This window comes from Nocardia sp. NPDC047038 (assembly GCF_040644075.1).
Classification (GTDB): Bacteria; Actinomycetota; Actinomycetes; order Mycobacteriales; family Mycobacteriaceae; genus Nocardia; species Nocardia sichangensis.
Genome location: NZ_JBEYVQ010000004.1, coordinates 370,676 through 482,310, shown reverse-complemented (window position 1 = coordinate 482,310; position 111,635 = coordinate 370,676). Strand labels below are relative to the sequence as shown.

109 protein-coding genes and 5 pseudogenes (2 of these 114 running past the window's edge) are annotated in these 111,635 nt (G+C 68.2%); 48 read left to right on the top strand and 66 right to left on the bottom strand.

Features of this window, described 5'->3' with window-relative positions:
- The 3 genes from ABZ824_RS18820 to ABZ824_RS18810 form a co-directional block, all read left to right on the top strand.
- Positions 1 to 24, top strand: the 3' end of a protein-coding gene (locus tag ABZ824_RS18820) for a formyltransferase family protein (protein WP_356964408.1). Its footprint begins 1,131 nt before the window's first position; the window shows 24 of its 1,155 coding nt (coding positions 1,132–1,155); the start codon falls outside the window, past its left edge; the stop codon is at positions 22 to 24.
- Between the two features lie 201 nt (positions 25 to 225).
- Positions 226 to 1,167 (top strand): RNA polymerase sigma factor SigJ, encoded by a 942-nt coding sequence (gene sigJ, locus ABZ824_RS18815; protein ID WP_356964407.1) that lies wholly within the window; start codon positions 226 to 228, stop codon positions 1,165 to 1,167.
- An 81-nt stretch (positions 1,168 to 1,248) separates the two neighbouring features.
- Positions 1,249 to 2,436 carry an FAD-dependent oxidoreductase gene (locus tag ABZ824_RS18810; RefSeq protein ID WP_356964405.1) on the top strand — a complete coding sequence of 396 codons (1,188 nt, stop codon included), beginning with the start codon at positions 1,249 to 1,251 and terminating at the stop codon, positions 2,434 to 2,436.
- A gap of 63 nt (positions 2,437 to 2,499) precedes the next feature.
- Here the strand turns inward: ABZ824_RS18810 and ligD are convergent, their stop codons facing one another.
- The 8 genes from ligD to ABZ824_RS18770 all read right to left on the bottom strand — a co-directional run bounded on the left by ligD (position 2,500) and on the right by ABZ824_RS18770 (position 9,254).
- Positions 2,500 to 3,441: a non-homologous end-joining DNA ligase gene (gene ligD / locus ABZ824_RS18805; protein WP_356964569.1), complete on the bottom strand. Its 942-nt coding sequence runs from the start codon at positions 3,439 to 3,441 to the stop codon at positions 2,500 to 2,502.
- A 127-nt stretch (positions 3,442 to 3,568) separates the two neighbouring features.
- Positions 3,569 to 4,237, bottom strand: a complete 669-nt coding sequence (locus tag ABZ824_RS18800) for a TetR family transcriptional regulator (protein ID WP_356964404.1) — start codon at positions 4,235 to 4,237, stop codon at positions 3,569 to 3,571.
- Positions 4,131 to 4,514, bottom strand: coding sequence for a hypothetical protein (locus tag ABZ824_RS18795; RefSeq protein ID WP_356964402.1), 384 nt, complete (start codon positions 4,512 to 4,514; stop codon positions 4,131 to 4,133). The genes ABZ824_RS18800 and ABZ824_RS18795 overlap by 107 nt, the downstream gene beginning before the upstream one ends.
- A 169-nt stretch (positions 4,515 to 4,683) precedes the next feature.
- Positions 4,684 to 5,580 (bottom strand): RNA polymerase sigma factor SigJ, encoded by an 897-nt coding sequence (sigJ, locus tag ABZ824_RS18790; RefSeq protein ID WP_356964400.1) that lies wholly within the window; start codon positions 5,578 to 5,580, stop codon positions 4,684 to 4,686.
- Positions 5,577 to 6,761, bottom strand: a complete 1,185-nt coding sequence (locus ABZ824_RS18785; RefSeq protein ID WP_356964398.1) for an FAD-dependent oxidoreductase — start codon at positions 6,759 to 6,761, stop codon at positions 5,577 to 5,579. The genes sigJ (ABZ824_RS18790) and ABZ824_RS18785 overlap by 4 nt, the downstream gene beginning before the upstream one ends.
- Positions 6,762 to 6,844: 83 nt before the next feature.
- Entirely contained in the window at positions 6,845 to 7,120 is a 276-nt protein-coding gene (locus ABZ824_RS18780) for a Tn3 family transposase (protein WP_356964396.1), read from the bottom strand.
- 498 nt (positions 7,121 to 7,618) lie between these two features.
- Positions 7,619 to 8,824, bottom strand: a complete 1,206-nt coding sequence (locus ABZ824_RS18775) for a site-specific integrase (protein ID WP_355074040.1) — start codon at positions 8,822 to 8,824, stop codon at positions 7,619 to 7,621.
- 256 nt (positions 8,825 to 9,080) lie between these two features.
- The gene (locus ABZ824_RS18770; protein WP_356964394.1) at positions 9,081 to 9,254 is read right to left on the bottom strand and encodes a hypothetical protein; all 174 of its coding nucleotides are present in this window, start codon (positions 9,252 to 9,254) and stop codon (positions 9,081 to 9,083) included.
- A gap of 469 nt (positions 9,255 to 9,723) precedes the next feature.
- On the opposite strand from ABZ824_RS18770, the gene ABZ824_RS18765 reads away from it, so the two are divergent.
- A complete protein-coding gene (locus ABZ824_RS18765; protein ID WP_356964568.1) occupies positions 9,724 to 11,292 on the top strand; it encodes a carboxylesterase family protein in 1,569 nt (522 codons plus the stop codon).
- A gap of 251 nt (positions 11,293 to 11,543) precedes the next feature.
- Here the strand turns inward: ABZ824_RS18765 and ABZ824_RS18760 are convergent, their stop codons facing one another.
- Both ABZ824_RS18760 and ABZ824_RS18755 read right to left on the bottom strand, forming a co-directional pair.
- Positions 11,544 to 12,227 (bottom strand): type 1 glutamine amidotransferase domain-containing protein, encoded by a 684-nt coding sequence (locus ABZ824_RS18760; protein ID WP_356964392.1) that lies wholly within the window; start codon positions 12,225 to 12,227, stop codon positions 11,544 to 11,546.
- 114 nt (positions 12,228 to 12,341) lie between these two features.
- On the bottom strand, positions 12,342 to 12,923 hold the full coding sequence (locus ABZ824_RS18755) for a TetR/AcrR family transcriptional regulator (protein WP_356964390.1): 582 nt from the start codon (positions 12,921 to 12,923) through the stop codon (positions 12,342 to 12,344).
- Positions 12,924 to 12,984: 61 nt separating this feature from the next.
- Here ABZ824_RS18755 and ABZ824_RS18750 point away from each other — a divergent pair, with 61 nt between their 5' ends.
- On the top strand, positions 12,985 to 14,268 hold the full coding sequence (locus ABZ824_RS18750; protein WP_356964388.1) for an NADH:flavin oxidoreductase/NADH oxidase family protein: 1,284 nt from the start codon (positions 12,985 to 12,987) through the stop codon (positions 14,266 to 14,268).
- Between the two features lie 166 nt (positions 14,269 to 14,434).
- Here ABZ824_RS18750 and ABZ824_RS18745 read toward each other — a convergent pair whose 3' ends face one another.
- From ABZ824_RS18745 to ABZ824_RS18735, 3 genes are all read right to left on the bottom strand, one after another.
- Positions 14,435 to 15,376 (bottom strand): sigma-70 family RNA polymerase sigma factor, encoded by a 942-nt coding sequence (locus ABZ824_RS18745; protein WP_356964386.1) that lies wholly within the window; start codon positions 15,374 to 15,376, stop codon positions 14,435 to 14,437.
- A gap of 10 nt (positions 15,377 to 15,386) precedes the next feature.
- Positions 15,387 to 16,577 (bottom strand): FAD-dependent oxidoreductase, encoded by a 1,191-nt coding sequence (locus ABZ824_RS18740; RefSeq protein ID WP_356964384.1) that lies wholly within the window; start codon positions 16,575 to 16,577, stop codon positions 15,387 to 15,389.
- Between the two features lie 226 nt (positions 16,578 to 16,803).
- Complete coding sequence (locus ABZ824_RS18735) at positions 16,804 to 17,319, bottom strand: HAD domain-containing protein (protein WP_356964382.1); 516 nt, start codon at positions 17,317 to 17,319, stop codon at positions 16,804 to 16,806.
- 366 nt (positions 17,320 to 17,685) lie between these two features.
- Between ABZ824_RS18735 and ABZ824_RS18730 the strand changes: the two genes are divergently transcribed.
- The 4 genes from ABZ824_RS18730 (at position 17,686) to ABZ824_RS18715 (ending at position 21,674) form a co-directional block, all read left to right on the top strand.
- On the top strand, positions 17,686 to 18,807 hold the full coding sequence (locus ABZ824_RS18730) for a hypothetical protein (RefSeq protein ID WP_356964380.1): 1,122 nt from the start codon (positions 17,686 to 17,688) through the stop codon (positions 18,805 to 18,807).
- A gap of 70 nt (positions 18,808 to 18,877) precedes the next feature.
- Entirely contained in the window at positions 18,878 to 19,510 is a 633-nt protein-coding gene (locus ABZ824_RS18725; protein WP_356964379.1) for a 1,4-alpha-glucan branching protein, read from the top strand.
- A 92-nt stretch (positions 19,511 to 19,602) separates the two neighbouring features.
- Complete coding sequence (locus ABZ824_RS18720) at positions 19,603 to 20,199, top strand: DUF308 domain-containing protein (protein WP_355074023.1); 597 nt, start codon at positions 19,603 to 19,605, stop codon at positions 20,197 to 20,199.
- Between the two features lie 44 nt (positions 20,200 to 20,243).
- The gene (locus ABZ824_RS18715; RefSeq protein ID WP_356964377.1) at positions 20,244 to 21,674 is read left to right on the top strand and encodes a S8 family peptidase; all 1,431 of its coding nucleotides are present in this window, start codon (positions 20,244 to 20,246) and stop codon (positions 21,672 to 21,674) included.
- Between the two features lie 335 nt (positions 21,675 to 22,009).
- Here ABZ824_RS18715 and ABZ824_RS18710 read toward each other — a convergent pair whose 3' ends face one another.
- Together ABZ824_RS18710 and ABZ824_RS18705 are read right to left on the bottom strand one after the other, a co-directional pair.
- Positions 22,010 to 22,846: an alpha/beta hydrolase gene (locus tag ABZ824_RS18710; protein WP_356964375.1), complete on the bottom strand. Its 837-nt coding sequence runs from the start codon at positions 22,844 to 22,846 to the stop codon at positions 22,010 to 22,012.
- Positions 22,843 to 23,427, bottom strand: coding sequence for a WHG domain-containing protein (locus ABZ824_RS18705; RefSeq protein ID WP_356964373.1), 585 nt, complete (start codon positions 23,425 to 23,427; stop codon positions 22,843 to 22,845). Before ABZ824_RS18705 ends, ABZ824_RS18710 begins: the two co-directional genes overlap by 4 nt.
- A 192-nt stretch (positions 23,428 to 23,619) precedes the next feature.
- Between ABZ824_RS18705 and ABZ824_RS18700 the strand changes: the two genes are divergently transcribed.
- The 5 genes and pseudogenes from ABZ824_RS18700 (at position 23,620) to ABZ824_RS18680 (ending at position 28,443) form a co-directional block, all read left to right on the top strand.
- Entirely contained in the window at positions 23,620 to 24,117 is a 498-nt protein-coding gene (locus ABZ824_RS18700; protein ID WP_356964371.1) for a MarR family transcriptional regulator, read from the top strand.
- Between the two features lie 37 nt (positions 24,118 to 24,154).
- A pseudogene (locus ABZ824_RS18695) lies at positions 24,155 to 25,648 on the top strand (MFS transporter); the annotation flags it as partial.
- 66 nt (positions 25,649 to 25,714) lie between these two features.
- Complete coding sequence (locus tag ABZ824_RS18690; protein WP_356964566.1) at positions 25,715 to 26,698, top strand: carboxypeptidase-like regulatory domain-containing protein; 984 nt, start codon at positions 25,715 to 25,717, stop codon at positions 26,696 to 26,698.
- Positions 26,695 to 27,516, top strand: a complete 822-nt coding sequence (locus ABZ824_RS18685; protein ID WP_356964369.1) for a YceI family protein — start codon at positions 26,695 to 26,697, stop codon at positions 27,514 to 27,516. The genes ABZ824_RS18690 and ABZ824_RS18685 overlap by 4 nt, the downstream gene beginning before the upstream one ends.
- A gap of 96 nt (positions 27,517 to 27,612) precedes the next feature.
- The gene (locus ABZ824_RS18680; RefSeq protein WP_356964367.1) at positions 27,613 to 28,443 is read left to right on the top strand and encodes an alpha/beta hydrolase; all 831 of its coding nucleotides are present in this window, start codon (positions 27,613 to 27,615) and stop codon (positions 28,441 to 28,443) included.
- 37 nt (positions 28,444 to 28,480) lie between these two features.
- Here ABZ824_RS18680 and ABZ824_RS18675 read toward each other — a convergent pair whose 3' ends face one another.
- On the bottom strand, positions 28,481 to 28,723 hold the full coding sequence (locus ABZ824_RS18675; RefSeq protein WP_159929549.1) for a helix-turn-helix domain-containing protein: 243 nt from the start codon (positions 28,721 to 28,723) through the stop codon (positions 28,481 to 28,483).
- A 250-nt stretch (positions 28,724 to 28,973) separates the two neighbouring features.
- Here ABZ824_RS18675 and ABZ824_RS18670 point away from each other — a divergent pair, with 250 nt between their 5' ends.
- Genes ABZ824_RS18670 through ABZ824_RS18660 form a run of 3 tightly spaced genes read left to right on the top strand, consistent with a single transcriptional unit; the run spans position 28,974 to position 30,588 of the window.
- Entirely contained in the window at positions 28,974 to 29,207 is a 234-nt protein-coding gene (locus ABZ824_RS18670; RefSeq protein ID WP_355074014.1) for a hypothetical protein, read from the top strand.
- Positions 29,207 to 29,755, top strand: a complete 549-nt coding sequence (locus ABZ824_RS18665; RefSeq protein ID WP_355074012.1) for a DUF6879 family protein — start codon at positions 29,207 to 29,209, stop codon at positions 29,753 to 29,755. The genes ABZ824_RS18670 and ABZ824_RS18665 overlap by 1 nt, the downstream gene beginning before the upstream one ends.
- 5 nt (positions 29,756 to 29,760) lie before the next feature.
- A complete protein-coding gene (locus tag ABZ824_RS18660) occupies positions 29,761 to 30,588 on the top strand; it encodes a helix-turn-helix transcriptional regulator (protein ID WP_355074010.1) in 828 nt (275 codons plus the stop codon).
- Between the two features lie 66 nt (positions 30,589 to 30,654).
- Here the strand turns inward: ABZ824_RS18660 and nuoN are convergent, their stop codons facing one another.
- The 15 genes and pseudogenes from nuoN to ABZ824_RS18585 all read right to left on the bottom strand — a co-directional run bounded on the left by nuoN (position 30,655) and on the right by ABZ824_RS18585 (position 47,380).
- Positions 30,655 to 32,280: an NADH-quinone oxidoreductase subunit NuoN gene (gene nuoN, locus ABZ824_RS18655; protein ID WP_356964363.1), complete on the bottom strand. Its 1,626-nt coding sequence runs from the start codon at positions 32,278 to 32,280 to the stop codon at positions 30,655 to 30,657.
- Positions 32,277 to 33,899, bottom strand: coding sequence for an NADH-quinone oxidoreductase subunit M (locus ABZ824_RS18650; protein ID WP_356964361.1), 1,623 nt, complete (start codon positions 33,897 to 33,899; stop codon positions 32,277 to 32,279). The genes nuoN and ABZ824_RS18650 overlap by 4 nt, the downstream gene beginning before the upstream one ends.
- A complete protein-coding gene (nuoL, locus tag ABZ824_RS18645; protein ID WP_356964359.1) occupies positions 33,896 to 35,782 on the bottom strand; it encodes an NADH-quinone oxidoreductase subunit L in 1,887 nt (628 codons plus the stop codon). Before nuoL ends, ABZ824_RS18650 begins: the two co-directional genes overlap by 4 nt.
- Before the next feature lies 1 nt (position 35,783).
- Entirely contained in the window at positions 35,784 to 36,083 is a 300-nt protein-coding gene (nuoK, locus tag ABZ824_RS18640) for an NADH-quinone oxidoreductase subunit NuoK (protein WP_355074002.1), read from the bottom strand.
- Positions 36,080 to 36,910 carry an NADH-quinone oxidoreductase subunit J gene (locus ABZ824_RS18635; RefSeq protein ID WP_356964358.1) on the bottom strand — a complete coding sequence of 277 codons (831 nt, stop codon included), beginning with the start codon at positions 36,908 to 36,910 and terminating at the stop codon, positions 36,080 to 36,082. The genes nuoK and ABZ824_RS18635 overlap by 4 nt, the downstream gene beginning before the upstream one ends.
- Positions 36,907 to 37,491 (bottom strand): annotated as a pseudogene (nuoI, locus tag ABZ824_RS18630) (NADH-quinone oxidoreductase subunit NuoI); the annotation flags it as partial. The pseudogene nuoI and the gene ABZ824_RS18635, both read right to left, overlap by 4 nt.
- 6 nt (positions 37,492 to 37,497) lie before the next feature.
- Positions 37,498 to 38,775 (bottom strand): annotated as a pseudogene (gene nuoH / locus ABZ824_RS18625) (NADH-quinone oxidoreductase subunit NuoH); the annotation flags it as partial.
- A gap of 16 nt (positions 38,776 to 38,791) precedes the next feature.
- On the bottom strand, positions 38,792 to 41,329 hold the full coding sequence (locus ABZ824_RS18620; protein WP_356964356.1) for an NADH-quinone oxidoreductase subunit G: 2,538 nt from the start codon (positions 41,327 to 41,329) through the stop codon (positions 38,792 to 38,794).
- Positions 41,326 to 42,648, bottom strand: coding sequence for an NADH-quinone oxidoreductase subunit NuoF (nuoF, locus tag ABZ824_RS18615; RefSeq protein ID WP_356964354.1), 1,323 nt, complete (start codon positions 42,646 to 42,648; stop codon positions 41,326 to 41,328). Before nuoF ends, ABZ824_RS18620 begins: the two co-directional genes overlap by 4 nt.
- On the bottom strand, positions 42,645 to 43,412 hold the full coding sequence (nuoE, locus tag ABZ824_RS18610; protein WP_355073996.1) for an NADH-quinone oxidoreductase subunit NuoE: 768 nt from the start codon (positions 43,410 to 43,412) through the stop codon (positions 42,645 to 42,647). Before nuoE ends, nuoF begins: the two co-directional genes overlap by 4 nt.
- Entirely contained in the window at positions 43,409 to 44,734 is a 1,326-nt protein-coding gene (gene nuoD / locus ABZ824_RS18605) for an NADH dehydrogenase (quinone) subunit D (protein ID WP_356964352.1), read from the bottom strand. The genes nuoE and nuoD overlap by 4 nt, the downstream gene beginning before the upstream one ends.
- Positions 44,734 to 45,510 (bottom strand): NADH-quinone oxidoreductase subunit C, encoded by a 777-nt coding sequence (locus tag ABZ824_RS18600; RefSeq protein ID WP_356964350.1) that lies wholly within the window; start codon positions 45,508 to 45,510, stop codon positions 44,734 to 44,736. Before ABZ824_RS18600 ends, nuoD begins: the two co-directional genes overlap by 1 nt.
- The gene (locus ABZ824_RS18595) at positions 45,507 to 46,061 is read right to left on the bottom strand and encodes an NADH-quinone oxidoreductase subunit B (RefSeq protein ID WP_040866749.1); all 555 of its coding nucleotides are present in this window, start codon (positions 46,059 to 46,061) and stop codon (positions 45,507 to 45,509) included. The genes ABZ824_RS18600 and ABZ824_RS18595 overlap by 4 nt, the downstream gene beginning before the upstream one ends.
- Before the next feature lie 51 nt (positions 46,062 to 46,112).
- Positions 46,113 to 46,493 (bottom strand): NADH-quinone oxidoreductase subunit A, encoded by a 381-nt coding sequence (locus ABZ824_RS18590; RefSeq protein WP_067807371.1) that lies wholly within the window; start codon positions 46,491 to 46,493, stop codon positions 46,113 to 46,115.
- A 467-nt stretch (positions 46,494 to 46,960) separates the two neighbouring features.
- Positions 46,961 to 47,380: a hypothetical protein gene (locus tag ABZ824_RS18585; protein ID WP_355073991.1), complete on the bottom strand. Its 420-nt coding sequence runs from the start codon at positions 47,378 to 47,380 to the stop codon at positions 46,961 to 46,963.
- Positions 47,381 to 47,521: 141 nt separating this feature from the next.
- Between ABZ824_RS18585 and ABZ824_RS18580 the strand changes: the two genes are divergently transcribed.
- The 3 genes from ABZ824_RS18580 to ABZ824_RS18570 are packed head-to-tail and all read left to right on the top strand — an operon-like array spanning position 47,522 to position 51,051.
- Complete coding sequence (locus ABZ824_RS18580; RefSeq protein ID WP_356964348.1) at positions 47,522 to 49,063, top strand: hypothetical protein; 1,542 nt, start codon at positions 47,522 to 47,524, stop codon at positions 49,061 to 49,063.
- 3 nt (positions 49,064 to 49,066) lie between these two features.
- Positions 49,067 to 49,510: a hypothetical protein gene (locus tag ABZ824_RS18575; protein WP_356964346.1), complete on the top strand. Its 444-nt coding sequence runs from the start codon at positions 49,067 to 49,069 to the stop codon at positions 49,508 to 49,510.
- Complete coding sequence (locus ABZ824_RS18570) at positions 49,507 to 51,051, top strand: FHA domain-containing protein (protein WP_356964344.1); 1,545 nt, start codon at positions 49,507 to 49,509, stop codon at positions 51,049 to 51,051. The genes ABZ824_RS18575 and ABZ824_RS18570 overlap by 4 nt, the downstream gene beginning before the upstream one ends.
- Positions 51,052 to 51,067: 16 nt before the next feature.
- On the opposite strand, the gene ABZ824_RS18565 is transcribed toward ABZ824_RS18570, so the two are convergent.
- Both ABZ824_RS18565 and ABZ824_RS18560 read right to left on the bottom strand, forming a co-directional pair.
- Positions 51,068 to 51,922: an SAM-dependent methyltransferase gene (locus tag ABZ824_RS18565; protein ID WP_356964343.1), complete on the bottom strand. Its 855-nt coding sequence runs from the start codon at positions 51,920 to 51,922 to the stop codon at positions 51,068 to 51,070.
- 74 nt (positions 51,923 to 51,996) lie between these two features.
- Positions 51,997 to 52,860, bottom strand: a complete 864-nt coding sequence (locus ABZ824_RS18560; RefSeq protein WP_355074429.1) for a LysR family transcriptional regulator — start codon at positions 52,858 to 52,860, stop codon at positions 51,997 to 51,999.
- Positions 52,861 to 53,016: 156 nt separating this feature from the next.
- Between ABZ824_RS18560 and ABZ824_RS18555 the strand changes: the two genes are divergently transcribed.
- From ABZ824_RS18555 to ABZ824_RS18535, 5 genes are read left to right on the top strand one after another with little or no spacing between them, the layout of a single operon-like run.
- Entirely contained in the window at positions 53,017 to 54,459 is a 1,443-nt protein-coding gene (locus ABZ824_RS18555) for a form I ribulose bisphosphate carboxylase large subunit (RefSeq protein ID WP_355073982.1), read from the top strand.
- Positions 54,460 to 54,480: 21 nt separating this feature from the next.
- Positions 54,481 to 54,903 carry a ribulose bisphosphate carboxylase small subunit gene (locus ABZ824_RS18550; RefSeq protein ID WP_356964342.1) on the top strand — a complete coding sequence of 141 codons (423 nt, stop codon included), beginning with the start codon at positions 54,481 to 54,483 and terminating at the stop codon, positions 54,901 to 54,903.
- The gene (locus ABZ824_RS18545; RefSeq protein WP_356964340.1) at positions 54,893 to 55,897 is read left to right on the top strand and encodes an AAA family ATPase; all 1,005 of its coding nucleotides are present in this window, start codon (positions 54,893 to 54,895) and stop codon (positions 55,895 to 55,897) included. The genes ABZ824_RS18550 and ABZ824_RS18545 overlap by 11 nt, the downstream gene beginning before the upstream one ends.
- Before the next feature lie 24 nt (positions 55,898 to 55,921).
- Positions 55,922 to 56,998, top strand: a complete 1,077-nt coding sequence (locus ABZ824_RS18540; RefSeq protein ID WP_355073977.1) for a class 1 fructose-bisphosphatase — start codon at positions 55,922 to 55,924, stop codon at positions 56,996 to 56,998.
- 11 nt (positions 56,999 to 57,009) lie between these two features.
- On the top strand, positions 57,010 to 57,888 hold the full coding sequence (locus tag ABZ824_RS18535) for a phosphoribulokinase (RefSeq protein WP_355073975.1): 879 nt from the start codon (positions 57,010 to 57,012) through the stop codon (positions 57,886 to 57,888).
- Between the two features lie 7 nt (positions 57,889 to 57,895).
- Here the strand turns inward: ABZ824_RS18535 and dinB are convergent, their stop codons facing one another.
- Positions 57,896 to 59,137, bottom strand: coding sequence for a DNA polymerase IV (gene dinB, locus ABZ824_RS18530; protein WP_356964337.1), 1,242 nt, complete (start codon positions 59,135 to 59,137; stop codon positions 57,896 to 57,898).
- Positions 59,138 to 59,266: 129 nt separating this feature from the next.
- Between dinB and ABZ824_RS18525 the strand changes: the two genes are divergently transcribed.
- The 3 genes from ABZ824_RS18525 to ABZ824_RS18515 are packed head-to-tail and all read left to right on the top strand — an operon-like array spanning position 59,267 to position 61,722.
- Complete coding sequence (locus ABZ824_RS18525; RefSeq protein WP_043691105.1) at positions 59,267 to 59,647, top strand: BlaI/MecI/CopY family transcriptional regulator; 381 nt, start codon at positions 59,267 to 59,269, stop codon at positions 59,645 to 59,647.
- Positions 59,644 to 60,594, top strand: a complete 951-nt coding sequence (locus ABZ824_RS18520) for a M56 family metallopeptidase (protein WP_356964335.1) — start codon at positions 59,644 to 59,646, stop codon at positions 60,592 to 60,594. The genes ABZ824_RS18525 and ABZ824_RS18520 overlap by 4 nt, the downstream gene beginning before the upstream one ends.
- A gap of 18 nt (positions 60,595 to 60,612) precedes the next feature.
- Entirely contained in the window at positions 60,613 to 61,722 is a 1,110-nt protein-coding gene (locus ABZ824_RS18515) for a crosslink repair DNA glycosylase YcaQ family protein (RefSeq protein ID WP_356964334.1), read from the top strand.
- A 349-nt stretch (positions 61,723 to 62,071) separates the two neighbouring features.
- Here the strand turns inward: ABZ824_RS18515 and ABZ824_RS18510 are convergent, their stop codons facing one another.
- Together ABZ824_RS18510 and ABZ824_RS18505 are read right to left on the bottom strand one after the other, a co-directional pair.
- Positions 62,072 to 63,499: an MFS transporter gene (locus tag ABZ824_RS18510; RefSeq protein ID WP_356964332.1), complete on the bottom strand. Its 1,428-nt coding sequence runs from the start codon at positions 63,497 to 63,499 to the stop codon at positions 62,072 to 62,074.
- 12 nt (positions 63,500 to 63,511) lie between these two features.
- Positions 63,512 to 64,312, bottom strand: coding sequence for a thioesterase family protein (locus tag ABZ824_RS18505; protein WP_356964331.1), 801 nt, complete (start codon positions 64,310 to 64,312; stop codon positions 63,512 to 63,514).
- A 54-nt stretch (positions 64,313 to 64,366) separates the two neighbouring features.
- On the opposite strand from ABZ824_RS18505, the gene ABZ824_RS18500 reads away from it, so the two are divergent.
- From ABZ824_RS18500 to ABZ824_RS18490, 3 genes are read left to right on the top strand one after another with little or no spacing between them, the layout of a single operon-like run.
- Positions 64,367 to 64,840 (top strand): helix-turn-helix domain-containing protein, encoded by a 474-nt coding sequence (locus ABZ824_RS18500; RefSeq protein ID WP_356964329.1) that lies wholly within the window; start codon positions 64,367 to 64,369, stop codon positions 64,838 to 64,840.
- Positions 64,841 to 64,892: 52 nt separating this feature from the next.
- Positions 64,893 to 65,306 (top strand): NUDIX domain-containing protein, encoded by a 414-nt coding sequence (locus ABZ824_RS18495; RefSeq protein WP_355073963.1) that lies wholly within the window; start codon positions 64,893 to 64,895, stop codon positions 65,304 to 65,306.
- A gap of 32 nt (positions 65,307 to 65,338) precedes the next feature.
- A complete protein-coding gene (locus tag ABZ824_RS18490) occupies positions 65,339 to 65,836 on the top strand; it encodes a hypothetical protein (protein WP_356964327.1) in 498 nt (165 codons plus the stop codon).
- 62 nt (positions 65,837 to 65,898) lie between these two features.
- Here the strand turns inward: ABZ824_RS18490 and ABZ824_RS18485 are convergent, their stop codons facing one another.
- The 4 genes from ABZ824_RS18485 to ABZ824_RS18470 are packed head-to-tail and all read right to left on the bottom strand — an operon-like array spanning position 65,899 to position 69,620.
- A complete protein-coding gene (locus ABZ824_RS18485; protein WP_355074427.1) occupies positions 65,899 to 66,498 on the bottom strand; it encodes an ATP/GTP-binding protein in 600 nt (199 codons plus the stop codon).
- Entirely contained in the window at positions 66,479 to 66,853 is a 375-nt protein-coding gene (locus ABZ824_RS18480) for a DUF742 domain-containing protein (protein ID WP_356964326.1), read from the bottom strand. Before ABZ824_RS18480 ends, ABZ824_RS18485 begins: the two co-directional genes overlap by 20 nt.
- An 8-nt stretch (positions 66,854 to 66,861) precedes the next feature.
- Complete coding sequence (locus ABZ824_RS18475) at positions 66,862 to 67,275, bottom strand: roadblock/LC7 domain-containing protein (protein WP_355073958.1); 414 nt, start codon at positions 67,273 to 67,275, stop codon at positions 66,862 to 66,864.
- 2 nt (positions 67,276 to 67,277) lie between these two features.
- Positions 67,278 to 69,620, bottom strand: a complete 2,343-nt coding sequence (locus ABZ824_RS18470; RefSeq protein ID WP_356964325.1) for a nitrate- and nitrite sensing domain-containing protein — start codon at positions 69,618 to 69,620, stop codon at positions 67,278 to 67,280.
- A gap of 276 nt (positions 69,621 to 69,896) precedes the next feature.
- Here ABZ824_RS18470 and ABZ824_RS18465 point away from each other — a divergent pair, with 276 nt between their 5' ends.
- Positions 69,897 to 71,450: a succinic semialdehyde dehydrogenase gene (locus ABZ824_RS18465; protein ID WP_356964324.1), complete on the top strand. Its 1,554-nt coding sequence runs from the start codon at positions 69,897 to 69,899 to the stop codon at positions 71,448 to 71,450.
- Between the two features lie 68 nt (positions 71,451 to 71,518).
- Here ABZ824_RS18465 and ABZ824_RS18460 read toward each other — a convergent pair whose 3' ends face one another.
- Positions 71,519 to 71,998, bottom strand: coding sequence for a DUF779 domain-containing protein (locus ABZ824_RS18460; RefSeq protein WP_356964323.1), 480 nt, complete (start codon positions 71,996 to 71,998; stop codon positions 71,519 to 71,521).
- A 71-nt stretch (positions 71,999 to 72,069) separates the two neighbouring features.
- Entirely contained in the window at positions 72,070 to 73,284 is a 1,215-nt protein-coding gene (locus ABZ824_RS18455; protein ID WP_355073954.1) for a transcriptional regulator, read from the bottom strand.
- A gap of 113 nt (positions 73,285 to 73,397) precedes the next feature.
- On the opposite strand from ABZ824_RS18455, the gene ABZ824_RS18450 reads away from it, so the two are divergent.
- Positions 73,398 to 73,820, top strand: a complete 423-nt coding sequence (locus ABZ824_RS18450) for an MmcQ/YjbR family DNA-binding protein (protein WP_355073953.1) — start codon at positions 73,398 to 73,400, stop codon at positions 73,818 to 73,820.
- Positions 73,821 to 73,824: 4 nt separating this feature from the next.
- On the opposite strand, the gene ABZ824_RS18445 is transcribed toward ABZ824_RS18450, so the two are convergent.
- From ABZ824_RS18445 to ABZ824_RS18430, 4 genes are all read right to left on the bottom strand, one after another.
- Positions 73,825 to 74,148, bottom strand: coding sequence for a hypothetical protein (locus tag ABZ824_RS18445; protein WP_355073951.1), 324 nt, complete (start codon positions 74,146 to 74,148; stop codon positions 73,825 to 73,827).
- Between the two features lie 89 nt (positions 74,149 to 74,237).
- On the bottom strand, positions 74,238 to 75,377 hold the full coding sequence (locus ABZ824_RS18440) for an alkaline phosphatase family protein (RefSeq protein ID WP_356964322.1): 1,140 nt from the start codon (positions 75,375 to 75,377) through the stop codon (positions 74,238 to 74,240).
- Between the two features lie 43 nt (positions 75,378 to 75,420).
- Complete coding sequence (locus ABZ824_RS18435; RefSeq protein WP_355073947.1) at positions 75,421 to 75,732, bottom strand: nuclear transport factor 2 family protein; 312 nt, start codon at positions 75,730 to 75,732, stop codon at positions 75,421 to 75,423.
- 61 nt (positions 75,733 to 75,793) lie between these two features.
- Positions 75,794 to 76,420, bottom strand: a complete 627-nt coding sequence (locus ABZ824_RS18430) for a TetR/AcrR family transcriptional regulator (protein ID WP_355073945.1) — start codon at positions 76,418 to 76,420, stop codon at positions 75,794 to 75,796.
- Between the two features lie 110 nt (positions 76,421 to 76,530).
- On the opposite strand from ABZ824_RS18430, the gene ABZ824_RS18425 reads away from it, so the two are divergent.
- The 3 genes from ABZ824_RS18425 to ABZ824_RS18415 are packed head-to-tail and all read left to right on the top strand — an operon-like array spanning position 76,531 to position 78,751.
- Positions 76,531 to 77,607: an aldehyde reductase gene (locus tag ABZ824_RS18425; RefSeq protein WP_356964320.1), complete on the top strand. Its 1,077-nt coding sequence runs from the start codon at positions 76,531 to 76,533 to the stop codon at positions 77,605 to 77,607.
- Between the two features lie 10 nt (positions 77,608 to 77,617).
- Positions 77,618 to 77,818, top strand: a complete 201-nt coding sequence (locus ABZ824_RS18420) for a hypothetical protein (RefSeq protein WP_356964319.1) — start codon at positions 77,618 to 77,620, stop codon at positions 77,816 to 77,818.
- A 48-nt stretch (positions 77,819 to 77,866) separates the two neighbouring features.
- Positions 77,867 to 78,751, top strand: coding sequence for an LLM class F420-dependent oxidoreductase (locus ABZ824_RS18415; RefSeq protein ID WP_355073940.1), 885 nt, complete (start codon positions 77,867 to 77,869; stop codon positions 78,749 to 78,751).
- Positions 78,752 to 78,766: 15 nt separating this feature from the next.
- Here ABZ824_RS18415 and ABZ824_RS18410 read toward each other — a convergent pair whose 3' ends face one another.
- The 7 genes and pseudogenes from ABZ824_RS18410 to ABZ824_RS18380 all read right to left on the bottom strand — a co-directional run bounded on the left by ABZ824_RS18410 (position 78,767) and on the right by ABZ824_RS18380 (position 82,557).
- Positions 78,767 to 79,171: a hypothetical protein gene (locus ABZ824_RS18410; protein WP_356964318.1), complete on the bottom strand. Its 405-nt coding sequence runs from the start codon at positions 79,169 to 79,171 to the stop codon at positions 78,767 to 78,769.
- Positions 79,168 to 79,290 carry a hypothetical protein gene (locus tag ABZ824_RS18405; protein WP_355073936.1) on the bottom strand — a complete coding sequence of 41 codons (123 nt, stop codon included), beginning with the start codon at positions 79,288 to 79,290 and terminating at the stop codon, positions 79,168 to 79,170. The genes ABZ824_RS18410 and ABZ824_RS18405 overlap by 4 nt, the downstream gene beginning before the upstream one ends.
- Positions 79,291 to 79,329: 39 nt before the next feature.
- On the bottom strand, positions 79,330 to 79,545 hold the full coding sequence (locus ABZ824_RS18400; protein WP_356964583.1) for a hypothetical protein: 216 nt from the start codon (positions 79,543 to 79,545) through the stop codon (positions 79,330 to 79,332).
- A gap of 307 nt (positions 79,546 to 79,852) precedes the next feature.
- Positions 79,853 to 80,353, bottom strand: a pseudogene (locus tag ABZ824_RS18395) (transcriptional regulator); the annotation flags it as partial.
- Between the two features lie 271 nt (positions 80,354 to 80,624).
- Positions 80,625 to 80,863, bottom strand: a pseudogene (locus ABZ824_RS18390) (transposase); the annotation flags it as partial.
- A gap of 51 nt (positions 80,864 to 80,914) precedes the next feature.
- On the bottom strand, positions 80,915 to 81,418 hold the full coding sequence (locus ABZ824_RS18385; protein ID WP_356964316.1) for a hypothetical protein: 504 nt from the start codon (positions 81,416 to 81,418) through the stop codon (positions 80,915 to 80,917).
- Positions 81,419 to 81,603: 185 nt separating this feature from the next.
- On the bottom strand, positions 81,604 to 82,557 hold the full coding sequence (locus tag ABZ824_RS18380) for an SDR family NAD(P)-dependent oxidoreductase (RefSeq protein ID WP_356964314.1): 954 nt from the start codon (positions 82,555 to 82,557) through the stop codon (positions 81,604 to 81,606).
- Here ABZ824_RS18380 and ABZ824_RS18375 point away from each other — a divergent pair.
- Positions 82,556 to 83,167: a TetR family transcriptional regulator gene (locus ABZ824_RS18375; protein WP_356964313.1), complete on the top strand. Its 612-nt coding sequence runs from the start codon at positions 82,556 to 82,558 to the stop codon at positions 83,165 to 83,167. The two genes, ABZ824_RS18380 and ABZ824_RS18375, sit on opposite strands and share 2 nt — an antisense overlap.
- Positions 83,168 to 83,324: 157 nt before the next feature.
- On the opposite strand, the gene fabG is transcribed toward ABZ824_RS18375, so the two are convergent.
- From fabG to ABZ824_RS18350, 5 genes are all read right to left on the bottom strand, one after another.
- On the bottom strand, positions 83,325 to 84,077 hold the full coding sequence (fabG, locus tag ABZ824_RS18370; protein ID WP_355073931.1) for a 3-oxoacyl-ACP reductase FabG: 753 nt from the start codon (positions 84,075 to 84,077) through the stop codon (positions 83,325 to 83,327).
- Positions 84,078 to 84,091: 14 nt separating this feature from the next.
- Entirely contained in the window at positions 84,092 to 85,240 is a 1,149-nt protein-coding gene (locus ABZ824_RS18365) for an acyl-CoA dehydrogenase family protein (RefSeq protein WP_356964311.1), read from the bottom strand.
- 180 nt (positions 85,241 to 85,420) lie between these two features.
- Positions 85,421 to 86,038, bottom strand: a complete 618-nt coding sequence (locus ABZ824_RS18360) for an HAD hydrolase-like protein (protein ID WP_355073927.1) — start codon at positions 86,036 to 86,038, stop codon at positions 85,421 to 85,423.
- A 571-nt stretch (positions 86,039 to 86,609) separates the two neighbouring features.
- Entirely contained in the window at positions 86,610 to 88,031 is a 1,422-nt protein-coding gene (locus ABZ824_RS18355) for an amino acid permease (RefSeq protein ID WP_356964310.1), read from the bottom strand.
- Between the two features lie 99 nt (positions 88,032 to 88,130).
- Complete coding sequence (locus ABZ824_RS18350) at positions 88,131 to 89,276, bottom strand: LLM class flavin-dependent oxidoreductase (RefSeq protein ID WP_356964308.1); 1,146 nt, start codon at positions 89,274 to 89,276, stop codon at positions 88,131 to 88,133.
- Between the two features lie 327 nt (positions 89,277 to 89,603).
- Here ABZ824_RS18350 and ABZ824_RS18345 point away from each other — a divergent pair, with 327 nt between their 5' ends.
- Together ABZ824_RS18345 and ABZ824_RS18340 are read left to right on the top strand one after the other, a co-directional pair.
- Complete coding sequence (locus ABZ824_RS18345; protein ID WP_356964307.1) at positions 89,604 to 91,109, top strand: NAD(P)/FAD-dependent oxidoreductase; 1,506 nt, start codon at positions 89,604 to 89,606, stop codon at positions 91,107 to 91,109.
- A 161-nt stretch (positions 91,110 to 91,270) separates the two neighbouring features.
- Entirely contained in the window at positions 91,271 to 92,293 is a 1,023-nt protein-coding gene (locus ABZ824_RS18340; RefSeq protein WP_356964306.1) for an ABC transporter substrate-binding protein, read from the top strand.
- A 74-nt stretch (positions 92,294 to 92,367) separates the two neighbouring features.
- On the opposite strand, the gene ABZ824_RS18335 is transcribed toward ABZ824_RS18340, so the two are convergent.
- Together ABZ824_RS18335 and ABZ824_RS18330 are read right to left on the bottom strand one after the other, a co-directional pair.
- Positions 92,368 to 93,600: an MFS transporter gene (locus ABZ824_RS18335; protein ID WP_356964304.1), complete on the bottom strand. Its 1,233-nt coding sequence runs from the start codon at positions 93,598 to 93,600 to the stop codon at positions 92,368 to 92,370.
- A gap of 157 nt (positions 93,601 to 93,757) precedes the next feature.
- On the bottom strand, positions 93,758 to 94,414 hold the full coding sequence (locus ABZ824_RS18330; RefSeq protein ID WP_355073917.1) for a hypothetical protein: 657 nt from the start codon (positions 94,412 to 94,414) through the stop codon (positions 93,758 to 93,760).
- A gap of 18 nt (positions 94,415 to 94,432) precedes the next feature.
- Between ABZ824_RS18330 and ABZ824_RS18325 the strand changes: the two genes are divergently transcribed.
- Positions 94,433 to 94,687 carry a hypothetical protein gene (locus ABZ824_RS18325; RefSeq protein WP_356964303.1) on the top strand — a complete coding sequence of 85 codons (255 nt, stop codon included), beginning with the start codon at positions 94,433 to 94,435 and terminating at the stop codon, positions 94,685 to 94,687.
- Between the two features lie 25 nt (positions 94,688 to 94,712).
- Here ABZ824_RS18325 and ABZ824_RS18320 read toward each other — a convergent pair whose 3' ends face one another.
- The gene (locus ABZ824_RS18320) at positions 94,713 to 97,508 is read right to left on the bottom strand and encodes a LuxR C-terminal-related transcriptional regulator (RefSeq protein WP_356964302.1); all 2,796 of its coding nucleotides are present in this window, start codon (positions 97,506 to 97,508) and stop codon (positions 94,713 to 94,715) included.
- A gap of 216 nt (positions 97,509 to 97,724) precedes the next feature.
- Between ABZ824_RS18320 and ABZ824_RS18315 the strand changes: the two genes are divergently transcribed.
- Positions 97,725 to 98,081 (top strand): VOC family protein, encoded by a 357-nt coding sequence (locus ABZ824_RS18315; RefSeq protein ID WP_356964301.1) that lies wholly within the window; start codon positions 97,725 to 97,727, stop codon positions 98,079 to 98,081.
- Between the two features lie 53 nt (positions 98,082 to 98,134).
- Positions 98,135 to 98,608, top strand: a complete 474-nt coding sequence (locus ABZ824_RS18310; protein ID WP_356964300.1) for a DUF1801 domain-containing protein — start codon at positions 98,135 to 98,137, stop codon at positions 98,606 to 98,608.
- An 11-nt stretch (positions 98,609 to 98,619) separates the two neighbouring features.
- Here the strand turns inward: ABZ824_RS18310 and ABZ824_RS18305 are convergent, their stop codons facing one another.
- From ABZ824_RS18305 to ABZ824_RS18285, 5 genes are all read right to left on the bottom strand, one after another.
- Positions 98,620 to 99,885: a dihydrolipoamide acetyltransferase family protein gene (locus ABZ824_RS18305; RefSeq protein ID WP_356964299.1), complete on the bottom strand. Its 1,266-nt coding sequence runs from the start codon at positions 99,883 to 99,885 to the stop codon at positions 98,620 to 98,622.
- A gap of 17 nt (positions 99,886 to 99,902) precedes the next feature.
- Positions 99,903 to 100,886, bottom strand: a complete 984-nt coding sequence (locus ABZ824_RS18300; protein ID WP_356964298.1) for an alpha-ketoacid dehydrogenase subunit beta — start codon at positions 100,884 to 100,886, stop codon at positions 99,903 to 99,905.
- A 19-nt stretch (positions 100,887 to 100,905) separates the two neighbouring features.
- Positions 100,906 to 102,072 carry a pyruvate dehydrogenase (acetyl-transferring) E1 component subunit alpha gene (gene pdhA / locus ABZ824_RS18295; RefSeq protein ID WP_356964297.1) on the bottom strand — a complete coding sequence of 389 codons (1,167 nt, stop codon included), beginning with the start codon at positions 102,070 to 102,072 and terminating at the stop codon, positions 100,906 to 100,908.
- Positions 102,073 to 102,082: 10 nt separating this feature from the next.
- Positions 102,083 to 103,534, bottom strand: coding sequence for a dihydrolipoyl dehydrogenase (gene lpdA / locus ABZ824_RS18290; RefSeq protein WP_356964296.1), 1,452 nt, complete (start codon positions 103,532 to 103,534; stop codon positions 102,083 to 102,085).
- A gap of 158 nt (positions 103,535 to 103,692) precedes the next feature.
- Entirely contained in the window at positions 103,693 to 104,889 is a 1,197-nt protein-coding gene (locus tag ABZ824_RS18285; protein ID WP_356964295.1) for a helix-turn-helix domain-containing protein, read from the bottom strand.
- Positions 104,890 to 105,160: 271 nt separating this feature from the next.
- On the opposite strand from ABZ824_RS18285, the gene ABZ824_RS18280 reads away from it, so the two are divergent.
- From ABZ824_RS18280 to ABZ824_RS18255, 6 genes are all read left to right on the top strand, one after another.
- Positions 105,161 to 105,559, top strand: a complete 399-nt coding sequence (locus tag ABZ824_RS18280; protein ID WP_355073899.1) for a TOBE domain-containing protein — start codon at positions 105,161 to 105,163, stop codon at positions 105,557 to 105,559.
- A 5-nt stretch (positions 105,560 to 105,564) separates the two neighbouring features.
- On the top strand, positions 105,565 to 106,350 hold the full coding sequence (gene modA / locus ABZ824_RS18275) for a molybdate ABC transporter substrate-binding protein (protein WP_356964294.1): 786 nt from the start codon (positions 105,565 to 105,567) through the stop codon (positions 106,348 to 106,350).
- On the top strand, positions 106,347 to 107,159 hold the full coding sequence (gene modB / locus ABZ824_RS18270) for a molybdate ABC transporter permease subunit (RefSeq protein WP_356964293.1): 813 nt from the start codon (positions 106,347 to 106,349) through the stop codon (positions 107,157 to 107,159). The genes modA and modB overlap by 4 nt, the downstream gene beginning before the upstream one ends.
- Positions 107,156 to 108,205 (top strand): ABC transporter ATP-binding protein, encoded by a 1,050-nt coding sequence (locus ABZ824_RS18265; protein ID WP_356964292.1) that lies wholly within the window; start codon positions 107,156 to 107,158, stop codon positions 108,203 to 108,205. The genes modB and ABZ824_RS18265 overlap by 4 nt, the downstream gene beginning before the upstream one ends.
- A 398-nt stretch (positions 108,206 to 108,603) precedes the next feature.
- Positions 108,604 to 110,442: a glycoside hydrolase family 15 protein gene (locus ABZ824_RS18260; protein ID WP_356964291.1), complete on the top strand. Its 1,839-nt coding sequence runs from the start codon at positions 108,604 to 108,606 to the stop codon at positions 110,440 to 110,442.
- 14 nt (positions 110,443 to 110,456) lie between these two features.
- Positions 110,457 to 111,635: the 5' portion of an MFS transporter gene (locus ABZ824_RS18255; protein WP_356964290.1), read on the top strand. Its footprint extends 216 nt past the window's final position; only the first 1,179 of its 1,395 coding nucleotides appear in the window; the start codon lies at positions 110,457 to 110,459; the stop codon falls past the right edge of the window.

The following is a 111,635-nucleotide window of genomic DNA, read 5'->3' as shown; positions in this document are numbered from 1 at the left end:
ACCGGTCCTGGCCTGCGACCGTGACTCGACCGAACAATATTGTGCCGGCGGCACTGTGCATGTCGAAGCCGGATACGCCCCCGAGCGTTGTGCTGAAGGATGAGCCGCTTGTCGGCGAGTGCGAGTTCCCGGTCGCGGCCGGCACGTGCGCGACGCCTCCGAGCAAGCTGGTTGGGGACCGCTGCCGCTGGACACGACCGGTGCGCATGGCCGACCATGACCGACATGTTGCTCACGCGCGAGGCCGATCTGTTCGAACGCTCCAGGGGTCGCCTGGAAGCGATCGCCTACCGCTTGCTGGGCTCGGCCGGCGACGCCGAGGACGCGGTGCAGGAGACGTATCTGCGCTGGCAGGCCGCCGACCGCGAATACGTGGAGACGCCCGAGGCGTGGCTGACCAAGGTGCTCACCAATCTCTGCCTCAACCAGCTCACCTCCGCTCGTGCGCGCCGGGAAACCTATGTGGGGCAATGGCTTCCGGAGCCACTGCTGGCCGGCGCCCCGATGCTGGGCCCGGCCGACACCGTCGAACAACGCGAATCGGTGTCGATCGCCATGCTCACGCTCATGGAACGGCTCACCGCCAAGGAACGCGTGGTGTATGTACTGCGCGAGGCCTTCGGCTACTCGCACCACGAGATCGCCGACCTGCTCGACATCACCGAATCCAATTGCCAGCAGGTCTATCGCCGCGCCAAACAGCACTTGGCCGTGGAACGGGCGCGTATCGAGGTGGACGAGGCCGCCGCGCGCCGGATCGTGGAGGAATTCCTGGCCGCGGCGGTCAGCGGACGAACCGACGAGCTGGTGCGGTTACTCACCGATGACGCCGCCATCATCGGTGACGGCGGCGCCTTCTTCGCCACCTTGAACAGGCCGCTCGTCGGCGCCGAGCGCATCGCGATGTTCGTGCGGCTGGCCATCAAACCTACGGGTGCCAAGTGGGACAAGCTCGGCGGCAAGCCCACACCCTTCGCCGCGATCGTCAATGGCAGGCCCGCGCTGATCCTGGTGGCCGAGGATCGCATCGTCGGCGTCGTGGTGCTGGAGGTGACCGCCGACGGCATCGCCGCCATGCACGCCCACGTCAACCCCGACAAGCTGGCATTCGCCAATCGCCAGTGGGCCACCTACGCACCGGGAGAACCCCTGCCCGATTTATGGTGACCCACATCACATCCTGCTCCTGTCAGCATTCGTGCCGCTGTCCGGTTCAAGCTCCGAACCCACCGAGACAGGAGCAACACCATGAAGCACCGCATCGTCGTCCTCGGAGCCGGGTACGCCGGAGCCACCGCAGCCAGCCGCCTGGCCAAGCGACTGCACCGCGACGACGTCGAGATCACCCTGGTCAACGCCGATCCCGACTTCGTCGAACGGGTGCGCCTGCACCAGCTCGCCGCCGGGCAGGACCTGCCGGTTCGTCCACTGCGGAAGATGTTCGCGGGCACCGGCGTCCAGGTGCGCATCGCATGGGTCGATTCGGTCGACGCCGACCGCAAGACCGTCGAACTGATCGGCGATCAGGGGGCCGAGACCCTCGCCTACGACACACTCGTCTACGCCCTTGGCAGCACCGTCGCCGATTTCGGCGTGCCCGGCGTTGTCGAACACGCCCACCAGGTGGCGAGCAAGCAGGCGGCGCTGCGGCTGCGGGAACGTTTGAGCCGGCTGCGGGCGGGCGAGACCGTGCTGATCGTAGGTGGTGGCCTGACCAGTATCGAGGTCGCCACCGAGATCGCCGAGGCGCGCCCGGATCTGAAGGTCGCGATGGCCGCGCGCGGCGGCGTCGGCGACTGGCTCGACGAGAAGGCACAGAGCCACCTGCGCGGCGCGTTCGAACGCTTCGGTATCACCGTCCACGAGCACGCCGACGTCATAAGGGTCACCGAAGATGGCGTGGTCACCCGATCGGGAGCGCAGATCCCTTCGCAAATGACCATCTGGACAGCGGGATTCGCCGTGCACCCGATCGCGGCCGCCAGCACTCTGACCGTCTCCGAGACCGGGCGGATCGTCGTCGACGCTACCCAGCGCTCGGTCTCGCACCCGGATGTATACGCCGTCGGCGATGCCGCGCACGCCGCGGGAGTGGGTGGCAGGACGTTGCGCATGGGCTGCGCCACCGCCTCCCCAATGGCCTGGCTGGGCGCCGATGCCATTGCCGCTCGGCTGACCGGACGTGAGATTCCCGATGCCCCCATCGGCTACAACAGCCAGTGCATCAGCCTCGGCCGCCGCGATGCCATCGTGCAGAAGGTGACCAAGGAGGATCAGCCGACCTCCAAGGTCGACGTGGGCCGCAAGGCCGCCCGCGTGAAGGAGCTGATCTGCTCGATCGCGGCCTGGTCCGTGAAGCACCCGACCCTACTGGCGCCGAGCCGGCGTCGCCGGGTCGTCGCGACCGGCGCAGGGGCTCCGGTCGCGACCGTCTGAGCGCGCGGGCGCGCAACCGGCGCAGGTCCGCCCCGGCCGGACAGGCTGGGGCGGACCTGTATGTTATAGCGGCCATTTCGCGTCACGAGGAGACTTGTCGGGGCGCAGCCCGCGCCAGCTGGGGTGCCGCAGGCCCTCGGAGGTGGCTTCGCGATATTCGATGTCGCCGACGAGGACCGGCTCGACCCAGTGGGCGGATGCCGCCACCGCGCGCGGCGGAGGGACGTCGAAGGGCGTGTCGGACCGGGACAGCTCGTTCAGGCGAACTTGCAGCGAACGGCGGTCGCGCATGGTCCAGCCGGTGCCGACATTGCCGACGTGCACCAGCTGATCGTTGTCGTCGTAGGCACCCAGCGCCAATGAGCCGAACGTCGCGGAGAAACGGCCCGTACCGGGCAGCCAGCCCGCTACGACGACCTCGGTCGTCCTGCGCAGCGGCGTCTTGATCCACAACGGAGACCGCCGCCCGGGGTAGTAGGCCGAATCGAGACGCTTGGCGACTATTCCCTCCAAGCCGTGTTCGCGAGCGACGTCGAGCAGCGTGTCGGCGTCGATATCGCGGTAGTACGGCGGGGTCCGGACCAGAGGCCGGTCCAGCGCCAGTTCCGCCAAACGCTCGCGACGCTCGGTGTAGGGCAGGTTCATGATGGACGCACTTTCGACAGCCAGGAGATCGAACGCCAGATACTGCGCCGGGAATCCTCGCAGCAATTCCGCGCTGGGGGAGACGACATGCATCCGCCGTTGCAGGCGAGCGAACGACGGCGCCCCCGTCTTCGGATCCGGCGCCACGATCTCCCCGTCGAGGATCAGCTCACCCCCCTCGCCCAGTTCGGCGAGAACCGCCGTGAGCTCAGGAAATGACCCACTGAGATCCCGATTGTTGCGACTGTAGAACCGGCATTCCCCCGCCCGGCACCGCGCGAGGGCGCGAATGCCGTCCCATTTCATCTCCAGCGCCCACCGGCCGTACTCCCGCGGTGGCCGTCCGGAGACGGCCAGCATCGGCGCCTGGACTGACAGCACTCAGTCAGCATATCGCCAGCAAATATCAGGTACGGCTTCTTTCCACGGCACTTACACAAGGCCACTGACACCCCGCCCAGTGGGGGTTCGGCCAATCCCACGCTGGTCAGCTGCCCGTCGGGGCCTCGCCGCAGAGCAGGGGTTGCAGGAGTGGGACGTACAGGTCGGCGACTTCGTCGGGGTCCAGCTGGGTGAGCTGGTCGGCTTGGACGGTCGCGTAGAGGGCGCCGAGGCCGAGCAGCACACCGATGGCCATCTCCGCTCGCAGCGGGGCGCCCGGGCCAGGGAGGCGGGCGGCGAGGGCGTCGATGACCTGCGTGCGGAAGTTGGCTCGTGCCTGCCCGCCGAGTTCCAAGTGGTGGCGGGAGAAGGCGATGCGCAGGATCGGGTCGCGGGTCTTTCCGCGTTGGGTGGCGATCAGATGCAAGACCATGTGCCGGGCGAGGCGGTCCAAGGGGGCGTCGAAGAGGGCGGTGGCGTCGGCGTCGAAGGTGAAGACCTGGGTGAACAGGTGTTCCTTGGTGCCGTAGTACTTCATCACGAGCGCCGGGCTCACGCCTGCGTCGTCGGCGATGGCGGCGATGGCGGCGATGGTGGTGTCGGCGTAGGCGTGGCGTGCGAAGGCGCGCCGGGCTGCGGCGAGGATGTCCGCACGGCGGGCGTCGGCATCACGCGGTCGTGCCGACCGGTCCTGAGCCGGGTCGGGCTTCGGCGGATCTATGGACCTCGATCGCAGGCGGGCACTGCGCGGAGAGGGGGAGTTCGGGTCGGACATCTTGTTCAGGCTCCTGGAGGAGGGACGGCGCGGATCGCGGCTGGCGCGGGACGAGACAGGCGGCCGCGCAGGCCAGCAGAGCGACCGCGCCTGCGACGGCGAAGGCCATCCGGTACCCGTTCAGGGTCGGCGCCGCCACGGCCACGCCCGCCGTGTCGGCGAACGGGCGGGTGTGCTGGGCCAGCACGGTGGCGACCACCGCGCTGCACAAGGCTTGCCCGATGGTGCGCATGAGAACATTGAGGCCGTTCGCTGCGGCGGTCTGCTCCAGCGGCACCGCCCGCATGATCAGCAGGGGCAGGGCGGAGTAGGCGAGTGCAGGAGGGGGTTCACCGGAACGGTTCGCAGAACACCTCTACGGAACACCTGTGACCAGGGCTGGACTTGCCCGGCCGCGGTGTTCCGGTGGCGGATCGGCATACGGAACACCACGACATCGTCCGGCCTTACCGGCTGATCCTGCGCGGGACCGTCACCGTGGCGAGTTTGTCCGGGTTGCGGATGGCGTAGAGGTTGGTGATCTGCCCGTCGGAGATCTCGATCAGGAAGACACCTTCGAGCAGGTCGCCGCGGTAGGCGACCATCGCGGGCGTGTTGTTGCAGGTGACCATCTCTATCCGCATGTCCGACGTCGGCTGCCTGGCGTGGAACAGTTTGATGAGGACTGCGGCCACCTTCTCCGCGCCCACCACCGGTCGCCGCGCCGCGGTGGCCTTGCCGCCGCTGTCGGCGGTCCAGGTGACCTCGGGAGCGAGGAGCGAGAGCAGCCCGGCCGTGTCACCAGTGGTCGCCGCTGTCATGAACTGTTCGGTGATGTGCGCGATCTCGGCTGCGTCGACGGGCTCGAAGCGTTTACGCCGCGCGTGTACGTGGGAGCGCGCACGGTGGGCCACCTGGCGCACCGTCATCACGGATTTGCCCACCGCTGCGGCGATCTCGTCATAGTCGAAGCCGAACACCTCGCGCAGCACGAATACCGCACGTTCGTGTGGAGTGAGTGTTTCCAGCAAAACGAGCATCGCCATCGATACCGACTCGGCGAGCACCATATCCGCCGATGCGTCGTGCTCGTCGACCAGCAGTGGTTCGGGCAGCCACGGGCCGATGTAGTCCTCACGACGGCGCGTGCCGGCGCGCACAGAGTTGAGCGCTTGACGGGTCACCAGCCGGGCCAGATACGACTTGGTGTCGCGCACCGTCGCAAGGTCCACCTCGGCCCATCGCAGATAGCTGTCCTGCAGCACGTCGTCGGATTCGGTCGCCGAGCCCAGGATTTCGTAGACGATCGTGAACAGCAACGGCCGCAGCAAGGTGAAACGCTCGGTGTGCTCGTCGGTCGTCATGCGGACCCGACCACCTGTCCGGTGGGGAACGACTGTTCAGGACGCGGGCCGCCCTTGAGCCAGGCCAGCGAACCCGGCTTGCGGGCCTCCCGGCGGATTTTGCTTACCCCGATCTTGCAGGTCATCTCCTTGATTCTCGCGCCCGCACGACCGCCGATGTAGAGGTTGATCGCGATGTCGTCTTTGCGCGCGAGCTGCCGGATACCGGCATGGCGGCCGAGGCTGACGCAGGTTCCCAACAGGGCCAGGTCGATCGCCGCGGGTTCGGTGCCCGCGACGTGGCTCAGCACGGTATCGGCGGCCTGCGCCCCGAGCGGGCCCGCGCCCTGGCCACTCATCCGCAGCGGCTGCCCTGAAGGTGCGGCGGCGTCACCGGTCGCCACGATGCGCTCGTCGTCGATGCTCGTCAGTGTCTCGTCGGTGAGCAACCGGCCGAGGGCATCGGTGCGAAGCCCGCTGTCTGCCGCCAGCTTCGGCACGCCGAATCCTGTCGTCCAGATGGTGAGCGTGCTCGGACGCATCCCCCCGTCGGCGAAAACGACCGCATCCGGCCGGACTTCGGTCACCTTGCTGGCCTCGAGCACGACGACATTGTGTCGCGACATCCACTTGGCGACGTAACGGCGACCCGGCGCACTCAGTGACGGCATCAGGCATCCACCACACACCAGAGTGACCATGCGTCCTTGTTCGGCGAGTTCAGCGGCCGTTTCGATACCCGTTGCCCCGCCGCCGACCACGGTGACCGGAGCATCGAGGGGCAACTCGTCCAGCCTGGCGCGCAGCCGCTGCGCAGCCTCGAATTCAGCGATGGGGAAAGCGAACTCGGCCGCACCAGGCACCGACGGTATGGCCGCCGTGCTGCCGACCGCGTAGATGACATGGTCGTAGTCCAGCGCGCCCCCCGACGCCAGCCGCACCGTGCGGGCGGCGGTGTCGATGCGCGTGGCGCTGTCGACCACCAGCTCGATGCCTTCACCGAGCAGCGTGCCGTAATCGACCGTCGCATCGCCGGTACCGGCAACCAACTGGTGCAGCCGGACTCGATCGACAAACCTCGGGCGGGGATTCACAAGCGCGATATCGACGTCGGTGCGCAGCCGCAGATGATTGGCCGCGACTGTGCCGGCATAACCGCCGCCGATAACGACGACCTTGTGGTGTGTGTTGTGTTCGGTCATGCCCTCAAGACACCGCGGATCACCGAGACATGACACGATGCGATGTGATGTGCGACACTCACACTCGATGGAGAAAGTCGGAGTCATCCGCCGAGAGCAAGACGGGTAGTCATGTTGAGTTCGACCTCGCCATACGGCAGTACATGCGACCGGAACAGCGGGGTCAGGCCGCGCTCGTCCTCGGCGGTAAGTACGCCGTCCCAGTCCGGATCGGCGAGAACGTCCTGGATCATCAGGACATTCACGTAGACCAGGGCGGCCTGGCAGATGGGCAGGCGCAGCACACTCATCTCCTGCTCGTCGCGCCGGTTGGACGCGATCTCGGAGGTCTTGCCGTAGTAGATGACCGAGTTGGCCACTGTTCCAGGACTCGACCACGTTCAGGCCGCTGTTGATCTCCCGCTGCAATTCACGACTTCGGTAGCGCGGCTCCAGCGCCTTGGGTAGCCCTAGCAGCTTGATGGCGCCCTGCCGGCGCTCCTTGATCTCCAATCAGGGACAGTGCGGCAGTGCGGTGTGCAGGGCGTCGAGTTCGGCGCGCATCTCCTCGCGCAGGTCATTGATGAATTTCGTCGGATCCAGGGCTTTGCCCAGCTTCTCGTAGTGCGAAATGCGGCGTTCCTCGAAGTCGGCCGGCAGATCCTCGGCGGGGCTTTTACGACAGCTTCATGTACCAGGTGACACGATCCTTACCGGCACGCCGAGGCAGGTAGACCCCGTGCACGGCCGGAAAATGTAATCAAGGGCGCGATTCTCGCGGTGACCCGCGAGGGTGGCAATTGCTCTCGATGTGCGTCGCAGCCTTCATCGCGAGAATGCGGTGTTGCATTTCAATGCGATTCATCCTGATTCCGGGCTCACAATCCGAGCTTGGTCACCGCGTTGTCTTCCAGGGGGTTGGCGGTGCGGATGTAGCCGTGAACGGTGCGCGGGTTGGTCCAGCGTCCCTGACGCATGATCTCGCGGTCGCTGGCGCCGCCGAGCGCGGCCTGTGTGGCGAAGCCGGCGCGCAGCGAATGTCCGGAGAACAGGTCGGGGTCCAGCCCGGCCCTGGCGGCATAACGCTTGACCAGTTCGGCGACCGCCCGCCCGGACATGGCGCGGTCGCCGATCGCGCCGTGCCGGTTGACGGTGGGGAAGAGAGGTAGATCCGCGTCGGTGAGCGTGGTGCCGGTGAAGCCGTGGCAACGGTGGATGTCGGCCGATCTCGCGGGAAGGTCGGCGAGCCAGGACCGGACACCGATAGTCCCCGCGGCGGCGTGTGTTTCGCGTAGGCGTAGCCAGTCGGCGAGGGCGCAGACCGGGCAGGTCGCGGGACGGCGGCCACGGGGGAGCGCCACGCGCTGTTCGGCCGCGCCGGTAGGGTCGGTCTTCGTCGCGGGCAGCCGGATCAACAGAATCGGTTCGCCGGTCGTGTGGTCGAGACCGACTTCGACGTCCCCGATGCGCAGCCCGGCCAGTTCACTGCGGCGAAGGGCGCCGGCGAAACCGACGAGCAGTACGAGCGAATCCCGGCGCCGGGCGGGTTCGGCGGGCCAGCCCGGTTCGGGTAGTCCGCCCAGCAGTTGATCGAGAGTGTGTAGCAGGACAGGGCGTTTGCGTCGGGGTTGCGCCCGCCGGGTGCGGCGGATGCCGCGCAGCGTCAGGCGCACCACATCGGATCGAGTCGGTGACGGCAGGCCGTTGGCCGCGTGCACCGCGGCGATCGCGGCCGACTTGCGTTCCAAAGTCGCGGGACTGAACGCCCATTCGCCGCCCGCGCGGCGGGCGTCGGCCGCCGCCGCGAGATAGACGGCCACGTCGAGCGCGTCGGCAGGCAATGCCTGACGCCCCTCGGTGGCACACCACGCCGACCACGCCACCCAGTCGGCCCGATAAGCGCGCAGGGTGTTCGCCGACTGCGACGCTTCGAGATACCGCCGCAGCGATCCGGCTTGATCGTCATCGAAACGGTCACGCACCAGCCGCAGTGCCGCCGCATCGACCAGCACGCTGCGCACCCCACGGCGCAACTCGGTGCGCACCGACTCCGGAACCGCGACCACACTGGATCGATCGTCCATGGTTCGGCTCCCGCGTTCCTAACGATGACGGACTCGTTCGCGCCACGACTTTCGGCGCAGGAATGCCAGCCTACGGCACCGAAGCGGCGGCACTTGAGGAGTCTGCCGAGTGACAATTCGCCTGCGCTAGTGCCGTCCGATGCGCGCTGAACGCACGGAAACACCTTGCGTCACAGTGACGTTATAGGTCCGTTCGATCAGGTGTTGTCACCGGCCGCGCCGACGCGGCCCACCGATCCGGTCATGCCGTGAAGAGTCAGGGCGTGCGAACTCTCGGCTGCGGAATTGGTCGGGCTTGCAATCCGCGATCGGTATGCAGGATGCCGCCGGACACCGGCTCGGTTCCCTCGTCGACGTCGGCCTGGCGCATCCATTTCGACAGCGTCACCGGGTGGATCCCGAAATCGGCGGCGATCTGCTCCAGGGTCACCTCGGCGTTGCGAGCGACACGGCCGACGTCCTCACGAAGCTCGCGGGGGATACGGCCTTGGGCAGAGGGCGTCCTTCGGCCCGTCCCGACAGGCAAGCCACTTCGGTTACCACCTATCCCGGCAGATCAGATGAGAACTGACATTTGAAGTCAGCAGAGGGGGTACCCAGTTTTCGCTCTTTTCGTAGCGGTTTAGTTACGTCACTCCTAACGCTACGAAACGTAATTATCACAACGATAGCCGGACATGAAGCGTCGTCCTGACCGCCGATAAGGTTCACTTATCGGAGGTCAGAACTGGCGGGCTTATTTCGGAGACGACTGGACCTGGAGTGTCCCGTCTCAAGGAAACTGGCCAAGTCTCAGTGGATCTGACGACCGTAAATGTGTATCTGGCCAAGGTCTCGAAATTCCTGGCCACTGTGGCATGATCACCCGCGATCTGGCGTCGGCGAACGGCATGGACGGGGTGGTGGGTGTGACTGGCGGTGGTTCTGATGTGCGCGTTGAAGGTTGGGGGAGTTTCGAACCAGAGATCCGAACGACTGCGGGGGTTGTGCGCGGCAGGTGGGAGAACGCAGTCGCGATCTTCCGTGGCATCCCCTTCGCCGAGTCACCATTCGGCGCGCGTCGGTTCGCGGCTCCCGTTGCAGTACAGCGGTGGGATGGTGTCCGCGACGCGCTGGAGTTCGGTCCACCGGTTCCCCAAGCGAGCCATCGAGGTTCGGTGATGTCGTCGGTGTCCGGCAGCACCGATGATGATTCCGCGGACTGTTTGACGCTCAACGTCTGGTCACCCGAGCTTGGTACCGCCCGGCTGCCGGTGATGGCGTGGATTCACGGGGGCCGATACCTCGAGGGCGCCGCCAGCAACCCGCACCAGGACGGTGCGACTGTCGCCGCGTGCGGTGTGGTGATGGTCAGCATGAACTATCGAGTGGGCGTGGAAGGTTTCGCCCACATCGCCGGAGCCCCGGACAACCGCGGCATTCTCGACCAGATCGCAGCCTTGCGGTGGGTACAGGACAATATCGCCGCGTTCGGCGGCGATCCCGGCAACGTCACTGTGTTCGGCCAGTCCGCAGGAGCTGGTTCTGTCGCGGCGCTGCTCGCTATGCCCATGGCAGCGGGGCTGTTTCGTCGTGCGATATCGCAGAGCCTGCCGGGCACGTACTTCTCCCCACGGCTCGCCGGCGCGATCTCCGCGACGATCGCCGCGGAACTCGGTGTGCGCGCCACCGTCGATGAGCTGGCCGGTATCCCGCCGCGTGCGCTGATCGAGGCGACCGACGCGGTGATTCGGAAGATGCCCGAATTCGTCGAATCATGGGGACCCACGGCGCTGCCGCCTACGCCGTTCTCACCGGTTGTCGATGGCGTCGTACTGCCTGCTGCGCCGTGGCATGCGCTCGCCAACGGTGCCGCGCGGGGTATCGATCTGCTCATTGGACACACTCGTGACGAGTACTCGCTGTTCAACGCCTGGCGCGGCACAGAGATGACCGATGAGCAGGCGACCGCCGCACTCGAACGTCTCGCGCCTGTCTCGGACAGCAGCGGCGGATACCGCGCCGCCTACCCGGAGGCCGCCCCTGAACAGCTGTATGAGCTCGTCAACTCCGACTGGCTGCTTCGGATGCCGAGTCTGCATCTCGCCGATGCCCAATACGCCGGGCATGGACCCGTGTGGCTCTATGAACTGTGCTGGAGCTTCCGCCAAGATCAAGGTGCCTCGCACAGCCTCGACATGCTGCTTGTATTCGGCACGCTCAGCGCTGGCGAGGTGCGTGGCCACCCCTTGGCCCACCCGAACGCCGCGCATGAGGTCCTGGAGGTCTCCTGTCAAATGCGCAGCGACTGGGTGCGTTTCGCGACCACCGGAAACCCTGGCTGGGCGTCCTACGATCCGGGAAGCCGATCCACTCGTGTCTACAGCGCCGAGCCGACTACCCAGCCTTATCCCGAGGAACGCTCACGCCTTATCTGGCATACACACCGGTTCGACTCCCTGGACCTATGTCAAAGCGGCGGAGCGTGAGGTGGTCGGTGACCAGCCAGGGGCATGGTCTGCACCTGGTGCCCAGCGGGACAGCGGCGGAGCCAGTTCGAGGGTTCGAAGTCGGCTTCGTCGATCCAGAGGCTGGCGAGGTCCGTAGGATCTCCGGTGACTGGTGTCAGTTCCGCGCCGGCTCGCCTAGCCGGGAGCCGAACGAACGCTGGCGGCTGGCATCCGCCCGGCTCGGCGGCGCGTGGGCCATCCACTTCGGGTCGGACGCCGGTGCGGAGGGGTCACAGCAGGGCAGCGACCTTCTTCGCCGTCTCCTTGGCTGATCCGGGGTTCTGGCCGGTCACGAGGTTGCCGTCGACCACGGCGTAGGACAGGAACGGCAGCTTGCCTTTCTCGTAGCGGGCGCCGCGCTTTTTCATCTCGTCCTCGGCGTTGTAGGGCACGAGCTTGTCTACGCGGATGAGGACTTCCTCCTGCCAGGCAAACCCGGTCACCCTGCGACCGGCAACAAGGTGGGACCCGTCGGAGAGCTTGGTGTTGAGCAGGCCGCAGTAGCCGTGGCAGACCGAGGAGACGATGCCGCCGCGCTCGTAGATCTCCCGGGTGATGCGCTGCAGGCCTTCGCTGTCGGGGAAGTCGTACATCACCGCATGCCCGCCGGTGAAATAGATGGCGTCGTAGTCGGCCGAGTCGATCTGGTCGGGGCTGACGGTGTTCTCCAGCAGCGCTATCCGTGCCGGATCGGCACGCCAGGCTTTCGCGGTCTTGTCGTAGTTGGGGAATTTCAGTGACCGCGGTTCCAGGGGAGCGGGGCCGCCCGCCGGGCTGATGATGGTCTGCTCGAATCCGTGCTCTTCGAAGACCTGCCAGGCGTGGGTGAGCTCGGACAACCACAAACCGGTCGGGTGGGACGGGTCGTCGTAGTGGCCGACGTTGGTGACGACGTTCAAGATGCGTTTGCTCATGGTTGGTCATCCTCCCGAATGTTTACATTGCGCACATTGGCAAGGCTAGGGCGGGATGTGAGCACTGTCAACACCTGCGTCGGTGTGAGTGGGCACACTCTGGGCGGCGCTGGCCTACTGTGTGCGCGCGGAAAGGATCGCGGCGAACGCGGCGCGCACGTGATCGGCCACTTCGCGGCTCGACTCCGCCGGGAGCTTGCCGTCCAGGTGCAGGTATGCCATGCCATGGGCCAGCGCCCACCATGCCGAGGCCAGCGCCTGGGGGTCGCCGTCCGGGAAGACCTGCTTCATCGCGAGTTGTACGAGATCGTGGATTTCCGCTGCCGCCTGGACCCGCTCCTCGTTGCCCTCGTCGCAGGCGTTGCCGAACATCAGGCGAAACAACGCAGGCCGGCGCAGGGCGAACTCGACATAGGCGACCGCCAGCTCGCTGAGCCCCGCCGCCGATGCGGGGAGCTCGCGTCCGTCGCTCAGGTCCGCCTTCAGGTCACGTAAGCCCTGCACGGCCAGCGCGGACTCCAGGGCGTCGCGGTCGGCGAAGTGTCGATAGGGCGCGGTCGGCGACACGCCTGCCTCGCGAGCGATGGCACGCAGCGAGAACGGTTCGCCGACTTCGAGTAGGTGCATCGCCGCCGTCAGTAGCGACGCCCTGAGGTTGCCGTGATGATAGCCACTCCTCTTCGCCGAAGTTGACATCGATTACATCCCTTTCTAGGCTCATGTTAGCAATGTAAACTTACCGCATTCAGGAGCGGCGATGCCATCAACAGCCCCCATTCCTGCGAGGTCCGGCGGCGCGGAGCGGACTTCACCGGTCTTCGCGCCGTTCACCCTCCCGAACGGCTCCGTGGTCGCCAACCGGCTGGCCAAGGCCGCTATGGAGGAGAACATGGCCGCATTCGGTCAACTCCCCGACGAGTCCCTGTTCCGGCTCTATCGACGTTGGAGTCGAGGCGGGGCCGGACTGATCATCACCGGCAATGTCATGGTCCACGCCGAGGCGCTCACCGGGCCGGGCGGAGTCGTCCTGGACGCGGAGTCGCCGCTGGAACCGTTCCGTCGGTGGGCCGTCGCCGCGAAGAGCGGCGGCGCGCGGGTGTGGATGCAGATCAACCATCCCGGCCGGCAGGTGCGCGCGGACATGCCCGGCGTCGCCTGGGCGCCGTCGGCGATCCGTGTCGATGTCGGCAAGAACAGCAAGCGATTCGCCGACCCGGTCGAGATGACCCCGCGGCAGATCGAGGAAACCGTGCAGCGCTTCGCCGAGACGGCGCGTCGGGCCGAGGCGGCCGGGTTCGACGGTGTGGAAATCCATGCCGCCCACGGCTATCTGCTGTCGCAGTTTCTCTCGCCGCTGACCAACCGGCGCGCCGACCAGTGGGGCGGCAGCCTGGAGAACCGGGCCCGGCTGCTGCTCGATATCGTGCGTGCGGTGCGGGCCGCGGTCGCTTCCGGCTTCGCCGTCGCGGTCAAACTCAACTCCGCCGACTTCCAGCGCGGCGGCTTCGATGCTGACGACGCCGCGACCGTGCTCGCGATGCTGGCCCCGCTCGGCGTCGACCTCGTCGAGCTCTCCGGGGGCAGCTACGAGGCCCCTGCCATGACCGGCCAAGCCAGTGACCAGCGGACCCGAGCCCGCGAGGCCTACTTTCTCTCTCTCGCCGAAGAACTCGCGGCAACGAGCCCGCTGCCACTGATGCTGACCGGAGGTGTCCTCCGGCGTCCGGTGGCCGAGGAGGTCCTGGCCGGCGGGATCGATCTCGTCGGCATGGGCAGCGCGCTGGCCGTCGACCCCGACCTGCCGAACCGGTGGCGCCGGGACGCTGACGCCAAGGTCGAACTCACACCCGTGGAGATCAAGGACAAGGCTGTCGCGTCCGCCGCGAGCATGGCCCGAGTGCGACAACAGCTTCGCCGCCTCGGCGCCGGACGGCGCGCGCGTCCCGGGATCAACCCCAAGGTCGCTCTCCTTCACGAGACCGTGCTCCAGCGTCGCGCGCTGCGCCGCTACCGCACCTGGCTGAACAACCGTGCCGCGTAAGGCCACCGGCTCTTTTCCCGGCAAATCGATCGCATCCCCAAGCCTTCGACAATCTCCTGTTCCACGCGCCGATCCGCCCCCGTGTTGATCTTGCACACCAGCTCGAACAGATCCACCACGCGTCAGTGACCACTGACGAACGTGAAATCGACTGTCGGACAGTCGCTTACCACGATTCGATCGGCGGGGCGGCATGCACCTGCCGCTGCCATTCTTCGGTGAGGCGAGCGAGTCGGTCCGGCGCGGCGATGCCGCGAAGGCCTGCGATCTTGTCGTCACGCATCTCCAGGATCACGACGCCCACGACGCGGTCGTCGAGCGTGGCGAGCATGGCCGGGCAGCCGTTGACCACGGCGGCATGGATCGAGGGCGAGCCGCCGGCGAGTCTCCGCTTGGCCGGAGACGGTTTGAAGCCGGCCCGCACCACGCCGGCGATCCGCTGCGGGGTCGAGTACCGGATCAGCTTCTCGGCCAGCCCCAGCCCGGCGCTGTCGGAGATGCCGGTCGCGTCGTCGGTCAGCAGCGCCAGCAGCCGTTCGGTCCGGCCCGAGGAGGCGGCGTCGACGAACGCCTCGACGATTCGGCGCGCCGCGGCTCGGTCGACGTCGGTGCCGTTGCCCGCAGCGGCGATTCGGCGCCGGGCTCGGTGGGTGTGTTGCTGACTGCCGGCCTCGGTGATGCCGAGAATCTGGGCGATCTCGGCGTGGCTGTAGGCGAAGGCCTCGCGTAGCACGTAGACGGCCCGTTCGATCGGCGACAGACGCTCCATGAGCGTGAGCACCGCCAGGGTCACCGATTCGCGCTGCTCGACGGTGTCGGCCGGACCCAGCATCGGGTCACCGTCGAGGAGCGGTTCGGGCATCCAGGCGCCGACCGCGCGTTCGCGGCGCACCTTCGCCGAACGGAGCCGGTCGAGCGCGAGATTGGTGACGATCTTGGTCAGCCATGCCTCGGGCACATCGACGTACTCCTGGTCGGCTGCCTGCCACCGCAGGAACGCGTCCTGCACGGTGTCCTCGGCATCGGCGGCCGAGCCGAGCAGACGGTAGGCGAGGGAGGCCAGCCGATTGCGGCTGGCCTCGAAACGCGCCACGGTGGCAGTGTCCATGGGCATGACCCTATGCGGCGACCACGTGGGGCGAGTGCTCTGCGGTGGTGGCCGAGCGATAGTGGCGACTCGGCTTTCCGAAGGTCGGGTGGCTCACGCTCCAGGCGGCAGTCCGAAGGATCGCCGACTTGACGCGCGCGGCCGTCCCGCCGCACAGGGCCCACGACTTCGCACGTGCGTCACCGTCGACCAGCTGGAAGATCCCGTCCTTGCGGCCGAGACTGATGTGGTTGCCGACATACGCCAGCGAGGTCGTCGAGACCTTGCGCCCGGTCCGGTCCCCGATGATCGCGGCGGTCGCCTGCATGCTGGTGAATCCCGCGGAAGCGCAGGACATCGGCAACGGCCGACCGTTGTCACCGATGACGAAGACGCTGTCACCGGCGACGTAGACGTCCGGGTGGGAGACCGACCGCATCTGACGGTCGACCGTGATCTGGCCGTTGGCCACCACCTCGAGGCCGCTGGCGGCGGCGATCGGGTGGACGGCGAAGCCTGCGGCCCACACGGTCGCGTCGGAGGCGAAAACGGTGCCGTCGGCGGCGACCGCTGCCGCCTCCTCGACGCGCTCGATGGTGGTGTGCTGGTGGACCGTGATATCGAACCTGTCGAAGGCGCGCAGCAGGTGACGGCGAGCCTTCGTGCTCAGCCAGCCGCCCAGTTCGCCGCTGGTGGCCAGGCCGACCCGAAGGCCTGGGCGTGATTCGGCGATCTCGGTGGCGGTTTCGATCGCGGTCAGATTGCCGCCGACTACCAGCACCTTCCCGTCCCCGCCCAGCTCATCCAGGCGTGCGCGCAGGCGCAGCGCGGACGGCTGCGCGGCCACGGGGAAGGCGTGCTCGTGGACGCCCGGAACGCCGTGGTCGGCGGCAGCGCTGCCGAGCGCGTAGAGGAGGGTGTCGTATCCGAGTCGCTCGACGCCCTCGGCGTCGGCGACTGTGACACTCCGGTGCTCGACGTCGACGTCGGTTACCCGCGCCAGTCGGAGCTGGATGCCGGTACCCGCGAACATCTCCGCCAGCGGCCGGTGGCGGAGATCCTGCCCGGCGGCGAGCTGATGCAGGCGCAGCCGCTCGACGAAATCGGGTTCGGCGTTGACGACGGTGATCTCGAAGTCGTCGGAATGGAGTTGGCGCGCCAGGTATCCGGCGGAGAAGGCTCCGGCGTATCCGGCCCCGAGGACGACGATGCGGTGCTTCATGGTTCGCTCCTGTCTGGTTCGCGTGCTCCCTGAACGAGACAGCCCCCGCATTCCTGACAGCATCGAACAGTGACGTGAGTCACCCTTGGGGCTCCGTTAGTGGACTACCCCATGCCGAACGCCAGCCCCGACCGCGTTCTCGATCTCATCGACGAGATGCGCTCCAAGCTTTGACATAGACGCCGACATCGAGCGCGATTCCACGAACGCCGGAGCTCTTGCGAGGTCACAGCTGTTGCGCAGAAGAATTGATCCATTCAACGAAGGTGGCGAAATCGTCGCGGCGTAATCCTGTGCGAGGATCGACGCGGTGCAGAAGGGCTCGACCGCTGTGATGGGCTGAAACCCACTCCCGGTCGCCGTCACCGATCTCGTCATCGATCCAGATGAACGACTGTCCCGCCGCCCAGTCGACCAATGCCCGTGTCTTCCAATGCAGCCCGAACCATTCATCGACTCGGTCGCCCGACGGCTCCGGCCAATCCACCACAGCCAACGCCGGCAGACCCAGCGCCGGGCCCACCGAAGAGTTCGCCTCGTGCATCCAAGTCGTGGCCCATACCAACTCGCATCCGAGAGCAGACAGCAGCGGCCCGAGTTCGGGGTCGAGCCGCGCCACGAGTGGGTTTCCTCCAACCGGCCGCACGAGACGAGGCGATGACTCCGACTCGTGCGCAGTAGCCCCGCCGAACGGGATCAACGGTCCGTCGACGTCGAGAAACAGCACTGGACGATGCGGCATATCCATCACCGCAGCAGGTTACTCCCTGGACTTCGCCGACGAACGGCTCGACGATCCGGCCGAGGCAGCGTATGCGGCCGATGTCCCGATGCCGCTGGCCTTTGTGGGATGATCGCCCGCGATCGAGCATCGGAAATTCGAAGGATGGACACGCGACCCGAAAACGGGCCAGTGGTTCGACAAGGATGGGCGGCCGGTCCCGAAATCGGACGCGAGCGCGTGAGTGTCCCCCTGAGCCGGGACACTTCGAGGCACTGGCTGACGTTCATCCTGATCGGGCCGCGTAGGCGAAAGTGATCTCTGCGCGGCGGGTCGCCCCGATGCAGGGTCAACCTCTCGGGGCGAATCAAACGCTACGATCTGGCCGTGTCGAAGGTGTGCAACTATCCGGGCTGTACGCGCCCGATCCCGAGCGGAGCAGGACCAGGTCGTCCCTCGGAGTACTGCGACCGGCCCGACCACACGCGCTGGCGTGCGTGGCGCGAGCGGCAACGGCAACAGCAGGAGGCCGAGACTGCGGCCACTGCCGTCACTGTGACGCAGCCGGGGCCGGTGACCGTTGCGCGATTGCGGGCCGATGAACTGCTCACCCAATTCCGGGGACTCGCCGAGCAGTTGAACACCACGCTGAACGCCGCGGTCGCGGAGTTGTCCACGCTGGCCGACCCGGCGGTCGCGGAAGCCCAGGTGCAGGCGGTTCAGGTGGACGCGGCGCGGCGGATCGCCGAGGCGGAAGGCGCGGCGGTAGTGGCCGAGCAGGCGCGTCGGGAGGCGCAGGAGGCGAGGGAACTCGCCGAATCCGCCGCCGACGACGCGGCCGGCGCCGCCGAACACGCCGAAGGGCTGGTCGCCGAGGCGAATTCGGCGCGCGACGACGCGCTGCGTGAGGTCGAACGCGTCACCAAGCAGGCGGCCGATGACGTGTTCGCCGCACGCAGCGCAGCGGAAGCCGAAGTCCGCACCGTGCGCCGCGAGTCCGCCGAGCAGATCGAACGCATCGAAAAGCAAGCCGCCGAACAAGTCGAGCGCGGCGAGCGTCGCGCGGAGACCGACATCGCACACGCCCGGCGTGAGGCGGAAGCCCTGGTCGCGGCCGCCCATTCCGAGCGCGATCTCGCCGTGCAGCGCGCGGCGGACGCCGAACGAGCGGCCGAACGAGCCGAGCGTGCCGCCGCGGAGCGCGCCGAAGCCGCCGACGAAGCGCGAGCCGAATGGCGCCGAGTACGCGCCGAACTCGACACCACCCGCGCCGAACTCGCCGAAACCCGTCGCGCCGCGGCCGCCGAACTCGCCGCCGTCCGCGCAGAGGCCGCCGCGACTGTCGACAAGGCGCGCGCGGAAGCCGCTCAGCGGCTCGAAGCGCTGGACGAAGCTCGCGTGCAGACCCTCGCGCGCGCCGAACGCGCCGAAGCCCAGCTCGACGAACTCCTCGCCGAAGCTCGCCGCAAATCACCCGTTACCGAGTCCGACCGGCGCGACGACGCCTGAGCGGGGCGCATGGCTTCCGTACTATGCATCTCGGTGCATCTCGGTGTGCGACGCGGAGGAGGATTCGAGCATGGCCGTCATCCATCGGACCACCATGGTTCCCACGAAGATGGAACTGCTGACCTCGTGGCTGCCCGGCCGCGCGTGGTATCGCGGTGAAAAGCCACCGGATCTGCACAAAGCCGGTGGTTTCCGGCTCGATGACCCGGACGGGGAAGTCGGGATCGAATTCGTGGTGATCACCGATCACTCCGGTGCGCAGCCGCACACCTATCACGTGCCGCTGACCTACCGGGGCGCACCGCTGCCGGACGCCGCCGAGGCACTTGTGGGCACTTCCGAACACGGTGTCCTCGGCACCCGGTGGGTGTACGACGCCACCCGTGACCCGGTCGCGGTGGCCCAGATCGTCTCCGCGCTCGTCGGGAACGCGCGGCCTCAGGCCCAAAGCGAGAGCGACACGCCGGACCCCTCGGTCACGGTACACGTCGTGGATACGCCTACTCTCGCAAAAGGTTTCGGTCCAGCTCGGGATGGATTGTTCTACACCGACCTCCCGGTGGGCGATCGGATCCTTCGTATCCATCGCCTTCTGCAAGTGCCGGTCTCGCCTGTGGAGTCGGCGGTTGCCGGTCGGGTCGACGCGTGGTGGCGGCTCGACGACACCATTGCCACCGGCGTATTCATCAGCCTGACTGCGTAATTCGAACGGAGTGGCGTGCCCGCGCGTGCACGACGAGCAGCGGGATGGGGCAAACGAGCCGCTAACTGCGGCTCTGGTCATATCATGTAGCTATGCCCGAAAACGGAGTCGAAGGGCGTACGGAACCACTGGCCGGGGCAGCCCGGCAGACGGTACTGGTGGCCGGTGCCTGCTCGATGATCATGGGTGTGGCCCTAGCGGTGTGGCCGCACAAATCGCTGCCGACAGCGGAACTGCTGTCCGGCGGCTACCTATTGCTCAACAGCGCCCTACAACTGGTCGTGGCGCTCGGTGCCCGCTTCGTGACCCCGCTGCGGATGCTGGTGCTGGTCAGTGGGGCGCTGTCGGCCCTACTCGCGGTGCTTTGCTTCGCGGGCGGCAATTCGGCTCCGCTGCTGTCGTTCTGGATCGGATTGGCGTGGGCGATCCGCGGGATCTGTCACGCCACCGTGGCGGTCTGGGTCGATGATCTGCCCGGGCGCGGACGGCAGGAGTTGTTCGGGCTGATCACGCTGGCACTCGGTCTACTGGTCGGTTCGGTGTCGTTCGAGTCACCGGACACGCTCGGCTGGGTGGCCGGATCGTGCATGATCGCGATCGGGACGCTGGAGGCCTTGTTCTCCGTGGGCTCCCGGCGCGACACGGTCGCGCTGCCGGGGATGGTGCCGACCTTGCGCTTGGATGGCTGATCTCGAGGTGGCGAGCAGGATGCTATCCAGGTTGACTGGGCGCCATGGCATCCCAGCAATCCGAGCTCCGGTCGCCCGCGGAACTCATCGTGGTCACCCATGGCGCCGGTACGGCGATCACGCCGATCGCTCTGAGCGACAGTCACAGCGCGCAAGCTCGTCTGACGGAACTACTTCCGGCCGGGAGCGAACTGGTGCGCATCTTCGGACCGGCCAACCGCTTGGAGCGCAGGCTCACCGGCACCTCACGCCTGGAGACCGGAGCGGAGTATCTCAACTACTTCTACGTCCGCGGTGTCACCGGCCGACTCGACGAACTGGCCGAGCGGTTGCGTACCGCGGACGACGTGGCGGCGGCATATGTGAAACCACCCGCCGAGCCGCCGATAGCGCCGGAGGGAGCGCGAGCGATCACCGGCCGTTCCGCCGCCGAGGCCCCGCCGGTCACGCCGGATTTCGCGGTGCGGCAAGGATATCTGGATGCCGCCCCGCAGGGGATCGACGCTCGGTGGGCGTGGACGGTGCCGGGGGGCCGCGGGACCGGTGTGCGAGTGGTGGATGTCGAGGGCGCGTGGCGGTTCACCCATGAGGACTTGCAGGTCAACCAGGGTGGGGTGATCGGAGGCACCCCGTCACCGGAGCAGGGTTGGCGCGACCACGGCACGGCGGTCGCCGGAGTGATCAGCGGTGACGTGAATGCCTACGGCATCACCGGGATCGTGCCCGAAGCGTACATCCGCGCGGTGTCGATCTTCGGGTCCGGATCGGCGTCCGCGATCCGCTCGGCGGCGGACGCGCTCAACCCCGGCGATGTGATGCTGCTCGAACTGCACCGGCCTGGCCCGCGTTTCGCCTACGCCAACCGGCCGGATCAGCGCGGCTATATCGCGATCGAATGGTGGCCCGACGACTTCGCGGCGATCAGCTACGCGGTCGGTAAAGGCGTCGTCGTGGTGGAGGCGGGAGGCAATGGCGGTGAAGACCTCGACGCCGCGATCTACGACTCCCGCCCCGCGGAGTTCCCGAGCACGTGGCGCAATCCCTTTCGCGGCGGCGAAGCCGACTCCGGTGCGATCATCGTCGGAGCCGGCGCACCCCCACCCGGCTTCCATGGCCGCGACAACGGCACGGCCCGCTCCCGCTTGCCGTTCTCCAACTACGGAAAGCGGGTCGACGTGCAGGGCTGGGGCCTGGAAGTCACCACGACCGGGTACGGCGACCTGCAAGGCGGTCCGGACGAGGACCTCTGGTACACCGACGTGTTCAGCGGAACCTCGAGCGCGTCCCCGATCGTGGTCGGCGCGGTCACCAGCTATCAGGGCATGAGTGCGGCCGCGGCCGGACGCAAGACCCCCGCGGAAGTGCGCGCCCGGCTGCGGGAAACCGGCTCACCGCAAACCGATGCCGCTGATCGGCCCGCATCCCAGCGCATCGGCAACCTGCCGGATCTGAAATCGATGATCCTGCCCCGGTAGGCCGCCGGGGGTCGGGATACTCGACTCGATGTGTGCAGCCGACCGATTCCATCCGCCGGAATCCACTCATCGCATAGTTGATGGACATGGAATCCGACCGAGTCGAGCGGCGACTCATCGCCTGCGGGCATCCGCCGCCGAATCGGCAGGTCCGCGAGAAAGGTTCGAACCGCCGCGTCGACCGAACTGGCCGACGGGCGTGGCCGCCTCCACCGTCACGCGGGTGACGTCCATCAGCACCAGCGGAAAGCCGAGCGGCGGCGAGGTGGACAGCCCGTCTTACCCGCTGCCGGTTCTCCGCGCAGAGCCGCAATCGGTCGGTCGCACCGCGCTGATCAGTCCACGCGCGCGGCGAGCAGCAATTCGAGCAGCAGATCGGCGAATTCGGCAGGTGCGTCGGTGAATCCGCTGTGCCCGCCCGGGAATTCGGTGAGCGGAATGTTCAGCTGCTCGGCGAGCGCTTCCGCGGGACGGTGGGGGAGCTTGCCCTTGCTCTCTCGTCCTGCCCCGAGCACCAGGCGGTCGCTGACCTGCGCCAAGGCCGCGACGTCGGGGAGATGGGAGGTGATCGTGCGCAACTCGTGCGCCATGTTGCGTGGCGCGTTGGCGTGCAGGCGTTCGATCATCGCCGCGGCGCGCGGGGAGAGTCCGCCGGGATCGGGCATCCGCACACCTCCGCCGATGCCTTCGAGGAAGCGGGCGCCCGCGGCGGCGAGACCGTCGGTGACGAACAGTTCGTACACCTCGTCGACGAACGCTTTGTGCTCGGCGGCATCGGGCAGCACCCCGAAAGAGGGCGGCTCGTGCGCGATCACCAGACGCAACCGCTCGGGATGCCGGGCGAGCAGGTCGAGCGCGACCACCGCCCCGCCGCTGCCGCCGAACACGTACGCGTCCTCGTCCTCGGGGGTGAGGTGCTCGAGGAGCAAATGGGCGTCCTCGCTCTGCACCTCGACCTCGATGTCGGCCGGTGGGCCGGGGTCGAGCACGCTGCGCGAGTAGCCGCGCGGGTCGATGGTGACCACGGTGAAGTGTTGTGCGAGTGGCTCGAGGATGGGATCGAACACCGCCGCGTCGCCTCCGCTGCCCGGCAGCAACAGCAGCACCGGCCCGGCGCCGCTGACCTCGTAGTACAGGGTGGCTCCCGGGACTCGCAGGGTGCCGGATCTCATGATTTCTCCTTGTCGGTCGGCCACTGCTCCAGGGTGACGTGCAGGGCGTCGATGATGCGTTCCCAGGACGCGGCGGTCGAGCGCGTGTGCCCGAAGCCGCCGGTCGCCTCCAGAACGCTGTATCCGTGGAAGGTGCTGCGCAGCAAGCGGACCGCGTCGGTACGGTCGGGTTCGGCCAGACCGTAGGCGCGCAGCATGCCGTAGGTCAGCTCGATGGCGTGTAGCGCGCCGGTCGCGGTGGGCGTCATTTCGGGATCGAACGGAAGCTGGGTCGCCGCGTAGCGGCCGGGGTGGCGCAGGGCGTAGTCCCGCCAGGCGTGGGCGTAGGCGGCGAGCGCATCACGTCCGGCGCGACCGGCCACGGCGGACGCGATCAGTTCGGTCTTCTCCGTGGCCGCCAGAACGGACACCCGCGCGCGGAGGTCTCGCAGATTCTTCACGTGCGAGTACAGGCTGGCGTCCTGGACGCCGAACTTCTTGGCCACCGCCGACATGGTGAGGTTCTCCAAGCCGATCTCGTCGGCGAGGTCGGCCGCGGCCCGCGTGATCCGATCCGCGGTCAGTCCCGCTCGGGCCATCATGTGCACACCTCCTCGCTCTTGGGTTCCTAGTTTTTATCCTAGAACCCTTAGGTTTTGCAATCGGCGTCGTGCTGGTGCCCTTCTCGTCACGGCGGGCCATCTGGGTCACCTGCGAGTGATTAATTGCTTAGCGCAAGTAAGCACGCTATAGTTGCGTAGCACAAGCAACTAATTCTCGCGCTGGGAGTAGGCATGGCAGTATCACCCGATGCGGCTCGGAGCCTGATAACCGAGCTCTATTTCATGGGCCGTGCGATGCGCGCTGTTCTGTCGCACCCGGAAGAAGGGCACCTGCTTCCGGGTGGCGTCGGCGTGCTGGGCTCCCTGGAGGCCAGGGGGCGATGCCGGCAAGTGGATCTGGCCGTGGACTTGTGCATCAGCCCATCGACACTGAGCAGGCATGTCGCCGAGTTGGTGAGTTCCGGCGACATCGCCCGCCATGCCGATCCCAGCGATGGCCGGGCCACCCTCATCGAAATCACGGACCAAGGACGCGATCTGCTGCGACGCATCCGAGTGTCGCGGGCGCGAGGATTGCAGGCCGCTCTCGCCGATTGGAGTGAGGACGAGGCCGAGCAGGCCGCCGTGGTTGTTCAGAAGCTCAGGAATTCACTGGCCGCAGTCGCGCACCACACCGCGGTGGGCGGGAGCGAGCCGGTTTCGACAGAGAGTCAGGAAGTGGATGTCTAGTTCAGTCGATGCGGGGACGCGACGCGACCCCGCCGCGATGACCCACCGCGAGGTCCTGGAAGCGATGACCGGGCTGCTGGCGGCGTTGTTCACGGCGCTGCTCAGCACGACGATCGTCGCCACCGCACTGCCCACCATCATCGGCGACCTGGAGGGATCGCAGACCGCCTACGCCTGGGTCATCACCACAGCACTGCTGGCCAACGCCGCCTCCACCCCGATCTGGGGCAAATTCGCCGACCTGTTCAACAAGAAACTGCTGGTCCAATCCGCCATCGTCATCTTCGTCACCGGCTCGATCATCGCCGGACTCGCCCACACCGTGCCGATACTGCTGGCCGCACGCGTCGTCCAAGGCATCGGCATGGGCGGGCTGACCGCGCTCGTCGTCGCGATCATCGGCTCCATCGTCGCCCCCCGCGAACGCGGACGCTACTCCGGCTACATGGGCGCGGTAATGGCGGTCTCGATGTCCGGCGGCCCCATCCTCGGCGGCGTCATCGTCGACAGCCCACTGGGCTGGCGCTGGTGCTTCTTCGTATGCGTGCCACTGGCCGTGATCGCACTGGCGCTGCTGCAGCGCACCCTACGACTACCCACCGAACGCAAGGACGGCGTGTCGATCGACTGGCTCGGCGCCGCCCTGCTGACCGCCGGTGTCTCGGTGCTACTGATCTGGGTGTCCTTCGCCGGCAAAACCGGATACTACGCGTGGATGTCGCGGGAAACGGCGATCTACGTCGCCACCGGCGTGCTGCTGCTGCTGGCGACCGTATGGGTCGAATCCCGCGCCACATCCCCGATCATCCCGCTGCCGATCATCACCGAACCCACCACAGGCCTGGCCATCATCGCCTCCATCGCCGTCGGCGTCGGCATGTTCGGCGCAACCACCTTCCTGGGCCAATACTTCCAAACCGCACGCGGCTACTCCCCGACCATCGCCGGTGTCCTGACCATCCCGCTCGTCGCGGGCATGCTGACCGCCTCGGTCGGCTCCGGCCAGCTCATCACCCGACGCGGCACATGGAAAAGCTTCGTCGTCGCCGGCGCCGCCCTGCTGGTAACCGGATTCACGCTGCTGTCCACCATCGACCACGCCACCAACCTGTGGCAGGTCGGCGCCTACATCACCATCGTCGGCCTCGGCGTCGGCATGATGATGCAAAACCTCGTCCTGGCCGTACAGAACACCGTCAGCGTGCACAACATCGGCGCCGCCTCCAGCAGCGTCGCCTTCTTCCGCACCTTCGGCGGCGCCATCGGCGTCTCAGTCCTCGGCTCGGTACTGGCCACCCGCGTCAGCGAACTCTCCGCCCAAGGATTCACCGAACTAGGAATCCACCCCAAATCCTCCGGAGGCAGCAACCTCAACCTCGACGCGCTCCCCACACCCATCGCCACCATCGTGCGCGCCTCCTACGGCGACGCGACCGGGCGAATCTTCCTCATCGCCGCCGCCGCAACAACCGTCGCACTCATCGCCACCGCACTGCTACCCAACCGCCCACTACGCCGCACAATCGACATCGATCCCGCACTCGACCCGACCACGAAAAACTCTGCGGTGCAGGACGATCCGACTGCCACGGACGACATGGCCGCACTGGATGCCGAACTGGACGCATTCGCGGAGTCGAGCTGGGAGGAAAACCAACTCTGGGAAGGCGCCGAGCGGGTGTTGCCCGAGCCGGTCCCAGCCGCGTCGATCGGGCGGCATGCGGTGGTAGAGCAGAACGGTCGTGTGTACCGGATGGCCGCGTCGTCACAGAACGGTCAATCGACTGGCGGCTTGTCGGGGTCGGACTTCGATGGTGGGGCGTTGGGTGGTCGTGTCCATCGTGAGGACGGTCGTCCGGTGCCGGGTGCGGTGTTGACGTTGGTTGATCACGGTGGCCGTCAGGTCGCGCGGGCGAACAGCGCTGCTGATGGTGGCTATGCGATCACCGCGCCGGAGACGGGTGACTATGTGTTGATCGTGTCGGCGATGGGGCACCAGCCGACCGCGGTGAACGTGCCGGTCGGCCAGCGGCCCCATCGCCTGGATCTGACCTTGGTGGGCTCCGGCGAGTTGTCGGGTGTCGTTCGTACCGCCGGCCCCGGTGCGCCGCTGCCGGGTGCGACCGTCACGTTGACCGATTTGCGTGGCGAGGTGGTCGGGTCGGCTGTCACAGGCGGCGACGGCACCTACGTATGTCGCGGTGTGGTCTCAGGTGTCTATACCCTGGTCGCGGTCGCTGAGCATATGCGTCCCAGTGCCACCACATTGACGGTGCCGGACAGCGGTGTCTTGCGTCATGACATCGAGTTGTCCACGATGGCGGTGCTTGCCGGCTCCGCGTGGGCCGAGGGCAGCCGAGCGGTGCCGGATGTCCTGGTCAGTGTGCTCGACGCCGCGGGGCAGGTGACCGCCACGGCACGCACCGACGAGAACGGCCGGTATGTCGTGACCGATCTGCCCGAAGGGCAGTACACCGTCGTTGCGCGCGGTTATCCGCCGGTGACCGGGCAGGTCACCGTGTCCGGTGGCGAGGTCGCCCACGATGTGCGGCTCGGTTACGAGATCGAGGATCGTCGATGAGCGGATTGACCGGTCGTGTTCGCACCGCACAAGGGTGGCCGGTGCCGAACGCGGTGTTGACAGTGACGGATATGACGGGGCGCCAGATCGCCCGTGCGGTCGTCGACGAGACCGGGGCGGTGGGCACTGAGCTGTTGCCCGCGGGTGTTCATACCGCGGTGCTCACCGCTGTCGGGTTCGAGCCCGTAGCCCGGACCGTGCGGATCTCTTCAGCAGGGACGGGTGTGCTCGGGGAGATGGTGTTGGCGCCGATCGCCGGGACGGTGGCGGCACCGCCACCGGGGCCGTGGACGATCGATCCGGTGCATTCGACGGTGATCGCAACGGTGCGTCATCTGGGTATAGCGAGTATCAAGGCCCGATTCGCCGAGGTGAGCGGGCGGCTCGATATCGGTGAGCCGTTCGAGCGGTCCACCGGACACGCGGAGATCAAAGCGGCGAGTATCGATACCGGTATCTCTGCGCGTGACAATCACCTCCGTTCGCCGGAGTTCTTGGATGTCGACACCTATCCGCTGATCACATTCACCGGCAGCGCGTTGCGTCGTACCGGTGGTGACACCTGGGTGATGCCGGGTGAGCTCACCTTGCACGGGCAGCGCCGCCCGGTCGATCTCGAGGTCACTTACGGTGGCTTCGGAGTGGATCCATGGGGCGGCGTGCGTGCTGCTTTCCACGCCGAAACAGTGTTGCATCGCAACGATTTCGCGATCGATTACAACGCGGTCGTGCGCGCGGGAGTGGCCGCCGTCGGCACCACCGTCAAAATCGACCTCGACATCGAAGTCGTACAAGGCGAGCAGCTACCCGCGATCTAGCCGGCTGCGGAGAAATATCTGCGCTGGGTCGATGAATTTCGTTCGTGCACATCGTCTGCATTTCCGAAGAGGGAACCGACTGCACGAGGAGAACCCATGACCCATCTGCCGTCCGCGGTCACCGCGCGGACCCTCGACGTCCCGGGTGCGCACCTGTACTACGAACTGCGTGGCGCGGGCCCGCTGGTCGTACTGGCGGGCGCGCCGATGGACGCCGCCGCGTTCGCGCCGTTGGCCGACCTGCTGGCCGTGGACCACACCGTGCTCACCACCGACCCGCGTGGGCACCAAGGTTCCACGCTGAAGGACGCCGAAGCGGACTCGACGCCGGAACTGCGCGCCGACGACCTCGTCCGGCTGATCGCGCACGTCGACGCCGGGCCCGCCGTGGTCTTCGGTTCCAGTGGCGGTGCGGTGACCGCGCTCGCACTCGCCCGGTCTCGTCCTGATCTCGTCACTACGGCGATCGCGCACGAACCACCGATCAACGCGCTGATCGCCGACCGGGACGAGCATCGAGCCGCAACCGACGACCTCGTCGCCACCTATGCCCGAGGCGACGTGCTCGGCGCTTGGCGGAAGTTCTTCGCGGCCGCGAACATTGCGATGCCCGAGCCGGTGCTCGAGCAGATGTTCGGCCCGGAGCGCGACCCGCGGCAGCTGGCCAGTGAACGTTACTGGTTCGCCCACGAGATCCGCGGCACCACCACTTGGGAACCCGATATCCGCGCCCTGCGCCACGCGTCCACTCGTCTCGTCATCGGTATCGGCGCGGAATCCGCCGGGCAATTCTGTGATCGCACCTCGCGCGCGCTCGCCGCGGCGCTCGACCTGACGCCAACGCTGTTCCCCGGTGGACACACCGGATTCGTCGACGATCCCGGCGCCTTCGCCGACCGGCTGCGCGAAATCATCGACAAGTCCTGAATCGGCTGGAGTCGCCTGCGAAGTCTCGGGATCCGGCTCACAACGTGAATCTGCGGCCCTTCGCGGCCCACTCGCCGCGGCCGCGCGGCGTGATGGCCCAGCGGCCGCGGTGCTGGCAGTCCATGATCAAACCGCGCGACTGCAGGCGCAGCAATGCGCTGCGCACCGACCAGGCGGTCAGCCGCGCCTGCTGCGCCAGCTGCTCCACAGTGAGCAACCCGCCCGGCGCCAGCACACCCAGCACCGCGAAATCGGCGGCAGTCCTGGGGCGTCTCATCATGTCGCGGCCCTTTCCCTCGAGGAGAAGGCAGCCCGGGACCGACATCGGCGCGGTGGCCCGGGTTGCCGAATCGACGGTAGAAGCCACACCGATACCGCCGCCCACATTTTGCGCGACTTTGCGAAGTGCGTTGACCGGCATCGGGTCCGGTGGGGACGATTGCACGACATCGTCCGCCAGCTCTCGCAAAGGATCAGCTATGAACCTGCGACTTCTCGGATCCGGATCCGACCATGGAGCTTGCCCCGCCGTGTATGCGACCGACACCGGCGTGCTCGTGGTGCAGGGCGATGCCACCGACCGCACGGGCACGGTGCGTGTACCGCACCAATTGCTGGACTGGCTGGAACCAGGCATGTGGCTACGGGTGGAGCCGAGTGGAACCTGCGGTTCGGTGCTGGTGGCCGGCGAACCGGTCACCGACCCCGAACTGCTCGCCCAGTTGACCCTCGACTGTCACGAAACCGCCGTGGTGGTGCGCTGATGCTGCACGTCGCCGGTGACCGCTGTTTCGAGCCGCTCTTTCGGGCGGCTCGATTCCGCGCTTTCCACTTGGAGGTGAGAGATCAGTACCTGATGGAGGACGAGCAGGAAGCGTTGCGCCGCTTCGATGCCGGAGTAGCGTACGAGCGAGAGGAACAGCCCGAGTCGTGGAAAGCCTGGGATGCTCTGATGGTCGAGTCGGCCACCCGCGGAGTCACGCTGGAGCGACTACGTGTCGTGACGGTCCCGCATACCGGCTACACCCGGTGGTTGTTGTCGGCGACCGACGACAACATCGCCACCGGCGAGGCGGTGCGCTGGCTACCGCGGCATCTGGTCGACGCGGCGGATCTGCCGCACGACGACTACTGGCTGTTCGATTCGGACACGGTTGCCTTCAACACCTTCGCCGAGAACGGGGCGTTCACCGGGCTGTCGATCAGTACTGATCCGGCGCTGGTCGCCCGGTACCTGCGGGTGCGGGAACGGCTGTGGCCCATGGGCATCGATCATCAACGATATTGCGAGAGTGAGCACGTACCCGAGTGAACGGTGTGTCGGACGCACGCGAGGTGCTGGGCGCGCGCCTGCGTGAACTTCGTCGCGCTGCCCACCTCACCGGCCTGGAGCTGGCCGCGAGGTGCGGCTGGCATTCGAGCAAGGTCTCCCGGATCGAGGGCGGCAAGCAGACGCCGTCGGAAGCGGACCTCGCCGCGTGGTGTGAAGCGTGCGGTAACACTGCCGTGCTGGACGATCTGGTCGCCAATGCGCGCAATCTGCAGTCGATGTACCTGGAATGGCAGCGCACCGTTGCCTCCGGGCACGCGCGCAGGCAACGGCAATCGATCCATTTGGAATCGCAGACCACGCAGATCCGCTGGTACGCGCCGGACACGTTGCCGGGGCTGTTGCAAACCGAGGGCTACGCGCGCGCGATCCTGACCGCCTGCATCGCGGTGACCGGTGGGCGCGACGACCTGGAAGAAGCGGTGGCCGCGCGCATGACCCGTAAGCAGGTGCTCTTCCGGGCGAAACACCGGTTCCACTTCGTGGTCAACCAGGCCGCGCTCTGGCGCACGGTCGGCGACGCGACCGTCATGGCCGAGCAGCTCGCCCACCTGCTCGCGGTGATGGCCAACCCGACTGTGCGGTTGGGCATCATCCCGATCTGCGCCGAGTACCGCGCCCCCGCGACGAACTTCGTCATCTACGACCGCTCACAGGTGCTGACCGAGACGGTTTCGGCGGAGCTGACCATCACGCGCCCGTCCGAGATCGCGCTGCACGAGAAGACCTTCGCGATCCTTGCCGACCAAGCCGAGTACGGCGATCGCGCCCGGGCGCTGATCGCGAAAGCGCTGCAAGGCCGGCGCGGCGCCTGAGTGCGTCGAGCCGTGAGACGACGATGCCGCCGCGGTCGTGCGGCGGCATCGGGGCGAGCGGGCCGGTCAGCGAACGAACGTCGCCGCCTGATCGGCGAGGTCGAGCAACGGCTGCGGAAAGACACCGAGCGCGAACGTGATCGCCGCGGTGACCGCCACGATCGTCGTCGTCAGCGGGGGGCTGACCAGCACCGGCGCGTCGGCGGGCGGGTCGGTGAAGAACATGAGCACGATGACCCGCAGGTAGAAGAACGCCGCGACGGCGCTGCAGATCACGCCGATGACGACCAGTGGTGCCGCGCCGCCCGAAGCGGCGGCTTCGAAGACGGTGAACTTGCTGACGAAGCCGCTGGTGAGCGGCAACCCCGCGAAGGAAAGCAGGAACAGCGCGAATACCGTTGCCAGCCAGGGTGACCTGCGGCCCAGCCCCGCCCACCGTGGCAGGCCGGTGGCCTCCTCACCGTCCGGCTCGCGGACCGAGCTGACCACCGCGAACGCGCCGAGTGTGCCGATTCCGTAAGCCAGCAGATAGAACAGCACGGCCGCGACACCGCGGTCGTTGGCCGCCACCGGGCCGGTGAGCAGGAACCCGGCATGCGCCACCGACGAATACGCGAGCATTCGTTTGACGTCGGTCTGCGTGATCGCCATGACCGCGCCGACGGCCATGGTGGCGATCGCGACGGCCGCGAGGATGGGCCGCCAGTCGTCGCGCAGACCGGGCACCGCGACCTGCAGCACACGCACCAACGCGCCGACCGCCGCGATTTTGGTGGCCGCGGCCATGAACCCGGTGATCGCCGTGGGAGCGCCCTGGTAGACGTCGGGCACCCAGGACTGGAACGGCACCGCGCCGATCTTGAACAGCAGGCCGACCGCGAGCATCGCGACCCCGAGGACCGCCAGCGTCGCGTTGTCCGGATGCTGGGCGATCGCGTCGGCGATGCCGCCGAGTCGAACCGTAGCCGCCTGGCCGTACAGCAGCGCGACGCCGTAGAGGAAGAACGCCGAGGAGAACGCGCCGAGCAGGAAGTACTTCAGCGCCGCCTCTTGGGAGAGCAACCGCTTGCGCCGGGCCAGACCGCACAGCAGATACAGCGGCAGCGACAGCACTTCGAGGGCGACGAACATGGTCAGCAGGTCGTTGGACGCCGGGAACAACAGCAAGCCGCCGACGGCCAACAGCGTCAGGGGGAACACCTCGGTAGTCGCGACACCCGCGCGCAGCGCCGCGGCTTCGGTCGCGCTGCCGGGCACCGCCGAGGCCTGGGGCGTGAACGCGTCCACGCCGCGTTCGAGGGTGGCGGCGGCTCGGCTCCAGGTTCCGGGGCCCGACCGCGCCCGCAGACGCGGCTCGGCTCCGCGCTCGGCGATGAACAGGATCCCGAGCAGCGACACCACCAGGATCGTGCCCTGCAGGAACAGCGTCACGCCGTCGATCGCGACCGCACCGGCGACAGCGGTGGATTCGGTGCCCGCCAGCAGCACCACCGCGATCAGCGCGGCGACCAAGCCGCCCACGCTCAGTACCAGATGGGTGGCATAGCGGTAGTGCCGGGCGACGAACGCTTCGGCCAGTACACCGAGGACGGCGGCGCCGAACACGATGAGCATGGGGGACAGGGCGCCGTATTCGATGCTCGGCGCGGGAACGCTCGCGGCGAGCGTCGCAGTGGAGGCGAGGTCGGTCATTTCTGGACACCTCCGGGATGGTGGGTCGATCCGGCTTCCGCCGGTGGTGTCGACGGTGCGGGGTCGGTCCGGCCGATTGTGGTGAGGGTCTGGCTCACCGCGGGATTGATGAAGTCGGTCAAGACTTTCGGGTAGATGCCGAGGAACAGCAGCGCGGCGATCAGCGGTATCACGACGGCGAGTTCGCGCGGGGCGAGATCCCAGATCCGCTCGTTGCCTTTCTTCACCGGTCCGGTCATCATCCGCTGGTAGAGCCACAGGACGTAGAGGGCAGCGAGCACCAACGCGCTCGCGGCGATCACGGCGGCGAACTGGTAGCGGGTGAAGGTACCGATCAGCACGAGGAATTCGCTGACGAAGGGTGCGAGCCCGGGTAGCGAGAGCGTCGCGAGACCGGCGATGAAGAACGTGCCCGCCAGCACCGGGGCCACCTTCTGCACGCCGCCGTACTCGGCGATGAGCCGGGTTCCGCGCCGCGACACCAGGAAACCGGCCACCAGGAACAGTGCGGCGGTGGAGATGCCGTGATTGACCATGTACAGCGTCGCGCCGGTTTGACCCTGGCTGGTCATGGCGAAGACGCCGAGGATGATGAAACCGAAGTGGGAGATCGAGGTGTAGGCGATCAGGCGCATCACGTCGGTCTGCCCGATGGCCAGCAGCGCGCCGTAGACGATGCCGATCACCGCGAGCGTGATCACCAGCGGCGCATAGGTGCTCGACGCGTCGGGGAACAGGGGCAGGCAGTAGCGCAGCATGCCGAAGGTGCCCACCTTGTCGACCACCGCCATCATCAGCACCGCGCTGGAAGGCGTGGCGGCGACGGCGGCGTCGGGCAGCCAGGTGTGCAGCGGCCACAAGGGCGCCTTCACCGCGAAAGCGAACATGAACCCGAGGAACAGGGCATTGAGCACCGCGGGACCCGCGCCGAGCTGCCCGGCGTTGGCGGCGGCGACCACGGTGCGGAAATCGAACGTGCCCGAGGACCCTTCGCCCAAACCTTCGCGGGCGGTGAGTACGTACAACCCGATGACCGCGGCCAGCATGATCAGCCCGCCGAACAGGTTGTACAGCAAGAACTTCACCGCCGCGCGCGAGCGCTGCCTGCGCACCAGCGCGTCGCCGGTGCGCGGCCCGAACCCGCCGATGAGGAAGTACATCGGGATGAGCATCGCCTCGAAGAAGACGTAGAACAGCAGGATGTCCAAGGCGACGAAGGAGACCAGCACCATCGCCTCGACGAGCATGATGAGCGCGACGTAAGTGTGGGCCACCCGCTTGCCGCTGCCGACTTCGCGTTCGTCGTGCCAGCCCGCCAGGATCAGCAGGGGCACCAGTGCCGCGGTCAGCAGCACCAGCACCAGTGCGATGCCGTCCAGTCCGAGGGTGTAGCCGGCGCCGAACGCCGGAATCCACTGATGGGATTCGACGAACTGGTATTGCGCGCCGCCGGGATCGAAGCGCACCGCCAGCGCGATGCCGATACCGAGCGTGAGCACCGAGAAGGCCAGTGCCACCGCGCGCGCGAGCGTGCGTCGCGCGGCGGGCAGCACGAGCACGATCGCCGCACCGACGACCGGCGCCAGCCACAGCGTCGTCAACCAGGGGAACTCGCTCACCACAACCTCACCGCCAGCAGGGCTGCGGCCACCAGGGCCGCGCCGGTGAACATGGACAGGGCATAGGAGCGCACGAAGCCGGACTGCACACGCCGGGCTCGTGCGGACAACCCGCCGATCAGCGCCGCGGTGCCGTTCACGACGCCGTCGATGCCGCGATTGTCGAGGAATACCAGCGCCCGGGTGAGGTACTGTCCCGGCCGCATGAACGCCGTTTCGTTGACCGCGTCGCCGTAGAGGTCGCGGCGCGCCGCGACGGTGAGCGCGGAGACGGCTTCGGGTGCGGTCTCGGGGATGTCGCGCTGCGCGTACTGCGAGTAGGCCACCCAGACTCCGACGGCGACCACGCCCAGCGCCAGGATGGTGACCAGCGCCGCGGGAACGGTCTCGGTGCCGTGGTGGGCGCCCACGACCGGTTCGAGCCAGTTCTGCAGCGAGGAGCCGAAGACGAACACCGCGCCCGCCCCGATCGAGCCGAGGGCGAGCAGGATCATCGGCCCGGTCATCACCGCGGGGGCTTCGTGCGGGTGGGTGTCCGGTTTCCAGCGCCGTTCGCCGAAGAACGTCATCAGCATGACCCGCGTCATGTAGAACGCGGTCAGTCCCGCGCCCAGCAGCGTGACCAGTCCCAGCGCGACTCCATCGAGACCGCCCTGGTTGAACGCCGCCTCGATGATCCGGTCTTTGGAGAAGAACCCGGCGAACGGCGGAACGCCGATGATGGCGAGGTAGCCGAGGCCGAAGGTGACGTAGGTGATCGGCAGCAGGGTGCGCAGTCCGCCGTAGCGGCGCATGTCGGTTTCGTCGTTCATCGCGTGCATCACCGAACCGGCGCCGAGGAACAGCCCGGCCTTGAAGAACCCGTGGGTGAGCAGATGCATGATGGCGAAGGCGTATCCGGCGGGGCCGAGTCCGGCGGCCAGCACCATGTAGCCGATCTGGCTCATGGTGGAGGCGGCGAGCGCCTTCTTGATGTCGTCCTTCGCGCAGCCGATGATCGCGCCGAACAGCAGGGTGACCGCGCCGACCAGCACCACGCCGAGGCGCGCGTTCGGTGCGAGGTCGAAGATCGCGTTGGAGCGCGCGATCAGGTACACGCCCGCGGTGACCATGGTTGCCGCGTGGATGAGCGCCGACACCGGGGTGGGGCCTTCCATCGCGTCACCGAGCCAGGATTGCAGCGGCACCTGCGCGGACTTGCCGCACGCGGCCAGCAGCAGCAACAGGCCGATCGCGGTGAGTGTGCCCTCGCCCGCGGCGGACGCGGCGCCGAACACGACGTCGAAGTCGATCGACCCGAACGTCGCGAACATGACCATCATCGCGATCGCCAAGCCCATGTCGCCGACCCGGTTGACGACGAAGGCCTTTTTGGCCGCCGTTGCCGCCGAGGGCTTTTCGTGCCAGAACCCGATCAGCAGGTAGGAAGCCAGGCCGACGCCCTCCCAGCCGAGGTAGAGCACGAGGTAGTTGTTCGCCAGGACCAGCAGCAGCATGGCCGCGAGGAAGAGGTTCAGGTAGGCGAAGAACCGCCGCCGAGCCGGGTCGTGGCTCATGTAGCCGATCGAGTAGATGTGGATCAGCGAGCCGACGCCGGTGATCAGCAGCGCGAAACAGATCGACAGCTGATCGAGTCGCAGCGAGAAGTCGACCTGGAGACCGGCTACTGGAACCCAGCTGAACAGATCCTGGCGCACCGCGCGGTCGGCGGTGTCGCGCCCGAGCATGTCGGCGAACGCGAGCGCGGCGACGACGAACGAGGCCAGGGCCAGCGCGGTGCCGAGCAGATGGCCCCACTTGTCGGCGTAACGTCCGGTCAGCAGCAGGACGATCGCGCCCGCCAGGGGGAGGGCGGGCAGCAGCCACAGCGTTGCGGTGTCCACGTCAGAACTTCAGCAGGTTGGCGTCGTCGACCGAGGTCGAGCGGCGGGTGCGGAAGATGGTCATGATGATGGCCAGGCCGACGACCACCTCGGCCGCGGCGACCACCATCGTGAAGAACGCGAACACCTGTCCGTCGAGGTTGGCGTGCATCCGGGCGAAGGTGACGAACGCGAGGTTCACCGCGTTGAGCATCAACTCGATGCACATGAACACGACGATGGCGTTGCGCCGCAGCAGCACTCCGGCCGCGCCGATCGTGAACAGCAGGGCGGACAGGAACAGGTAGTTCTCGGGATTCACCGGTTGCCTTCCTCGTCGCTGGGTGTGTCGGCCGCGTCCGCCGCGGGCGTGGTGCCGACCGAGATGACGGCCGCTTCGGTGAGCGCCCTGGTGCGGCGGTGCCGCAGGATGGTGCTGACCGACAGTTCCTCGAACGACCCGTCGGGCAGCCGCGCGGGGATGTCCACCGCGTTGTGCCTGGCGTAGACGCCGGGGGTGGGCAGCGGTGTGGCGCGGTGGCCCTCCTCGCGGAAGCGGCGGCGCGACAGTTCACGCTGGTCGGTGCGGGGGCCGAAGTGCTCGCGGTGCGCGAGCACCATGGCGCCGATGGTTGCGGTGATCAGCAGGGCGCCGGTGAGTTCGAATGCCCACACGTAGCGCAGGAAGATCAGTTCGGCCAATTCGGCGATCACGTTGCGGCCGGGGAAACCGTTGGCGGGGAAGGTGGTTCCGGATTCGCGTACGCCGTGGGCGATGCCGCCGCTGAGCAGCAGCCCGAAGCCGATGCCGACCGCGGCGGCGGCGAGTCGCTGGCCGCGGATGGTCTCTTTGAGCGATTCGGCGGAGTCGACGCCGACGAGCATCAGCACGAACAGGAAAAGCATCATGACCGCGCCGGTGTAGACCACGATCTGCACGATGCCGAGGAACAGTGCGTCCTGGGCGATGTAGAACGCGGCCAGCGCGATCATCGTCGCGGCCAGGCACAGTGCGGAGTGCACGGCCTTGGGGGCGAACACCATGCCGAGCGCGCCGAGCACGGCGATAGGGGCGAGGATCCAGAATTGGACGGTCTCGCCGGTGGACGCGCGGGTCAGTGGCTCCGCGGCCAGTATCAGTTCGGTCATCGTGTCACTCCTTCCGCGCCGGCGGCGGCGGGTTTGCGGAGTGCGTCGGTCGCCGTGGCACCGCTGGTGGCAGGCGCGCCGGGCACCCGGCCGAGGTAGTAGTCGGCCTCGTCGGCGCCGGGGTGCATGGCGTGCGGCGGTGGGGTCATTCCGGGCTGCAACGGGGCGAGCAATCGGTCCTTCTCGTAGATCAGGTCGGCCCGGTTGTCATCGGTCATCTCGTAGTCGTTGGTCATCGTCAGCGCCCGGGTGGGGCAGGCTTCGATGCACAGGCCGCAGCCGATGCAGCGCAGGTAGTTGATCTGATAAACCCGGCCGTATCGTTCACCGGGCGAGAACCGTTCGGTCTCGGTGTTGTCGGCGCCCTCGACGTAGATCGCGTCGGCGGGGCAGGCCCATGCGCACAACTCACAGCCGATGCACTTCTCCAAGCCGTCGGGATGCCGGTTGAGCTGGTGTCTGCCGTGGTAACGCGGCGCGGTCGGCGTCTTCTGCTCGGGATAGAACTCGGTGTTCGGCTTCTTGAACATGGTGCCCGCGGTGACCGCGAACCCGCCCAGTGGATCGAACAGCCCGGCTTTGGTGCGGGTGGCGTCGCGTGTGTGCGCGTCGGCGGGCAGCGGCGGAACCGGGAAGCCGAGGAAGACCGTCGACTCGGGGGAATCCGCGGTCACGGGTTGCTCGACCGGTGGCGGCGCCGCCTGCGCCCGGCCCGCCCGCAAGAATTGCAGCACCAGCAGACCGGTGACCACCAAGCCGCCGATCACCAGGATGGGGGTTTGCACCCGATAGCCCTCGGCCTGCAGCACCCGTGCGGTGGCCACCACCATGACCCAAGCCAGCGAGGTCGGGATCAGCAGTTTCCAACCGAGGTTCATGAACTGGTCGTAGCGCAGCCGGGGCAGTGTGCCGCGCAGCCAGATGAACACGAACAGGAACGTCCAGACCTTCGCGGTGAACCACAGCACCGGCCACCAACCGGAATTGGCGCCGTCCCACATGTTCAGCGGCCACGGGGCGTGCCAGCCACCCAGGAACAAGGTGGTGGCCAGCGCGGACACCGTTCCCATGTTGACGTACTCGGCCAGCATGAACATGGCGAACTTGAGCGAGGAGTACTCGGTGTGGAAGCCGCCGACCAGCTCGCCCTCGGCCTCCGGCAGGTCGAACGGCGCCCGGTTGGTCTCGCCGACCATCGAGACGCAGTAGATCAGGAACGACGGCAGCAGCAGGAACACGTACCAGGTGCCTTCCTGCGCGGACACGATGCCGGAGGTGGCCATCGTGCCCGCGAGCAGGAACACCGTCGCGAAGCACAGCGCCATCGCGATCTCGTAGGAGATGACCTGCGCGGTCGAGCGCAACCCGCCCAGCAGCGGATAGGTCGAGCCCGACGACCATCCGGCCAGCACGATGCCGTAGACGCCGATGGAGGTGATCGCGAGGATGTACAGCACCGCCACCGGCAGATCGGTGAGCTGCAGTGGCGTGATGACACCGAAGAACGACACCTCGGGCCCGAAGGGGATCACCGCGAACGCCATGAACGCGGGCACCACCGAGATGACCGGCGCCAGGATGTAGATCGGCTTGTCCACGATCGCCGGGACGATGTCCTCCTTGAGGGCCATCTTCACGCCGTCGGCGATGCTCTGCAACGAGCCGAACGGCCCGGTCCGGTTGGGGCCGATCCGCATTTGCATGCGTGCCACGATCTTTCGTTCCGCGAGTACGGCGATCAGCGGAATCAGCATCAGGTAGACGAAGACGGCCAGCGCCTTGACGATCACCAGCCACAACGGGTCGTGCCCGAAGCCGGCGGGCGCGTAGGGATCGGAGGCGGCGTGGGTAACCGTGGAGGTCAAGGCGAGCGCGGCGAGATCACTCATGACGGTGCTCCTTCATCCTCTCGTCGGCGTGCCGCAGATGCACGATCGCGCCGGGCTGCACGGCGAGTTGCTCGGCGATGGAGCAGCCGGGCGAGTGCTGCGGCAGCCAGACCACCCGGTCGGGCAGGTCGCTGATCATCAGGGGGAGCGTGACCGTGCCGCGGCTGGTGGCGACTGTGACCGGGTCGTCGGGTTGTACGCCGATCTCGGCGGCGGTGGCGGCCGACAGGCGCACCACCGGGGGCCGGGCGATGCCGGCCAGATTCGGTTCGCCGTCCTGCATCCGGCCTTCGTCCAGCAGCATGCGCCAACTGGCGAGCACCGCCGTTCCCGGCTCGAGCCGCGGCAACGGGTTCGGCCCGTGCGTGGGGGCGGTGACGGGTGCGCCGTCCCACGCGCCGAGTTCGGCGAGTTCGGCGCGGGCGGATTCGATGTCGGGCAAGCCGAGGCGCACCGACATCTCTTCGGCGATGGCGTGCAGCACGCGCTGATCCGACAGCGGCGCGGTCTGGCGGCGCACCATGTCGTCACCGAGCGCGGCGGCGAACGGGCGCGGCCTGCCCTCCCAGGTGCGGAAGGTGCCGGATTTCTCCATGGCCGCGGCTACCGGGAAGACCACGTCGGCGCGTTCGGTAACCGGGCTGCGGCGCAGTTCCAGACTCACCACGAACCTGGCCGCGTCGATCGCGGCCAGCGCTGCGGCCGGATCGGGCAGGTCGGCGACATCGACTCCGCCGATGACCAGCGCGCCGAGGCCGGAGGCGGCCTCCAGGATCGCCGTGGTGTCCCGGCCCGCGCCGACGGGCAGCTCCGGCACGTTCCAGACAGCCCGGACCTGTTGGCGGGCACGGGGATCGGCGACGGGCCTGCCGCCGGGAAGCAGGCCGGGCATGGCGCCCGCTTCGACCGCGCCACGTTCGCCTGCCCGGCGCGGCACCCAGGCGAGGGCGGCCGAGGTTTCGTCGGCGAGGCGCACCGCGGCCGACAGCGCGCCCGCGACGCCCGCCATCCGCTCGCCGACCATGATCACCGCACCGGGTTCGCGCAGCAGCCGGGCCAGATCGGCCAGCTGGGCGGGATCCGCGCCGGGCGTGGTGATCTCGCCGGTGCGGATGGCGTCGAGCAGATGCGGTTCGGCGCCCGGCACGGCGCGCATCAGCCGTCCGGACATGCGCTCGAGCCCGCGCGAGGAGTACGGCGCGAGCGAGTAGATCGGCAGGCCGCGCTTGCGGGCCGCCTTGCGCAGCCGCAGGTAGACGATCGGCGATTCTTCCTCGGGTTCGAATCCGACGAGCAGGACGACCGGTGCGGCTTCCATGCTGTCGTAGGTGACCGCGCCGTCCTGGCCCGCGACGCGGGCGGCGAGGAAATCGGCCTCCTCGGCAGAATGCGCGCGGGAGCGGAAGTCGACGTCGTTGGTGCCGAGGGCGACTCGCGCGAACTTCGCGTAGGCGTAGGCGTCCTCCTCGGTGACCCGGCCGCCGACCAGCACGCCGGCGTTGCCGAAGGACGCGGCCAGCCCCTCCGCGGCCGCGGCCAGCGCTTGCGACCACGAGGCGGGGGCGAGTTCGCCGTCCCAGCCGCGCACCAGGGGGGTGGTGAGCCGGTCGGGTCCGGTGGCGTAGGCGAAAGCCCACCGGCCCTTGTCGCAGTTCCACTCCTCGTTGACCTGCGGGTCGTCTCCGGCCAGCCTGCGCAACACCTTGCCGCGCCGGTGGTCGGTGCGCTGGGCGCAGCCGGAGGCACAGTGCTCGCAGACGTTCGGGCTGGACACCAGGTCGAACGGGCGCGCGCGGAATCGGTAGGCGGTGCCGGTGAGCGCGCCGACGGGGCAGATCTGCACGGTGTTGCCGGAGAAATAAGAGTCCAGCGGTTCGGCCTGCGCGGTGCCGACCTGTTGCAGCGCGCCGCGATCCATCAGTTCGATGAACGGGTCGCCCGCGATCTGCTGGGAGAAACGGGTGCAGCGGGCGCAGAGTACACAGCGTTCCCGGTCCAGCAGCACGGCCGTGGACAGCGGAATCGGTTTGGGATAGGTGCGTTTGCGGCCGTCGAACCGGCTTTCGGCGCGGCCGGTGGACATCGCCTGGTTCTGCAACGGGCACTCGCCGCCCTTGTCGCACACCGGACAGTCCAGCGGATGGTTGATCAGCAGCAGCTCCATCACGCCCTCCTGCGCCTTGTCGGCGGCGGGGGAGGTGAGCTGGGTGCGCACCACCATGCCGTCGGCGACGGCCATGGTGCAGGAGGCGACCGGCTTGCGCTGCCCTTCGACTTCGACCAGGCATTGACGGCATGCGCCGACCGGGTCGAGCAGCGGATGGTCGCAGAAGCGGGGGATCTGGATGCCGATGAGCTCGGCGGCCCGGATCAGCAGTGTGCCGGGCGGCACGCTGATGGCGGTGTCGTCGATGGTCACGGTCACCAGGTCGGCGGGCGCGGGCCCGCCGTTGTTGTCACGCACGGCGGCAGGCCCGTTCGCCGCCCGGCCGCCACCCCTGATCGAATCGCTCCGCGATACCGGTTTCATCGGACCTCTTCTCCTGACTCGGCCCATGCCGTGCTGCGCGCCGGGTCGAACGGGCAGCGGCCCAGCCGCAGGTGTTCGACGTACTCCTCGCGGAAGTACTTCAGCGAGGAGATGATCGGGCTGGCGGCGCCGTCGCCGAGGGCGCAGAACGACTTGCCGTTGATGGTGTCGCTGATGTCGAGCAGCTTGTCCAGGTCGGATGCGACGCCGGTGCCCGCCTCGATACGGTGCAGCAGCTGCACCAGCCAGTAGGTGCCCTCCCGGCATGGGGTGCACTTGCCGCAGGACTCGTGGGCGTAGAACTCCGTCCACCGCAGCACGGCGCGCACCACGCAGGTGCTGTCGTCGAAGATCTGCAAGGCTTTGGTGCCGAGCATGGATCCCGCACCCGCGACGCCTTCGTAGTCGAGCGGCACGTCGAGGTGTTCCTCGGTGAACAGCGGCGTGGACGAGCCGCCCGGCGTCCAGAACTTCACGCGATGCCCGGCGCGAACGCCACCGGCGTAGCCGAGTAGTTCGCGCAGCGTCACGCCCAGCGGGGCCTCGTACTGCCCGGGCCGGGTGACGTGACCCGACAGCGAATAGAGCGTGAAGCCGGGCGAGCGCTCGCTGCCCATGGAGCGGAACCACGCGATGCCGTTGCGGATGATGGGCGGCACGCTGGCGATGGACTCGACGTTGTTCACCACGGTCGGGCAGGCGTACAGACCCGCGACGGCGGGGAACGGCGGGCGCAGCCGAGGCTGGCCGCGGCGCCCTTCCAGCGAGTCCAGCAGTGCGGTCTCCTCACCGCAGATGTAGGCGCCCGCGCCCGCGTGCACGATCAGCTCGAGGTCGTAGCCGGAGCCGAGGATGTCGTGACCGAGGAAGCCCGCCTCGTAGGCCTGGGCCACCGCGGCCTGTAGCCGCCGCAGCACCGGAACCACCTCGCCGCGCACGTAGATGAACGCGTGCGCCGCGCGGATGGCGTAGGCGGCGATGACGACGCCTTCGATCAGCGCGTGCGGGGCGGCCAGCATGAGCGGAATGTCTTTGCAGGTGCCTGGTTCCGATTCGTCGGCGTTCACCACCAAGTAGTGCGGTTTGGTGACGCCGTCGGGACCCGGCCCCTGCGGGATGAAACTCCATTTCATGCCGGTGGGGAAGCCCGCGCCGCCGCGCCCGCGCAGGCCCGCGTCCTTGACGGTCTGGATGATCTGATCCGGGTCCGTCCGCAGGGCGGTGCGCAGCGCCTGGTAGCCGTCGTGGCGCAGGTAGGTGTCCATCGTCCAGGACTGCGGATCGTCCCAGTAGGTGCTCAGCACCGGGGTGAGCGTCATCGCCTGCCCTCCGTGTCCTCTTCCGGCGCGGGGGCGCGCATGCCCTGTTCGCGGGCCACACGCAGGCCGGCGAGTGTCGCGTCACCGGCCGCGCCGTCGAGCACACCGGGACGCTCGTCGGGGAAACCGGCGAGGATGCGGGCGGTCTGCTTGAACGTGCACAGCGGCGCGCCCCTGGTCGGGGTGACCTGCTGTCCGGCTCGCAGCGCGTCCACCAGCGCCCGCGCGGACTCGGGGGTCTGGTTGTCGAAGAACTCCCAGTTGACCATGACGACCGGCGCGAAGTCGCAGGCCGCGTTGCACTCGACGTGCTCCAGCGTGATCGATCCGTCCGCGGTGGTCTCGCCGTGCCCGATGCCGAGGTGGCGCTCGAGTGCGGCGAGGATGGCGTCGCCGCCCATGACCGCGCAGAGCGTATTGGTGCAGACGCCGACGTGGTAGTCGCCGGTCGGTGTGCGCCGGAACATCGAGTAGAAGGTGGCGACCGCGGTGACTTCGGCGCCGGTCAAGCCCAATTGCTCGGCGCAGAACTCGATTCCGGTGCCGGTGACGCAACCCTCCTCGGACTGCACCAGGTGCAGCAGGGGCAGTAGCGCCGAGCGCGGATGCGGATAGCGCGCGATGATCTCCTTGGCGTCGGTTTCGAGCCGTTCGCGCACGAAGGGCTGGTATGGCTCGGGCCGGGCGCTGAGTTTCAGCAGGACCCGCGTGCCACCGGTCCCGTAGCCGCCGTTCGGGGTATCGCCGTCTGTTGCCGGGTTCATCGGTCCACTCCGCCCATGACGGGGTCGATGCTGGCGACCGAGGCGATGACGTCGGCGACCATGCCGCCCTCGCACATCGCCGCGACCGCTTGCAGATTGGTGAACGAGGGGTCGCGGTAGTGCACGCGGTAGGGCCGGGTGCCGCCGTCGCTGACCATGTGCACGCCCAGCTCGCCGCGCGGTGACTCGACGGCCGCGTACACCTGGCCGGCCGGAACGCGGATGCCTTCGGTGACCAGCTTGAAATGGTGGATCAGGCCCTCCATGGACGTGCCCATGATCTTGCCGATGTGCTCGGGAGAGTTGCCGAGTCCGTCTGCCCCGAGTTGCAGGTCGGCGGGCCAGGCGATCTTCTTGTCGTCGATCATGACCGGGCCGGGCCGCAACCGGTCCAGGCACTGCTCGACGATCTTCAACGATTCCTTCATCTCTTCCACCCGGATGACGTAGCGGCCGTAGCAGTCGCATCCGGTGGTGATGGGAACGTCGAATTCGTAATTCTCGTAGCCGCAGTACGGCTGGGCTTTGCGCAGGTCGTGCGGCAGGCCGGTGGCGCGGAGCACCGGGCCGGTGATGCCGAGGGCCATGCAGCCCTGCAGGTCGAGATAGCCGATGTTCTGGGTGCGGGCCTTCCAGATCGGGTTGGCGGTGAGCAGGCGCTCCATATCGCGCAGCCGTTCGGGCAGCAGCGCGAGCAGTTCGCGCACCTTGGTGACGCCGTTGTCGGGGAGATCCTGAGCCAGGCCGCCGGGGCGGATGAACGCGTGATTCATCCGCAGGCCGGTGATCGTCTCGAACACGTCGAGGATCAGCTCGCGTTCGCGGAAGCCGAACAGCATCGGCGTCAACGCCCCGAGCTCCATGCCGCCGGTGGCCAGGGCGACCAGGTGCGAGGAGATGCGGTTGAGTTCCATCAGCAGCACGCGGACGATCGTGGCGCGCTCGGGGATCTGCTCGGTGATGTCGAGCAGTTTCTCCACGCCAAGGCAGTACGCCGTCTCGTTGAAGAACGGCGACAGGTAGTCCATCCGGGTGACGAACGTGACGCCCTGGGTCCAGTTGCGGAATTCGAGGTTCTTCTCGATCCCGGTGTGCAGGTAGCCGATTCCGCAGCGGGCCTCGGTGACCGTCTCGCCTTCGATCTCGAGGATCAGGCGCAGCACACCATGGGTGGACGGATGCTGCGGACCCATGTTGACGACGATGCGTTCTTCGCCCGCGCCGGACAGCGTCTCGGCCACCTGGTCCCAGTCCTGGCCTGCGACGGTGACCGTGGCGGGCTCGGGCGCGGTGACCTCGGGTTCGGTGTCGGTGTCGCTCATCAGCTGTATGCCCTCCGCTCGTCGGGCGGCGGGATGCGCGCGCCCTTGTATTCGACCGGGATCCCGCCGAGCGGGTAGTCCTTGCGCTGGGGGTGACCGCGCCAGTCGTCCGGCATGGTGATCCGGGTCAGCGAGGGGTGCCCGTCGAACCGGATGCCGAAGAAGTCGTAGGTCTCGCGCTCATGCCAGTCGGTGGTCGGATACACCTCGTAGAGCGAGGGGATGTGCGGGTCCGCGTCCGGCGCGGAGACCTCCACGCGTAGACGGCGGTTGTGCGTGATCGACATGAGGTGGTAGACGGCGTGCAGTTCACGGCCGGAGTCCTCCGGGTAGTGCACGCCGTCGACGCCGAGGCAGAGCTCGAATCGCAGTGCGGGATCGTCGCGCAACGCGCGGGCCACCGTGGGTAGATGCTCCCTGCGCACGTGCAAAGTGAGTTCGCCACGGAAGACGATCACCTTCTCGAGCGCGGCGTCGGAGCGGGCGCCGGCGGCGGCGAGCGCGGCGTGGAGCGCGGCGACCAGCTCGTCGAAGTACCCGCCGTAGGGGGCGGGCGTGCCGCCGGGCAGGGTGACGGGGCGGACCAGGCGGCCGTAGCCGGAAGTGTCGCCGGTGCCGGTGACGCCGAACATGCCGCGGCGCACTCCGATCACGTCGGCCTCGGCCGGCGCGGAATCCTCCTCGGGCAGTGTGCCTTCGGGGCCCGCGGTGGCGGCGGCGTCGATCGCGTCGTGCGCGGGCGGTGTTTCGGTGTCGTCGGGGGTGTCGAAGGTCATCGCAGCAGACCCTCCATCCGGATTGTCGGCGTCGAGGCGAGCGCGGCCTGTTCGGCGGCGCGAATGGCTTCCTCGCGGTTGACGCCGAGCGGCATCTGTTGAATCTTGGCGTGCAATGCCAGGATCGCGTTCAGCAGCATCTCCGGCCGGGGCGGGCAGCCGGGCAGGTAGATGTCCACCGGCACCACGTGATCGACGCCCTGCACGATGGCGTAGTTGTTGAACATCCCGCCGGAGGAGGCGCAGACGCCCATCGCCAGCACCCATTTGGGTTCGGTCATCTGGTCGTAGACCTGGCGCAGCACCGGAGCCATCTTCTGACTCACCCGGCCAGCGACGATCATCAGATCGGCCTGCCGCGGCGAGGCGCGGAAGGCCTCCATGCCGAAGCGGGCGATGTCGAAACGGCCCCCGCCGGTGGCCATCATCTCGATGGCGCAGCAGGCGAGCCCGAAGGTGGCCGGCCACAGGGAGCCCTTGCGCAGGTATCCGGCGAAATCCTCGACGGTGCTCAGCAGGAAGCCGCTGGGCAGTTTTTCCTCGAGACCCATGTTCTACTGACTCGCTTCCACTCGTCGGCTACGAATTCGGCTGCGCGGTGGTCAGTCCCAGCTGAGCCCACCCCGTCGCCATTCGTAGGCGTAGGCCACCGAGACGTTGACGATGAACAACGCCATCGCGGCCAGACCGAAGAGACCGAGCGCATCGAAGTGGACTGCCCACGGGTAGAGGAACACGATCTCGATGTCGAAGATGATGAACAACATGGCGGTGAGGTAGTACTTCACCGGAAACCGTTGCCCGGTAACGTTTCCCGGTCCGCCTGCCACGGCATGCGGCGTGGGTTCGATACCGCATTCGTAGGGTTCCAGCTTTGCCCGGTTTCGTCGTTTCGGGCCGACCAGGGCGGACAGGACGATGGAGAACAGCGCGAACGCCGCCGCGATCGCGCCGAGTACGAGTGTCGGCACCTCGATGTTCACGACTGCACTTCCCCTCCTTGCGAGCGGCAGCTGACAACAGCGTCCGAGGCGGGCTGACGTCGTTGTCCGCCTCGGCCAGACTCGCCCCTCGGCTCCACTCGGGGACGGTCATGACCGGATCCGTCTCCGTGTGAGGTAGGGCACAGCCTACAACTGAACCGGCGGCCCGCACCGCGTTTGGCGACGGCTTTTGATCGAATTCAGTACAAGCATTTATGACCGAAACGGTGGTAATCCGCGCGAGGGGTCCGCACCGTTGGGTGAACGGTCAGTTGGAAACGTCGAGGTGTCGGGTACGGCGACGTCAAATGTGGTCCCGAGCGGGTTCGCAGTCGGAAAAGGCGACAAACTGCCCGGCGAACAACGGCACCGAGGGGCGGCGCGGTCGAGGGCCGCTTACCAGCGGTCGGGGCGCGGTGGCGCGCCCGAGTTAATTAATTCATGATCGCTATGAATCGCTGGCGGGTTCAGGCCGCGGAGCGGCTGCGCAGCAGAGCCACGACGGCCTCGGTGAGCCGGAGCGGATCGATGGGATGCGCCACCGCTGCCTCCGCGCGCGACCAGCTGGCAAGCCATGCGTCGTCGGCCCTGCCGGTGAGCACCAGCAGCGGCGGGCACGGATCGACTTCGTCCTTCAACTGCTTCGCGATGCCGAGCCCGCCGACGGGGGCGGCCTCGCCGTCGAGCACGGCCAAGTCGATGCCACCGGCGTCCAGCTGCGCGATCACCACGGGAGCGGTGGCGACCTCCAGGTACTCGAACTCCGGTAGCTCTGCGCTCGGACGCTTGCCCAAGGCCTGGATCACCTGGCGCCTGGTGTCGGCGTCGTTGCTGTACACGAGGACCCGCAGTGGGGTGGAACGAGTGGAATCGGCCACGAACGGCATGGTACGTCCGCGAGGGCGTACCGCGTGGCAGGTTCGGCGCAGATGGTTCGCACGCGTCGTGCGCGGCGCGTCACCAGTGCGGTCGTCCGGCGAAAGCCGATGGCAAGCAGTTGATAAGGATCTGCCGGTAAAGTCCGGCCAATGCGGGGAGATATCACGCAGGCCCTCGTCGACACCGACGTATGGACCGATGAAATGCTCGGCAGCGCCGGGATTCCGGTGTTCGACGTACCGTTCGTGACCATCGGCAGCGGGATCGGATCGTTCGTCACCTACGACACGCTCCGGATCTTCGGCGTGCCCGCCGAAGCGATGGCGGTGCTCGGTCCGCAGGAGCACCCGTGGACCTCCTACGAGTACCTCACCAGGGTGTCGCAGATCCCCCGTGGCGAACGCCTGCGCAGCGACTCGGCCTCCACGCCGGACAACATCTGGGGCTTTCCGTCCTACGCGGTGCGGGAGGCGATCGCGGACAAGTCGATCAAGCCGCTGTGGAACGTCTTCGTCGAGCCGATCTTCGCCAACTACTACACCCCGCGTGCGGGCCAGGCGTTCGCCTCCATGGAGCGGGAATTCCACCGCATCGGCTATGCCCGCTCGCTGCACCGCGGGCACGTGCGCATGGTCCGCAAGCGCAACGGCGGCGGATACTTCACCATCCTCACCCCGCCCGCGGGTTCGGCACCGACCAAGCGGGTCGCTTTCCGCAGCACGTATGTCCATGTCGCCGTCGGCTATCCGGGGCTGAAGCTGCTGCCGGATCTGCAGGAGTATCGCGAGACCCATCGTGATCCCACCCGTGTGGTCAATGCCTACGAGCCGCACGAGCACGTCTACCAGGCGCTCCAGCGGCGGCCCGGCACGGTGCTGATCCGTGGCAGCGGGATCGTGGCCAGCCGCGTCCTGCAACGGCTCATCGACGACCGGGACAAGTACCGGCTCGAGACCCGGATCCTGCACCTGTTCCGCACGTATATCGCAGGCTCGCACGGCAAGAACGTCTTCAGCAGGCGCAAGGGCGGCGACGGATGGGCCTACCAGGGTTTCAACTATCCGAAGTCGGTGTGGGGCGGTCAGCTCAAGCAGAAGGTGCGACGACTGCAAGGCGAGGAACGGGCGCGCGCGTACAAGGAGATCTCCGGCACCAACACCCCCATCCGCGACAACTGGCAGGAACAGTTGCGCCGTGGCCGCCGGGAGGGGTGGTACCAGGTGATGGCCGGCACGATGCGCGCTCCGCGTCCTGCCGCTGGACGGCAAGGCGTGGTCGCCACGATTCTTCCGGATTCCAGCGCGCCCTTGCCTTTTCCGCCGCCGACGCAACCGTTCGACACGACCGTCGACTACATCATCGACTGCACGGGGTTGGAAGCCGACGTCCGGGAGCACCGGCTGTTGGCAGACCTGCTCGCCCACACCGGCGCGGGCCGTAATCCGCTCGGTCGGCTGGACGTAGACACGACTTTCGAGCTGATCGGCACCCGCAGCGGCACGGGACGGATATACGCCTCCGGCAGCGCGACGCTCGGCGGGCCGTTCGCCGGGGTGGACACCTTCCTCGGCTTGCAGATCGCCGCGCAGGAGATCGCCGACGACCTGGCCGCGGTCGGGTTCTGCCGCAGGATGGGGCCGCTGCGCTCGACGCGGCAATGGTGGCTGTGGGTTACGAACGAGAAGATCTGAGCGATGCTTCCTACCTTGAACGGGCGAATCCAGACCCGTCTGCTCGCGCTGAGCGTGATCGGCTTCGTCGTCGCGCTGCTCATCACCCCGTTCCTGCCGACCGGGTCCTCGAGCGTCGGTCAGGCGTACCGGGTGACGTTGTCGGTGCTGCTGGCGACCGTTCTGGTCGGTGTGCTCTGGGAACTGCTCTACCACCTGCTCCAACAGTTCCGCTGGGAGAAGGACTGGCCGACCTTGTTCGGTCTGGTCACCATCCTCAATGAGGGAGCGCTGATCTGGGTGCTCGTGCGCTACACCACGGTGGTGCTGCCCGAGCATCTGCGTCCGCCGCTCGCTGCCTTCCTCATCCAGTTCGTCGTCACATGGATCGCTCTCTGGCTCATCGTGAACGGGCCGATGCGGGTGGTCTTCCATCGGTGGCGCTTCCAAGGCGGCCGGTTCCTGTGAGCGCGCAGATCGAGGTGTTGCCCGGCGCCCACCTGGTGGCGAGCGCGAATGGCGCAGTCGTGGTCGTCGCGCACCGGGGCGACGGGCTTCTCACGGCGGACACGGTCGCTGCCCGCACGATGACGGCGCTGCTGGACATCGTGCGCGAAGCCGTCGCGCGCGACCGGCGCCGCAGCGGGCGCGCGGTGGCGCGACTGGCCACGACCTGGCTGATGGGCCTGTCCAACGGCGAGGAGGAGGAAGTCGAATTCGGGGTGATCACGCCGGTGGACCAAGGTCTCGCGGTGTTCCTGCACGGTGGGGTCACCGCGGTGCTCGCCGGTCCGGGCCACACGGAGGTGCTGCGCGGCCGGGACGCCGGATTCACCGTCGACCGCATGGTGACGCCCGCACCCGGCAGCGGCGCCGGGTTGTTCGTGGACGAGGCGGGCTGGACCGCGGAATCGTTACCGGGGCGGGGGATTCTGTCGCTGGATGCGGGCGCCGCGCCAGGGTCCGGCGCGGTGCTGTGGTCGGGCGCGATCGGTGATGAGCCGGACAGCCACGGTGACGCCGAGCCCGCGCGGCGACCGCACGCCGGATCCGCGCCGCCATCTCCCGTCGAGCCCCGGCCGGAGCCGCCGCACGTCGCGCCACGACCGGCGGCCGAACCGCATCGCGTCGAGGATCGGCCGCCGATGCCGGATCAGATGCCGCAATCGAGTCGCACCGCCGGACCGCAGGCGATGCCGCAACCACACCGGCCGGGCGGGCAGGCGGGTTCCGAGGCGTCCGAAGCGCAACCACGGCGGGCGCCGAGCCTGCGGAAGGGCGAGGAGTCCGGCGATGCCGCGACGGAAGTCGATCTCCAAGCGCCGGCGCGGCGGGCCACGCCACCCGACGGCGTGACGCCTTCGGCGGCGCAGCCCGTACCACCGGCGCCGGACCAGAGCCCGGCGCGGCCCGCGCACCGCACCGATCGGGATCACGCGATCGCCAACGACGCGAATCTCGCCGAGACGATGGTTCCCTCGACCGGCGTCGTCGCCGACGCGCTCGGGTCGACCGGCTCGAACGCGCTGGGACATCGCGTGATCGTGCCGGGTTTCCAATGCGCCCGACATCATCACAACGATCCTCGGGTGTCGTTCTGCGCGGTCTGCGGGATCCGGATGGATCAGCTCACCTGCGTGCTCAGCGAAGGGGTGCGCCCACCGCTCGGTGTGTTGCTACTGGACGACGGCACGTCGTTCGTCCTGGACAGCGACTGCGTTCTCGGCCGCGAACCGGAGCATTCGGACGCGGTCGCGCGTGGTGCGCGCCCGGTGCGGCTGGAGGACAGCTCGGGCGGAATGTCGCGGGCGCATGCGGAGATCCGCCTCGTCGACTGGGATGTCACGGTCGTGGACGGCGGTTCCACCAACGGCACCCACATCCGTCATCCCGGACGCCAGGACTGGGCCCGAGCGGTCCCCGGCCAGCCGATCGCCCTTACACCCGGAGCCCAGATCCAACTGGGCGGCCGCGTGCTCACCTTCGACTCCCAGCACGGCCAGCTGTAGCCGCGGGCGGCGTCGCTCAGGTGTGGCGGAAACGGATGATGCCCGACCAGGGGGTGCGCATGGGTTTGCGGGGGTCGGGCTGGGGGAGATAGGTGAAGGGACGTAGGTACCAAGGTGCGCGGTGGAACTTGCGGGCGTGCAGCAGCAGGCTTTCCAGTTCGATCGGCTGCCAGCCGAGGTCTTCGAAGAAGCGGACGCCGTTGGCGGGTTCGAACTGCATCGGCGCGTTGGCGAAGGTGTCGCCGGAGCGCATCTTGCGCATACCCAGACTCAGGTCAAGCAGCCACCAGGCGATCTCGGGGCGGGCCAGTGCGGTCGCGAGATCGGTGACCGTCGGCGGGTCGAGGTACATCAGCAGCCCCTCGGTGAGCACCAGGGCCTTGGACGCGCCGGTGGCGCTCGGGCCGATCGCGCCGAGCGCCTCGTCGAGGAACTGCATCCGCGCGTCCGGGTCGGCGAGATCGACCGCGCGGCGGATGAGCACGCAGTGCGGCGTCTCGCCGGCGAGGGCGCTGTCCTTCTCGGCGACGATCTCGGGGAGGTCGGCCTCGATCCAGAGCAACTCGTCGGGCAGATCGAGCCGGTAGGGGCGAGTGTCCAGACCGGCGGCGAGGTTGAGGACGCGGTCGCAGCCCTCGCCGATCGCGGTGGCTATGAGGTCATCGATCAGTTTGGTCCGCGTGACGATCGGCCACCCGTCGCGCATCACCGTAGGCGCGTTGTCGGCGATGGCGTGGCCGCGTTCGCCGGCCAGCCGGTCGGCGAGCGGATCGCGGAACAGCGCGTCCGGGCGGATCGTCTCGCGTGCCCGGTAGGCCGCGACCCAGCGCGCGGTGTCCGAGACGTTGGACGGAACATCCCCTCGGGTCATGCGAGTCAGTCTGTCATATCCGTCCAGTCGGTTTCCGTGGCGGCTGTGGTGCCGGTTCGCGCAGGTCGCGGGCCTCAATGCGGGTGGAAGGCGTCGGAACCGACCTCCGCGGGGTCGAGCAGATGGGCGAGGAACAGGCGGGTGGTCGGCGTCGGTGTGCGGGTGGTGATGGCATGCCAGGGACGATCCAGCGGGGTGCCCTCGACCGGGAGCACGCGCAGCGCGCCGTTCTCCAGGTCCTGGGAGATGGCGTCGCTGTGGATCAACGTCACGCCGAGTCCTTCTCGCGCGGCGGCGAGGACGGCGCCGTGGGAGCCGAGAGTGAGCACGGGCGGTTCGATCCGGAGTTGGTCGAGCAAGGCGAGGGTGGCCTCGCGGGTGCCGGAGCCGCGCCCGCGCAGCAGCCAGGTGGTGTGCAGCGGGTCGAGTTCCGGTAGGCCGACCACGACCAGACGGCTGGGCCGCCGGGCGCGCACCACCAGCCCGGTGTCGCGTGGCGGGCGGCCTGCGATGACGAGATCCGTTTCATGGTGCTGCAATTCGAGGAACAGCGCGTCGCGCGGATGCACCGACAGGCTCAGTTCGATGTCGGGGAACCGGCGGCGGAACGATGCGAGCGGCCGCAGCAGGACGTACTCGCCCGCGGTGGCGACCACGCCGATCCGCAGCCGCCCGGTCTCGGCGCGGCGCACGGCCGCCTGCGCCTCCTTCATCAACCCGAGGATGCCGCGGCAGTACTCGGCGTAGACGCGCCCGGCCTCCGTGAGCGCGATGCCGCGCCCGGACTTCGCGATGAGCTTTGCCCCCAGCAGTTTCTCGATGTGCGCGACGGCCGCGGAGACGGCGGCCTCGGTGATGTGCAACTGCGCCGCGGCGCGGCGGATGCTGCCGTGGCGGGCGACGGCCAGGAAGGTTTCCATCCGAGCCGCGCTCACCATACCCACCCGAGAACGGTAACAAACTCAACGAATATGTTGAGTATCGCGAGAAACAATCAAATTGTTTGTCGGTATCCGGCCCGTCATCCTGGAAATCCCAAGGCACGCCCGTTCGCCCGGGTGCGGGTGTCCCGCAGTGGCACAGCAGGAGGAACGATGGCCGAAGAAACCGAACGCGACCGCTGGGATCCGGGTGTCCAATCCTATGCGTCGATGGGGTATTACGCGCCCGACTACCAGCCGTCGGATACCGACGTGCTCGCCGTGTTCCGGGTGACTCCGCAGCGCGGTGTCGATCCGATCGAGGCGGCGGCCGCGGTGGCGGGTGAATCCTCCACGGCGACCTGGACGGTGGTGTGGACCGACCGGCTCACCGCCCACTCGCGCTACCAGGCGAAGTGTTACCGCATCGACGAGGTCCCCGGGCGGCCGGGGGAGTACTTCGCCTATATCGCTTACGATCTCGACTTGTTCGAGGAGGGGTCGATCACCAACCTGACCTCCTCGATCATCGGCAACGTGTTCGGGTTCAAGCCGCTGCTGGCGCTGCGGCTGGAGGACATGCGCATTCCGGTGGCGTACGTGAAGACGTTCCAAGGGCCGCCGCACGGCACGGTGATGGAACGCGAATATCTCAACAAATACGGCAGGCCGCTGCTCGGCGCGACGGTGAAACCGAAACTCGGGCTATCCGCCCGCAATTATGGGCGCGTCATCTACGAGGCATGCAAAGGCGGCCTGGATTTCACCAAGGACGACGAGAACATCAACTCGCAGCCGTTCATGCGCTGGCGCGACCGGTACCTGTTCGCGATGGAGGGCGTCAACCGTGCGATGGCGGAGACCGGCGAAATCAAAGGCCATTACCTGAATGTGACCGCGGCGTCGATGGAGCAGATGTACGAGCGTGCGGAGTTCGCCAAGGAACTCGGCAGCGTCGTCATCATGATGGACCTCACCGTCGGCTTCACCGCGATGCAGTCGATGTCGCATTGGGCGCGCCGCAACGGGGTGCTGCTGCATCTGCATCGTGCGGGGCATTCCACCTACACGCGGCAGAAGACGCACGGCGTCAGCTTCCGGGTGCTGGCCAAGTGGTGCAGGCTGATCGGCGTCGACCATCTGCACGCGGGCACAGTGGTGGGGAAACTGGAGGGCGACCCGGCGACGACCAAGGGGTTCTACGACACGTTGCGGGAGAACCACATCCGGACCGAGCCGGCCAACGGGATCTTCTTCGACCAGTACTGGGCGAGCCTGCCCGGTGTGATGCCGGTGGCTTCCGGCGGCATCCATGCCGGGCAGATGCATCAGTTGCTCGACCTGTTCGGTGACGACGTGGTGCTGCAGTTCGGCGGCGGCACGATCGGCCATCCGCTCGGCATCGCCGCGGGCGCGGAGGCGAACCGGGTCGCGCTGGAGGCGGTCGTGCAGGCCCGCAACGAAGGCCGCGACCTGTTGAAGGAAGGCCCCGATGTGCTCAGGAAGGCGGCCGAGATCTGCCGTCCGCTCGATGTCGCGCTGGCGACCTGGGGCGATGTCACCTTCGACTACACCTCCACCGACGCGCCGGACGCCGTGCCGACGGCCAGCCGCTGACCATCCAGGAAGGACGAGCCGATGTATCTGAGGCACGGAACATTCTGCTACCTGCCGCCGCTGACCGACGAGCAGATCGCCGCCCAAGTGCGCTACGCATTGCTCAACAGCTGGCCGGTGTCCATCGAGTACACCGACGATCCGCACCCGCGTAATGCCTATTGGGAGATGTGGGGGCTGCCGCTGTTCGACTTGGACGAGCCCGACGGTGTGCTGGCCGAGATCAACGCGTGCCGGGCGACTTTCCCCCGGCACTACGTGCGGGTGCTCGCCTACGACGCCCGCTACACCAGGCAGACGACGGCGCTGAGTTTCCTGGTGCAACGACCGCCCGACGAGCCGGGTTTCGCGCTCACCCGCACCGAGGGTCCCGACCGGATGCAGACATACGGCCTGCATTCGTATGCCACGACCGTCCGGCCGGGAGAGCGGTATGGCGGCTGAGCGCAACGGCTCCGGATTCCGTCTGCACCGGCCGGGGGCTGATGTCCCCGGCGCGGTGCGGACGGCGTCGCCCGATCCGGAAGAGCCGGAAATCCTGGCCGAGGACGCGGTGCTGGACTTGTCGAGCGACATCGCGGGTCACGACGTCGAGGAAACGTTGCGCAGGCTGGACGCGGAGTTGATCGGGCTGGCTCCGGTGAAGCGGCGGGTCCGCGAGATCGCGGCGCTGCTGTTGATCGAGCGTGCCCGGCAGCGTTTCGGACTGACCTCCTCGCGGCCGACCATGCACATGAGCTTCACCGGCGGTCCCGGCACGGGCAAGACCACGGTGGCATTGCGGATGGCGCAGATGCTGCACGCCCTGGGCTACATCCGCAAACCCAAGGTGCACACGGTCACCCGCGACGATCTCGTGGGTCAGTTCATCGGGCACACCGCACCGAAAACCAAAGAGGCGCTGGCCAAGGCGGCGGGCGGGGTGCTGTTCATCGACGAGGCCTACTACCTGTTCCGGCCGGAGAACGAACGCGACTACGGGCAGGAGGTGATCGAGATCCTGTTGCAGGAGATGGAGAACGAACGCGCCAGCCTGGTGGTGATCTTCGCGGGCTACCCCGACCGGATGGACCGCTTCTTCTCCGCCAATCCGGGCCTGTCCTCACGGGTGGCCCATCACCTGGAGTTCGCCGACTACACGCACGCGGAGCTGCTGGGAATCGCCGAGCTCATGGTGGCGGCGGAGAACTTCCACTTCGACGACGCGGCGAGGACCGCTTTCGGGGAGTACCTGGAACACCGGATGACCCGCCCCCGCTTCTCCAACGCCCGCAGCGTCCGCAACGCGCTCGACCGTTGCCGGTTGCGGCAGGCCAAGCGTCTCGTGGAACTGCGCAGACCGCTGACCAAGACCGATTTGATCACGCTGACCGACCGGGATGTCTACGGCAGCAGCGTGTTCACCGACCCCGAGCCCGCCGGCGAGCCGACCGTGTGACCCCGGTGACGAGATCGAGGCGTTATGCCAGAAGGACTGAAGACCCTCACCCGCTTCACCATCGAACAGGAGCATCGGCACCCCGGATCGTCCGGTGAGTTCTCCGCGCTGGTGAACGTGATCGCGACCGCGACGAAGATCGTCGCCAATCAGGTCACCAGGGGCGCGATCGTCGGCTCGATCGGTGCGTCCGAGCCGGACAATCTGCCGCCGACGGTGCATCGCAAACTGGACGCGATCACCAACGACATCATCGTCGCCGAAACTCAATGGACCGGGCACCTTTCGGCGTTGCTGTCCGAACAGATCAGCGAGATCCATCCGGTGCCCGCCACCCATCGGCGCGGGAAGTACCTGCTGGCCTTCGATCCCCTGGACGGTTCGTCGAACATCGACGTCAATCTGCCGGTGGGCACCATCTTCAGCGTGCTGCGCGCGCCCGCGCAGGGCCCGGGCCCTGCGGCGGCCGACTTCCTGCAGCCCGGCGTCGAGCAGGTGTGCGCGGGGTTCACCCTGTACGGGCCCGCGACCATGCTGGTGCTGACGACCGGCAGCGGGGTCGACGGGTTCACCTTGGACCGGGAGATCGGCGCGTTCGTGCTGACCCACCCGCGGATGCGCATCCCCGAGGACACGTCCGGATTCGCGATCAACGCGGCGAATGAGCGGTTCTGGGAACGACCGGTGCGCCGTTACGTGCACGAGTGCCTCGACGGCGTCGACGGCCCCCGCGAGCGGGATTTCAATATGCGCTGGGTGGCCTCGCTGGTCGCCGACACCTTTCACATCCTGACCCGAGGCGGGGTGTACCTGTACCCCCGCGACACCCGCCCGCCCACGCGTCCGGGAAGGGTGGCGTTGCTCTACGGCGCCAATCCGATCGCGTTCATCGTCGAACAGGCCGGGGGCTCCGCGACCACCGGCAGCGAGCGAGTGCTGGAAGTGACGCCCGGCGACGTCCATCAGCGGGTGCCACTGATCTTCGGCTCCCGCAACGAAGTCGAGCGCATCGAGCGGTATCACCGCGAACCCGACGAGGGCCCGAGCTTCGACAGCTCGCTGTTCGGCAGGCGGTCGCTGTTTCGTCCGGCCCAGCGCTGAAGAGGAGAACCATGTCGGTCAAGCACCCGGTCGTCGCCATCACCGGGTCCTCCGGGGCGGGGACCTCCAGCGTGACGCGGACCTTCCAGGAGATCTTCCGCCGCGAAGAGATCAACGCGGCCATCGTCGAGGGCGACGCGTTCCACCGTTACGACCGCAACGAGATGAAACTGGCCATGGCCGAGGCGGAGCAGAGCCGCAATCTGCGGTTCTCGCATTTCGGGGAGGAGGCCAACCTGCTGAAGGAACTGGAGACGCTGTTCCGCGACTACGGCGAGACCGGGGTCGGAACGGTGCGCCGGTACCTGCACGACGAGGCCGAGGCGAAGCCCTACGGCCAGCCGCCGGGCACCTTCACGCCGTGGGAGGAGCTGACGCCGGGCAGCGACCTGCTGTTCTACGAGGGCCTGCACGGCGCGGCGGTCACCTCCACCGTGGATGTGGCGCGATACACCGATCTGCTGGTCGGCGTCGTGCCGATCATCAATCTGGAGTGGATTCAGAAGGTGATCCGGGACAAGACCGAGCGCGGGTACTCCAGCGAGGCCGTGATCGATACGATCCTGCGGCGGATGCCGGACTACGTCACCTACATCTGCCCGCAGTTCTCCCGCACCTACGTCAACTTCCAGCGGGTGCCGACCGTGGACACGTCCAATCCGTTCATCGCGCGCACCATTCCGACGGCAGACGAGAGTTTCGTGGTGATCCGGTTCGCCGACCCGAAGGTGATCGACTTCCCCTATCTGCTGTCGATGCTGCACGACTCGTTCATGTCGCGGACGAATTGCATCGTGGTGCCCGGCGGGAAGATGGAGCTGGCCATGCAGCTGATCTTCACGCCGCTGATCCTGCGGTTGATGGACAAGCGGCCGAAACGCTCGTACTGAGGCGCGGCTAGTCGGGGAGAAGAGGAACCGAGAGGCCCTCGCCGCGGTTGAGGAGGGCGGCGCGGGTGACGGCGGCGGAGCCGAAGCGCTTGCGCAAGTCGTCGAGGGTGGCGTCGAGGCTGTTGGTGGCACGGGCTTCGAAGGGCAGGGTGAGCTGGACGGAGTCGGCGTCGTCGAGGTTGGTCAGCGCGAGACCGATCAGGGTGAGGCCGCGTTCCTGGATGAGCGGCATCGCCCCGGCGAGCAGGGTGCGGGCCGCGCTCAGAATCGTCTCGGTGTGGTCGGTGGCCCCTGCGAGAGTATGCGAGCGGGTGGCCCGGGTGAAATCGTCGAAACGCAGGCGTAGCACCACGGTTCGGCACACCCGGTCGGCGGCGCGTAGGCGACGGCCGAGCCGATCGGTGAGCCCGTGCAGATAGGCCTCGATCTCGTCCGGCGGCCGGTGCTTGCGGCCGAGGGCACGCTGGGCGCCGATCGAGCGCCGCCGCCGGCCGGTCTCGACCCGGCGCGGGTCACGCGCCCAGGACAAGGCGTAGAGGTGGCGTGCCGCGGCGGGACCGAGGATCGCCCGCAGCGGGCGCTCGCCGAGCTCGGCCAGTTGGCCCACCCGCGTGATGCCGTGCTCGTGCAACGTGCGCGCGGTGACATCGCCTACACCCCAGAGCCTTTCGACCGGCAGCGGATGCAGGAAGTCCAGTTCGCCGTCCGGCGGCACCAGCCGTAATCCGTCGGGTTTGGCGACGGCGCTGGCCACCTTGGCGAGGAACTTGGTGCGAGCGATGCCCACCGAGATGGGCAGGCCGACCCGGTCGCGGACTTCCGCACGCAGCCGCGTCGCGATGGCGACGGGCTCGCCCGCGATCCGGCGCAGTCCGCCGACGTCGAGAAAGGCCTCGTCGATCGAGACGCCCTCGACCACGGGTGTGGTGTCGCGGAAGATCTCGAAGACGGCTCTGCTCGCCTCGGCGTAGGCGGACATGCGCGGCGGCACCACGATCGCGTGCGGGCACAACCGGCGCGCCTGTCCGCCGTTCATCGGGGTGCGCACTCCGAACGCCTTCGCTTCGTAGCTGGCCGCCAGGACGACGCCGCCGCCGACGATCACCGGTTTGCCGCGCAGCCACGGGTCGTCCCGCTGCTCGACCGAGGCATAGAAGGAGTCGAGGTCGGCATGCAGGATCGATGCCTCCGGCCGCGCGAGAATCCGGGGCCTGCCGGATCGGGAGACGGGCGCGTCGGACACGAACATATGTTCGCATATGGCCCCGACAGGGTGCGGTCGGAGCGGACGGATCTACTGGTTGCCTCCGTAGTAACCCACCCAAACCGGTAACCTGTTCCCACGACGGGGCACAGCTCGGATGAGGGAGTCGGTACGGTGCGTGGATTCGGGGATCTGGAGGCGGTGATCATGGACCGCATCTGGGATCAGGACGCAGAGGACACAACGGTGCGTGAGATCTTCGACGAACTGTCGGCTCAGCGCGACATCGCGTATACGACGGTGATGTCGACCATGGACAACCTGCATCGCAAGGGGTGGCTGGCGCGCGAACGCGCGGGCAAGGCCTATCGATATTGGCCGACGCTCACCAGGGAAGAACACAGCGCCCGGCTCATGCTGGAGGCGCTGGGTTCCGGCGGACGCTCGGATCTGGTGCTCAGCCATTTCGTCGATCGGATCAGCGCCGAGGAGTCGGCGGGGCTGCGTGCCGCGCTACGCAGACTCGCGGCGCGTAAGTCACCAGAAGTGCCGTGAGCCTGGCCCTGGCTCTGACGTTGTACGGCGGCGTCGTGGCGGCCTTCGGTCCGCCCGTGCTGCGCAGACTGACCCATCGCGGGATCGCGCCGCGGCTGGGTGTGATCGCCTGGGTTGTCGCGATCATCGGTGCGCTGAGCGCATGGGGGGTCGCGGCGGCGGTGCTGACCGTCGAGTTCGCCACCTACTGGGGACATCCGAAGGACGCGTTGCACGCGTGCGCCTCGTTCCTGTGGGCTCCGGTGGATGCGCACGGCGCCGCGGCCGGCCGTGCGGCCACGTTCGCGGTGGCGGCACTGGTGTCCACCGGAACCGTCGCGCTGGTGGCGCGCGCCGTGGGAGTGGTGCTGGACATGCGCAGGCGCACCAGCGTCCACGCGCGGGCGGTCCGTCTGGTCGGCAGGCCGGTGCCGGGAATCGGGGCGGTCGTGCTCGACTCACCGGAGCGGCAGGTGTATTGCGTGCCGGGACGACCCGACACCATCGTGGTCACCACCGCCGCGCTGGCGGCGCTGGACGAGGGTCAACTCGCCGCGGTACTCGCGCACGAACGCGCGCACCTGTCCGGCAGGCACGCGGCGTTGACCGCGGTGCTGCGCGCGGTGGCCACCACACTGCCCGGCCTGCGGTTGTTCACCGGTGGCGCGGCCGAGATCGCCCGTCTGCTGGAGATGTGCGCCGACGACAAGGCCGCCGACGAGCACGGTTCGCTGCCGTTGCTCGGCGGGCTGCTGGCGATCGTCGGCATCGCCGAGCCCGCGCCGCCGGGTGCGCTGGCCGCGGCGGGCACGGCGGTACTGGCCCGCGCCGAACGGCTGGCCGACCCGGTCGGCGCGATTCGGCGCGCCACCACCCGCACCGCGTTGCTCGGCGTGATCGCGATGACGGTCGCCGGGTCGGCGCTGGCCGCCGCGCTGGTCGCCTGCGCGGGCACGATGCTGAACTGAGCAGGAGAAGGAGCGCGAATGCGGGCCACCTGGGATCAGGTTTTCGCCTGGCGGCTGGACCGGCACTATGTCTTGTCCCGGACCGACGAAGGTGCGGTAGCGGTGGCCGGGCGTCTGTGCGGTGTCCAGGCTCAGGTCACCTCAGCGGCCGAACTGGCGGTCGCACTGCGCAGCACGAAGCCCGAATCCGGCGCGCTGGTGCGCGCGCTCGACGACGGCGCGCTGATGAAGACCTGGGCGATGCGCGGCACGCTGCACGCGCTGCCTTCGGAACAGGCCGCCGCCGTTCTCGCGCTCATCGGTTCCGCGCGCACCTGGGAGAAACCCTCCTGGCAGAAGAACTTCGGCGCTTCGCCCACGGAGGTGGCGGCACTGACCGAGGCGGTCGCGCAGGTACTCGACGCCGCGGTGCTCACCCGGGAGGAGTTGCTCGAAGCCCTGGTGTCCGCACCGGAATTCCACCGGCTGGGGGAGGAACTGCGATCCGGTTGGGGTGCGCTGCTCAAACCGCTGGCCTGGCAGGGCGTGCTGTGTCACGGCCCGGCACGAGGCACCAAAGTGACGTTCACCAGTCCCGCGCACCTGGTGCGCGACTGGCCCGGCCTGCCCGATCTCGACGCCGCGGCGCGGGTGGCGATCCTCGGCTATCTCGGCGCCTACGGCCCGGCGACGCCGGAGACCTTCGACGCCTGGCTCAGCCGCAACAGCCTGCGCAAGACCACGGTGCGCCGCTGGTTCGCCGAGTTGGGCGACCTGATCACCGAAATCGACGTGGAGGGCCGCCGCGCCTTCCTGCCGACCGACCAGGTCGACGCACTGGCCGCCGCCGCGCCGAGTGCGACGGTGCACCTGCTCGGCGCCTTCGATCAATACGTGCTGGGACCGGGCACCGGTGACACCGAGCTGCTGCCTGCCGCGCACCGTGCGAAGGTGAGCCGCACCGCGGGCTGGATCTCACCGATCGTCGTGGTGGGTGGGCGCATCGCGGGTGTCTGGGAGCTCGCCGAGGACGCCGTCGAGATCACCATGTTCGACGGTGCGCCGTTGCCTGCGCGGGGCCTGGAAGCGGCCGTCGCCCACGTGGCGCTGGCGGCTGGGCGCGAGAGCCTCACGGTGGCAGTCGCGTAGCGTTGCCACGCTGTGGCATAGGGTGTTCCAGGCTGTCGAGGATGCACTGCCGACCGAAACGGGCTACTGATGCGATTCCGCCGCTCGTGGTCCGGCGATTTCAGCGCCCAGCCGCTGAACTGCCCGTCGCGTGGGACCCTGGTCGGCGTCCGGTGCTGTTCGGACGTCGACCAGGGATCGACCAAGTGTGCGGCCGACGAATCGGCCGATGACAGCCACTACGGACAGCGCCGCGATGGATCCGGAAAGCGCGGCCGCGGATCGCCGAGCAATTGGCGGCGCGACGCGCGCTGTCGAATCGGCGCTGTCGAGCGGAGTGTCACGCACGGGCCATGGGCTTGGATCCGGATCAGGCGACGGCCGACTCGATAGCCGATTCTGGTTGTGCGACAGTGGGTTTCGTAATACGCGCGGTCGCGCCGACCAAGCCCGCGAGGACCGCGACCACGGCCGTCGCGTACCACCCGTGCCGGAACGCGTCGAGTGTCGCCTCCGGGCTTGTAGGTGAGCCGAGCACCGCGACCAGGCCCGCGACGCCGACGGCGAGACCGAGCTGGCGCGCCATGCTCAGCACGGCCGATCCGGTGGCGAACCGCTGCGGCGGCAGTCCGCCGGTGCCCGCGGCGAAGGCGGTCGGCAGGGTGAGGCCGACGCCGATGCCGCTGACCACCATGCCGCCGAGCAAGCCACCGACATAGTCGGGCGTCAGGGTGACCGCCCGCGCCCACCACAGCATGCCCGCGCCGAACACGATCCCGCCCGCGGCGATGACCGGCCCGGCCCCGATCCGGCCGATCAGCCGTCCCGCCAGGGCGGCGACCACCGGCACCATCAGCGGGCCCGGAGCGATGGCCAGTCCGGTGCGCAACGCCGACCAATCCCAGACGTTCTGCGCCCACAGCACCACCGACAGCAGCATCGCGCCGAAGGCCACGTTGAACAACACCGCGTTGCCGGTCATCCAGGCGAAGTTGGGCGCGCGCAGCAGCGCCGGATCCACCACCGGGCTGTGGTGCCGGGCCGAGGAGACGACGAACGCCACCGTCAGGATCGCCGCCAGCGCGAACGCGACCAGCACCCGCGCCGACGACCAGCCCCAGCCCTCGCCCTTGACCAGGCCGAGCACCAGGCTCGCGATGGCCCCGACCAGCAACGCCGCACCAAGCAGGTCGGGCAGCCGCCCGCCGTCGCCCTCGGGATCGGGCAGCCTCCGCAGTCCGACCACCACGGCGGCCAGACCGATCGGCACATTCACCAGAAATACCCAGCGCCAGCCGAATTCGACGAGAAGGCCGCCGAGGACCGGGCCGAGCGCCGCGCCGAGCCCGCCGAAGGCGACCCACAGCCGCACGGCGGCGGCGCGGCGCGATGGCGGGCTGGCCGCGAGCACCAAGCCGAGCGAGGCGGGCGTCAGCAGCGCGCCGCCGACGGCCTGGAGCACGCGGAACAGCACCAGCGACCCGACGTCCCAGGCGGTGGCGCACAGTGCCGATCCGACGACGAAGACCACCAGCCCGAGCAGGAAGGTGGTCCGGATGCTGCGACGGTCGCCCAGTCGTCCCGCCGGGACCAGCAGCGCGGCGAACACGATCGCGTAGGCGTTGAGTACCCAGGACAGTCCCGAAATCTGCGCTCCGCCGAGGTCGGCGGCCATGTCCGGCAGGGCGACGTTGACGATGAACAGGTCCAGGCTCGACAGCAGGACGCCGAGGGAGACGACGGCGAGCACGACCCGGTAGTCGGTGGCCCGGTTGGGCGGCGTGGATGAAGAATGCACGATCGTCTCCGTTCAGCCGAGCACGCGGCGGGTCTGGCGGGCCGAGGCGAGCAGCAGGCCGCTTCGATCCCAGATCGAGGTGTCGTCCACCGACCAGCCGCCACCGGTCGAGGCGTTCACCGTGCGCACCAGCACCGGCGAGCCCTCGGTCGGCACGTCGTGCAGGTGTATCGACAACGCCACGGTGGGAATCGCGACGGGCGCGCGCAGTGTGGGAAAGACGGCGGGCGGCAGGGCATCGGCGAGGATCGCGAGGGCCGCGGCATCGGTGGGCAACTCGGGGACGAGTTCGATCCACGCGCACATCATCGGTTCGTCCGCACCGGTCAGCGGCAGCGGCCCGGCTGCCGGACGGATGTCGAAATGCACGCCCACCGGAACGATTTCGGGCGGGAGGGCGAAGTGCGCACAGGAATCGGGATCGGGCACTCGCGGCGCGGGCGCGCCTGCGTAATCCGCGACGCCCGACGCCATGGCGCGACCGAGCGTGACGGACGCCCCGGCGACCGGGCTGCCGTCCTGGTCGGCGCCCACCTCCACCACGACGGTGCTGCGGCCGACGGCGCGTGCGGTCGCGTGGAAGGTGAGCACTTCGTCTGTGGGGCGGCCCAGGAACCGGAGGTCCACGGCCCGCACCGGCAACGGTTCCGCGGCGGCCGCGCGAGCCACCTCGATGAGCAGTGCCGCGATCACGCCGCCGTGCGGGCCGGTCCAGCCGCGCCAGGACCGGTCGACGCGCGCCTGCCACCCAGCGGTGCCGGTCTCGGTGAGCGTGAACTCCTCGGCGAGTGTCCGCTTAGTGAGTTGTTTCATGCAACGCACCATAAGCGAGTGAGTTCTATGAAGCAACCGACTATGCTGACGGATATGCGCAGGACGAGCTTCGAGGACATGAACTGCTCGCTGGCCCAGTGCCTCGAGGTGGTCGGAGAGTGGTGGACGCTGCTGATCGTGCGCGACGCTCTGTTCGGCGTGACGCGCTTCGACGACTTCCACGCCCGTCTCGGCATCGCCCGCAACGTGCTCACCCAGCGTCTCGAGCATCTGATCGAGCATGGGGTACTGACCAGAGAGCCCTACCAGGACAATCCGGTTCGCTACGACTACCGGCTCACCCCGAAAGGCCGTTCGCTGTGGCTTGTCGTCACCGCGATGCGTCAGTGGGGCGACGAATGGGCCGCCCCGGACGGCCCGCCGGTGCAGACCGTACACACCACGTGCGGGAACCTCGCGACCGTCGAACCGGTGTGCTCCGAGTGTGGTGAGCACATCGCCCCACGCGACCTGTGCCCCGTTCTCGGCCCCGGCGCCAAGGATCCTTCCCTCCTGCCATCGCGCTGAGGCGGGTGCGGCCGGTTCCGCGTTCACCGCCGCGCGGCGATAGGCTGCGGCGGTGGCGGACGGGCGAGTGCGGCAACTGATCGACACGGTGGCGTGGGTGCGCATCGAGGAGGGACGCATTCTCTGCGCCAGACCGCGCGGCAAAGGCGTCTTCTACATCCCGGGCGGCAAGCGCGAGGGCGCCGAAACCGACCTGCAGACACTGCTCCGCGAGATCGAGGAGGAACTCACCGTCGCCCTGCTGCCGGAGACCGCAGCGCATGTCGGCACCTACGAGGCGGTGCACGGCCCGACGGACGGCGCGCTGGTGCGGATGAGTTGCTACACCGCGGATTATCGTGGAACGCTGGCCGCCAGCAGCGAGATCGAAGAGGTCGCGTGGTTCTCCTATGCCGATCGCGCCCTCGTCCCCCCCGTTGATCAGCTGCTGTTCGACGATCTGGTGCACGCGGGTCTGCTGCGGTGAATCGCGGGCCGAACAGCGCTACCGTCGGCGATATGTCCTGGTTTCGGCCGCTTCTGCGCTACGCAGCCTACGCACTCCGGGCGCTGCCCCTGGCGGCGCGGCGAATTCCCACCCGATTGCGCGTGCCGCGGCGAATGCTCGGCGAATCCGTTCTGCCGCATAAATTCTCGGCTCTCCGGTCGGTGTCGCACTCGGTGCTCAGTGGTGGGGTGGGCCTGGTGACGTGGTTCCTGGCGTTCCTCGCGGCCCTGGGCGCGTTCCGCGGAGTCTGCTATCCGCTCGTCGCGAGTGATGATCTCGAAGATTCGTGGGGTGGCCCGACATTGGCGGGGGCGTGGGCGGTGCACGCGGCGCTCGGTGTCGGGTTGCTGCCGGTGTGGTTGCTGGCCCTGGCCGGGCTCGGCGCGTTCCAATTGCGGCTGACCCGCGGTTTGCTCGGCCGGAACGGGCCGCGGTGGCCCGCTCCGGCGGCGGTCGTGCTCGTCGCCGGTGGCGCGCTGCTGTTCGTCGCCTGGCTGCGGCAGGTGTGAGCCCGGAACTCTCGGGGTTTCAGTCGCCGAGGGAGTGCACCGCGTGTGAACACGCGGCGCGATCAGGTGGTGGCGTGCGCGCGCTGTGCCCGCTGGATCAGATGCTCGACGAGGGTGAGCAGGACGTCTTTGCAAGAGCTGCGGTCGCGGGCGTCGCAGAGCATGACGGGGGTCACCGTGTCGAGGTCGAGGGCGTCACGCACTTCGTCGATGGTGTATCGCGGTGCGCCGTCGAAGCAGTTGACGCCCACCATGAACGGCAGACCACGCCGCTCGAAGAAGTCCACGGCGGCGAAGGAGTTGCCCAGTCTGCGGGTGTCGGCCAGCACGACCGCGCCGAGCGCGCCGCGCGCGAGTTCGTCCCACAGGAACCAGAACCGATCCTGGCCGGGCGTGCCGAACAGGTAGAGCACCAGCTCACGGTCGATGGTGAGCCTGCCGAAGTCCAAGGCGACCGTGGTCGTGGACTTCTGCTCGACGCCCGACAGATCGTCGATGCCGGTGCTCACCTCGGTGATCAGTTCTTCGGTGCGCAGTGGCGCGACTTCGCTGATCGCGGAGACCATCGTGGTCTTGCCGACGCCGAACCCGCCGGCGACGAGGATCTTGACCGAGGCGGCCAGTTGCGGTGTGCCGCTCGGGTCAAAGTTTTCGGATTCCATCCAGTACCGCTCGCAATATGTTGAGGTCATCGGGTCCGGCCTCCGTCGGAACGGGAGCGCGGAAGATCAGTTGCCCGTCGCCGATCAGGTCACCGACGAGGATCTTCGTCACCGCCAGCGGCAAACGCAACTGTGCGGAGAGTTCGGCGACGGTCTGCGAGACCCGGGACAGGCGAAGGATTTCGGCGTACTCGGGTTCACTGCGTCGCAGTGCGGCCGCGGAGGTGTCCGCGACCACGGTGGTGAGCATATCCAGTTCGGGTCCGGCGCCGCTGGTGCGCCCGCGCGTCAGCGCGTAGGGACGTACCAGCGGACCGGCCGCCTCGTCGAACCAGGGCTCACGCGGATTGGTCATGGCGGTCGCTATTCGACATGTCCGACGAGGTCTTGGCGCGGAGTTGTGGACAGGTAGTTGCCTACGCGCTGGACGGTGAGGTTCATCTCGTAGGCCACCATGCCGAGATTGGCCGATTCGGCGGCCTGCAGTGCCAGGCAGGCGTTGTCGCCCGCGGAGGTCACGAACAGCACCGCGCGGTCCAGTTCGATGACCGCCTGGCGGACCCCGCCGCCGTCGAATCGGTTGCCCGCGCTGCGCGCCAGCCCGTAGAGCGCCGAGGACATCGCGCCGAAGTGTTCGGCGTCCTCGCGGTTCATTCCGCTGGAGCGGCCCAGCAGCAGCCCGTCGGTGGACAGCACCACCGCGTGGCGCACGCCGGCCAGCCGGTCGACGAGATCGTCGAGCAGCCAATTGAGATCACCTGCGGGAGAAGCGGACACACCTAGCCTTCCTGTTCGTCGGAGATGGCAGCGCGACGGCCCTGCCTGGTCCCGTTCTCGATGGCGGACATCAGATCGCGGGCTTGCTCGGCGGAGCGGGGCGGCTGCGCGGGTGCGGCCTGCTCCTGGACCGGCTGCGCCAATTGCGGTGCGAGGTTGGTCTGGCGGCTCCGGCGGGGCAACGCCGGACGGCCGTCCGGACCCGCCTGCGTCGGCGCCTCGGTATACGGGCGCGGCCCGTAGCGCGGGGGTGCGGCCGGTTCGGCGGAAAGGGTCGCCACCGGTGATGCCGCCTGCGCGAACGTCCCGGTATCCGCCGCGACCGCGGCACCGGCGACGAGTTTGCGTCGGCTGCCGGGATCGGTGAGTTCCGCCGGTGTCTGCGGTGCGACGGAATCCGTCGCGATCAGCGCGGTCGGAATGAGCACGATGGCCTTGATACCGCCGTAGTCGGAGTCCGACAGCCGCACCGCGATGCCGTGGCGCGTAGCCAGCTGCGCGACCACGAACAGCCCGAGCCGGGAGTCCGCCGACAGCGCCGCCACGCCGAAATCCGGTGGGTTGCGCAGCATCTCGTTCATCTTGGTCAGTTCGGCTTCGGACATGCCCATGCCCTGATCGCCGATCTCGACCACCACGCCCTTGCCGACCACGTTGCCGGTCACCTCGACCCTCGACTGCGGCGGGGAGAAGGAGGTCGCGTTGTCCACCAGCTCCGCGAGCAGGTGGATGAGGTCGGCGACCACCGTGCCGAGTACGCGGACCTCGGGCAGCCGCGCCACCCGGACCCGCGCGTAGTCGAGGGTCTCACCAACGGCGCTGCGCACCAAGTCGACCAGCGGCACGGGGTTGCGCCACTGCCTGCCCGGCTTGCCGCCGCCGAGGATGGTGAGGTTCTCGGCGTTGCGCCGCTCCCTGGTCGCGAGATGATCGAGGCGGAACAAGGTGTCGAGCAGGATCGGGTCCTCCTGCCGCTGCTCGGCTTCGTCGAGGATCTCCAGTTGCCGGTGCACGACGATCTGGCTGCGGTGCGCGATGTTCAGGAACACCGCTTTGACGCCCTCCCTGGTACGAGATTCGGCGACCGCCGCGGAGACGGCCGCGGAATGCGCGTGCTGGAAAGCCTTGGCCACTTGGCCGATCTCGTCGCTGCCGTAGTCCAGATTCGGGGATTCGACCGCGGGATCGACGGTCTCTCCGTCGCGCAGCCTGCGCATCATCTCCGGCAGCCGCTCATCGGCCAGGGCCAGCGTTTGACCGCGCAGCCGCTTCAACCGGCGGATGACCCGATTGGCGATCACCACGGCGATGAGAAACGCCAGCACGCTGACCACCAGCACGCCGCCGCCCGCGAACGCGGATCTGGTCGCCGCCGCGGCCGCCTTGTCCTCCGCGAGTTTCTGCGATGCCCGGTTGTGCCCGGTCCAGGCATCCATCAGGCCGCGGTTGACCTCGGCGGCGGCGCTGCGCCATTCCTGCGTGTTCAGTGGCAGCGGCGGCGGACTCGATGAACGCGTACCGCTGCCGGATGTGCTCGAGCCGGTCGGCGCGGCAGGAGTCACGGCGCGCTGGGCGATGGCGTTCTCCATCGCGGTGAGCTGCTGCCAGGCCGGGCTCGCGGTCAGCGTCTGCAGTTGGTGCTGTTCGGCGCCCTGCAGTTCGGCGCTGAGCGCGGCGATCTCGGTGTGGTAGAAGCCGACCTGACGGACGTACTCCTCGGCGGGAATGGCCGGTGGCGCGGTGACGCCGTCGACGTACAGGCCGCCGAGCGCGTTGCTGCGCGCCATCGACTCGGTAGCGTTGAACAGGCGCATGCCGGTGGCGATCCGCACGCCGATCTCGGTGTACGGGGCGGTCTGCTCGGCGACTTTGGTGCCGACGGAGATCACGTCGAGCAGGCGGTTGAAGAACATGTACGCGTCCGAGGGCGGCAGCGCCGCGGCGTCGACGCCGGAACGCACGGCGGTCATGTTCTGCGTGAGGGTGGTGAAGTTGGCGACGTTGTCGCCGAGCTTGGAGTCGTCGATGTCGCGGAGGCCCTCGGAGGCCTGGACCAAGCCGCGCAGCGCACCGTCCAGTCGCATCCGCGCGGCGCCGAGTGGTACCGCCGCTGTGGGGTCGCCGCTCAGCTGTGCGAGCGTCAAGTAGCGTTCCTGCTGGACCGCCTCCATCAATTCCCTGGTCGAGGGAATGGCCTTCTGGTTCTCGGCGGCCCAGTCCTTGGCTTTGGTTCCTTCCGCGACCAGATAGCTCGCAGCGCCCACGCCGACGACAAGCAGAGTCAGGCTCGGAATGAGCGCGATCGCCAGAATCCGGGTGCGGACCCCGAGCCTCGCTCTGAACATCGGCACAACGTAATCCACGAACCCGGCGATCCGGACGTCCTGTCCCGGTGAGCGGGACTGGAGTTGACGTGACACGCGTCCTCGTGATCCGGCCGCGCTCTACCGAAATTTATTGCCGGAGCACATAACTGGGAGGTGATGGCGTCCGGCGCGGCTCACCTGAGCGGTCGGCCGTGGCCCGATACGCCCCGAAATCCTCCCGTGGCCGGTTCAGGGCGCCTCGAACGCGGCGTAGATTGTCCGTATCCCTCGGTTACTCACAAGTAGGAGGCAACGATGCCCGCGCCGGAAGCCGATGTATTCGACCGCCTCAGCGCGCTGGCCGCGATCGAGGCGCCCGCAGATCGTCAGCGCAGGACGATCGCCGAGACCTTCACCGGAAAGCCGCTCGGCAATGTGCCGGTCGGCACGGCAGCTGATGTCGCCGCCGCCTTCGAGAAGGCCAGGGCCGCGCAGCGGAGCTGGGCAGCCAAGCCGGTGGCCGAACGCGCCGCCGTGCTGGATCGTTACCGCGCGCTGGTGGTGGAGCACCGTGAATTCCTGATGGACGTCGTGCAGGCCGAGACCGGCAAAGCGCGCTGGGCGGCCCAGGAAGAGATCATGGGCCTGATGTTCGCGGCCCGCTATTTCGCCAGGATCGCACCGAGCCTGCTGGGCGGCCACCGAGTAGCGGGCGCCTTTCCGGTGCTCAACCGCGCCTCCGTGCGGTACCAGCCCAAAGGCGTGGTCGGCGTCATCGCCCCGTGGAACTACCCGCTGCTGCTGTCGATCGGCGATTCCATACCGGCGCTCATCGCGGGTAACGCCGTGGTGGTCAAACCCGACAGCCAGACTCCGTTCTCCACGCTGGCCGGTGCGGAATTGCTCTACCGGGCCGGTCTGCCCCGGGAGCTGCTCGCGGTCGTCCCCGGGCCGGGCGGCGTTGTCGGCACCGCGATCGTCGAGGCCTGCGACTACCTGATGTTCACCGGGTCGTCGGCGACCGGCCGCACCCTGGCCGAACAGTGCGGCCGCAGGCTGATCGGCTTCTCCGCCGAACTCGGCGGGAAGAATCCGATGATCGTGGCCGCTGGCGCCGACCTGGACAAGGCCGCGCGGGCGGCCGTGCGCGCCTGCTTCTCCAACGCCGGGCAGTTGTGCATCTCGATCGAGCGGCTCTATGTCGAGCGGCAAATCGCCGCGGCGTTCACCGAAAAATTCGTCGCCGCCACGAACGCCGCCAGACTCGGTGCCGCCTACGATTATTCGACCGACATCGGCAGCCTCATCTCCGAAGCGCAACTGGAGACGGTGTCCAAGCACGTCGCGGACGCCACCTCCAAGGGAGCGAAGGTCCTCACCGGCGGAAAGGCCCGCCCGGATCTGGGTCCGCTGTTCTTCGAGCCGACCGTCCTCGGCGAAGTGACCGACGAGATGGAATGCGGCCGCGACGAAACCTTCGGACCGCTGGTGTCGATCTATCCGGTCGACGATGTCGAGGAGGCCGTGCGCCTGGCCAATGACACCGCCTACGGTCTCAACGCCTCGGTGTGGGCGGGAAGCAAGTCCGAAGGCGAGCGGATCGCGGCGCGGCTGCACGCGGGCACGGTCTGTGTGGACGAGGGTTACGCGCCGGCATGGGGCACCACCGGGGCGCCGATGGGCGGTATGGGTATCTCCGGTGTGGGGCGCCGCCACGGGCCGGACGGCCTGCTCAAATTCACCGAGCCGCAGTCGATCGTGGTCACCCGTTTCATGAACCTCGACGCGCCGAAACTGTTCCCCAAGGGCAAGTGGCAGCCGTTCCTGATGACGGTGGCCCGGAGTCTGCGTTTCCTGCCCAGGCGCTGAGACACGACGTCCGTCCGGGTGGTCGTGCCCACCCGGACGGACGACCCGCCGGTTCGGTCGTGCAGGGGTCACGCCAACCGGTCGGCTCCGGTGCGCGGCGGCCCGCCCGCCGCCAGCGCCGCTGCTTCTTCGTCGGTGAGCAGCCGTGATCTGATGACGAAACGCATGTCCTCGAGTGCGTCCGAGGGGCCGCCGCCGGGCTCGTCGGCCACGTCCACGGTGAGGTGGGCGTGCTTCAAGTGCTCGTATTGCTCCCCGCTGATCCACAATTCGGTGTGCCAGGGAAGGCTGCCCAGCAGAACGTCCTCACCGCCGATCCGGGACTCCCGGATGGGCAGGCAGCGCGGCGATCCGCTGTCGTGGTGTCGGTCGGATTGGTGCAGCAGCACGGCCCCGTGCTGGTCGATCACGTGGCGCAGCACGGCCCTGGCGCGGTCGGTGATGTCCACCCGATGCGTTCGGTGCGCCGCCGTACCGCGTGGGCGACGGAGCCGGGCATCGGGTAGTCGGCGATGCCGGAGTCCGGCCCCCGGTCTGGTGTAGCTCATGATTCCTCGCAGATATCTCGGACCGACCCACTATGGTCCGCCGAGGTTGGTGCGAGGTTGGTGGGAAAATCTCAGTCGCGCAACGCGGTATGCAGCCGAGCCGCGACCAGGGCGCGGCGCACGTCGTCGGGCGGCAGCAACCGCAGCGCGTGCTCGTGCACCGCGATGTCACGGGGCACGCGTTCGCCGAACGCCACCGCGTGCTCGGCGCGGTCCCCGGCGAGCACGGCGGTGCGCACACCCACGTCGAGATGATCACGCCACTGCAGCACGGCGGGCGCTTCCGATCCGGGCAGCAGCGGCCCCCGGTACAGCCAGACCGCCGAGGTGGTGTCGCCCGCGGTGACGGCGGCGAGCAGGTCGACGGCGTCGCAGGACACCGGGCCGGTGAGGGCATAACGGCGATTGCTGATCTCGCCGCCGATCGCGCGGCGCAGGTGCGAGACGTCGGCTTTCAGTGTGCTGATGGAAACCGCGCGGTCGCCGTAGAGGGCGGCGTGCAATTGCTCCGGGGAGAAGCCGTCCGGCTGGAGCGCCAGCAGCGCGAGGATCTCCAATTGCCGAGGGGGCAGGGGCAAGGGCACGCCGTCGCGCACCAGTCGTGCGGCGCCGAGGCATTCCAGCCGGATTCCCGGCTCGGGCACGGGCGCGGCCGTGCGCAACATCGTCTCCACCGCCGTCACCAGCGCGCGCACCGAGGTCCGCACCGCGGGATGGGAACGGTCCCAGGTACTGGACAGATCCAGCGCGCCGACCTGCCTGCCGTCGGGGCCGTGGATCGGTGCGGAATAGCAGACCCAGCCGTGCAGGGCGGCGACCAGGTGCTCGGCGGAGAACACGGAGGCAGGGCGATCGGTGTGCAGCGCGAGGGCGAGGCCGTTGGTGCCCATATGGCTTTCGTCCCAGCAGCCGCCGGGTGCGAGATTGACCTGCTCGGCCTGCCTGCGCAGGGTGCGGTCACCGCAGGACCACAGGACGGTGCCCGCGCTGTCGGTGACCACGGCCAGATAACCGGAGTCCTCGGTGACGGCGCGCAGTTCACCTGCCAGCGCCGTCACCGGATCGCGCAACGGGGAAGCGGCCCAGCGGTCGCCGATGTCGTCCACTCCCGGCGCGCCGGTGGTGCCCGGATCGACGGTGTGCAACGACCGCCGCCAGGATTGCGCTACTTCGTTGCGCAGGACGGTGTTCCGTGGCTCCGGTGTCGCCCGCGGAGCCGTCGCCCAACGCTCCCATTCTCTTTCCAGTTCGACCCGCTGTTGCGTGAGGGTGCGGAACCGCGCCACGTGGAAGACCCATCGTCGTGTGAGCTCGTATTCGCACTCTCATTCTGGCGGACGCCGGTGACGGTGGCGAACTGTTCGAGCCCTACCCGCCGGTCACGCCATAAGCTGCTGGCATGGCGACCGGTACTCCACGTGCACGCCTCGCCGACGTGCACGCAGTGGCCTCGGGCATGCCCCACGTGACGCGCGTCGACGGACCACGCGGCAACCCGATCTACCAGGTCGGGGGCAAATCGTTCGTGTTCTTCCGCAATCCGCGTCCGGACGCGGTCGACCCGGCGACCGGCGAGCGCTATGCCGATGTGATCGTGATCTGGGTGCCGTCGGAGTCGGACAAACAGGCGCTGGTCCAGGACCCGGACTCGCCGTTCTTCACCACGCCGCATTTCGACGGACATCCGTCGGTCCTGGTGCGCGCGGCCGAACTCGGCGAACTGAGCCGTCGGGAACTCACCGAGGTCATCCAGGACGCCTGGCTGGCCCGGGCCTCGCGTAAGCGCGCGGCGGACTGGCTTGCCGCCCATCCGCCGCGCTGAGCGGTCACTTCCGGATGAAAATGCCTGCGACGTCGGCGTTCTTGATCGGGGTGTCGGCATTGGCCTGAGCGCCGCACAGCAAGTCGACCGAGACCATCGTCGCGTCCACCACGGTCCCCGCCGGCTCGCGGTCGTCCTTGCTCTGTTGCTTGACGAACTTGGTGATCGTCGTGCGCTTGGTGTCCTGGTCCTGCTTGATGTACTCGCTGCACGGGGTGTCGCCGCCGCGGTTGAGCGCGCGTTCGATGTCAGTGCAGCCCGCGAGCGCCATGGCGACCATCGCGATCCCGAGGCCGGTTCGGCCGGTCCGTGACAGCGTGGCGTTCATGGGACTCCTCCTGAGGTTCGGCGGCGCTGCCCGCCGCGATCGGACTCCAGACTAGAGCGCTCCCGGGCGAGTGTTCACCACGACAGGGGCTAGGCGCGAAAGACGCACAGCGGGATGTCGATCTCCGCGGGGGTGAGCGAACCGTGGTGACCGACCAGCCGGGACTGCAGCGGTTCCGCGCCGGTCCGGATGACGCCGCGCCGCCCGTGGGCGACCACGACCAGATCGCCGATGCGCTGGGCGATCGCGGGGTCCACGGTAGGCCCGAACCAGCCTCGGCGCACGGTTTCCGCTTTGCCGAGCACCTCGAAGTCCGCGCCGAGGGTGGCCTGCCAGGCTGCCGCGACATCGGATTCGGCGCCCGGCTCGGTGTAGACGTGCCGGGCGCGGGCTTCACCGCCGAGTGCCCGGACACCCTCTTGCAACACGGGAGTGGTGTCGAAATCGATACGGTCGTCCAGCAGCACCATGCCGTGATCGGCGGTCACCAGCAGCGCCGCTCCGGCGGGCAACTCCTCGGCGAGCGCGGCGGCGAGCCGGTCGGCATGGGCGAGTTCTAACTCCCAGGATCGCGAGGCGGGTCCGCGCACGTGTCCGGTGAGGTCGAGATCGCCGTGGTAGGTGTAGACCAGGGAGCGTGGACCGGCGCGCAGCGCCTCGCTCACATTGGCGACGAGATCGCCGAACGACAGCTGGGGACGGAACTCGCAGCCGCGCAGAACCGCCTCGGTCAGTCCCGATCCCGCCTGATCGCGCGGCGACACCTGGGCGACGGCGATGCCGTCGGCGGCGGCGCGCTGGAAAACCGTTGTGCGCGGCTGGAACTCCGTCGGAGCGAGTTCCTTCCGCAGATCGGACTTCGGTACGCCGTGCAGCCGCCAGGACAGCGGAGTGAACAGCGAGTCGTAGCCGGGGACGTGGAACAGATAGCCGACGATGCCGTGCTCGCCGGGAGGAACGCCCACCCCGAGCGAGGCCAGGCTGGTGGCCGTCGTCGTCGGGAAACCGGCCGTGAGCGAGGCAGGCGCGAGACCGGACAGGAAGGGCGCCGCAGCGGGATTCGCGACCAGATCGTGGTAGCCGAGCCCGTCCACCAGCAGGACGCAGACCTGGTCGGCGTCGAGCTCCAGCCCGAGGCGGTCCGCCTCGCCGGGCACGCCGAGACCGGCGAGGACGGAGGGGAACAGGTCGGCCAGGGAACCCGTACCGTAACGCGGCGCGACGAACACGAAGGTCAGGATGTCAACGCAGACGGCAGGCTGGCAAGGGCATTCACGCCTGCCCGGTCTCGAAACGGCTCACCTTGCCTTCGCGCAGGACGAATCGCCAGGTGGTTCGCATCGAGCCCCAGCGTGTATTGGTGTAGTCGGCGACCAGTTCGGTGCCGTCGTCGCCGACCGACTCGACCTGCATGCGGGCATTGCTGTCGAAGATCTCCGCTTCGGTCCACTGGGCGAGGTTGCGCTCCACACCGTCGTCGGACATGGTGGCGTCGTCGGTGAGCACCGCGTAGAACCGGTCTTGATCATTGGCGTTGAGCGCGTCGACGAACTCCTGCACCGTCGGATCCAGCTGCGCGGTCATCCGTGTCGTCCTCTCGGATCGGTGTGGGGAGCATCGGAGGAGCAAACGTCTGGCGTTCACTCTAGGGCAGCGGCGGCGCGCCGGGTTCGATCAATGTCGCGAAGGTCCGCATCACGTCGTCCACCAACGCCGAGCCGGTGGTGCCGAACTGTCCCGCGCGCTTCTCCAGCTGTCCGTCCAGCCACAGCGAGGCCAGGCCGTGGCCGAGTCCCCAGAACATGACGGCCAGTGTGTCGGCTTTGTCGGCGGGCAGCGCGCCCGCGCGAACGCACTCCGTGATCGCGTCGGCCAGCACTCCGAAAGCCGCGTCGCCGGCTGCCATGGTGTCGGGATGCTTGTCGGGCTGGGAGAGTTCGGGCCGGAACATCAGGCGGAAGTAGGCCGGTTGCTCGCGGGAGAACCGCACGTAGGTGTTCGCCAGCGCGGTCAGGGCGGCCATGGGCGTTTCCGCCTCGGCGCGGGCGGCCGCCAGTTGCGCTCCGAGCATCTGGAAACCCTGGGTGGACAGTGTTGCCAGCAGCGCGGCTCGGTCGGGGAAGTGGTGGTACGGCGCCGCGGTGCTCACGCCTGCCTCGCGGGCCACCCGGCGCAGGCTGACCGCGGCGAGCCCTTCGGTTTCGATCAACCGCAGGCAGGCGGCCAGCAGCGCGTCGCGCAGGGCGCCGTGGTGGTAACTGGTCCGCGTCACCGTCCGAGCGTATGCGACGTGTCCTGGACAACCTAACTATGCGGTGCTTAGATTATCTGAGCGGCGCTCAGATGAGTGCGGCGCAGCCACTTCACGAGACGGATGAAGAAATGAGCACACGGGTATCGGTCACCGGCGCAACGGGTTTCGTCGCCGGTCACGTCATCGCCGAATTGCTGGAGCATGGCTACGCCGTGCGCGCGACGGTTCGCGACCTCGCCGACACCGGCAAACGGGCACACCTGGTCGAGCTGGCCCGGCGAACCGGGGGCGAACTGGAGTTCGCGCAAGCCGACCTGAACGGCGACGACGGCTGGGCAGCCGCCGTCGCGGGTAGCGCCGCGGTGCTGCACGTCGCCTCGCCGTTCCCCACCACCCCGCCCGACGACGAGCGAGAACTCATCGACACGGCGGTCGAAGGAACGCTGCGCGTGCTGCGCGCCTGCGCCGCCGCTGGCACCGTCCGCCGGGTGGTGCTCACCTCCTCGATCGCGGCGATCGTCGCCGGGCACACCGAGGACGTTCTGCGCACCGAGGCCGACTGGACGGTGGTCGAGCGCAGCCCGGCCTATCAGAAGAGCAAGACGCTGGCCGAGCGGGCGGCCTGGGATTTCGTCGCACGGCTTCCGGCGGGCGAGCGATTCGAACTGGTCGTCGTCAACCCGGGAATGGTGCTGGGGCCGGTGCTGTCCACCACGACGAGCACCTCGCACGAGCCCATACGGAGACTGCTCGCCGGGGACGTGCCCGGCACGCCCCGCGTCGGCTGGGCGCCGGTCGACGTGCGCGATCTCGCCGTGGCGCATCGGCTCGCGATGGAAACGCCAGAAGCCGCAGGCAACCGCTATATCTGCGCGGGCGAGCACCTGTGGATGGGGGAAATGGCGCGCATCCTCACCGAGGAATTCGGGCCGCGCGGATTCCGGGTGCCGACCAGGCAGTTGCCGAATTGGCTGGTGCGCGGCGTAGCGATCTTCGACAAGGGCGTCCGGCTGACCCTGCCGGCCCTGGGGCGCACCGAGTCGCTCAGCGCCGAGAAAGCCCGGCGCGAACTGGGCTGGACCATGCGCCCGGTCCGGGAAACCGTGCTGGACACCGCCGAAAGCTTGCTGCAGCACGGGATCGTCGAACCACCGCGAGGCAAGTCCACCTCCCGGGCGGTCGCGCCGCGCGCCGTACGCGTCTGAGGGGGCGGGCATGCTGATCGCGACGTTGATCATCACCACGGTCACCATGACGCGGCGCTGGTTCGCCCGTCGATCCCCGCGCGCGAACGCCGCGGCGCGCAACGCTCCCGGCCCGGTCCGTCGGGCGCTGCGCAGGCCGGTACCGGTGGTCGCCGCTGTCGTCGCGCTGCTCGGCATCGTGGTGGCCGCGGGTGCGCTCGCCCAGTGCTGAATCGGCCCCGAAGTACGGCGGTCCGGCCCGGTTCGCTAGACAGGACACGTGACTGCGCAGCGCCCCTTCCGGTTCGGTGTCAACATGGTGGTCCCCGAGTCCAGGTCGAATTGGATCGAAAAGTGCCGTCGAGCAGAGGAACTCGGCTTCGACGTGGTGGGTGTCGCCGACCATCTCGGCCTGCCCGCGCCGTTCCCCGCGATGATCCTGGCCGCCGAGGCGACCGAGCGGGTGCGGTTGAACACCTTCGTGCTCAACACCGCGTTCTACAACCCCGTCCTGCTGGCCCGTGACGTGGCCGGTGCCGACCAGTTCACCGACGGGCGGGTCGAACTCGGGCTCGGCGCGGGCTACGTGCAGGCGGAATTCGAGGCCGCGGGCATCCCGTTCGAAAGCGGGAGCAAGCGCGTCGAGCACCTGGAACAGACGGTGGTCACATTGCGCGGCCTGTTCGCCGATCCGGAGTATCAGCCGCAACCCGCGCAGCCGTCGGGACCGCCCGTGCTCATCGGCGGATGGGGTGATCGCTTGCTCGCCGTCGCCGCGCGGCACGCTGACATCATCGCCTTCACGGGCGCGGCGGCCGCGCGCAACGGCGGGCCACTGCAGATGGCCGGGCTCGACGAGATCGAGGAGCGCGTCGCCTATGTGCGGGATCTGCTCGGTCCGCGGCTGGACAAGGTCGAGTTCAACATCCTCGTGCAGCGGGTGGTGCCGCCCGAGGAGCGCGCGAGCGTGCTGGAGGTCTTCGGTCCGGCGCTGCCGCCCGACGTCGCCGACTCCCCGGAGGAACATCCGATCCTGCTCATGGGCACTCCCGAGGAGATGGCCGACCGCCTGCGCGATCGGCGCGATCGCTACGGCATCACCTACATCACCGTCCTCGAGGACAGCATGGAGAAGTTCGCCCCGGTCATCGCGTTGCTGCGCTGATCCGCCGGACGCGAGTCACGGCAGCGGATCGATGATGACGCGCGGATCGATCTGCCTGAGCCGTCTCGGGCGGCTGGTCAGGCAGGGCCAGGTGCGGGCGACCGCCTCGCGGGTGACATGGCCCGCGGCGACGAGGGCGTCGGCGGGGGCCGCGCCGCCGAGTGGTGTGAGCGGCGGGCTCACGGTGCGGTCGAACGACGGGACGACGGTGTGCGGCAGGCCGACCAGCACGGCCAGGATGTCGAGCCGATCGGCCGGAATGTGCGTGCGCGCCGCCGCGAGAACGGTGCTCGGAACGACGATGGTGTTTCCCGCGTCGACCGTCGCCCAGACGACCGCTTGGGCGTAGCTGGCGCGGTTGGCGAACGCGACGACGGCGGCGGCATCGAAGACGACTCCGCCGAGTGCGCGGGTGGTCACGCCGCGCCTGCGTGCCGTACGTCCACCTCCTCGCCGGGTAGTAGCGGCGGCGTCGGCACGGCGTGGTCGGGCAGCGTGCGGATGGCCTTTCGCGGTCTGTGCTCCCGAAGCGGCGGCATGCCCACGACTCTAGCCGGGTGCGTCCTCGCGATGGACGATCACGCGGGTTTGTGCCACAGCAGTGTGTAGCGCCACATGAGCCGCCGCCGCATGCGCGCTCCGGGCAGGAGTTCCGCTGCGGCGGAGCGGATCTCGGCGTATCCGTCCACGGGGTCGCGCGTTCGCGCACTCGGCCAGGAGACGCGGTGCGCGAGGTCCATCGCCCGGGTGAGCGGCACCAGTGGGAAGTAGTGGAAGTCCGTGCGCGGCGTCATCTTCCACAACCCGACCACGGCGAGCACGCCGCCGGGCGCGACCAGGTCGCGCAGTGCCGTGAGCCCCGCCCGCAGCGAAACATGATGCAGCGTGGCGACGGTGGTGACGACATCGAAAGAGCCCGCGTGAGCCGATGTCGAGGGCGCTGCGCGCGGAGAGTGGCACCTGCTTCAACAGCCAGGGGTGGTAGCGGGTGTTGTGATTCCAGTAGGGATCGTCGCGCACGCTGTCATCGTAAGGCGGTGGCTGGACGCTGGGCTCAGTCACCGTGAACCGCTGGGCACCGGTCACCCGGAGCAACTCCAGGGCCGACGCTTCCCGGCTGCCGGGCGCCGCCGAATAGACGACGACGGCTTGGTCGGTGTCCGGGACGAGCAGGGTGTCGCAGTCCAGCCGCAACGAGCCCAGGTCCGGGTGATCGATCGTCTTGGTCGCGCTGCGCCACTGCCCCGACCGCCGCGCGTTCCACAGTTGCTCGAATCGTGGACTGCGGGAGCGCAGTTCGGAGACCAGCCGTAGCAGGCCGGGATCGTCGGGATAGCGCGCGCGGGCGCTGCGCAGGCTGGCGACCGAGAACGCCGCGGCATTGTCGGCCTCGGCGGGTGTCATCATCACCCGCCCGGGTTCGGTGCCGAGGAAACGCTGCCAGATGATGTTGCGCTGGGCGGGCGGTCACACGGAGAAATCGCCGAGCAGCGCGGTCGCCATCGGATTCCAGGCCGGCAGATCGGCTTTCGCCGACAGCACCAGCGCGGGCAGATCCGCCATCCGGTCCAGCAGACGCAAGACGCTGGGCCGCACCACCATGTCGATGCGGCCCTCCTGCGGAGGCGCCGAGATCGCGATCGGCGAGGTAGTTTCGACGCTGCCTGTGCCGTTATGCAGTGTGACCACGACCTTGAACACGTCGTCGGGCACATCCTTCGGCGGATACGACTGTGTCGCGCCGCCCTGTGTAGACGGTCGTCTGTCCCTCGTCGGTCCAGTCCGACAAATTCCTGCCGGCAATGGGGGTCGGTGACGAGCCGAGCCAGACAACGGACGGAGTGCCGCTGCCCGCCGCTTGGGAGGCAGTGGCTTCGAACACTCCGGCTCTCTGCCAGTCCCTCACTCTGCGCCAGCAGGCCATCCCGGACCGGAAACCCAACTCCAGGGGCAGGTCTTCCTACCCGATCCCGGTGAACAGCACGAACAGAATCCCCTGCGACACCAGCCGGTCGTCCATCCGCGCCGGTCCGGGTGTCCCGCCGCCCGGACCGGCAGTAGCGGTTCGATCACCGCCCACAACTCGTCATCCACAATCCACGGTGCCGCCACGACGAAACATACTGCACCGCAACGGTAATCACCGCTACTCAAACGAACCTGTCAGACGCTCTCAGGTGGCCTTTTGCCGCGGCGGTGCTCGATCCAGGCATCCAGCGCGTCCCGGAAGAACTCGACCTCCTCGGGGGTCAAGTCGAAGTCGATTACCCAGTCCTCGGCCATGACGAGTGCGCTCAGGATGTCGCTGTCCTCCGATTCGCCGACGATCTCGAAGTGGTGTCCATCCTTGGTGTCCATGGACAGACTGAAGCCGTCGCGCTCGGGTACTTCAACCTCCTGGTTCAGAATTTCGGCCATGGCCGGCCCCGCCTCGATGTCGAGTACTTCGCCGATCCCCCTGGCGACGTCCTCGTGATGCTCCTCCACCTTTCGCGCGTAGCCATACTCGAGAAAAGCGTCCACTACCTCGCGGTTCTTTTTTGCTAGCTGGGCGTTGGCGAAGCTGACCAGGCATGTCGTGCAGAAGCCGACCGGCCCCAGGTCGGCGCCGGGCTCCTGGACCGAAAAGACGGCTGGCTCACTGCATCTTTCGCATGGTGGTGTCACTTCTTCTCCGCACTTCCGAACGGGATTCTTTCGATGCTGTAGACGGCAACCCAGATGTGCTTCACCCCTTCTTCTCCTCCTCCACGCGGGGCGATGCGGCTCTGCTCCCAGATCATGAGCACGTCCCGGGGCCTGAGTATCCGGAGAAGCTCGCGGTAGCCTGGCCGGTCTTTTGTGGAGTACCGTCAGCCGCCCAGGAAGCGCTGGGTGGCATCGTAGACGTGGCGTTGGTAGGCACGATCGCGGGAGCGGACCGAGGACGGCTTGTCGCGTCCGGTGTCCACGGCGCGGACCGCACGGATATAGCTGCCGCTGGGGTGCGCGGCGGGGCGGGTGGCCGTCGCGACCACCGTGCGCGCGGGCCGCTCGGGGGAGGACATCAACGGTGCGCCGAGGAGGCCGATCAGGTGCAGCGGACCGCCCGCACTGCGCTGGAATCCGGTGCGCACCGCCCCTGGATCCACCGCGTACACCGCGATACGGTCACGCCACCGCTCGGCCAGCGCGTAGGTATAGGCGAGATTGGCGAGTTTGCTCGACGCGTACGCGCCCATCTGCGTCCACTCCCCCGGAAGTGCCCAGTCCTGGATCGGGCGGGCCCGCGCTTCCAGGTACGAGGTCATCATGATCACTCGCGCTGGTGAATTCCTCTGTTCACCGATCGGTTTCAGGAGCGATTCGAGGCCGCGGGTAAGTCCGGCGACCGCCAGGTGATTGACGGCCACGGTCCGTTCGACGCCATCCACAGTGAGGCCGTGGCGATCGAACGCGGCGCCCGCGTTGTTGACCAGGACGTTGAGGCCGTCCGGTGCGGCGCGGTGCACTTGATCGACGAGTCGCCGCACCCCCGAACGTGTTTCGAGGTCGGCATCGACGGGAATCAGGCCGCCCGGCACGTCGCCCATGCGCGCTGCGGCCTCTCGCGCACGTTCCGCGCTGCGCCCGTGTACCAGTACGGTCCAGCCGAGCCGCGCCAGTGCGCGACCAACCGAGAATCCGATACCGCTGGTCGCTCCGGTCACCAGGGCGGTCGAAGCCGATGGGACCGCCAATGGATTAGTTGTGTCCATTGCTCTTATTCTCGGAGCGCAGAATGGAATGGCAATACCAAAATCGAGTCCGGAGAAGCCGATGCCCATGTCCACCGATACGCTGACCGCCAAGGGACTACGTAGCCGCGCCAAGATCGTCGACACCGCCGCGCGCCTGATGCTCGCGAACGGTGCGCACGGCACCACGATGGAGGCGATCCAGCACGAGGCGGGCGTCAGCGCATCGCAGCTGTATCACTACTTCGACAACAAACGGGACCTGCTGGCGGCGGTCATCCAATCCAGCACCGAGGTCGTGACGGCCAACAAGTGGCTGCTCGATATGCGTTCACTACCCGATCTGCGCGCGTGGCGGGATGCGGTGGTCGGCGCGGCGCGTGCGACCGGCTGTCGCACCGGGTGTCCACTGGCTTCGTTCGCCGAGGACATCCCCGACACCGATCCGGAGCTTCTCGAACTGGTGGCCGCCGGATTGCGCCGCCTCACCGCCGCCGTGGCCGAGGGCCTCACCGCCATGCGCGACGGGGGAGAACTGCGCCCGGATACCGACATCAACCGCCTGGCGCTCGTTGTCGTCACCGCCTACGAGGGCGGCATGCTCGTCTCCCGCGCCCAGCGCGACCCCGCACCGCTGGAGGCAGCGCTCGACGCCGCCGTCGCCTGTGTCGAGACACAGGCCGCTCGCACGGATCGGTGATGTCGAACGGATCGCGGCCCCGATGACAGCCGCACCGACCCCACGACCACCTACTTCGCAACACGACCTACGTGTGAATTGCGCGGCTACGGCTTCGTTGGAATGTTGCCGTGTTCCGGTGCGGGCCGATGGGTGCCTCGGTCCGGGCTCGCGCAGGTCAGCGGGCGCCTCCGTTGACATACAGCGTCTGGCCGCTGACGTAGCTCGCCTCGTCGCTGGCGAGGAACGCGATGACCGCCGCGACTTCGTCGGGCTGTCCCACCCGGCCCAGCGGCGTACGGTCCGCGGCGGCTTTCTGATGGTCTTCGGCCGTCACACCGACCCGGTTCGCGGTGGCGGCGGTCATTGCGGTGGCGATATAGCCGGGCGCCACCGCGTTCACCGTGATGTTGTAGGGCCCGAGTTCGAGAGCGAGCGTCGCGGTCAGTCCCTGGATGCCTGCCTTGGCGGCGGCGTAGTTGGCCTGGCCGCGATTGCCGAGCGCCGACCGGCTCGACAGCGACACGATCCGGCCGTATCGCTGGGCCACCATGAACGTCTGCGCTATCTGCGCACAGTGGTAGGCGCCGGTCAGATTGACCGCGAGTACCGCGTTCCAGTCTTCCTCGGTCAGGCGGAAGAACAGGTCGTCGCGCGTGATCCCCGCGTTGTTCACCAAGATCTGCGGACTGCCCAGATCGGTTGCGACACGGTCGAATACGTTCTGCACCGACGCGCGGTCGGTGACGTCGCAGACGTAACCGCGCGCCACGCCGCCCGCCGCGGTGATCCGCGCGGCGGTCTCGCCGGGCTCTTCGCGGTCGAGTACGGCCACGGCGGCGCCCTCGGCGGCGAGGCGCAGCGCGGTGGCCGCGCCGATGCCCTGAGCCGCGCCGGTGACAACGGCGACCCGGTCGGTGAAGCGGTGCATCGGATGTACTCCTGTCAGAACGCGGCGACGCCGGTCAGTGCGCGGCCGATGAGCAGTTTCTGGATCTGGCTCGTGCCCTCGTAGAGGGTCATCACCTTGGCGTCGCGCAGATACTTGCCGACGGGGAACTCGTCGATGTACCCGTAGCCGCCGAACACCTGCACCGCGCGATCGGCCGCACGGACCGCGGCCTCGGAAGCGAACAGCTTCGCCTTGGAGGACGCCAGGGCGAATTCCTCGCCGCGGTCGACGAGATCGGCGACCCGCCACACCAGCAGCCGCGCCGCGTCGACGTCCAGCGCGATGTCGGCGAGCAGTTCCTGCACCAGCTGGTGGGCCGCGATCGGCTTGCCGAACTGTTCCCGTTGGGTGGCGTAGCCGACGGCGGCGTCCAAGCACGCCTGGGCCAGCCCGACGCAACCGGCCGCGACCGACATGCGGCCCTTGGCCAGCGCCGCCATCGCCACGGTGAAGCCTTTGCCCTCGGCGTGCAGGCGGGCGCTGTCGGGGACGCGCACCCCGTCGAGCACGAGTTCGGCGGTGGCCTGTCCGCGCAGCCCGAGCTTGCCGTGGATCTCCCGCGCGGTGAAGCCGGGGGAGTCGGTCGGGACCAGGAACGCGCTGATGCCCCGATGCCCTTCGCCGCCGGTACGCGCGAACACCAGCGCCACATCGGCCCACGTGCCGTTGGTGATGAACATCTTCGTGCCCGACAGCACCCAGTCCGAGCCGTCGCGCACCGCGCGGGTGCGCAACTGGGCGGCGTCGGATCCGGTACCGGGCTCGGTGAGCGCGAAACAGCCGAGCGCCTCGCCGGCGACCAGTCGCGTGAGCCAGGCCTGCTTCTGCTCCTCGGTGCCGAAGTGGTGAATCGACTTCGCGACCAAGCCGAGCGACACCGAGACGATGCCGCGCACGGAGGAGTCGCCGCGCCCCAATTCCTCCAGGACCAGGCAGTACGTGAGGTGATCGCCCGCGCTGCCGCCGTACTGCTCGGGGATGGTGAGCCCGAGGAAGCCCAGTTCGCCGAGCCGGGCGACGATCGACCGGTCCACCTGTTCGTCGCGATCCCACCGGGTGGCGTGCGGCGCGATCTCCCGGTCGACGAAATCGGCCGCCAGCTGTCGCGCCGCCGTCTGCTCGCCGGACAGTTCGAGGTTCATGCGCGGTAGGCTAGCGAAGAAAAAACTTGCACCGCAAGTTTTCGGCGTGGAGCGTTCGCGGAAGGCTGGGCAGGCCGTCGTTTCACCCGCGAATGCCTCGTGCCGCTATCGGCCCGTCGCACATGGCCGTGGCGACCGCGCGAGCAGTCCCGAAGGGGAGGAGCCGTGATCGGAGGTGGGTTAAGCGGTGACGGCTCCGAATTCCGTCGCGAGCCAGGCGGGGAACTCGGTGAGGTCGGCAAGCACCACGTCCGCGCCCGCCGCGCGCAGTTCGTCGGCCGAGCACGGCCCGGTGCTGACGCCGACCGCGAAGACGTCCGCGGCGCGCGCGCCGTTCATGTCGCCGACGTGGTCGCCGACGAACAGATTCGCTCCCTGTTCGCGCAGCGTCGCCGCCTTGCCTGCCGACCAGAGGTCGCCCGCGAGATGATCGACGCGCCAACCGAGTTCGGCGAGGTGCAGCTGCGCGAGCGGGGCGTGCTTGCCGGTGACGACGACCACTCGTCCGTCACGTGCCTCGACAGCCGCCAGCGCGGCTTGCGCGCCGGGCATGGGGGGAATGCTCGACACGATCGTCGGATAGAGCGCGCGGTAGCGGGTCACCAGGGCCGGAACGAGATCCTCGGGTGCGCCCGCTTCGACGAGCAAGGTGGCCAGCGGCGGGCCGAGCCGATCGGCGAAGGTCGTCCCGTTCAGCGGCAGATCGAATTCGATGCCGAGCAGGTCGATGGCCCGCGCGACGCCCGGCCGCGAGTCGATCAGCGTCATGTCGAGGTCGAAGCCCACGGTCCAGGTCACCTGACCGACCCTAATCGCCCATGCCGCGGCGTGCCGGTCCGGATGTTGTGATTCACAACTCGGCCGCGCGAGTGGTGGGATCGTCCGGAGCGTGTCGCCTGGTGGCGGTGCCCGTCGTGATCCACGTGGAACCGCCGGTGCACTCGATGCCGGATAAAAGATTGTGCCGCAGAATGTTTCGGCAGCGAGTGCAAATCGGCGTCAGGTGTATCGCGGCGGTGCGGCGCGCGTAGCCGCTGATCGGGCCGATCTCCATCCGATCCATCCCGAGAGCGACCCGATCCGCTCCGTGGTGCAGCGGAACAGATCGTCCGAGTCGCGTCAGACGGCGCACACCAGCAGATCGTGCCGTCCGATGGATACGCGCCCGCCCACCGGCGGCCGGCGCGGGAAGTCGACGCCGATCCAGTTCGCTCGGCGCCACGGTAGTGGCCGGGCCGGTGGGGCGGGGTGCGCCCAGCGCCGCGCTCTGCTTTGCGGACAACGGACATCAGTCCCCGCCGGCGCCCTTGGGCGCACGAGCCACTGGGCGTCGCCCACTCGGCCGGTGTAGGAGACCCTGCGGACCGAGTCAGGATCCCGTCGGCGGGGCGGCGTCCAGCCGCGGTTCGGCGAGGGTGGAGCGCTTGCGTCCGTATCCGAGGTAGACCGCGATGCCGACCAGCACCCACACGCCGAACCGCACCCAGGTCAGCGCATCCAGCGTGGTCGCAAGCAGCAGGCACCCGATCAGCGCGAGCACCGGAACCACGGGCACCAGAGGGGTGCGGAACGGGCGTTCGCGCTCGGGCTCCACCCGGCGCAGCACCAGCACGCCCACGCACACCACCGCGAACGCCGACAGCGCGCCGATGTTCACCAGTTCCACCACGATGTCGATCGGCAGCAGTCCCGCGATGACCGCGCCGAGCGCTCCCAGCAGCAACGTCAGCCGCACCGGAGTGGCACGTTTGCCGGTGGCCGCGAGGGAGTAGGGCAGCAGCCGGTCGCGGCACATCGCGAACATCAACCGCACCTGCGCGTACACGATCAGCAGCAAACCCTTGGTGAGCGCGATGATCGAGGCGATGACGATGACATCGCCGATCCAGCCGATGCGCACCGCGCCGAACGCGGCGGCGATCGGTGCGCTGTTGTTCAGCGTCACGAACGGCACCATGCCGGTGAGCACGGCGCTGACCAGCGCGTAGAGCACGGTGGCGATGAGCACCGTGCCGATGATGGCGAAGGGTACGTCGCGCCGAGGGTTGCGCGCCTCCTCCGCCGACGCGGCGACCACGTCGAAACCGAGGAAGGCGAAGAACGCGATCGCGGCGCCGCCGATGATCCCACCGAGCCCGAACGGCGCGAACGGGGTCCAGTTGTCCACGCTCACGTGCGGGGTGCCGACGGCGATCACCAGCACCAGCACACCGATGGTCACCAGAACCAGCGCCTTGGTGATGCGGGCGGTGAACGTCACCTCACCCACCAGCACCGCGACGACGGCGGCGACGATCAGTACGGCGGGCAGGTTCACCACGCCGCCTTCTCCTGGCCCCGCGACGAGTGCGTGCGGGACGGTGATGCCGAACAGTGAATCGAGCGCGCACACCGTGGTCGCGGACCAGCCGATCGCCACCGCGGCGCCCGCGATGACGAACTCCAGCAGCAGGTTCCAGCCGACCAGGAACGCCGGTGCTTCGCCGAGGGTCGCGTAGGTATAGGTGTAGGCGCTGCCGGAGACCGGCACCATCGCCGCGAGTTCGCTGTAGCACAGCGCCACCAGCACGCACACCGTTCCGGCCAAGGCGAACGACAGCATGATGGCGGGCCCGGCCTTCTCCGCGGCCGCCACGCCGGTGATGACGAAGATCCCCGCGCCGACGATGGTGCCGACGCCCATGGCGGTGAGATCGAGCCGACCGAGCCTGCGCGCCAGCGTGGGCGCGCCCGCTTCGGTCGCGGTGTCGGGCAGGCGGCGGCGCCATCGCCGGGCTGATGCGGTGGTCATGACTCCCTCAGGAACGGTCCGTCGGTCGCGGCCGGTGTGCCGGACAGATAGACCATTCTCGCCGCGTAGCAGCGCGTGGGAATAACTGGGGTGTTGCGCTCAGCTGCCGGATGATGTCGCGAAGGGCGTGGCGGCGGCGATGTGCTCGGTGCGGTTGGGATGCCGCCACAGGCCTTTGCGCTCCAGGATCGGCAGCACGCCTTCGCCGAACCAGTACGCCTCTTCCAAGTGCGGATAGCCGGAGAGGATGAAGTGGGTGATGCCCAGGCGCGCGTATTCGGCCAGCCGTTCGGCGACTTCGGCATGCGAGCCGACCAGTGCGGTGCCCGCGCCGCCGCGGACCAGGCCGACGCCCGCCCAGAGATTGGGCGCGATCTCCAGCCGTTCGGTGCTGCCGCCGTGCAGTTCCAGCATGCGCCGCTGGCCCTCGGATTCGCTGCGCGCCAGGTTCGCCTGCACCCGCTCGATGTCGGCGGGGTCGATGCCGGCCAGCAGCCGGTCGGCCTCGGCCCAGGCCTGCTCGGAGGTGTCACGGCTGATCACGTGGATGCGCAGGCCGTAGTCGAGGACGCGTCCGTGGTCCACCGCCAGACGGCGGATCCATTCCAGCTTCCTGCTCACCGCGAGCAGCGGCTCGCCCCAGGTCAGGTAGGTGTCGCTATAGCGGGCCGCGATCGGGCCCGCGGGTTCGGAGGACCCGCCGAAGAACACCGGCGGCACCGGGTCCGGTCGATTGCTCAGCAGTGCCTGCTCGACTCGGATGTGTTCGCCTTCGAACGTCACCGGCTCGGTGGAGGTCCACAGTTCCCGCACCACATGCAGGAATTCGCCGGTGCGTGCGTAGCGCTGGGACTTGTCCAGGAAGTCGCCGTAGGCCTGCTGCTCGTGTGGCTCGCCACCGGTCACCACGTTGAGCAGCAGCCTGCCCCTGGAATGCCGCTGGAAGGTGGCCGCCATCTGTGCCGCGAGCGTCGGGCTGACCAGGCCGGGGCGGAATGCCACCAGGAACTTCAGCGTCTCGGTGGTCTCCACCATCATCGCGGTGGTCAGCCAGGCGTCCTCGCACCACGCGCCGGTGGGGGTGAGCACGGCCTCGAACCCGTTGTCCTCGGCGGCGGCGCCGATCTGGTTCAGATACCGCAGGCTGGCCGGGCGGTCACCGGACATGAAGGTGCCGTGCCCGCCCGCGACCAGTCCGCGGGAATCGCCGTAAGTGGGGAGGAACCAGTGGAACGACAGACTCATGCTGAGCCAACTCCCTTCCGGAGACCGCGGCCGAGCCACCGCCGTGACCAGCGCGCACGCGAAGCGACCCGAACCGGTGTCGCGGTCACAACGACCCCGCGGCACCTCGGGTGGGACAGATCGGGCGGTGCGCCTTGTGGGCGCGCCGCAGTGATCCATGCTGGGCGCTCCGCCGGCTCAGGTCACGATTTGAAACCAGGCCGGTTTTTATTCCGCTCTCGGTACGTGTCACTATTCGTGACTAGACGTAACCACGAATAACACGTAATCTGGCCTCAGCACGCACCCTCAGGTGTGCGAGGCGGACCGGACGAAACGAGTACCTCAATGACGCGGCATGTCGACGTATTGATCATCGGCGCTGGGCTGTCCGGAATCGGCATGGCCTGCCATCTCACCAAAGAGCAGACGGGACGCAGTTACGCGATCCTGGAACGCAGGACCGCCATCGGCGGCACCTGGGATCTGTTCCGTTACCCCGGCATCCGCTCCGATTCCGACATGTACACCTTCGGCTACGGCTTCCGCCCGTGGAACGGCACCAAGGTCCTCGCCGACGGCCCGCACATCCGCCACTACATCGAGGAGACGGCGGCCGAGTACGGCGTCACCGAGCACATCCGGTTCGGCCGCAAGGTCACCACGGCCCGCTGGTCGAGCGAGACGGCCACCTGGACGGTCGAGGCGCTCGACGAGCAGACCGGCGAGACCGAGATCCACACCAGCGACTTCCTGGTCGGCTGCACCGGCTACTACGACTACGACAACGGCTACCGTCCGCAGTTCCCCGGTGAGGAGAACTTCGGTGGGCGCATCGTGCATCCCCAGCACTGGCCGGAAGACCTCGACTACGCAGGCAAGAGAGTGGTGGTGATCGGCTCCGGCGCCACCGCGATCACTCTGATCCCGGCCATGAGCGACGCGGCGGCGCACGTCACCATGCTGCAACGCTCGCCGACGTACATCACCGCGCTGCCCGCCGACGACCCGGTCGCGGTGGGGATGAAAGCCGCCAAGGTGCCGGAGAAGCTGGCCTACCGGATCGGCCGAACCCGCAATATCGCCTTGCAGCGCGCGAGCTTCCAACTCTCCCGCACCAACCCGGAGGCGGCGAAGAAGCTCCTGCTGGCCGCCGTGCGCATGCAGGTCGGCCCCGGCATCGACATGCGCCATTTCACGCCGAACTACAACCCGTGGGATCAGCGGCTGTGCGTGGTTCCCAACGGTGACCTGTTCAAGGTGTTGCGCAGCGGCAAGGCCTCCATCGTCACCGACCGCATCGAGACCTTCACCGAAACCGGCATCCGCTTGGCCTCCGGCGAAGAACTGCCCGCCGATCTGGTCATCAGCGCCACCGGCCTGAGCGTGCAGATGCTGGGCGGCATGACCCTGGAGATCGACGGCGAGCCGGTGGTGACCCGGGACCGGGTGGTCTACAAGGGGGCCATGCTCGACAGCGTGCCGAACGCGATGATGGTGCTCGGCTACACCAACGCGTCCTGGACGTTGAAAGCGGACCTGGCGGCCGAGTACTTCTGCCGGGTGCTCAACCACATGAGGAAGAACGGTTTCACCCGGGTCGAGGCCGTCGCCACCGAGCGCGACCGAGGCGCCGACTCGGTGATGGGCGGGGCACTGACCTCCGGCTACATCCAGCGCGGCGACGCGGTGATGCCGCGGCAGGGCACCAACGGCCCGTGGCAGGTGATCAACAACTACTTCCGCGATCGCAAGCTGCTGCGCAAGGGCGCGCTCGAAGACGGGGTGCTGACCTTCAGGCGGACCGAGAAGTCGACCGCCACACGGCCGCTGGAAGGTACGCGCAGCGCCTGATCGCGGGGCGTCGCACCGCGGCGGGCACGACGATGTGCCTGCCGCGAGCGCGTGTCGTTTTCGAATCGCGCCGAAGACAACCCTGGACACGAAATAGCGCATGCTCAACGATCGCTGCACTGCGACGCGATGGCGCGTCGGCGGATGTATCGAGGGAGAGTATGAGCGTGATAACGCGCAGCAAGTTTCTGATAGGCGCGGTAGTCGCCACAACTCTGGCACTGCTTTCGACCGCATGCGGTGGCGGGGAGGTCCGCACCTCCGGCGGTGTGCCGGTCCTGCGGTATCAAGGCTGGGCCTCGCAAGTTGTCATTCCCGAACTCGCGGAGGATCTGGGCTTCTTCGACGGCAAAGTGAAGCTCGAATGGCAGGGCAATACCATCAGCGGTCCGCAGGACATCCAATCGGCGGCGACCGGTCAGGTCGATTTCGGCGGCGCGTTCGGCGGCGCGGTCGCGAAACTGGCGCAGGGCGGTGCGCCCATCACAGCGGTGGTCAACTACTACGGATCCGATGCGAAGACGTTCACCGGATTCTATGTTCCCGAGAACAGTCCGATCAGAACTCCGAAGGATCTGCTGGACAAGAAGATCGGGGTGAACACCCTGGGTGGTCAGTCCGAGGCGGACATCCACACCGCGCTGAAGAAGGTCGGTTTCACCGAGCAGCAGATCAAATCGGTTCAGCTGGTGGTGTTGCCCCCGCCGAATACCGAGGACGCCGTCCGGCGCGGCCAGGTCGACGTGGCTGCTCTGAGTGGACAATTCCAGCAGCGCGCGATCGCGAATGGCGGCCTTCGTCCGGTCTTCACCGACTACGAGGAGTTCGGTCCCTTCAACGGCGGCCAGTACGTGTTCCGCAACGACTTCATCGCCAAGAACCCCGACAGTGTCCGGGCATTCGTCGACGGGGTCGCCAAGGCGATCGAATGGCAGAAAACCACTCCTCGTGACCAGGTGGTCGCGAAGTTCACCGAAATCATCGAGAAGCGAAAGCGTTCGGGGGAGGACGCCTCGTCGGTGAAGTACTGGCTTTCGGTCGGAGTGCCTGCCGTCAACGGCGTGATCGTCGATGCCGACTTCGTGCGCTGGGAGGATTGGTTGCGGGATACCGGCGCCATCACCGGTTCGTTCGAGCCGTCGAAGTTCTACACCGACAAGTACAACTCGCAGGCTCCGAAGTAATGCATGCGACGGATCGGGCGTCGTTGCGCGCGAGCCCGATCCGTCTTCCTCATTCGGTCGGCCGGGAACGGTAACTACGGCTGAACTGCGCGATAGCTCGGTTTGGGCCAAGGGATGTACACCGGAATGTATCGCGCCATCACCCCGGCGCCGAGGGCCGACACGCCTCCGATGGCGAGGACCGCCACGGCCAGCGGACCGATCGCCGCCAATCCGCTGATCACCAACGGGCCCACGAAGAAACCGCCGTCGTGGGTGAGCCGCCACGCGGCGAGGAACTCGGCACGGCTTGCGGCGGGCGCGATATCGGCGCCGATGGTCATGATGACACCGTTGCCGATGCCGTTGCCGATTCCCATGACGATCGCAGCGATGCCGAGTGTGAGCGCCGAATCGGTCAGCGGCACCGACAAATACGCGACGGCCAGGATGACCAACGACGGCACGGCGATGAATCTCCTGCCGTACCGGTCCATCAAATGCCCTGCGGGATAGGCGCACAGTACATCGAGGCCCGCCCCGATGCCGAAGATCAGGCTCGCGGTAGCGGCGTCGACGCCGAGATGATCGGCCCAGAGCGGCAGTACGGCTTCCCGTGACGAACGCGCCGCACCCATCAACAACGACCCGGCGCCCAGCGTCAGCAACAGCGCGCGATGTGCTCGCGTGATCTCGACCAGGGACAGCGGCGGTTTCGGTATCGCTCCGGGGGTCGAGGTCTGCGGGTCCGGTAGTCGGGCCATCAGCCATCCGGCGATCGCGATGGCGATCAACTGGACGACGAATCCGCCGCGCGTGCCGAGGCCGGTGATAGCGGCCGCGCCGAGAAATGGTCCGGCGAAGAATCCCAGTCGCATGGCTCCACCGAATAACGCCATCGCCCGCGCTCGGCGTTCGAACGGCACCACTTCCGACAGATAGCTCATTCGAGCCAATCCCCAGACCGCATTGGACAGTCCGACGATTATCAGCCCTGCACCCAGAATCGGCACGGCCGGTGCGAACAAGCACAACAGCACACCGATCGAACCCGCCGTACTCGCGGCGATGATGGAGATCCGCTCACCGAGCCGGGCGACGACCTGGCCCGCGGGAATGTCGCCGAGTATCTGCCCGAGGCCGACCAGGGCGACGGTCAGACCAGCGACGGCGGCCGACGCGCCCAGGTCGAGCGCGGTGAGTGCCATGACGGGCGCCGCGGCTCCCATGCCGATCCCGTATGCCGCCGCGGGTACATAAACGGTGAACAACAATGGCCGAAGTGAGGGAAGTTCGACCGACGAGCCGTCCTGCCGGTAGGTGGTCATGCGACAACTCGAATATGCGCCGGTAAGTAATGCGCCCTGCACAGATGGGATGATGGGACCATATGACCCCACAGTACGGATATTCTTATCCGCTCCATATTGTGAAAATCGCGGTGATTTTATTTCGGGACCGCCGGGTCCCGTTCTCGCGTTCGCGTCAGGAATCCGTGCGAGCTGGTGTCCGTACGGCTATTTCACCGCTCAATGCGTAGTCGCCGGACAGTTGCAGTCGGTCTCCGCTCCAGAATCGGCCCGGGTCGTACCAGTCGGGGCTGCGGCGCTCGGGCAGCAGACCCATCGCTTGGTATGTGGCGGCGACGATCTCGGCACAGTACGCGTTCTCCAACTCGCGGGCGGTCGATCCGCTCGTCTTCCTGCGGGGCAGACGCGCACGACCGCGGAGCCAGCGCCCCGCCAAGCCCGCGGTGGAGGGGAACGGAGTGCCGTCGAGCCGGGCGATGGCGCGCAGCGCGCCGTCCTCCATGGCGCGGGTGGCGGGAGGGTTCAACTGGCGCAACCATGCCTGCTGACCGTAGCGGTGTGCCCAGACCAGAACGGCATCGCGCAGATTGTGCAACTGGGCGCCACGGTGCGCGGTCCCCGACCACATGTCGGTCAGTGATCGTCCGAGCTCCGCGTGCCAGATCAGCGCGGGCAGGTCGTCGATCACGACGGACATCCCGACATGGTTCACCGGACTGTTCGTCGTCATGCGAATCACCCGGTCGGCTGTGGAATGGCCACGGAAAAGCCAGATGTCACCCGTCCTGGTGACCTCGACCGCTCGGTCGAGATCGATGCCCGTCCCCGTCATGGTCGTAGCCTATGCGGTATGAGGTGGTGGAAGGCAGTGGGATTGGCGGGTGTGGCCGGTGTGGTTGCCACCGGTGTCGTGGTGGTGCGCGCCGAGCGCCGCCGCCGTGCCTACACCCCGGACCAAGTGCGCGAACAACTGCACGCGCGATTGGCCCAGGCGGCGTCGGCCGCGGCGGACGCCGAAACCGCCCGTGCGCAGCCGCAACCCGCGCCGAGTCTCAGCGAGCGCGTCCGGCGATTGTTCCGTCGTCGGTCGGGACGCGGGAAGTAAGCGCGAGCCAAGCGCAGACGGCGGTTCACAAAGTGATAGGCGCCATCGGGGCGAGGCCGAGTTCGGCGAGCGCGGCCGCGCCGCGTGCGGCGTGCTCGCCACCGGCGAGCACCGCGGTGCGCGCCGACTGGTAACGGCAACCGGCGGCGTCGAACGCGGCCGCCGTGGCGAGCAGCCGCTGCCGGTCACCGGCGTGCAAAGCCGTGGCGCGCTCGACGATGGCACCGGCGATGGGGTTTCCGGCGACGATGGTCCTGGCCTCGGCGAGGCGATCGGCGGCATCGGGGGCCTTGGCGAGCACGGCGGCTTCAGCCCGCAGCGCCACATACCAGTGCAGCCAGATCCAGGTGACCCATCTCCATACCTCGCCGGGATCGGCTGCCATCCGTTCCAGCGCCGCGCTCACCTGCCCGCGGTGGAGCATGGCGAGTGCGTCGAAGACCGCGCCACAGCCGTGGATATGCGCTGGTGGCGTGCCGAGTCGGGCTACGACGGCGTCCCATTCGGCCCGAGCGTCATGGTCGCCGCGTAGGTCGTGGATCATCGCCACGCCGGCTACCGCCGGACCGAGGACCGACTTGACGGGGTTGCCGACCCGATGCCACGACTCGAGGAATCGGACGCTGTTGGTGCGTACCTCCTCGACATTGCCCGCCAACGCGTCGGTCACCAGCAGCCAGCTCGTCGCGCGATGTCCGACCTCGGCGAGCAGCGGATGATCCGCGAGCTGCTGGGCCCACCGGCGGGCGCCCAGCAGATCACCCGCGCCGAGTTCGGCCTCGGCGGCCTCGCCGAGCGCGTCGATCAGCTCATGGGTACCGGCTGGGGTATGCGGAGCGGAGTTCAACAACACCATTCGGCTACGCGCAACGGCCGCTGCGGCGAAGGTGTCACCGGCCATGCTGTGCGCGCCGGCGAGTGTGTCGAGCGCAGCGGACTCCGCGAGCGGATCAGCCGTGTGCCTGGCGAGTTCGACGGCACGTTCGGCGCGCGCGACGGTCTCGGGCACAAGGTCGGATGAGTGCAGGCCGGTGAGGGCATCGGTGAGCGCTCGTCCGGCTTCGGCCAGCGCCACGGCGGCCTGGGCGGCCGGGTCGACACCGGCGAGCTGCCGCGCCTCGGTGATGAGCGCGATGGCTTCCTCCGGTGCCAGGGGCCGGACGAACTTACTCGCGAACCGGTAGCCGTTGGCAGCGGCGGTCGCCAGGTCGCGGGCGGCGCCGGCGGAGTCGCCGGACCTGAGGGCCGCCTCCGCGGCCGCGCGGTGCAGGCGGTGCATATCGTCGCCCCGCATCTGACATCCGGCCGCGGCAGCGGCATGGCGCAGCATCGAGGCGGCGGCGGACGGGTCGTCGGCGAGCGCGGCCGCCTGCTCGTAGCGCATCTGGGACTCACCGATCAGATTGCGGGTGAAGCACAGTCGCGCCAGATGCTGGGCGAAGCGGAAGGCATCCGCGCGGTGCTCCGGCCGATCGCCCGCCCACGCCATCGCGGCGCGGAAGTCGTCGGCCACCGCGTCGAATCGTGCCCGCCAGTCCGCTTTCACCACCGTCAGCTCGGCGGCCTCGGCCAGGCACCAGCGGAGGTGCCCCGCACGGGTGCCTGCCAGTTCACCGGCCTGCGTGAGCTGCTCCGTCCCGTACTGGCGGATGGTTTCCAGCGCCCGGTATCCGGTCCCACTCGGGTATGCCGTCACCGCGAGCAGGCTCTGCTCGGCGAGTCGGGCCAATCCGTCTGCGACAACGGCTTTCTCGGACGCCGCTACCTGCGCCGCCGCCTCGACGGTGAACGCGCCCATGAAGACCGACACCCGGCGCAGGAGCACTCGATCGTCCGGCTCCAGCAAGGCGTGGCTCCAGTCCAGCGCTGCCCGCACCGACCGGTGCCGGTCCTCGGCGCGCGGTCCCCCGGCGAGCATCCTGAGCTGGTCCGACAGTCCGGCTTCGAGACCATCCAGCCCGAGCGTCGTCCAGCGTGCGGCAGCCAACTCGATCGCCAGCGCCACACCATCGAGTCGCTCGCAGAAGGCGGCGACCTGGTCGCGAAGGGCGTGATTCGGCGGCCAGCCGCCGGCCGCCGCGCGGTCCATGAACAGCCGGACCGCATCCGAGTCGCCATCGCCGGCCAAGGACATCGGCGCGACCGTGTACACCCGCTCGAACGGCACCATCAGCCGGGCCCGGCTGGTCGCCAGCACCGTCAATCGCGGACATGTCGCGAGCAGTCGTTCGATGAACGGCGCCACCTCGTCGCGCACGTGCTCGCAGTTGTCCAGCACCAGTAAGGCGTGCCGGTCGGCCAGCGCGGTGAGCACAGACTCGTCCATGCCACGGCCGGGCTGCTCGCCGAGGCCGAGCGCGAGGGCGACCGTACCGGCGATCACGCCGGTGTCCGCGCTGGTGACCGGCACCAGGTCGACGAACCACACCCCGTCGGTGTACGCAGCGGCCATCTCCGCCGCGACGGCCAGCGCAAGCCGGGTCTTGCCCACTCCGCCGGGACCGACCGCGGTCACCTGCCGGTATTCGCCGATCATCGCGGTCAGTTCCGCGCGCTCCCGGCCGCGGCCGATGAAGGAAGTCAGCGGCCTCGGCAGGACCGGCGCCGGGTGCGGCCGGTCGTCGCGTACCGAAGCGGACGCGCGCTGGGCCAGTGCCCGCCGATCGGGCACCTCCAGCTTGCGCAGCAGTGAGGAGACGTGGCTTTCCACGGTGCGCACGGAGATGAACAGCTTCGCCCCGATCTCGGCGTTACTGAGATGTTCCCCCACCAGCGCCAGCACCTCGGCTTCCCGAGCCGAGATCTCCACCGTCGCCACCATGGCACCGATTCTGCCGTATCCCTTCGCCCTCATACTTCTCGGTCTGTTCCCGGTTGCGGGTTGCTGCCGTAGTCGATCGGTGGCCCGATCAGTGGACGGTTCCGTGGTCGCCACGGATGTGGGTCGGACTCGCCGGGAGAGATGCTGTGAGCACCCCCGGTTCGCCCGACAGAACGGCACACCGGGACAACGTGACCGACGAGTTCAGGAGTGATCATGACCAGCTCTCCCACCCAGGGAATCAAGACCGTGCTGCATCCCGTGTCCGACCTGGCGGCAGCCAAGGCGCTGTTCACCGCTTTGCTCGGCACGGCGCCGCAGACCGACTCGCCTTACTACGTCGGCTTCGAGGCCGAGGGCCAGCACATCGGGCTGGTGCCGAATGGCGGACCGCAGGGAATGACCGCACCGGTGGCCTACTGGCACGTGCCGGACATCGAGGCGAAGCTGGCGGAAGTGACCGCCGCGGGCGCCACTGTGGCGGAGTCCGCCCACGATGTCGGCGGCGGCCGCCTGGTGGCCACCGTCACCGACGTCGACGGCCACGTCCTCGGGCTGATCCAGGACCGATGAGCGCCCGAACCACCATCGAAATCACCCCTGTCCGAGACGAAGGAGACACACTCATGACCGCGCAGAAGTCCGCCACCCGCACCAACGCCAAGGCCAAGACCGCGGTGGGATTCACCGACGAGGAACGCGCCGCGATGAAGGAGCACGCCCAAGAGTTGAAGACGGCCGCGCGCCGCGGCTCGCGCGCGACGAAGGCGGACGGGGAGAAGGACGTGCTCGAGAAGATCGCCGGAATGGCCGAATCCGATCGCGTCATGGCCGAGCGGGTGCACGCCGTCGTCCGAGCCAGCGCTCCGGATCTGTCTCCGAAGCTGTGGTACGGCATGCCCGCCTACGCCAAGGACGGCAAGGTCGTGTGCTTCTTCCAGAGCGCGGAAAAGTTCAAATCGCGTTACGCGACTCTCGGTTTCAGCGATATCGCCACCCTCGACGACGGCGCCATGTGGCCGACGTACTTCGCGCTGACGAAGGTGTCCGCCGCCGAGGAGGCGAGGATCGGCGAACTGGTGCGGAAGGCGGTGGGCTGAGCGCCGGAGTGTCAGGTCACGATGCGGAGTGGATGTTCCAGCAGGTCCTTCAGCTGTTGCAGGAACTGTGCGGCCACGGCTCCGTCGATGGCGCGGTGGTCGGCGGACATGGTGACCCGCAGAATCTTGCGGGTCACCACTTCACCGTCGTCCAGACGCAGTTCGTCCGTGGCCGCGCCGACGGCCAGGATGGCGGCCTCCGGTGGGTTGATGACGGCGGTGAAGTGCTCGATGCCGAACATACCGAGGTTGGAGATGGTGAAAGTGCCGCCGCTCATCTCGTCGGTCCGCAACTTGCGCTCGCGGGCGCGTTCGGCTTTGTCCCTGCTCTCGGCGGCGATCTCGGACACGCTCTTGCGATCGGCGTCGCGCAGCACGGGAACGAGAAGGCCCGCGGGCGTCGCGACCGCCATACCGAGGTTGATGCCACGGTGCCGCAACAATTTGTCGCCTGCGAAGGAGACATTGACCGCAGGGTTGTTCCGCAGCGTCACGGCGACGGCCTTGAGCAGCAGATCGTTGACGCTGACCTTCACACCTGTCTGCGCCAGCGTGGCGTTGACCTGTGCGCGGAAGTCGAAGAGGTCGGTCACATCGATCGCGTTGGTCAGATAGATGTGCGGAGCTTGTTGTTTGCTCTCGGTGAGCCGCGTGGCCGAGACACGCTGGATGGTGGTCAGCGGAATTTCCTCGTAGTCGCCTGCGGCCGGAGCGGGAACCTCGCTCGGGGGAGCGGGGACGACCTTCCGCGGCGGATCGAGTTCGGCTGCACGATGGGCGGATTCGACATCCTGCCGGATGACGCGCCCACCGGGGCCGGTGCCGACGACGGTGGTGATGTCGACGCCGAGTTCGTCGGCGATCTTGCGCGCCAGCGGCGACGTCTTCTTTCGCTGCACCGTTGCGCGGGAGTCGACGGTGGGTTCGGTCACCGTGACAGCCGGAACCGGGCGAGTGTCCGGCTCCGCACCGTGTCCGGCAGGAGCTTGCTCCTCGGCGGGGGCGGGCGTACCCCCGTTCGGGCCGCTCGCGGTAGTTCCGCTGCCGTTGCCGATGACGCCGATCGGTGTTCCGATCGGCACCCGCGCGCCCTCACCGGCGAGGATCTGCTCAAGCACGCCGCTGTCGTACGCCTCGAGCTCCATGAGAGCTTTGTCGGTTTCGATCTCGGCGAGGATTTCGCCTTGTTCGACCGGATCGCCCACCTGCTTGAGCCAGGAGACGACGACGCCTTCCTCCATGGTGTCGGAGAGGCGGGGCATGGTGATTTCGGGCATGAATGTCCTCTGGTCTTTCAGCGTCGCTTGCCCACTGCCGCAAGGGTTTCCACCGCGGCGGTGTACAGCGAATCGGCCGACGGCAGGGCGAGTCGTTCGAGCGGCTTGGCATAGGGCAGCGGCACCTCGGCCATGGCCACCCGGCGGACCGGGGCGTCGAGGTAGTCGAAGGCGCCGTCGGAGATGGAGGCCGCGACCTCTGCGCCGATGCCGTAGGTGAGCCAGTCGTCTTCGCCGATGACGGCGCAGCCGGTCTTACGGACGGACTCGATCAGGGTGGCGCGGTCCAGCGGACGAAGGCTGCGCAGGTCGATGACCTCTGCCGAGAAACCGTCGGCGGCGAGTCGTTCGGCGACCTCGGAGCAGATCGTCGCCATTCGCGAGTACCCGATCAGCGTGATGTCGGAGCCGGTTCTCGTGACCGCGGCCTTGCCGATCTGGACGCTCGGAAGATTTTCCGGCACTTCGCCTTTGGTGTTGTATAGCGACAGGTTCTCCAGGAACAACACCGGATCGTCGTCTTCGATGGCGGCTTTCAGCAGCGCACGCGCGTCGGCCGGAGTGCTCGGCGCGACCACCTTCAGGCCCGGCACGAAGGCGTAGTACAACTCCACGTTCTGCGAATGCGTCGCGCCCAGTTGCTGCCCGCCGCCGCCTGGGGTGCGGATGACCATGGGCACGCTGGTCTGGCCGCCGAACATGCCGTAGATCTTCGCGGCGTGGTTGACGATCTGATCCAGCGCCAGCAGTGAGAAATTGATCGTCATGATCTCGACGACCGGGCGCAGTCCGAGCATGGCGGCGCCGATGGCGGCGCCGACGAAACCCTCCTCGGCGATGGGAGTGTCGCGCACCCGCTTCTCACCGAATTCGGCCAGCAGTCCCGCGGTGATCTTGTAGGAGCCTTCGAAGATGCCGATCTCCTCCCCGATGAGGAAGACATGGTCGTCGCGCCGCATCTCCTCGCGGAGGGTCTCGCGCAGCGCTTCACGATAGGTCATGACAGCCACGGTGATGTCCTTAATGGGTGAAGAGCGGATCGGCGGGCAGGCGACGCGAATCGCCCGCCACGGGCGTCGCGTAGTTGTAGTCGAACAGGCTCGACGGCTCCGGATGGGGGCTTGTGTCGGCGAATTCGACCGCCGCGGCGACCGCGGCCGTCACCTCCGCTTCGAGCGCGGCCACGGACCGATCGTCCAGCACACCGGCGGCGAGCAGCGCGTCGCGCCAGCGCACGATGGGATCGTTGCCGCGGGCGATCGAGACAGCCTCTTCGGTACGGTATTTCGCCGGGTCGACCACGGAGTGCCCTTTGAGACGGTGACTGACCGCCTCGAGCAGCGCGGGCTTCTTCTCGCGCCGAGCGGTTTCGATCAACTCACCGGCCACATCGCGGACGGCGAGCACATCGGTGCCGTCGACACGCTCCCCGCGCATGCGGTAGGCGGCGGCGCGCTTCCACAGATCCGGCTCGGCGGAGGACCGCTCGACCGTGGTGCCCATGCCGGTCTGGTTGTTGATCACCAGGAACACCACCGGCAGGTTCCACAGGGCCGCGATGTTGAGCGACTCGTGGAACGCACCGATGTTCGTCGTGCCCTCACCCATCTGGCACACCACCACGTCGTCCTCGCCGCGGTAGTCGATGGCCAGCGCCGCGCCGACGGCCAGCGGAACCTGGCCGCCGACGATGGCGTAACCGCCCAGCATGCGAGTCGCGGTGTCGTACATGTGCATGGAACCGCCCCAGCCCTTGGAGGTGCCGGTGGAGCGGCCGTACAGTTCCGCCATGACGCGGCCGGGCTCGATGCCTTTGGCCAGCGCGTATCCGTGCTCGCGGTAGTTGGTGAACAAATAGTCGGTCGGGCGCATGGCCGCGCCGAGACCGATCACGGTGGCTTCCTCGCCCAGGTTGAGATGGCAGTAGCCGCCGATCTTCGCCTGCTGATAGCTCTGGGCGGTGCGCTCCTCGAACCGGCGCACGAACAGCATGTCGCGGTACAGGCCGCGCAGGCTGTCGGGATCCTCCGCGGCGATGCGCGCGTCGGCCGGAACGGAGTCGTCCTGTGTCCGTGCGGGTTCGGCGGCGTCGCTGTTGCGCTCCTCGGCGACCGACGCGGAGGTGTGCGCGGCCGTCGACCGAGCCGTCTTGCGACTCGGTTTGCGGGATGCGGTGCTGGTGGTCACGGCAGGCTCCTCAACGCTTCCGGGGCGGGATGTGCACGGGCAGTCCGAGTCCGGCCATGGCCGCCTCCATGCCGATCTCGCCGAGAGTGGGGTGGGCGTGGATGGTGTCGGCGAGTTCGTCGAGGGTCGCCTCCAGCGCAATGGCCAAGGCGCCTTCGGTGATCAGGTCGCTGGCCGACGGGCCGATGATGTGCACCCCGAGCACTTCTCGATGACGCTGTCCGGCAACGATTTTGACGAATCCATCGGTTTCGCCGAAGGTCTTCGCCCGGCCGAGTGCCGCGAAGGGGAATCGGGCGGTGACGACGTCGTGCCCGGCGGCGCGGGCCTTCGCCTCGGTGAGCCCGACGCTCGCGATCTCCGGGTGGGTGAAGGTGGCGGCCGGGATCGCGGTGTAGTCGATGTGCGCCGGATGGCCGGCGATCACGTCCGCGGCGGTGAGGCCCTGATGCGAGGCGACGTGTGCGAGCAGGGCACGCCCGGTGACGTCACCGATGGCGTAGACGTGTTCGACGCCGGTGCTCAGCCGTTCGTCGACGGGGATGAAGCCCCGTGGGTCGGTGTCGATTCCCGCGCGGTCCAGGCCGAGGTCGGCGGTGTTGGGACGGCGTCCGACGCCGACAAGTACCACGTCCGCGTCGAGTTCACCGGCGTGCTCGCCCGCGACGGTGACGCGCAGGGCATCGGTTCGCGCGATGGCTTCGACGGTCGAGCCGGTGAGCACGGTGATGCCGCGCTTGGTGAACGACCGTCCCAGGGCGGCGCCGACGTCGGCGTCCTCCAGCGGCACCAGGGTGTCCTGTAGCTCGACGACGGTGACCCGGCTGCCGAAACTCGCGAACAGGCTGGCCCATTCCGCGCCGACCGCGCTGCCGCCGATGACGACGAGGCGTTCGGGCACCTCGGTCAGCCCGAACGCGCCGTCGGAGGTGATGACGCCCGGCAGATCCGCGCCCGGAATCGGCAGCCGCGCGGGCACCGATCCGGTCGCGATGATCACGTCGCTCGCGCTGATCGTCCGGGTGGCGGTGGCTGTCGGAGCGGCGGCGTAGCGGGGGCCGCCGGGGAAGATCGGCGATTGTCCCGCCTCGAATACCTCGACGCTGGTCGGGCCGGTGAAGCGGGCGTGTCCCTCGATCACCGTCACGCCGTTCGCGGCGAGCAGGCTCGCCACACCGTCGGTGAGTTGCTTGACGATGCCGTCCTTGCGCTGCCGCACCGCGGCGAAGTCATAGCGCACGTTGTCGGCGTATACGCCGAAATCAGCTGCGGCGGTGATGGTTTGGAAGATCTCGGCGGACCGCAGCATCGCCTTGGTCGGAATGCAGCCCCAATTGAGGCAGACGCCGCCCGGGCGCTCCTTCTCCACCAAGCCGACCCGCAGGCCGCGCTGGGCCGCGCGGATGGCGGCGACGTACCCGCCCGGGCCGCCGCCGACCACCAGTAGATCGAAATCCGGCACTCGTGGTGCTCCTCGTCCTCGATGATCCGATCCGCCTCCGGTTGTGGGGCGAATCATCGCTATCGAGTGTTGCCGTAGCGAAGTGCACAGACAATTGCCACGAAGCCCAGTAGTGCAATCGTCGGATTGGGCGCAGCGCCCAATCCGATGAGGTCGGATCAGGCTCTATCCGCCGGCCGGTCGAGGTCGAGGGCGGCCAGGGCCAGCGACAGTTCCACATAGCTGCGCTGGCCTTCGAGCGGGCGGCCGAGCAAGGTCGAGACGCGATGGAGGCGGTTGATCACGGTATTGCGGTGGCAGTGCAGCCGTGTCGCCGCATGGGCCGCCGAGCAGTCGTGCGCCAACCATGCCGCGAGCGTGTCGAGCAAGGTCGTGCGCTCGGCGGCGGGCAGCGCGAGTACCGGACCGAGGGTGTGGGCGACCAGCATGTCGGTCACGTCGGTCGAGCGCAGCAACAGCGCATGTTGGAAGCGTTGGTGCAGCGGCACGAGTCCTGTCGCGTCCTCGGGCAAGGTTTGCAGGGTGAGCAGTGCCCAGCCGTGTGCGGTGCCGACCTGCGCCAGGCCGCCGACGGTCGGCGAGGCGCCTGCTCGTCCGCGAACGTGCGGTTCGATCCGTCGCAACACCGAGGCGACGTCGTGGCGCTCGACCGCTATCAGCCCGACCGTCGAGTCGACGCGATCGTGCCACACCGAACGAATGCCGACCGCGGCCAAGGCCGCCTCGGTGCCGGTGTGCATCGCCTCGCCCGCACCGCAGGCGACGACGACGAGATAGTCGCTACCGGCCGGAAGGTTCAACTCACGTGCGGCGCGCGCGGCGAAGGTGGTGTCGTTGCCCCGGCCGGCGAGCAGGTCCTCGATCAGGGCGTGCCGACGGCGTTCGTCGCTGCGCAACTGCTCCAATTCGGTGTTCCGGTAGGACGTGACCAGCGCCGTGGACAGCCCGTCGATCACGGCCCACAACGCGGTGCCCGCCGCGCGGATCTCGCCGGGAGCGAGATCGTCCGCTCGATCGAGCAGGACCTCCCAGACGATCCGGCCGCCGAGCCGGAACGTGCGCAACATGGCTTCCAGCGGTACTCCCTGTTCGGCACGGCGGCGGCCGATGGACGCGGCGACATCGTCGTCGAACGCGGTCGTCGGAGCACCCAACCGGTCGAGGATGCGGGTCACGTACCGGCGGCAGCCGTCGACCAGATCCGCGCGGGGTACCCGCGAATAATCGGTCCATTCGGGGTTTTCGGTGAAGATCTCCGAGATCAGCCGATCGGTCAGCGCGGGGATCTCCGCACGGCAGGCGGCCACCAATTCCTGCGTGCACGCGTCCGGATGCGCCTTCTTCGATATCGACATGTCGCTCGGGTTCCTTGTCGTCTGCCATGCGCCACGACTGCGCGAGCGGTGGCCTACCACGACCGTATAGCCGTCGGATTGCCGCATCGACAGGGACGCTCCACTCCGACGGGCAGGTGACATCGCCGCACCGCGGCGCAGTCCGGCTGGTGAAGACATCGACAACGCCCTGCCGTCACGAGAAGCCGCAGGACGCGGACGAACGAGAGTACTCGAAGTAGCGGATCTGACCGACTATCTTTACCGTGAATGCGGCAATAAACTGTCGCTCGTGTCGAATCTACGGATCAGTGAGGCCGCCGCGTTGCTGGGTGTCAGCGACGACACGGTGCGTCGATGGATCGATCAGGGCCGTCTGACCGCGATTCAGCTGGACAACGGCCGCAAGGGTGTCAGCGGCCGCGAGCTCGCCGAGTTCCTGCGCGCCACTGCCGAGGCGCCCGCACCCGGTGCGACGGTCGCGGCGTCGGCCCGCAACCGGATGCGCGGGATCGTGACCCGGGTGGTCAAGGACACGGTGATGGCGCAGGTGGAGATGCAGGCCGGACCGTTCCGGCTGGTGTCGTTGCTGAGCCGGGAATCGGTGGACGAGCTCGGTCTGGAAGTCGGCAGCGTCGCTGTCGCATCGGTGAAGTCCACGCACGTCGTCGTGGAGATACCGGAAAGTTGACGAGGATGAAGTTGATTCGCAAGTGGGGTGTCGCCACCGCGACGGTGCTGGCTGTGGTGACCGCGGCGGGCTGTGGTTCGGACGATATGACCGAACACACCGGCACCGAGCATGTCTCGGGCACGGTGACCGTGTTCGCCGCCGCCTCGCTGACCGAGACGTTCACCGAACTCGGCAAACAGTTCGAGGCCGCGCACCCGGGCGTGAAGGTGATCTACAGCTTCGGCGCGAGTTCGGCGCTCGCCGAACAGATCGATCAAGGAGCACCGGCCGACGTGTTCGCCTCGGCGGCGCCGAAGAACATGCAGCAGCTCCGCGACAAGGGCGAAGTCACCGCCGCGCCGGTCACCTTCGTGCGCAACAGGCTCGAGATCGCGGTGCCCAAGGGCAACCCGGGACACATCACCGGGTTGGCCGATTTCGGCAGGACCGCGCCCAAGCTCGCGCTGTGCGCGGAGCAGGTGCCTTGCGGCGCGGCGGCCAAGACGGTGTTCGAGACGGCGAACATCACCCCGCAACCCGATACCCGCGAGCAGGACGTGAAGGCGGTGTTGACCAAGGTGACGCTCGGCGAGGTCGACGCGGCGCTGGTATACCGCACCGACGTGAAAGCGGCGGGCGACAAGGTCGAGGGCATCGATTTCCCGGAGTCCGGCAAGGCGATCAACGACTACCCGGTAGCGCCGCTGGCGCACGCGCCGAACGCGGCCGCCGCGGCGGCGTTCGTCGACTTCGTGACCTCGGACAAGGCCGAGACGGTCTTCGCCGCGGCGGGATTCGACACGCCGTGACCGCGCCCTCGCGGCGGCGGGCGGTGCTCGGGCGGCGACCGGTCGCGCTGATGCTGCCCGCGGGCTGCGGGCTGGCGTTCCTCGTCCTACCGCTCATCGGGTTGCTGGCGCGAGCGCCGTGGGCGACCATGCCGGATCGGTTGTTCAGCGTCGAAGTCGGCCAGGCACTGCGGCTTTCGCTGGTGTGCGCGACCGCGGCCACGGCGATCTGCTTGGTCCTCGGCATCCCGCTGGCCTGGGTGCTGGCGCGCGCCGAACTGCCGGGGCGCGGGCTGATCCGGGCCTTGGTCACCGTGCCGCTCGTGCTGCCGCCGGTGGTCGGCGGTGTCGCACTGCTGCTGGTGCTGGGACGGCGCGGGCTGATCGGGCGGTATCTCTACGAATGGTTCGGTGTCGCACTGCCGTTCACCACCGCCGGGGTGATCGTGGCCGAGGCATTCGTGGCCATGCCTTTCCTGGTGATCTCCGTCGAAGGAGCGCTGCGGGCGGCCGATCCTCGCTTCGAGGAGGCGGCCGCCACGCTCGGCGCCACCCACTGGTACACCTTCCGCCGGGTGACCCTGCCGTCGGTGTTGCCCGGAGTGGTCGCGGGCGCGGTGCTGTGCTGGGCCCGTGCGCTCGGTGAGTTCGGCGCCACCATCACCTTCGCCGGTAACTTCCCCGGCCGCACCACCACTATGCCGCTGGCGGTCTATCTCGCGCTGGAGACCGATCCGGACGCCGCGATCGTGCTCAGCCTGGTTCTGCTGGCCGTCTCGGTCACCGTGTTGGTCGCGTTGCGCGAACGGTGGATCCGGGGAGCGATATGAGCTTGGAGGCCGACCTGCGGATCGACCGAGGGCATTTCGCGCTCGAACTGCCTCTCGCCGCCGCACCGGGCGAGGTGACCGCTCTGCTGGGACCGAACGGGGCGGGCAAGACCACTGCCCTGCGAGCCCTGTCGGGGCTGATCGCGCTGACCGGCGGGCACATCCGGCTGGACGGAACCACCTGGGACGCGCCACCGTCGGCGTTCGTGCCCGCCGAACGCCGACAGGTAGGCGTCGTTTTCCAGGACTACCTGTTGTTCGGGCATTTGTCGGCACTGGAGAATGTCGCATTCGGGCTGCGCGCCCGCGGATGTCGACGTCCCGTCGCGCGGGAGCGGGCCATCGAATGGCTCACGCGGGTCGGACTGGCCGATTACGCACTTCGCAAACCCCGGGCACTGTCCGGAGGACAGGCGCAACGGGTCGCCTTGGCCCGCGCGCTGGCCACCGAACCGCAGCTGTTGCTGCTCGACGAGCCACTCGCGGCACTCGACGCCGGCACCAGGGTCCAAGTGCGCTCGGACCTCGCCCACCATCTGCGCGACTACCCCGGCCACACCGTTCTGGTGACCCACGACCCCCTCGACGCCATGGTCCTCGCCGACCGGCTGATCATCCTCGAAGACGGCAAGATCGTCCAGCAAGGACCGCCCGCGCAGGTCGCGGCGAGACCACGCTCGGACTACGTGGCGACTTTGATGGGCCTCAACCTCTACCGCGGCACGGCTCGCGGCACGACTGTCGACCTGGACGGTGGTGGCAGCCTCACCATCGCCGAACCCGCGGAGGGGCGAGTCAATGTGGCCTTCAGCCCGAACGCGGTGGGCCTGCATCCGGAACAACCCGTCGGCAGCCCCCGCAACAGCTGGCCGGTCACGATCACCGGCATCGAGCAACACGCGCACATCACCCGGATTCGTCTCGACGGCGCACCGCCCGTGCTCGCCGACATCACACCGGCCACCGTCGCCGAGCTGCGACTGCGTCCGGGCCAGCGGCTGTGGGCTGCGGTGAAGGCCACCGAAACTCGTTCCTACCCGGCATGATTCAGTGGCCGCGTCCAGACGCCGTGTCGTCGGTCGAGCCGCCGAGATGCGCTGCGGCCGATCGCAAGCCGATGGTCTCCGCTGCGGCTGTCTAGTCGGAAGCGAGCTGAGCGACAGGCGCGGGTAGGTAGGACGAGCATCGTGGGAGGAAGCATGGACCGGCCGGTTCTCCGACGGCATGACGCGTGCTATCACGCGGTACCCCAGGTGCGGCTCGGGGAAATGGCAGCGGGGCGATACGTCGTAGTCGCCTGTTTCAGATTTGCTATGTATAAGCTGTTCACTTTTTCGGTCGGCATGGAGCACACTGTGAGGGTCGCATCTCTCGAATGAGGGATGCGGCGATCGGTTGCGCTGGGCTGAGTTGTCCGTTCGGTCGATGCCACTGGAGGATTGCCATGAACGTGTATCCACCGATCGCGGAGCACGGCATTGTCGGTGATCTACAGACCGTGGCGTTGGTGTCCTCGGTGGGCACCATCAACTGGTGGTGTACTCCGCGATTCGATTCGCCGAGCGTCTTCGCCGCACTGCTCGACAGCGAGCGTGGTGGTAGCTGTCAGTTGTCCGCCGATCTGGCCGAGGCGGAGGTGACGATTCGTCAGCTGTACCTGTCGGACACGGCCGTGCTGGTCACCCGGTTCATGGCCGAGAGCGGGGTCGGCGAAGTCATCGATTTCATGGAGCCGATCCGCGATCGCGCACCGATCGACCGGCATCGGCTGGTGCGGATTGCGCGGGTGGTGCGGGGCACTCTGCCGTTCGCGCTCAGCTGCCGACCACGGTTCGACTATGCGCGCGCCGCCCACACCCTCACAGTGCACGATCACCGGTCGGTGACCTTTCGCGGGCCGGGCACCGATCTGTGCCTGCAGGCAACCGACCCGGTGGCGTTGCGCGCCGAAGGGGATGATGTGTCCGCGCGGTTCACCCTTTCGGCAGGGGAGACGGCGGTGCTCGTGTTGACGAGCACGGACAGCGGGGGCGCCGCACCGGCGCCCCCGGAGCGGCAGGCTGTGCTCGCGGAGTTGGACGCGTGCCGCGCGTTCTGGCAGACGTGGTTACGATCGTCCACGTATCGGGGTCGCTGGCGGGACATGGTCAATCGTTCGGCGATCACGCTGAAGCTGCTGACGTATGCGCCCACCGGGGCGCCGATCGCCGCGGCAACCATGGGGCTGCCCGAGCAGGTGGGCGGCGAACGCAACTGGGATTACCGCTATACCTGGATCCGGGATGCGTCCCTGTCGGTGCGGGCGCTGAACGATTTGGGTTTCGCCGAAGAGGCGTATGCCTTCCGGCGCTGGTTGCGTGAGCGGCTGGAAGCCGGTGAGACCACTTCTGGTGAGCCGTTGCAGATCATGTATCGCATCGATGGCGATCCTCGACTGGAAGAGGAGATTCTCTCTCACCTGGAGGGTTACCGCGGATCGGCGCCGGTGCGGGTCGGTAACGCGGCGGCCGATCAGATCCAGCTCGACATCTACGGTGAGGCGGCCGACGCGCTGGCGCAGATGTCCGATATCGGCGGAATCTCGGGCTGGCGGGCGATCGCGAACCTGATCGACTGGCTCACCGAGAACTGGGACCGGCGCGACGAGGGGATTTGGGAAACTCGTGGTGGTCAGCAGGAATTCACCTACAGCCGTCTCATGACCTGGGTCGCGTTCGATCGCGGTGTACGGCTGGCGATCGAACACTCTCGGCCCGCGGACGTCGCGCGCTGGACACGGGAACGGGACGCCGTGTTCAACCAGATCGTCGAGCGCGGCTGGAGCTCGAAGCGGCAGGCGTTCGTGCAGCACTACGCCACCGAGGTGCTGGATGCGTCACTGCTGCTCATGCCGCGGATGGGCTTCCTGTCCTCGCAGGATCCGGCGTGGCTGAGCACGCTCGACGCGATGGACGAGGAATTGGTCAGCGACAGCCTGGTCTACCGTTACGATCCCGAAGCCTCCCCGGACGGCTTACGCGGCGTCGAGGGCACGTTCAATCTGTGCAGTTTCCTGTATGTGGAGGCGCTGGCCCGTGCTGGGCGATTGACCCAAGCCCGCTACGCGTTCGACAAGATGCTCACCTACGCCAATCACGTCGGTCTCTTCGCCGAGGAGATCGGCCCGTCCGGTGAGCAGTTGGGCAACTTCCCGCAGGCGTTCACGCATCTGGCCTTGGTCGCCGCGGCGATGGCGCTGGATGAACAGCTCGACCGAGCCGAAGCTCGGCCGGACGGTTCCTGACCCGGGGCCCGCGGATGGCGGAGACGACCGGGGCCAGACCGCGCGGGGTGCTGCTTCCCCTCGCGCTCGCGCAGTTCATCTGTAGCTTCGCCGGTTCGAACATGAACGTGATGATCACCGACATCAGCGCCGACCTGAACACCACCGTGCACGGGGTGCAGGTAACGATCACGATCTTCCTGCTGGTGATGGCCGCGCTGATGATCCCCGGCGGAAAGCTCACCGACCGATACGGTCGCAAGCGATGTTTCGTCGTCGGCTTGGCCGTCTACGGCGTCGGCGCCGTGCTCAGCGCTCTCGCACCGGCGCTGGGGGTGCTGATCCTGGGCAATTCGATCCTCGAAGGTATCGGCACCGCGCTGCTGATCCCACCGGTCTATATCCTCAGCACCCTGCTGTTCACCGAGACGACGTCTCGCGCACGGGCCTTCGGCGCCATCATGGCCATGGGCGGCATCGGCGCCGCGGCCGGGCCGCTGATCGGCGGACTCATTACCTCCGGGCTGAGCTGGCGCGCCGCCTTCGGCTTCCAGGCCCTCGTCATCGTGGCGATCATCCTGCTCAGCCGCCGCATCTCCGACCCGCTGCCCGCGGACCCAACGCGGCCTTTCGATCTCGGGGGCGCGATTCTGTCGGCGGTCGGTCTGATTCTGCTCGTCACGGGCATTCTGGCCGCCGACGACAATCTCTGGTTGATGCTGGCGCTGCTGGCACTCGGTGCGATGTTCCTCGCCTGGTTCTTCGTCTCTTGCCGCAACAAGGAGCGCGCCGGGCACGAGCCGCTGCTGTCGACCGGCCTGTTCCGCAACCGCACGTCCAACCTCGGCCTGGTCACCCAGAACATCCAGTGGTTGCTGTTGATGGGCACCTCGTTCGTCGTCTCGGCGTATCTGCAGGTTGTGCGCGGATACAACGCCATTGAGACCGGCGTCATCTTCACCGCCGCCACCATCGGCCTGCTGGTCTCGTCACTGTCGGCCGGACGACTGGCGCGGCGCCGCGCCGCGCGCACCCTCATCATGGGTGGTTTCGTGGTGACCATCATCGGCGTGGTGATGTTGCTGGCATTGGCGGGCAGCGCGCTGAACCCGTGGGCGTTCGCCCCCGGACTGTTGTTGATCGGACTCGGCCTCGGCGTGATGCTCACCCCGTCGGTCAACGTGGTGCAATCCAGCTTCGGTGAGGAACTGCAA

What these genes read in the sequence shown, in the direction of transcription:
- sigJ (WP_356964407.1), top strand. Translation starts at nt 226, where the DNA reads ATGTTGCTCACGCGCGAGGCCGATCTGTTCGAACGCTCCAGGGGTCGC.
- ABZ824_RS18810 (WP_356964405.1), top strand. Translation starts at nt 1,249, where the DNA reads ATGAAGCACCGCATCGTCGTCCTCGGAGCCGGGTACGCCGGAGCCACC.
- ligD (WP_356964569.1), bottom strand. Translation starts at nt 3,441, where the DNA reads ATGCTGGCCGTCTCCGGACGGCCACCGCGGGAGTACGGCCGGTGGGCG.
- ABZ824_RS18800 (WP_356964404.1), bottom strand. Translation starts at nt 4,237, where the DNA reads ATGTCCGACCCGAACTCCCCCTCTCCGCGCAGTGCCCGCCTGCGATCG.
- sigJ (WP_356964400.1), bottom strand. Translation starts at nt 5,580, where the DNA reads ATGACGACCGACGAGCACACCGAGCGTTTCACCTTGCTGCGGCCGTTG.
- ABZ824_RS18785 (WP_356964398.1), bottom strand. Translation starts at nt 6,761, where the DNA reads ATGACCGAACACAACACACACCACAAGGTCGTCGTTATCGGCGGCGGT.
- ABZ824_RS18775 (WP_355074040.1), bottom strand. Translation starts at nt 8,824, where the DNA reads ATGGACGATCGATCCAGTGTGGTCGCGGTTCCGGAGTCGGTGCGCACC.
- ABZ824_RS18760 (WP_356964392.1), bottom strand. Translation starts at nt 12,227, where the DNA reads ATGAGCAAACGCATCTTGAACGTCGTCACCAACGTCGGCCACTACGAC.
- ABZ824_RS18755 (WP_356964390.1), bottom strand. Translation starts at nt 12,923, where the DNA reads ATGTCAACTTCGGCGAAGAGGAGTGGCTATCATCACGGCAACCTCAGG.
- ABZ824_RS18750 (WP_356964388.1), top strand. Translation starts at nt 12,985, where the DNA reads ATGCCATCAACAGCCCCCATTCCTGCGAGGTCCGGCGGCGCGGAGCGG.
- ABZ824_RS18745 (WP_356964386.1), bottom strand. Translation starts at nt 15,376, where the DNA reads ATGGACACTGCCACCGTGGCGCGTTTCGAGGCCAGCCGCAATCGGCTG.
- ABZ824_RS18740 (WP_356964384.1), bottom strand. Translation starts at nt 16,577, where the DNA reads ATGAAGCACCGCATCGTCGTCCTCGGGGCCGGATACGCCGGAGCCTTC.
- ABZ824_RS18735 (WP_356964382.1), bottom strand. Translation starts at nt 17,319, where the DNA reads ATGCCGCATCGTCCAGTGCTGTTTCTCGACGTCGACGGACCGTTGATC.
- ABZ824_RS18725 (WP_356964379.1), top strand. Translation starts at nt 18,878, where the DNA reads ATGGCCGTCATCCATCGGACCACCATGGTTCCCACGAAGATGGAACTG.
- ABZ824_RS18720 (WP_355074023.1), top strand. Translation starts at nt 19,603, where the DNA reads ATGCCCGAAAACGGAGTCGAAGGGCGTACGGAACCACTGGCCGGGGCA.
- ABZ824_RS18715 (WP_356964377.1), top strand. Translation starts at nt 20,244, where the DNA reads ATGGCATCCCAGCAATCCGAGCTCCGGTCGCCCGCGGAACTCATCGTG.
- ABZ824_RS18710 (WP_356964375.1), bottom strand. Translation starts at nt 22,846, where the DNA reads ATGAGATCCGGCACCCTGCGAGTCCCGGGAGCCACCCTGTACTACGAG.
- ABZ824_RS18705 (WP_356964373.1), bottom strand. Translation starts at nt 23,427, where the DNA reads ATGATGGCCCGAGCGGGACTGACCGCGGATCGGATCACGCGGGCCGCG.
- ABZ824_RS18700 (WP_356964371.1), top strand. Translation starts at nt 23,620, where the DNA reads ATGGCAGTATCACCCGATGCGGCTCGGAGCCTGATAACCGAGCTCTAT.
- ABZ824_RS18690 (WP_356964566.1), top strand. Translation starts at nt 25,715, where the DNA reads ATGGCCGCACTGGATGCCGAACTGGACGCATTCGCGGAGTCGAGCTGG.
- ABZ824_RS18685 (WP_356964369.1), top strand. Translation starts at nt 26,695, where the DNA reads ATGAGCGGATTGACCGGTCGTGTTCGCACCGCACAAGGGTGGCCGGTG.
- ABZ824_RS18680 (WP_356964367.1), top strand. Translation starts at nt 27,613, where the DNA reads ATGACCCATCTGCCGTCCGCGGTCACCGCGCGGACCCTCGACGTCCCG.
- ABZ824_RS18675 (WP_159929549.1), bottom strand. Translation starts at nt 28,723, where the DNA reads ATGATGAGACGCCCCAGGACTGCCGCCGATTTCGCGGTGCTGGGTGTG.
- ABZ824_RS18665 (WP_355074012.1), top strand. Translation starts at nt 29,207, where the DNA reads ATGCTGCACGTCGCCGGTGACCGCTGTTTCGAGCCGCTCTTTCGGGCG.
- nuoN (WP_356964363.1), bottom strand. Translation starts at nt 32,280, where the DNA reads ATGACCGACCTCGCCTCCACTGCGACGCTCGCCGCGAGCGTTCCCGCG.
- ABZ824_RS18635 (WP_356964358.1), bottom strand. Translation starts at nt 36,910, where the DNA reads ATGACCGAACTGATACTGGCCGCGGAGCCACTGACCCGCGCGTCCACC.
- ABZ824_RS18620 (WP_356964356.1), bottom strand. Translation starts at nt 41,329, where the DNA reads ATGAAACCGGTATCGCGGAGCGATTCGATCAGGGGTGGCGGCCGGGCG.
- nuoF (WP_356964354.1), bottom strand. Translation starts at nt 42,648, where the DNA reads ATGACGCTCACCCCGGTGCTGAGCACCTACTGGGACGATCCGCAGTCC.
- nuoE (WP_355073996.1), bottom strand. Translation starts at nt 43,412, where the DNA reads ATGAACCCGGCAACAGACGGCGATACCCCGAACGGCGGCTACGGGACC.
- nuoD (WP_356964352.1), bottom strand. Translation starts at nt 44,734, where the DNA reads ATGAGCGACACCGACACCGAACCCGAGGTCACCGCGCCCGAGCCCGCC.
- ABZ824_RS18600 (WP_356964350.1), bottom strand. Translation starts at nt 45,510, where the DNA reads ATGACCTTCGACACCCCCGACGACACCGAAACACCGCCCGCGCACGAC.
- ABZ824_RS18595 (WP_040866749.1), bottom strand. Translation starts at nt 46,061, where the DNA reads ATGGGTCTCGAGGAAAAACTGCCCAGCGGCTTCCTGCTGAGCACCGTC.
- ABZ824_RS18585 (WP_355073991.1), bottom strand. Translation starts at nt 47,380, where the DNA reads ATGCCGTTCGTGGCCGATTCCACTCGTTCCACCCCACTGCGGGTCCTC.
- ABZ824_RS18580 (WP_356964348.1), top strand. Translation starts at nt 47,522, where the DNA reads ATGCGGGGAGATATCACGCAGGCCCTCGTCGACACCGACGTATGGACC.
- ABZ824_RS18575 (WP_356964346.1), top strand. Translation starts at nt 49,067, where the DNA reads ATGCTTCCTACCTTGAACGGGCGAATCCAGACCCGTCTGCTCGCGCTG.
- ABZ824_RS18565 (WP_356964343.1), bottom strand. Translation starts at nt 51,922, where the DNA reads ATGACCCGAGGGGATGTTCCGTCCAACGTCTCGGACACCGCGCGCTGG.
- ABZ824_RS18560 (WP_355074429.1), bottom strand. Translation starts at nt 52,860, where the DNA reads ATGGTGAGCGCGGCTCGGATGGAAACCTTCCTGGCCGTCGCCCGCCAC.
- ABZ824_RS18555 (WP_355073982.1), top strand. Translation starts at nt 53,017, where the DNA reads ATGGCCGAAGAAACCGAACGCGACCGCTGGGATCCGGGTGTCCAATCC.
- ABZ824_RS18550 (WP_356964342.1), top strand. Translation starts at nt 54,481, where the DNA reads ATGTATCTGAGGCACGGAACATTCTGCTACCTGCCGCCGCTGACCGAC.
- ABZ824_RS18545 (WP_356964340.1), top strand. Translation starts at nt 54,893, where the DNA reads ATGGCGGCTGAGCGCAACGGCTCCGGATTCCGTCTGCACCGGCCGGGG.
- ABZ824_RS18540 (WP_355073977.1), top strand. Translation starts at nt 55,922, where the DNA reads ATGCCAGAAGGACTGAAGACCCTCACCCGCTTCACCATCGAACAGGAG.
- ABZ824_RS18535 (WP_355073975.1), top strand. Translation starts at nt 57,010, where the DNA reads ATGTCGGTCAAGCACCCGGTCGTCGCCATCACCGGGTCCTCCGGGGCG.
- dinB (WP_356964337.1), bottom strand. Translation starts at nt 59,137, where the DNA reads ATGTTCGTGTCCGACGCGCCCGTCTCCCGATCCGGCAGGCCCCGGATT.
- ABZ824_RS18515 (WP_356964334.1), top strand. Translation starts at nt 60,613, where the DNA reads ATGCGGGCCACCTGGGATCAGGTTTTCGCCTGGCGGCTGGACCGGCAC.
- ABZ824_RS18505 (WP_356964331.1), bottom strand. Translation starts at nt 64,312, where the DNA reads ATGAAACAACTCACTAAGCGGACACTCGCCGAGGAGTTCACGCTCACC.
- ABZ824_RS18500 (WP_356964329.1), top strand. Translation starts at nt 64,367, where the DNA reads ATGCGCAGGACGAGCTTCGAGGACATGAACTGCTCGCTGGCCCAGTGC.
- ABZ824_RS18490 (WP_356964327.1), top strand. Translation starts at nt 65,339, where the DNA reads ATGTCCTGGTTTCGGCCGCTTCTGCGCTACGCAGCCTACGCACTCCGG.
- ABZ824_RS18485 (WP_355074427.1), bottom strand. Translation starts at nt 66,498, where the DNA reads ATGGAATCCGAAAACTTTGACCCGAGCGGCACACCGCAACTGGCCGCC.
- ABZ824_RS18480 (WP_356964326.1), bottom strand. Translation starts at nt 66,853, where the DNA reads ATGACCAATCCGCGTGAGCCCTGGTTCGACGAGGCGGCCGGTCCGCTG.
- ABZ824_RS18470 (WP_356964325.1), bottom strand. Translation starts at nt 69,620, where the DNA reads ATGTTCAGAGCGAGGCTCGGGGTCCGCACCCGGATTCTGGCGATCGCG.
- ABZ824_RS18465 (WP_356964324.1), top strand. Translation starts at nt 69,897, where the DNA reads ATGCCCGCGCCGGAAGCCGATGTATTCGACCGCCTCAGCGCGCTGGCC.
- ABZ824_RS18460 (WP_356964323.1), bottom strand. Translation starts at nt 71,998, where the DNA reads ATGAGCTACACCAGACCGGGGGCCGGACTCCGGCATCGCCGACTACCC.
- ABZ824_RS18450 (WP_355073953.1), top strand. Translation starts at nt 73,398, where the DNA reads ATGGCGACCGGTACTCCACGTGCACGCCTCGCCGACGTGCACGCAGTG.
- ABZ824_RS18445 (WP_355073951.1), bottom strand. Translation starts at nt 74,148, where the DNA reads ATGAACGCCACGCTGTCACGGACCGGCCGAACCGGCCTCGGGATCGCG.
- ABZ824_RS18435 (WP_355073947.1), bottom strand. Translation starts at nt 75,732, where the DNA reads ATGACCGCGCAGCTGGATCCGACGGTGCAGGAGTTCGTCGACGCGCTC.
- ABZ824_RS18425 (WP_356964320.1), top strand. Translation starts at nt 76,531, where the DNA reads ATGAGCACACGGGTATCGGTCACCGGCGCAACGGGTTTCGTCGCCGGT.
- ABZ824_RS18420 (WP_356964319.1), top strand. Translation starts at nt 77,618, where the DNA reads ATGCTGATCGCGACGTTGATCATCACCACGGTCACCATGACGCGGCGC.
- ABZ824_RS18405 (WP_355073936.1), bottom strand. Translation starts at nt 79,290, where the DNA reads ATGCCGCCGCTTCGGGAGCACAGACCGCGAAAGGCCATCCGCACGCTG.
- ABZ824_RS18400 (WP_356964583.1), bottom strand. Translation starts at nt 79,545, where the DNA reads ATGACGCCGCGCACGGACTTCCACTACTTCCCACTGGTGCCGCTCACC.
- ABZ824_RS18375 (WP_356964313.1), top strand. Translation starts at nt 82,556, where the DNA reads ATGTCCACCGATACGCTGACCGCCAAGGGACTACGTAGCCGCGCCAAG.
- ABZ824_RS18380 (WP_356964314.1), bottom strand. Translation starts at nt 82,557, where the DNA reads ATGGGCATCGGCTTCTCCGGACTCGATTTTGGTATTGCCATTCCATTC.
- fabG (WP_355073931.1), bottom strand. Translation starts at nt 84,077, where the DNA reads ATGCACCGCTTCACCGACCGGGTCGCCGTTGTCACCGGCGCGGCTCAG.
- ABZ824_RS18365 (WP_356964311.1), bottom strand. Translation starts at nt 85,240, where the DNA reads ATGAACCTCGAACTGTCCGGCGAGCAGACGGCGGCGCGACAGCTGGCG.
- ABZ824_RS18355 (WP_356964310.1), bottom strand. Translation starts at nt 88,031, where the DNA reads ATGACCACCGCATCAGCCCGGCGATGGCGCCGCCGCCTGCCCGACACC.
- ABZ824_RS18350 (WP_356964308.1), bottom strand. Translation starts at nt 89,276, where the DNA reads ATGAGTCTGTCGTTCCACTGGTTCCTCCCCACTTACGGCGATTCCCGC.
- ABZ824_RS18345 (WP_356964307.1), top strand. Translation starts at nt 89,604, where the DNA reads ATGACGCGGCATGTCGACGTATTGATCATCGGCGCTGGGCTGTCCGGA.
- ABZ824_RS18340 (WP_356964306.1), top strand. Translation starts at nt 91,271, where the DNA reads ATGAGCGTGATAACGCGCAGCAAGTTTCTGATAGGCGCGGTAGTCGCC.
- ABZ824_RS18335 (WP_356964304.1), bottom strand. Translation starts at nt 93,600, where the DNA reads ATGACCACCTACCGGCAGGACGGCTCGTCGGTCGAACTTCCCTCACTT.
- ABZ824_RS18330 (WP_355073917.1), bottom strand. Translation starts at nt 94,414, where the DNA reads ATGACGGGGACGGGCATCGATCTCGACCGAGCGGTCGAGGTCACCAGG.
- ABZ824_RS18325 (WP_356964303.1), top strand. Translation starts at nt 94,433, where the DNA reads ATGAGGTGGTGGAAGGCAGTGGGATTGGCGGGTGTGGCCGGTGTGGTT.
- ABZ824_RS18320 (WP_356964302.1), bottom strand. Translation starts at nt 97,508, where the DNA reads ATGGTGGCGACGGTGGAGATCTCGGCTCGGGAAGCCGAGGTGCTGGCG.
- ABZ824_RS18315 (WP_356964301.1), top strand. Translation starts at nt 97,725, where the DNA reads ATGACCAGCTCTCCCACCCAGGGAATCAAGACCGTGCTGCATCCCGTG.
- ABZ824_RS18310 (WP_356964300.1), top strand. Translation starts at nt 98,135, where the DNA reads ATGACCGCGCAGAAGTCCGCCACCCGCACCAACGCCAAGGCCAAGACC.
- ABZ824_RS18305 (WP_356964299.1), bottom strand. Translation starts at nt 99,885, where the DNA reads ATGCCCGAAATCACCATGCCCCGCCTCTCCGACACCATGGAGGAAGGC.
- ABZ824_RS18300 (WP_356964298.1), bottom strand. Translation starts at nt 100,886, where the DNA reads ATGACCTATCGTGAAGCGCTGCGCGAGACCCTCCGCGAGGAGATGCGG.
- ABZ824_RS18285 (WP_356964295.1), bottom strand. Translation starts at nt 104,889, where the DNA reads ATGTCGATATCGAAGAAGGCGCATCCGGACGCGTGCACGCAGGAATTG.
- modA (WP_356964294.1), top strand. Translation starts at nt 105,565, where the DNA reads ATGAAGTTGATTCGCAAGTGGGGTGTCGCCACCGCGACGGTGCTGGCT.
- ABZ824_RS18265 (WP_356964292.1), top strand. Translation starts at nt 107,156, where the DNA reads ATGAGCTTGGAGGCCGACCTGCGGATCGACCGAGGGCATTTCGCGCTC.
- ABZ824_RS18260 (WP_356964291.1), top strand. Translation starts at nt 108,604, where the DNA reads ATGAACGTGTATCCACCGATCGCGGAGCACGGCATTGTCGGTGATCTA.